This is a genomic window from Bradyrhizobium sp., from assembly GCF_047605465.1.
In the GTDB taxonomy this organism is placed as follows: Bacteria; Pseudomonadota; Alphaproteobacteria; order Rhizobiales; family Xanthobacteraceae; genus Bradyrhizobium.
The window spans coordinates 1-85,163 of the sequence record NZ_JASGFS010000023.1 but is presented as its reverse complement, the minus strand read 5'-3'; the positions used below and the strand labels follow the sequence as shown (position 1 = coordinate 85,163).

Annotated in this window: 73 protein-coding genes; 51 read left to right on the top strand and 22 right to left on the bottom strand. The window is 63.8% G+C overall.

Going from position 1 to position 85,163, the window contains the following annotated elements:
• Positions 1 to 501 precede the first annotated feature (501 nt).
• The gene (locus tag QM712_RS19070) at positions 502 to 1,209 is read left to right on the top strand and encodes a FadR/GntR family transcriptional regulator (protein ID WP_415024681.1); all 708 of its coding nucleotides are present in this window, start codon (positions 502 to 504) and stop codon (positions 1,207 to 1,209) included.
• Between the two features lie 30 nt (positions 1,210 to 1,239).
• On the opposite strand, the gene QM712_RS19065 is transcribed toward QM712_RS19070, so the two are convergent.
• The 4 genes from QM712_RS19065 to QM712_RS19050 all read right to left on the bottom strand — a co-directional run bounded on the left by QM712_RS19065 (position 1,240) and on the right by QM712_RS19050 (position 5,439).
• On the bottom strand, positions 1,240 to 2,070 hold the full coding sequence (locus QM712_RS19065; protein WP_415024680.1) for a carbohydrate ABC transporter permease: 831 nt from the start codon (positions 2,068 to 2,070) through the stop codon (positions 1,240 to 1,242).
• Positions 2,067 to 2,957 (bottom strand): carbohydrate ABC transporter permease, encoded by an 891-nt coding sequence (locus QM712_RS19060; RefSeq protein ID WP_415024679.1) that lies wholly within the window; start codon positions 2,955 to 2,957, stop codon positions 2,067 to 2,069. The genes QM712_RS19065 and QM712_RS19060 overlap by 4 nt, the downstream gene beginning before the upstream one ends.
• A 29-nt stretch (positions 2,958 to 2,986) precedes the next feature.
• A complete protein-coding gene (locus QM712_RS19055) occupies positions 2,987 to 4,264 on the bottom strand; it encodes an ABC transporter substrate-binding protein (protein ID WP_415024678.1) in 1,278 nt (425 codons plus the stop codon).
• Between the two features lie 113 nt (positions 4,265 to 4,377).
• Positions 4,378 to 5,439, bottom strand: a complete 1,062-nt coding sequence (locus QM712_RS19050; RefSeq protein ID WP_415024677.1) for an ABC transporter ATP-binding protein — start codon at positions 5,437 to 5,439, stop codon at positions 4,378 to 4,380.
• 386 nt (positions 5,440 to 5,825) lie between these two features.
• Between QM712_RS19050 and QM712_RS19045 the strand changes: the two genes are divergently transcribed.
• The 27 genes from QM712_RS19045 to QM712_RS18915 all read left to right on the top strand — a co-directional run bounded on the left by QM712_RS19045 (position 5,826) and on the right by QM712_RS18915 (position 39,093).
• A complete protein-coding gene (locus tag QM712_RS19045; protein ID WP_415024676.1) occupies positions 5,826 to 7,139 on the top strand; it encodes an ABC transporter substrate-binding protein in 1,314 nt (437 codons plus the stop codon).
• Positions 7,140 to 7,160: 21 nt separating this feature from the next.
• Positions 7,161 to 8,084 carry a carbohydrate ABC transporter permease gene (locus QM712_RS19040; protein ID WP_415024675.1) on the top strand — a complete coding sequence of 308 codons (924 nt, stop codon included), beginning with the start codon at positions 7,161 to 7,163 and terminating at the stop codon, positions 8,082 to 8,084.
• A gap of 7 nt (positions 8,085 to 8,091) precedes the next feature.
• Positions 8,092 to 8,913 (top strand): carbohydrate ABC transporter permease, encoded by an 822-nt coding sequence (locus QM712_RS19035; RefSeq protein ID WP_415024674.1) that lies wholly within the window; start codon positions 8,092 to 8,094, stop codon positions 8,911 to 8,913.
• Positions 8,914 to 8,990: 77 nt separating this feature from the next.
• Entirely contained in the window at positions 8,991 to 9,632 is a 642-nt protein-coding gene (locus QM712_RS19030; RefSeq protein WP_415024673.1) for a cupin domain-containing protein, read from the top strand.
• Positions 9,633 to 9,748: 116 nt separating this feature from the next.
• Positions 9,749 to 11,359 carry a GMC family oxidoreductase gene (locus tag QM712_RS19025; RefSeq protein WP_415024672.1) on the top strand — a complete coding sequence of 537 codons (1,611 nt, stop codon included), beginning with the start codon at positions 9,749 to 9,751 and terminating at the stop codon, positions 11,357 to 11,359.
• Positions 11,360 to 11,627: 268 nt separating this feature from the next.
• Complete coding sequence (locus QM712_RS19020) at positions 11,628 to 12,533, top strand: sugar phosphate isomerase/epimerase family protein (RefSeq protein ID WP_415024671.1); 906 nt, start codon at positions 11,628 to 11,630, stop codon at positions 12,531 to 12,533.
• A gap of 204 nt (positions 12,534 to 12,737) precedes the next feature.
• A complete protein-coding gene (locus QM712_RS19015) occupies positions 12,738 to 13,982 on the top strand; it encodes a Tm-1-like ATP-binding domain-containing protein (RefSeq protein ID WP_415024670.1) in 1,245 nt (414 codons plus the stop codon).
• Complete coding sequence (locus QM712_RS19010; protein WP_415024669.1) at positions 13,979 to 14,839, top strand: phosphoenolpyruvate hydrolase family protein; 861 nt, start codon at positions 13,979 to 13,981, stop codon at positions 14,837 to 14,839. The genes QM712_RS19015 and QM712_RS19010 overlap by 4 nt, the downstream gene beginning before the upstream one ends.
• 28 nt (positions 14,840 to 14,867) lie before the next feature.
• Positions 14,868 to 15,302, top strand: a complete 435-nt coding sequence (locus QM712_RS19005) for a VOC family protein (RefSeq protein WP_415024668.1) — start codon at positions 14,868 to 14,870, stop codon at positions 15,300 to 15,302.
• A 10-nt stretch (positions 15,303 to 15,312) separates the two neighbouring features.
• Positions 15,313 to 16,320 (top strand): C-terminal binding protein, encoded by a 1,008-nt coding sequence (locus QM712_RS19000; RefSeq protein ID WP_415024667.1) that lies wholly within the window; start codon positions 15,313 to 15,315, stop codon positions 16,318 to 16,320.
• A gap of 73 nt (positions 16,321 to 16,393) precedes the next feature.
• Positions 16,394 to 17,317 carry a dihydrodipicolinate synthase family protein gene (locus tag QM712_RS18995; RefSeq protein WP_415024666.1) on the top strand — a complete coding sequence of 308 codons (924 nt, stop codon included), beginning with the start codon at positions 16,394 to 16,396 and terminating at the stop codon, positions 17,315 to 17,317.
• A gap of 47 nt (positions 17,318 to 17,364) precedes the next feature.
• The gene (locus QM712_RS18990; RefSeq protein WP_415024665.1) at positions 17,365 to 18,150 is read left to right on the top strand and encodes an SDR family oxidoreductase; all 786 of its coding nucleotides are present in this window, start codon (positions 17,365 to 17,367) and stop codon (positions 18,148 to 18,150) included.
• 171 nt (positions 18,151 to 18,321) lie between these two features.
• Entirely contained in the window at positions 18,322 to 19,056 is a 735-nt protein-coding gene (locus QM712_RS18985; protein ID WP_415024664.1) for a GntR family transcriptional regulator, read from the top strand.
• Between the two features lie 250 nt (positions 19,057 to 19,306).
• Positions 19,307 to 20,683 carry an aminotransferase class III-fold pyridoxal phosphate-dependent enzyme gene (locus QM712_RS18980; RefSeq protein WP_415024663.1) on the top strand — a complete coding sequence of 459 codons (1,377 nt, stop codon included), beginning with the start codon at positions 19,307 to 19,309 and terminating at the stop codon, positions 20,681 to 20,683.
• Positions 20,680 to 22,185, top strand: a complete 1,506-nt coding sequence (locus QM712_RS18975; protein WP_415024662.1) for an NAD-dependent succinate-semialdehyde dehydrogenase — start codon at positions 20,680 to 20,682, stop codon at positions 22,183 to 22,185. Before QM712_RS18980 ends, QM712_RS18975 begins: the two co-directional genes overlap by 4 nt.
• Before the next feature lie 138 nt (positions 22,186 to 22,323).
• Positions 22,324 to 23,148, top strand: a complete 825-nt coding sequence (locus QM712_RS18970) for a cache domain-containing protein (protein ID WP_415024661.1) — start codon at positions 22,324 to 22,326, stop codon at positions 23,146 to 23,148.
• A gap of 156 nt (positions 23,149 to 23,304) precedes the next feature.
• Positions 23,305 to 24,732: a gamma-aminobutyraldehyde dehydrogenase gene (locus QM712_RS18965; RefSeq protein WP_415024660.1), complete on the top strand. Its 1,428-nt coding sequence runs from the start codon at positions 23,305 to 23,307 to the stop codon at positions 24,730 to 24,732.
• Positions 24,733 to 24,795: 63 nt separating this feature from the next.
• Complete coding sequence (locus QM712_RS18960) at positions 24,796 to 26,997, top strand: FAD-dependent oxidoreductase (protein WP_415024659.1); 2,202 nt, start codon at positions 24,796 to 24,798, stop codon at positions 26,995 to 26,997.
• 50 nt (positions 26,998 to 27,047) lie between these two features.
• A complete protein-coding gene (locus QM712_RS18955; protein WP_415024658.1) occupies positions 27,048 to 30,266 on the top strand; it encodes a heterodisulfide reductase-related iron-sulfur binding cluster in 3,219 nt (1,072 codons plus the stop codon).
• Entirely contained in the window at positions 30,263 to 31,228 is a 966-nt protein-coding gene (locus tag QM712_RS18950) for an electron transfer flavoprotein subunit alpha/FixB family protein (protein WP_415024657.1), read from the top strand. Before QM712_RS18955 ends, QM712_RS18950 begins: the two co-directional genes overlap by 4 nt.
• Positions 31,229 to 31,295: 67 nt before the next feature.
• Positions 31,296 to 32,720 carry an amidase gene (locus tag QM712_RS18945; protein WP_415024656.1) on the top strand — a complete coding sequence of 475 codons (1,425 nt, stop codon included), beginning with the start codon at positions 31,296 to 31,298 and terminating at the stop codon, positions 32,718 to 32,720.
• 31 nt (positions 32,721 to 32,751) lie between these two features.
• Positions 32,752 to 34,272 (top strand): ABC transporter substrate-binding protein, encoded by a 1,521-nt coding sequence (locus QM712_RS18940; RefSeq protein ID WP_415024655.1) that lies wholly within the window; start codon positions 32,752 to 32,754, stop codon positions 34,270 to 34,272.
• Between the two features lie 25 nt (positions 34,273 to 34,297).
• Positions 34,298 to 35,215, top strand: coding sequence for an ABC transporter permease (locus QM712_RS18935; protein ID WP_415024654.1), 918 nt, complete (start codon positions 34,298 to 34,300; stop codon positions 35,213 to 35,215).
• A 7-nt stretch (positions 35,216 to 35,222) separates the two neighbouring features.
• On the top strand, positions 35,223 to 36,143 hold the full coding sequence (locus QM712_RS18930) for an ABC transporter permease (protein ID WP_415024653.1): 921 nt from the start codon (positions 35,223 to 35,225) through the stop codon (positions 36,141 to 36,143).
• On the top strand, positions 36,140 to 37,141 hold the full coding sequence (locus QM712_RS18925; protein WP_415024652.1) for an ABC transporter ATP-binding protein: 1,002 nt from the start codon (positions 36,140 to 36,142) through the stop codon (positions 37,139 to 37,141). Before QM712_RS18930 ends, QM712_RS18925 begins: the two co-directional genes overlap by 4 nt.
• Complete coding sequence (locus QM712_RS18920; RefSeq protein WP_415024651.1) at positions 37,138 to 38,103, top strand: ABC transporter ATP-binding protein; 966 nt, start codon at positions 37,138 to 37,140, stop codon at positions 38,101 to 38,103. Before QM712_RS18925 ends, QM712_RS18920 begins: the two co-directional genes overlap by 4 nt.
• Positions 38,104 to 38,403: 300 nt before the next feature.
• On the top strand, positions 38,404 to 39,093 hold the full coding sequence (locus QM712_RS18915) for a FadR/GntR family transcriptional regulator (RefSeq protein ID WP_415024650.1): 690 nt from the start codon (positions 38,404 to 38,406) through the stop codon (positions 39,091 to 39,093).
• 20 nt (positions 39,094 to 39,113) lie between these two features.
• On the opposite strand, the gene QM712_RS18910 is transcribed toward QM712_RS18915, so the two are convergent.
• Positions 39,114 to 40,052, bottom strand: a complete 939-nt coding sequence (locus tag QM712_RS18910; RefSeq protein ID WP_415024649.1) for a LysR family transcriptional regulator — start codon at positions 40,050 to 40,052, stop codon at positions 39,114 to 39,116.
• Between the two features lie 165 nt (positions 40,053 to 40,217).
• Between QM712_RS18910 and ggt the strand changes: the two genes are divergently transcribed.
• Complete coding sequence (ggt, locus tag QM712_RS18905; protein ID WP_415024648.1) at positions 40,218 to 41,828, top strand: gamma-glutamyltransferase; 1,611 nt, start codon at positions 40,218 to 40,220, stop codon at positions 41,826 to 41,828.
• Positions 41,829 to 41,886: 58 nt separating this feature from the next.
• Here the strand turns inward: ggt and QM712_RS18900 are convergent, their stop codons facing one another.
• Genes QM712_RS18900 through QM712_RS18830 form a run of 15 tightly spaced genes read right to left on the bottom strand, consistent with a single transcriptional unit; the run spans position 41,887 to position 56,831 of the window.
• The gene (locus tag QM712_RS18900; RefSeq protein WP_415024647.1) at positions 41,887 to 42,102 is read right to left on the bottom strand and encodes a hypothetical protein; all 216 of its coding nucleotides are present in this window, start codon (positions 42,100 to 42,102) and stop codon (positions 41,887 to 41,889) included.
• Positions 42,103 to 43,065 (bottom strand): alpha/beta hydrolase, encoded by a 963-nt coding sequence (locus QM712_RS18895; RefSeq protein WP_415024646.1) that lies wholly within the window; start codon positions 43,063 to 43,065, stop codon positions 42,103 to 42,105. It lies immediately after the preceding gene.
• A gap of 18 nt (positions 43,066 to 43,083) precedes the next feature.
• Entirely contained in the window at positions 43,084 to 44,754 is a 1,671-nt protein-coding gene (locus tag QM712_RS18890; protein WP_415024645.1) for an amidohydrolase, read from the bottom strand.
• A complete protein-coding gene (locus tag QM712_RS18885; protein WP_415024644.1) occupies positions 44,741 to 45,787 on the bottom strand; it encodes a branched-chain amino acid ABC transporter permease in 1,047 nt (348 codons plus the stop codon). The genes QM712_RS18890 and QM712_RS18885 overlap by 14 nt, the downstream gene beginning before the upstream one ends.
• Positions 45,784 to 46,662 carry a branched-chain amino acid ABC transporter permease gene (locus QM712_RS18880; RefSeq protein WP_415024643.1) on the bottom strand — a complete coding sequence of 293 codons (879 nt, stop codon included), beginning with the start codon at positions 46,660 to 46,662 and terminating at the stop codon, positions 45,784 to 45,786. The genes QM712_RS18885 and QM712_RS18880 overlap by 4 nt, the downstream gene beginning before the upstream one ends.
• Positions 46,662 to 47,372 (bottom strand): ABC transporter ATP-binding protein, encoded by a 711-nt coding sequence (locus QM712_RS18875; protein WP_415024642.1) that lies wholly within the window; start codon positions 47,370 to 47,372, stop codon positions 46,662 to 46,664. The genes QM712_RS18880 and QM712_RS18875 overlap by 1 nt, the downstream gene beginning before the upstream one ends.
• A complete protein-coding gene (locus QM712_RS18870) occupies positions 47,369 to 48,133 on the bottom strand; it encodes an ABC transporter ATP-binding protein (RefSeq protein ID WP_415024641.1) in 765 nt (254 codons plus the stop codon). The genes QM712_RS18875 and QM712_RS18870 overlap by 4 nt, the downstream gene beginning before the upstream one ends.
• Positions 48,130 to 49,086 (bottom strand): acetamidase/formamidase family protein, encoded by a 957-nt coding sequence (locus QM712_RS18865; RefSeq protein WP_415024640.1) that lies wholly within the window; start codon positions 49,084 to 49,086, stop codon positions 48,130 to 48,132. Before QM712_RS18865 ends, QM712_RS18870 begins: the two co-directional genes overlap by 4 nt.
• On the bottom strand, positions 49,086 to 49,772 hold the full coding sequence (locus QM712_RS18860; protein ID WP_415024639.1) for a DUF1989 domain-containing protein: 687 nt from the start codon (positions 49,770 to 49,772) through the stop codon (positions 49,086 to 49,088). The genes QM712_RS18865 and QM712_RS18860 overlap by 1 nt, the downstream gene beginning before the upstream one ends.
• A gap of 30 nt (positions 49,773 to 49,802) precedes the next feature.
• Positions 49,803 to 51,071 (bottom strand): ABC transporter substrate-binding protein, encoded by a 1,269-nt coding sequence (locus QM712_RS18855; protein ID WP_415024638.1) that lies wholly within the window; start codon positions 51,069 to 51,071, stop codon positions 49,803 to 49,805.
• Between the two features lie 59 nt (positions 51,072 to 51,130).
• Positions 51,131 to 52,834, bottom strand: coding sequence for an amidohydrolase (locus QM712_RS18850; RefSeq protein WP_415024637.1), 1,704 nt, complete (start codon positions 52,832 to 52,834; stop codon positions 51,131 to 51,133).
• Entirely contained in the window at positions 52,834 to 54,510 is a 1,677-nt protein-coding gene (locus QM712_RS18845; RefSeq protein WP_415024636.1) for an ATP-binding cassette domain-containing protein, read from the bottom strand. The genes QM712_RS18850 and QM712_RS18845 overlap by 1 nt, the downstream gene beginning before the upstream one ends.
• A 45-nt stretch (positions 54,511 to 54,555) precedes the next feature.
• Positions 54,556 to 55,596: an ABC transporter substrate-binding protein gene (locus QM712_RS18840; RefSeq protein ID WP_415024635.1), complete on the bottom strand. Its 1,041-nt coding sequence runs from the start codon at positions 55,594 to 55,596 to the stop codon at positions 54,556 to 54,558.
• A 35-nt stretch (positions 55,597 to 55,631) separates the two neighbouring features.
• Positions 55,632 to 55,940, bottom strand: a complete 309-nt coding sequence (locus QM712_RS18835; RefSeq protein WP_415024634.1) for a hypothetical protein — start codon at positions 55,938 to 55,940, stop codon at positions 55,632 to 55,634.
• Positions 55,941 to 55,952: 12 nt separating this feature from the next.
• On the bottom strand, positions 55,953 to 56,831 hold the full coding sequence (locus QM712_RS18830) for a hypothetical protein (protein WP_415024633.1): 879 nt from the start codon (positions 56,829 to 56,831) through the stop codon (positions 55,953 to 55,955).
• A gap of 135 nt (positions 56,832 to 56,966) precedes the next feature.
• On the opposite strand from QM712_RS18830, the gene QM712_RS18825 reads away from it, so the two are divergent.
• The 22 genes from QM712_RS18825 (at position 56,967) to QM712_RS18720 (ending at position 82,995) form a co-directional block, all read left to right on the top strand.
• The gene (locus tag QM712_RS18825) at positions 56,967 to 57,719 is read left to right on the top strand and encodes a GntR family transcriptional regulator (protein WP_415024632.1); all 753 of its coding nucleotides are present in this window, start codon (positions 56,967 to 56,969) and stop codon (positions 57,717 to 57,719) included.
• Between the two features lie 19 nt (positions 57,720 to 57,738).
• Positions 57,739 to 58,629, top strand: a complete 891-nt coding sequence (locus QM712_RS18820; protein WP_415024631.1) for an alpha/beta hydrolase — start codon at positions 57,739 to 57,741, stop codon at positions 58,627 to 58,629.
• 221 nt (positions 58,630 to 58,850) lie between these two features.
• Positions 58,851 to 59,498, top strand: coding sequence for a Crp/Fnr family transcriptional regulator (locus tag QM712_RS18815; protein ID WP_415024630.1), 648 nt, complete (start codon positions 58,851 to 58,853; stop codon positions 59,496 to 59,498).
• 171 nt (positions 59,499 to 59,669) lie between these two features.
• The gene (hpaD, locus tag QM712_RS18810; RefSeq protein WP_415024629.1) at positions 59,670 to 60,677 is read left to right on the top strand and encodes a 3,4-dihydroxyphenylacetate 2,3-dioxygenase; all 1,008 of its coding nucleotides are present in this window, start codon (positions 59,670 to 59,672) and stop codon (positions 60,675 to 60,677) included.
• A gap of 35 nt (positions 60,678 to 60,712) precedes the next feature.
• Entirely contained in the window at positions 60,713 to 61,891 is a 1,179-nt protein-coding gene (locus QM712_RS18805; protein ID WP_415024628.1) for an ABC transporter substrate-binding protein, read from the top strand.
• A 5-nt stretch (positions 61,892 to 61,896) separates the two neighbouring features.
• Positions 61,897 to 62,916: a branched-chain amino acid ABC transporter permease gene (locus QM712_RS18800; RefSeq protein WP_415024627.1), complete on the top strand. Its 1,020-nt coding sequence runs from the start codon at positions 61,897 to 61,899 to the stop codon at positions 62,914 to 62,916.
• 2 nt (positions 62,917 to 62,918) lie between these two features.
• Positions 62,919 to 64,682 (top strand): ABC transporter permease subunit, encoded by a 1,764-nt coding sequence (locus tag QM712_RS18795; RefSeq protein ID WP_415024626.1) that lies wholly within the window; start codon positions 62,919 to 62,921, stop codon positions 64,680 to 64,682.
• Positions 64,666 to 65,412, top strand: coding sequence for an ABC transporter ATP-binding protein (locus tag QM712_RS18790; protein ID WP_415024625.1), 747 nt, complete (start codon positions 64,666 to 64,668; stop codon positions 65,410 to 65,412). Before QM712_RS18795 ends, QM712_RS18790 begins: the two co-directional genes overlap by 17 nt.
• Positions 65,413 to 65,451: 39 nt before the next feature.
• Positions 65,452 to 65,847, top strand: a complete 396-nt coding sequence (locus tag QM712_RS18785) for a RidA family protein (RefSeq protein WP_415024624.1) — start codon at positions 65,452 to 65,454, stop codon at positions 65,845 to 65,847.
• Positions 65,837 to 67,450 carry an amidohydrolase gene (locus QM712_RS18780; protein WP_415024623.1) on the top strand — a complete coding sequence of 538 codons (1,614 nt, stop codon included), beginning with the start codon at positions 65,837 to 65,839 and terminating at the stop codon, positions 67,448 to 67,450. The genes QM712_RS18785 and QM712_RS18780 overlap by 11 nt, the downstream gene beginning before the upstream one ends.
• A gap of 42 nt (positions 67,451 to 67,492) precedes the next feature.
• The gene (gene hpaE / locus QM712_RS18775) at positions 67,493 to 69,031 is read left to right on the top strand and encodes a 5-carboxymethyl-2-hydroxymuconate semialdehyde dehydrogenase (RefSeq protein ID WP_415024622.1); all 1,539 of its coding nucleotides are present in this window, start codon (positions 67,493 to 67,495) and stop codon (positions 69,029 to 69,031) included.
• A gap of 15 nt (positions 69,032 to 69,046) precedes the next feature.
• Positions 69,047 to 69,871, top strand: a complete 825-nt coding sequence (locus QM712_RS18770; RefSeq protein ID WP_415024621.1) for a cyclase family protein — start codon at positions 69,047 to 69,049, stop codon at positions 69,869 to 69,871.
• Between the two features lie 72 nt (positions 69,872 to 69,943).
• Positions 69,944 to 70,927 carry an ABC transporter substrate-binding protein gene (locus tag QM712_RS18765; protein WP_415024620.1) on the top strand — a complete coding sequence of 328 codons (984 nt, stop codon included), beginning with the start codon at positions 69,944 to 69,946 and terminating at the stop codon, positions 70,925 to 70,927.
• A gap of 443 nt (positions 70,928 to 71,370) precedes the next feature.
• On the top strand, positions 71,371 to 72,357 hold the full coding sequence (locus QM712_RS18760; protein ID WP_415024619.1) for an ABC transporter permease: 987 nt from the start codon (positions 71,371 to 71,373) through the stop codon (positions 72,355 to 72,357).
• 59 nt (positions 72,358 to 72,416) lie between these two features.
• The gene (locus QM712_RS18755) at positions 72,417 to 73,439 is read left to right on the top strand and encodes a sugar ABC transporter substrate-binding protein (RefSeq protein ID WP_415024618.1); all 1,023 of its coding nucleotides are present in this window, start codon (positions 72,417 to 72,419) and stop codon (positions 73,437 to 73,439) included.
• A 117-nt stretch (positions 73,440 to 73,556) separates the two neighbouring features.
• Complete coding sequence (locus QM712_RS18750; protein WP_415024617.1) at positions 73,557 to 75,668, top strand: ABC transporter permease; 2,112 nt, start codon at positions 73,557 to 73,559, stop codon at positions 75,666 to 75,668.
• A 3-nt stretch (positions 75,669 to 75,671) separates the two neighbouring features.
• Positions 75,672 to 76,790 (top strand): SMP-30/gluconolactonase/LRE family protein, encoded by a 1,119-nt coding sequence (locus tag QM712_RS18745; RefSeq protein ID WP_415024616.1) that lies wholly within the window; start codon positions 75,672 to 75,674, stop codon positions 76,788 to 76,790.
• Positions 76,787 to 78,328: a sugar ABC transporter ATP-binding protein gene (locus QM712_RS18740; RefSeq protein ID WP_415024615.1), complete on the top strand. Its 1,542-nt coding sequence runs from the start codon at positions 76,787 to 76,789 to the stop codon at positions 78,326 to 78,328. Before QM712_RS18745 ends, QM712_RS18740 begins: the two co-directional genes overlap by 4 nt.
• A gap of 15 nt (positions 78,329 to 78,343) precedes the next feature.
• A complete protein-coding gene (locus tag QM712_RS18735) occupies positions 78,344 to 79,135 on the top strand; it encodes a GntR family transcriptional regulator (RefSeq protein WP_415024614.1) in 792 nt (263 codons plus the stop codon).
• On the top strand, positions 79,128 to 80,003 hold the full coding sequence (locus QM712_RS18730; protein WP_415024613.1) for a 3-hydroxyacyl-CoA dehydrogenase family protein: 876 nt from the start codon (positions 79,128 to 79,130) through the stop codon (positions 80,001 to 80,003). The genes QM712_RS18735 and QM712_RS18730 overlap by 8 nt, the downstream gene beginning before the upstream one ends.
• Positions 80,000 to 81,679, top strand: a complete 1,680-nt coding sequence (locus QM712_RS18725) for an AMP-binding protein (RefSeq protein ID WP_415024612.1) — start codon at positions 80,000 to 80,002, stop codon at positions 81,677 to 81,679. The genes QM712_RS18730 and QM712_RS18725 overlap by 4 nt, the downstream gene beginning before the upstream one ends.
• Before the next feature lie 11 nt (positions 81,680 to 81,690).
• Positions 81,691 to 82,995 (top strand): acyl-CoA dehydrogenase family protein, encoded by a 1,305-nt coding sequence (locus tag QM712_RS18720; protein ID WP_415024611.1) that lies wholly within the window; start codon positions 81,691 to 81,693, stop codon positions 82,993 to 82,995.
• A 113-nt stretch (positions 82,996 to 83,108) separates the two neighbouring features.
• On the opposite strand, the gene QM712_RS18715 is transcribed toward QM712_RS18720, so the two are convergent.
• The gene (locus QM712_RS18715; protein ID WP_415024610.1) at positions 83,109 to 83,906 is read right to left on the bottom strand and encodes a carbohydrate ABC transporter permease; all 798 of its coding nucleotides are present in this window, start codon (positions 83,904 to 83,906) and stop codon (positions 83,109 to 83,111) included.
• Complete coding sequence (locus tag QM712_RS18710) at positions 83,903 to 84,781, bottom strand: carbohydrate ABC transporter permease (protein WP_415024609.1); 879 nt, start codon at positions 84,779 to 84,781, stop codon at positions 83,903 to 83,905. Before QM712_RS18710 ends, QM712_RS18715 begins: the two co-directional genes overlap by 4 nt.
• Positions 84,782 to 85,163 lie beyond the last annotated feature (382 nt).

Genomic DNA, 85,163 nt, shown 5'->3' with positions numbered 1-85,163 from the left:
CGAGAGGGTGGCGAGACGAACAAAGCTCGGGCGAACACGCCGCGAGATCGCGAAGGCGCGTCCATTGTTTGATACGCGATCATCGCGGATCAGGTGCTCCGTCGAAGCATGCGCGCCATGAAGCGGGCGCCGGCACCGCGGCCTCGTACCAGGCTCAAGTTCCTGCCGGCATGATCGATGACGGGCAGCGCGGCCCGGAACGGCGCAACGACCGCATGGTCTCCGGAACGGTCGCCGATGATGTGCACAACGCCATCCGGTCCGGTTGCGAGGTTGTCCTTGCGCTAGCCTCACTTGTAAGAATTGTTGTATTGTTGCTGCGGGCGATATACCAAATTCCATTGCAGGGCAGTTGCAGTGTGCTCCGCCCGAATGGTCGGCTCGGATGGCCACCAAAGGTCGGTTCTCGGTGCCGGCACGAAGCGCCCTGCATACTGCACGATGAAAGATCCGGCTGGCCGCCGGTGCGGGAGCATCTCGATGGGTTCGCGACGCGTCAAAATGAGTGACGTCCTCTACGGCGATATCCTCAAGCAGATCAGCACCGGTGGGTTCGGCGCAGGCGAACGCCTTCCTTCGGAGAAGGAATTCGGAGAGCGCTTCGGTGTGTCCCGTCCGATCGTTCGCGAAGCGCTCGAACGGTTGCGGGTCGATGGGGTCATTCGATCGCGCCAGGGCGCGGGCAGCTTCGTTTCCGATGGCGTTCCGCATGTCGAGGCCGCCGAGGTTCCGGTCATGGTGAGCGCCGACGAGGCGCCTCCGCAGATCAACAGCATCGTCGCGATCCAGAAATTCTACACCTACAGGATCTCGCTCGAGGGTGAGCTGGCATTCGCCGCGGCGCAGAGCCGGCTGCCGGCCGACATCCAGCGGATCGGTGGCCTGCTGCAGACCATCAAGTCCAGCGCCTCCGTCAGTTCGCAGGGGATCGAGGAAGATCTCGAATATCACGAGGCCATCGCCCAGGCGACGCATAACGACTTCTTCATCGCGGCGTGGGGCGCCGCGCGCGCGCACATCCGCTTCCTGATCGAGCTTGCCCGCAATCTGTCGACGTTGCACTCACCCAATCACTCTGCCGTCGTGCGCTCCAGCCACGAGCCGATCTTCGAGTGCATTCGCGACGGTGATGCCGACGGGGCGCGCGCCCGCATGCGCGAGCACATCACGCGCTCGCAGGAGCGCGTTTTTCTTGGCAAGTGGACGTGATCCTCGCCGGCCCGTGACAGTCGGGTCAGGTCAGTCCTTGCTGCCCGTGCTGGCGAACGAGGCGATGAAGTAGCGCTGGAACACCAGCAGGACGCCCATCGGCAACAGTGCCGTGAACACCGCGCCGCCGAACATCTGGCCATAGTCCACGTCGTATTGTCCGGCAAAGCTCGCGATCGCGACCGATGCGACGTGATAGTCGGGATTCGGCGCGATCAGCAGCGGCCACAGGTAAGCCTGCCACTGGAACACGAACAGGATAAGGCCCGCACCGATCAAGGCGGGCTTCGAGAGCGGCAGGTAGATCTTGGTGAAGATCCGGGGCCAGCCGAGCCCGTCCACCATTGCGGCTTCCGCGAGCTCGCGCGGAATGCCGAGAAAGAATTGCCGCAGCAGGAACACGGCGAGGCCATTGCCGATGCCGGGCAGGATCAAGCCCGCGTAGCTGTTCTGCAGATCGAGGTCGCGAAACACCTGGGACAGCGGAACGGCAATGGAATCGAACGGGATCAGGAAGGAGACGATCATCGCGGTGAACACCACGCTGCGTCCGCGGTAGTTCAGCGCGGCCAGCGCGAATGCCGCCATCGAGCAGATGACGAGGCCGATGGCGACGGTCAGCGCGGTCACCAGCGCGGAGTTGAACATGGCGCGGGCAAACGGGCCGCTCCACAGCGCGATGATGTTGTCGAAGGTGATCTCCGCCGGCACCAGCGTGCGGATGCTCAGCGGCGACAGGTAGCGGAAGATCTCCGCGCTCGGGCGCAGGGCGCTGACGGCCGCCCAGATCAACGGGAGCATGGCCGCGGCCGACGCCGCCACGGCGATCGCCAGCGGGCCGGGGTGATAGTTCTGCTTCATTCCGACTTCGCTCCCGTCATCATGCGGAACTGGATCGCGACGATGATCACGACGATGGCGACCAGGATGCCGGTCTCGGCCGCGGCGCCGCGCATGTCGCCGGACAGGAAGCCGCGGGTGTAGATGTCGTTCATGATCAGGTTGGTGGAGCCCTGCGGCCCGCCCTTGGTCAGGATCTGCACCGGTGCGAACACCAGGAAGTTCGCCACGGTGTCGGCGACCAGCACGAAGGTGAGCGGCCGACGAAGCTGCGGCAGGGTGATGAAGCGGAATTGCTGCCAGCTGTTCGCGCCGTCGATCACCGCGGCCTCGTATAGCGCGGCTGGGATTTCCTTGAGCCCCGCGAGCAGGAACGTCGTCCAGTAGCCGACCCCGATCCAGCTGACGATCAGGATGATGGTATAGAGCGCCTGCTCCGGTGTGGTGAGAAAGCCCTGGGCCGGCAGGCCGATGGTCGCGAGCAACGCGTTGGCGGGGCCGTCGGGGCGGAACACCACGCCCATGATGATCGCGGAGACGCTCTGCGGCACGGCGACCGGCAGCAGGACGAGCGTCCGCCACAATGGGCCTGCCGGCAGCGCGCGATTGAGCACCAGCGCGAGGCCGAGCGCACAGGCGATCTGGAAGGGATTGACGATGAGCGAGAACAGCAGCGTTGCCGACAGCGCATCATGGAATGACGGATCGGAGAAGAGGAACGTGTAGTTATCGAGGCCGAACCGCCCCGCCGCGCCGACGTGGAACGATTGCCACAGCGCAAGGCCCGTCGGCCAGATGCGCAGCACCAGCACGGCCACGATGGCGGGCGCGAGAAAAAGGGCCGCGACCGCACCCTCGCTGAGGGTGCGGCGCGACCTGGGAGCCGAGGCGGCTTTGGGAGCTGTCATAGAACCGTCGGAAGAGGTGAGCGCGGTCATCATTCGAGCCGGGAGAACGCCGCGCTGAGCGCCGCCTGGGTGCGATCGAGTGAGGATTTCGCTTCCGCGCCGTTGCGGATGTCGCTGTACATGCGGTTCATGATCTCCTCGAACACCACGTAGCCGATCGTGCGCGGCCGGCTGACGGTGGTGTTGGCGAGTTCATGGCTGATGATCTTGGCGAACGCGGCGGTGTTGCCGCCGCCCGCTTCGGACTCGCGCTTCAGGTAGGCCTCGAACGCGACCTTGTTGACCGGCGGCTGCGGCGCGATCGTGCTGGCGAGCAGTGCGCCATTGCCGTCGAGGGTCAGGAATTTCGCGAACTTCAGTGCAGCGTCCTTGCGCGCGCTCTTCGGATTGACGCCGATGGTCCAGGACCCCGTCGGTGTCACCGGCTTGCCGCCCGCGAAATACGGCATGGGCGCGATGCCGAAGTTCAGCTCCTTGGCGAGGCGGAACACGCGCGCATGCCAGACGCCGGCCACCATGTAGGCGACCTGGCCAGAGGAGAACAGGGCCGGCATCTGCTCGTAGGCGACGCCGCGCGGCGCCAGTGCGCTGGCGTAGAGATCGCGATACCATTCCGTGGTATTGACCCAACCGGCGGACGTCAGCGCCGGCGTCAGCAATCCGTCGCCGGTGAGGCCGGGACCGAAGCCCTGGGATTCATACAGCGGCTGCAGTTCGTAATAGCGGTCGTTCTGGTCGAACGCGAAGCCCCATTTGGCGCCGGCCTTCTGCGCCGTGCGGGCGTGGGTCAGCAGGTCCTCCCAGGTCAGGCGCCTGGCGGGATCGGAGTCCGGCGCGGGCAGATCGGCCTTCTTCAGCAGGTCGTTGTTGAAGAACAGGAACTGCGACGTGGTCCAGAACGGGAAGCTCCACAGCTTGTCCTTGAACGAGGAGCCGGCGAGCGCCGCCGGCGCGACGGCCGCCTCGATCTCGCCGCGCATCGCCGTGAGGTCGGACAGGAAGCCTTTCTGGGCGTAGGCGGGCACGCGCGGCTCGTCGACCGTGAAGACATCGACGCTGGTATCGCCGGCGCCGAGGCGCGCCTGGATCTGCGCGTTGAGCTGGTCGAACGGGACGTTCTGCGCCTGCACCTTGATGCCGGGATTGGCGGCTTCGAACGCCGCGATCACGGCATCGAATGCGCCGGCCTTCTGCGACGACAGGAAGCCGATGCGGGCCTCCTGCGCGTGGGCGAAGCGCCCGATCATTGGAGTGGCGAGCAGGCCCGTGCCGAGCGCCACTGCCTGACGACGCGTGATCTTGACCATGGAAATCCCTTCCCTTCGTTTCCCAATGTCCTGCCTCCCGTTCACGAGCCTCGGCAGGACGTTTATTGACGTGTCGGCTTCGAGGCGTTGGCGGACGTCAAGCCGTCGAGATGTCAGGCGGCGCGCAGGCTGCGGCCGGTGTCGGCGTCGAACAATTGTGCGACGTCGGGACGTGGTGCGATGTGGATGGTGTCGCCCGGCCGCGCGCCGATCCTCTCGCGGAACACGCAGACCACGGGCACGTTGCCGAGATTGGCCATGACGTGGGTCTCCGAGCCGGTCGGCTCGACGACGGTCACGCGTGCAGGCAATCCCTGATCGGAGATCATGAAATGCTCGGGACGTGCGCCGTAGATCGCGTTGCGGCCGTCCGCGTTCGGCGGCAGCTCGCTGATCGGCAGTCGGAAGCCGTCGCTGGACTCGAACGCGCCGTCGCGAACCTTCCCCTTGATCTGATTCATGGCCGGCGAGCCGATGAAGCCCGCGACGAACAGGTTGGCGGGGCGATCGTAGAGCTCGAGCGGCGAGCCGATCTGTTCGACGACGCCGTCACGCATCACCACGATCTTGTCGGCCATGGTCATGGCTTCGATCTGGTCGTGCGTGACGTAGACGGTCGTGGTGCGCAGCTTCTGATGCAGCGCCTTGATCTCGGCGCGCATGGCGACGCGGAGTTTCGCATCGAGGTTGGACAGCGGCTCGTCGAACAGGAAAACCTGGGGTGCGCGGACGATGGCGCGACCCATGGCGACGCGCTGGCGCTGGCCGCCCGAGAGCTGCCGCGGGTAGCGCGCCAGCAGGTGGGTCAGTCCGAGGACGCCTGCCGCGCGGGTGACGCCGTCTTCGATCTGCGCCTTCGGCATCCCCCGCAGCCGCAGCGAGAATCCCATGTTGTCGGCCACCGTCATGTGCGGATAGAGCGCGTAGTTCTGGAACACCATCGCGATGTCGCGGTCTTTCGGCGCCAGGTCATTCACAACCTTGCTCCCGATCCGAAGTTCGCCGCCGGAAATGCCTTCGAGGCCGGCGAGCATGCGGAGCAAGGTCGATTTCCCGCAGCCGGAAGGGCCAACGAGCACCACGAACTCGCCGTCGGCAATGTCGATATCGATACCCTTGACGACCTCGACATTGGCAAAGCGTTTCCGCAAGCCCTTGATGGTGACCGATGCCATTCGTTTCCTCTGATCGTGCTGTTGAGTTTGATCGGGGCCGATCGTCATCGCGATGACAGCTGGCTGGCTCAGCGTGACAAGTTCGGCGAGTTGTTATTGTAGATATACAAATTCTTGTGCCAGTCCGACCAACATGTCAATATTTTCTCGCGGCGGCAGGCGCCTGTGCAGTGCTGAAAACAGGCAAGGATGAGAATTATTATAATTATATCAATATATTGATGGCGAAAAAGATTCGCGGTAAATGGCCGTTCCGTCATTTACATGTTAATTGACATCTTGTGTGGTCAGGCATTAGTCAAGGCGAGCGCCAGAAGGGCGACCTTGAGAAGGGATCGCTCGGCCGTGTCGAAAAGGCTGGCGAAAGGGCAAAGGGAGGACAACAGGTGACAGGAATTACACGGCGGACATTTCATCGTGGGTTGCTCGGAGCTTCCGCCGCGACTGCCTTCGGTCGGGCGGCGTGGGCGCAGTCCGAGCTTGCAGCCGTCACGCGATCCCTTCCGAAGACGTATTCGGGATCGACTGTCCGTATTCTGTTCGGCACCGGCACGACCTGGGACATTCTCGCGGCGGCCTCGAAGGAGTTCTCGGAGGCGACCGGTATCAAGCTCGATTTCACGTTCGGGCAGTACATGGACCGCTACACCAAGATGCTGCTGGATGTGACGACGGGCACGAATTCCTTCGACATCTATCCGGTCGCCTATCAATGGAAGTACGATGTCGCCCAATATCTCGTCGACCTGACCAAGATCGACTCCGAGGTCGAGGGCGCTCCTCCGCTTGACATCGACGACTACGCCTCGCGTCCGCTCGACATCTACGGCCGGGTCGATGGCCGTCTGATCGCTCTGCCTGTTCTCGGCGATGCGACCTTCGTTCTCTGGAACAAGAATCGATACAAGGAAGCCGGCCTCGATCCGGAAAAGGCGCCGACGAGCTGGGAAGAAATCGCAGCCAACGGCGGCAAGCTCGGCGGCAACAATCGTTACGGCTACGGCATGCCGGGCGGGAAGAACGTCCAGACCGCGACGGTCTGGATGCAGCAGTTCAACGGCCGCGGCGGCAAGTATTTCGACGACAAGGGCGTGCCGCAATTCAACAGCGAGGCCGGGATCGCGGCGCTCGAGTTCATGGTCAGCCAGTTGCAGCCGTTATCGCCGCCCGGCAATCTCTCCTGGGACATCTCGGAACTCGTCAACAGCTTCTCGACCGAGACGAGCGCACAGGCGCTGATGTGGCCCTCCGGCATGGGCCTGCTTGCCGATCCCAAGAAGTCGGCCGCTGCCGGCCATTTCGGCTGGACGGTGCCGCCGCAGGGTTCGCTGCTCGGCGGACACGGTTTGGGCATCAACGCGAAAGCCCGCAACATGAAGCCCGCAAAGCTGTTCCTGGCGTGGCTTACCTCAAAGGAAATCGTGCGCCGCACGACGCTGGCCGGTGGCGCGCCGGTGAGGATGTCGGCCCTCCGGGATCCCGAGCTGATTGCCCGTAATCCGCACTTTCCGGCGGTCGCGACCGCGCTGCAGGGGCCCGTCTTCTCCTTCGTTCCCCTCAAGGAGGCCGAGCAGGTCCATCGCATCATCTACGACGAGGTCAACGCAGCGCTGGCCAAGACGAAAACGGTCAAGGTCGCGATGAACGACATGCAGAACGGCGTCACCGATTTCGTGAAGCGGCGCGGCTATCTTCGCTGAGGTCGGGAAGACATGAACGTGATGAAGTCCATCGCCCCGGCCGTCGCGATCCCTGTCCGGGACGAGGTTGCTGCCGGGGCGCGGCGGGAGGCGCTCTACTTCCTGATGCCCGCCGTCGCCGTCGTGCTGGTGGTGTTCGTCGCGCCCATCGTCTATTCGCTCAAGGTGAGTTTCTTCGACTGGTCGCTGGTGACGCCGGGCAGCGAAGACATGTTCGTCGGCTTCGCGAATTACACGTGGCTGCTGTCGAACTCCAGCTTCCACAGCGCACTCCTGGTGACGCTGACCTACGCGTTGGTGTCGATCGCGATCGAGCTGCCGCTCGGTCTGGCACTCGCGTTGCTTCTCAACCAGTCGTTCTACCTTCGTCCGCTGTTTCGCGGCATCATGATCATCCCGATGGTTCTGACACCGTCGGTTCTCGGTATCTTCTGGAAACTGTTCTACGATCCCAGCGCCGGCCTTTTCAACTACGTGCTCGGCGCGCTCGGACTGCCGCGTATCGATTGGCTGGGGCTGGATCACGCCCTGATGTCGTGCATCATCCTCGACGTCTGGCAGATGACGCCGTTCTTCATGCTGGTCCTGCTCGCGGGACTGCAGTCGCGTGACCAGGAACTGATAGAGGCGGCGTCACTCGACGGTGCCGGCGCGGTGCAGCTTTTCCGCTATCTCACGATCCCGCATTTGCTCCCTTATATCCTGGTGGCGTGCTCGTTTCGTCTCATCGGAGCGCTGGCGGACTTCGACAAGATATTCCTGCTCACGGCCGGTGGCCCCGGCGAAGTCACCACGACATTAAGCGTGCTCGCCTACAAGCTCGGCTTTTCCGCATTCGACATCAGCCGCACGGCTTCGATCGCATGGGTCTATCTCGTCATCGTGCTGATCGTCTGCTCGCCGCTGATGTTCTACCTGCAGCGGCACGCCTTCAAGGCGCGATGAGGCAATGATGTCTGTGTCCGTTCACGTCCGCAAGAGCCTGCTGCTCGCACTCTGGATTGTCATCGCGTCGTTCTATCTGTTTCCCTACGTGTGGATGGTGCTCACCGGCTTCCGGCAGCCGATCGACACGATCTCGATGCCGCCGCGCTTCATCTTCGGTCCGACCCTCGACGGGTTTCGCGAGCTGTTCGCGACCAGCGAGTTTCAGTTCTTCCTCCTGAACAGCGTGATCGTGTCCTTTGCGAGCACCGCGCTCGTCATTGCCGTTGCCGCGCCCGCCGCCTACGCCCTGACGCAGCTTCCGATCAAGGGGCGGGCCTTTCTCATGCTGGTCATGGTCGCACGCATGGTTCCGGCCATCGTGATCGTGATTCCGGCCTATCTGATCGCGGTCAAGACAGGACAGCTCGACACCTATCAGGTGCTCGTCGTGTTCTATGTCGCCTTCAACCTGCCATTTGCCATCTGGTTGATGCGCAGCTTCTTCAGCGAGATTCACCCGGGCATTCGCGAGGCCGGTATCGTCGACGGCGCGACGGAATTCCAGGTGTTCTGGAAGATCCTGCTGCCGCTGACGTCGAGCGGAATCGTCGCCACGGCCGTGTTCGTCTTCATCGCCGCCTGGAACGAATTCCTTTTCGCGCTGGTGCTGACGAACTCGCACGCCGCGACCGCCCCGCTCGCCATGCTCGGGTTCCGGACGCAGTGGGGCGTGCTCTGGGGACAGATCGGCGCGGCAGCGGTTCTGGTCTCATCCCCGGTGCTCATCTTCACACTGTTCATGCAGCGCTATCTGCTGCGCGGTCTGACCATGGGCTCCGTCAAATGACGTCCTTCGGGTGGCGCAACGTTGTCTCCCGTTGAGTGACGTGGCGGCCGCCCGATTCGAAACGCGAGAGGATCACGATGTTCATTACCCGCCCCGGCGAAGCATTGCCCGATTGGTGCGAGGTGCGCCGTTTCGATCTGATCGAGGCGAGTGCGTTCTCCGACGTGACGTTCGAGGCCCGCGGGCCCAACGACGTGATCGTGGTGACCTACGGCACCGGCAAGCTCACTCTGTCGGATCGCATCATGGTGATCCGCGAATCCCAGTATCTCGTCTTGCCGCCGGGCGAGACAAAGTTCACGCTGTCTGGAACGAGCCGCCCAGTGCAGGCCATTCACTTCAGCGGGCAGTGGGGCGCCGACATCTACGGGTGCGGTACGTTTCCCGTGAGCCTCGACGTCCGGAGCCAGTTCGTCGGGGACAAGGTCACCTACCCGAAAGCGACGAGCTTCGACTCGCACTACCACGACTACGATGAATACTGGGTGATCGTGCAGGGCTCCGGCACGGTCGTCGTCGGCGAGCACAGTTACTTTGTCCGCCCCGGTGACTGCGTCCCGATCGGGGCTGGCTATCACCACGACTTTCCTCTCGTCGATGCCCCCGTGAAGGCGGCTTATCTCGAAGTGTCGGCGTGCGGACAGAAGCGGCTTGGACACCTCTGGAATCACACCCACGGTTCGGCGCAGCCGATTGCAGCCCGGGCGCCGACAGTCTAGTGGCGTCCATCAGTTCAACGCGGCCCGGAAAAGGCCAATGACTTGACCCAAGACCCAGCAAGCCGGGTCTGCGCGGCATCGTTCCGGCGATGTCCGTCAATCTGAGAGAAAAACCTATGTCGCGCTCTGAGGACGAATTCGACTTCATCATCGTCGGCGCCGGATCCGCCGGCTGCGTGCTGGCGAACCGGTTGAGCGCTGATGGCGTAACGCGCGTACTGCTGCTCGAAGCCGGCGGTCGCGATCGAAACCCGTGGATTCACATTCCGTCGGGATTCTACAAGATGCTGTTCGATCCAAAGCTGCATTGGGTCATGGAAACGGAGCCCGTGCCAGGTCTGAACGGTCGTCGAGCCTTCTGGCCGCACGGCAAGGTTCTGGGTGGAACGAGCTCGATCAACGGCTTGCTCTACATTCGGGGCCAGCGGGAGGACTTTGACGGCTGGCGGCAGAAGGGCAATGTCGGCTGGTCGTTCGACGACATCCTTCCCTACTTCAAGAAGGCGGAAGACCAGGAGCGAGGAGCCAGTGAGTTTCATGGCGTCGGGGGGCCGCTCAGCGTTTCCGAATGTCGCGACAATCATCCGCTTCACGACGCCCTCATCCAAGCAGCGCTGGAAGCCGGGTTTCCCGCAAATCCCGACTTCAACGGACCGACTCAGGAGGGAGTAGGTCGGTATCAGGTGACGATACGCGGTCGTCGGCGCTGCAGCGCGGCGCGTGCCTATCTGCGCCCCGCATTGAAGCGCAGCAACCTTCGGGTCGACACCAACTCGCTCGCTGCGAAGCTGCGCTTCGATGGTCAACGCGCCGTCGGCGTCGACTATTTGAAGGATGGCGAAATGAGAACGGCACGGGCACGGCGCGAGGTGATCGTCTCGTCCGGTGCCACCAATTCTCCCCAGCTCCTGCAGATCTCGGGGATCGGGCCGGCCGGGCTGCTGCAGGATATCGGCGTTCCCGTCGTGCACGCGTCGGAAGCCGTCGGGAACAATCTTCAGGATCACCTCGGCGTTCGCCTGATGTACCGTTGCAAGAACATCGTCACCTACAACGATATCGACCAGAGTCTGTTTCGACAGGTCGGTCAGGCGCTATCCTACGTATTCCGCAGGCAAGGGGCATTGATGACGGGGGCCGGGCCCGTGGGGCTGTTCACGTCGACGACTCCTGATCAGGCGTCGCCCGACGTGCAGTATCAGTTCCTTGCGGCAAGTGCTGCCAACATCGATCGCGTCACCCACGATTTTCCCGGCTGCATGGTGACCTGCAAGCCGTGCCGGCCGGAAAGCCGGGGATGGATCAGGGCGAAATCCAGCGATCCTCGCGCGCGTCCGTCCATACAGCCGAACTATCTTGCAACCGAGCGCGACCGCGATACGTTCGTCCACGGGCTGAGAATTGCCCGCAAGGTGTTCTCGATGCCCTCCGTCAGCCAATACATCGAGTCGGAGATATCTCCGCACCCGGACGCCAATACGGATGAGGCCATCCTCGAGTATGCGCGCTCAACCGCGTTCAGCACGTTCCATCCGACCAGCACTTGCATGATGTCGAACAGCGCCGAAGGCGTCGTCGATGATCAATTGAGGGTGCACGGCATCGGAAGTCTCCGGGTGGTGGACGCGTCGATCATGCCGGCCGTCATTTCCGGCAACACCAATGCTCCCGTCATTGCGATCGCCGAAAAGGCGGCGGATCTCATCCTGAAAGGTGCAAGGCCGTAGCGCAGCGAAAGTTGGCAAAGAAACAAGTTCCGAACATGTAAAGGCGCCATTGCCGCTGATTTTACTCGATAAAATCGATGTTTCTCGATGCCTTTACCCGGTTGTTCGGTTTTTGCGTCGAAGAAAAATTACAAGTTTGTTGACATCTTTTGCTGCGTGGCCTACTCGAAGAATGCGCCTTGCGAGCGGGCGCGCGACACACCGGCGGCGCTACGAACAGCGCGATCGAGACCGCGCGTCGCTCAGATTGGAAGTCTAGGAGAGCGACATGCGGCTCGGCTGCATTTTTCTTGCCCCTCAATCGCTGGCAGAGCTGGACGCCATGGCCGAGACGCTCGACGTCTATGGTCTTTCGGCGATCATCGCGCCCAAGACGTTCGGGGACTTCAGCGAGGATGAGGCGTTCGCTTTCGGCGAGCACGCCCGCGAGCTCGGTGTTGTCATCGGTGAGACCGGTCTGTGGGAAAACTTTCTCACCGACGACAAGGATTTGCGGGCGAACCGCATCGAGAGATTTCGCCGCCTGTTGCGTAATGCGGACATTGCCGGCGTACGTTCCGCCAACACCCTGGTCGGCACCAAGCACGCGTCGGATCGTCCGCTATTTCCGCACGCCTACAACTTCACCCGTGAGTGCCGCGCCGAATTCCGTGAGGTCGTGCTGCGCATCCTCGACGGCCTCGAGCTCAAGAACACCAAGTACGGTATCGAGCCCTGGTACACGACGTTCTTCTATCAGCCCGAGGACATCAAGGAGTTCATCGTCTCGGTTGGCCATCCACGTGTCGGCCTCCACATGGACCAGGGCAACATGATCTCGCATGCGTCCTTCTACGACACGACGGCGATGATCGAGAAGACTTTCGCCCTGTTGAAGGACGACGTCGTGTCCGTGCACATCAAGGATATCCAGTGGGAGGGCGCGCATTTCGGGCTGCGCTGGAACGAGGTGCCGCTCGGCGAGGGCACGATGGATATCGCAACCTATCTGCGCCACATCGCGAAGCTGGATGCCGATATGACCTGCTACCTCGAGCACTTTTATGAAGAGCGGGACTATGCGCTGAACTTCGCGCGGTTGCACCATATCGCGCGGGGCGAGGGATTGTCGTTCCTGCCACGTCAGCCGCTTGCCGGCGAACGTGTCGTCACGGGAAAATTCCCGAAAGCCTGACAGGTCCGTAAGGGACATCGAATTCACAGGCGGTGCAGAGCAGGTGCCCGCCTTGAGGAGGATAGAATGGATCTGCGACTTGGCATCGTCAGCTGCGGCCGGATCTCGAACGCGCGCGGCATCGCGGCCCGGCGCATCCGCAAGGGAACGGAGGCGGGCGTTGTCTGATCAAATCGTCGCCCGTCACATGCGGCGGAGGTCATGATGGCTGTGGCATCCAGGCCGACCGTGATCGTCGCTGCGACGCTCGATACCAAGAGCGCGGAAGTCGCATTCATCCGCGACGCGTTCGCGCAGCGCGGTATCCGCGTCACGGTGATCGATTGCGGCATCCTCGGCGAACCGACGATGGAGCCGACCATTTCACGCGCGGACGTAGCCCGGGCCGGCGGCGGCGACATCACGGCCATGCGGGCGGCGCGCGACCGCGCCAACGCCATTCCGCTGATGATCCGGGGCCTGGAAGCGATCCTGCGCGACCTGCGCGACAAGGGGCTGGTGGCCGGATATTTCGGCCTCGGCGGCGGCACCAACGCAGCGCTGGCGTCGGCGGCGTTCGCGCTGTTGCCGTTCGGTCTGCCGAAGATGCTGGTATCGACAGTTGCCTGCGGCAACACCCGGCCGTTCATCGGCATGAAGGACGTGATGCTGATGCATTCCGTCGTCGATATCCTTGGCCTCAATGGCTTCCTCGAAGACGTGCTGACGCGCTCGGTCACGGCGTTCTGCGCGCTGCTCGGGGCCCCGCCGGTCGCGCCGACGCTGACGCGGCGTACCTGCATCGGGATGACTACATTCGGATCGACGACCGAAGGCGCGATGATCGCCCATGAGCGGATGGTTCGCGATCATGACGTCCTGTCGTTCCATGCCCGAGGCGTCGGCGGCGAGGCGATGGAAGCGTTCATTCGCGAAGGGCGCATTCAAGCCGTTCTCGACCTGACAACCACCGAGGTTGCCGACGAACTCGTCGGCGGGATCTGTAGCGCGGGCCCGGATCGCCTGTCGGCGGCGGCCGAGCGCGGAGTGCCGCAAGTGGTGCTGCCGGGCGCGATCGACATGGTGAATTTCGGGCCGCCGGCGACCGTCCCAGAGAAATTCAAGGGACGCCTGTTCACGTCGCACACGCCGCACGCCACGCTGATGCGTACGACGCGCGAGGAGAACGTGGCGATTGCCGAATTCATCGCGGACAAGCTGAACGCCGCACGCGGGCCTGTCGCCGTCGTGCTGCCGATGCGGGGCTTCTCCGCCTACGACATCGCCGGCGGACCGTTCTTCGATCCGCGGGCCGACGAGGCCTTCTGCACGACGCTGGAAAGCAAGCTCGTTCCATCCGTAAGCGTCGAGCGAATAGACGCACACATCAACGACGCGGCGGTGATCAATCGCGCCACCGCGCTGCTGACCGACATGATCTCACGTTCGAACCATTCCGAGGCACCATGAGCCGCAGATTCAAAAGAGCCGAAGTTCTCGCCCGCCTGTCGTCGCAGATTGCTGCGAAGCAATCGCTTCTCGTCGTCGGAGCCGGGAACGGCCTTGTCGCACGCTGCGCCGAGGATGCCGGCGCGGACCTGATCGTGGTCTACAACTCCGGCTATTTCCGCCTCAACGGCCATCCGAGCATGCTGGGCAATCTGCCGATCGGCAACGCCAACGAAATCATGCTGGAGCTGGGAGGCCGCTCGGTCATTCCGGTCACGCGCGACGTTCCGGTCATCGGGGGCGTCTACGGTGTCGATCCGACGCGCGATATGGGCCTGCTGTTCGAGGACATGCGGCGTGCGGGCTTCTCCGGCGTCATCAATTTCCCGACGGTCGGCCGGATCGACGGCCAGTACCGGCTCGATCTCGAGGCGACCGGCCTCGGCTTCGGCCGGGAGGTCGAGATGGTGCGCCGGGCGCGCGCCGACGACATGTTGACGATGTCCTATGTCTACAAGCCGGAAGATGCGCTTCGGATGGTGGATGCCGGCTGCGACATCATCGTCGGTCATTGTGGTCTGACGGCGGGCGGAGACGTCGGGTCGACCAACGCGATGGCGCTCGAAAAAGCATTCGACGTTCTCAACGGGATCTTCGACGCGGTACGCAAGGTTGCGCCCGAGGTGATCCTGCTGTCGCACGGCGGTCCGCTGTCCAGCATCGCCGATGCCGAGCTTGCCAACGTTCGAACCGGCGCGGTCGGCTTCGTCGCCGCCTCGAGCATCGAGCGAATCCCGATCGAGCAGGCGCTCAAGGATGCCTGCCGCGGCTTCAAGGGCATCAAGGTCGGCGAGGCGCGCGCGCATTCGCGCGTCTGAGCGGCGCGCTCGATATTTGGAGATGGATATGGACAGCGTGTTTGATCATACCGGATTCATCACGCCTTCGCTCGAAGGCTCGGTGCGGTTCTGGTCCGAAGTCATGGGTTTCGAGCCGAAGCCGAGCGTGGAGCGCAAGGGAGACTGGGTCGCGCCGTTCACGGGCGTGCCGGGCGCCGAACTCAAGATCGCCCATCTGTTCGGACACGGGACGCACCTTGAGTTCATCGAGTTCGGCGCAGCCGGAGGCCGGCAGGGCGAGCCGGTTGCGAACGACTGCGGGACGGGACATGTGTGCTTCAAGGTCCGCGATCTCGACGCCACCGTGGAGCGTATCCTGGCCGGCGGAGGCAAGCTTGCGGGCCGCATCACCACCATCACCGAAGGGGCGGTGGCAGGTGTCCGCGGTCTCTATCTGCGCGATCCCTACGGCGTGCTGATCGAGCTGCTCGAGCTGAAGTAAAGACGACGCGATGACGACTATCCTCTACACTGAATCCGTATTCACGGACCAAGCCTTCGAGACTGAGTTGTTCGGTCCCGGCGTCGAGATCGTACGCCGGAACGTCGGGCGGCTCGCCGATCTGGAGGATGACGTCTGCGCGCGAACGGAAGGGTTGATGCTGTTCCGGCACTTCCTGCCGGCAGCGGACCTCGCCAGGTTCCCGCGGCTGCGCGTCGTGGTGCGGATGGGTGTCGGCTATGATCGCATCGACCGCGCCGAGGCGGCGCGGCGGGGCGTCATCGTCTGCAACTGTCCGGACTATGGCACGACCGAAGTCGCCGATCACGCCGTCGCGCTGATGATGTCGTTGCGCCGGGGTGTGCTGCTGCATCACGAGGCGCAGCGCCGTGCGCCGGAGGCGGCGCCGTGGGCACCGATCGATGATCCGCTGGTACGCAGGCTGTCATCGCTCACCGTTGGAATCGTCGGCCTCGGTCGGATCGGCACCGCTGCGGCTCTGCGTTTCAAGGCGTTCGGTTGCCGCGTCTTGTTTTTCGATCCCGGCCTTCCGAATGGCGTCGAGCTTGCCCTGGGCCTCGAACGCGCATCCAGACTGACCGATCTTCTGCGCCGAAGCAACGTGCTCTCGATCCATGTGCCGCTGACGCGCGAGACCCGCGGGATGATCGGTGCGGACGAGATCGCGCTGCTGCCGCGAGGCGCGGTGATCATCAACACCGCGCGCGGACCCGTGCTCGATCTCGATGCCGTCGAGCAGGGCTTGCGCAGTGGTCAACTCGCAGGCGCCGGCCTCGATGTCCTGCCCGTCGAACCGCCGGTCGCGCCGCTGCCCGGTCTGCTGCAGGCCTATCGCGCCCGCGAGCCCTGGCTCGAGGGGCGCCTGGTCGTCACGCCGCATAGCGCGTTCGCCTCGCCGGAGGCGCATGAGGACATCAAGCGCAAATCCGCCGAGACGATGCGGGCTGTGCTGCTCGACAACACGCCGCAGAACGTGATTCCGCCCGAGGCGGAATGACCGCGCCGCATCTTCGCTCTTCGCCCTTCAATACCGCAGCCCCCATCATTCATGGGCATCTTGAGGACATTCGATGACACTCGACGCAACCGCCGCCGGCGTATTTCCGATTGCCCCGACTCCGTTTCATTCCGACGGCCGGATCGATGACGCGTCGGTGGACACGCTGATCGCCGGCTATCTCAAGGCCGGTGCCACCGGCGTGACCGTTCTCGGCATCATGGGTGAGGCTCCCAAGCTCGAGCCGGACGAATCGCTCGCCATCGCGGCGCGATTCATCAAGGGATTCGGCAAGCTGCCGGTGATCGTCGGCGTGTCCGCGCCCGGCTTCGCCGCGATGCGTGCGCTGTCGCGCGCGGTGATGGACAAGGGCGCGGCCGGCGTCATGATCGCGCCGGTGCCCAGCCTGCGCACGGACGACCAGATCACGACCTATTATCGTCAGGCGATCGAGGCCATCGGCACGGACATTCCGTTCGTGATCCAGGACTACCCCCTGACGCTGTCGGTGCAGATGACGCCGGGCGTCATCCGCCAGATCGTGCAGGAAAATCCTTCCTGCGTGATGCTCAAGCACGAGGACTGGCCGGGCCTGGAGAAGATCTCGACGCTGCGCCGCTCTCAGGCCGAGGGCTCGTTGCGTCCGATCTCCATCCTGACCGGCAATGGCGGCCTGTTCCTCGACTTCGAGATGGAGCGTGGCGCGGATGGCGCGATGACGGGCTATGCGTTCCCGGAGATGCTGGTCGAACTCGTCAAGCTGCACAAGGCCGGCCGGCGCGATGACGCGCACGACCTGTTCGACGCGCATCTGCCGCTGGTGCGCTACGAGCAGCAGCAGGGTGTCGGCCTCGCGGTCCGCAAGTACGTCATGATGAAGCGCGGTCTCATCGCGTCGGACGCGCAGCGCAAGCCGGGCGCAGTCCTGTCGGGCAAGGCACGCGAGGAGGTCGACTATCTGCTGCAGCGGCTGAGCCGGACAGGGCACGCGTTCTAGCGCGCTTGCTGCCAGCTCGGAGACGCGGGTCGTTGAAAGGTTAAGACATGGATCTCGGATTGAAGAACAAGACCGCGCTGGTGCTCGGCGCGGGTGGCGGGCTCGGCAGCAGGATCGCGGCGACGCTTGCCGCGGAAGGTGCGCAGGTCGCGCTCGGTGATATCGATCTCGAGGCGGCGGCGAAGGCTGCCGCGGCGATCACTGAGGCCGGCGGTCGCGCGCTCCCGCTGAAGATCGACCTTGCGGACATCGCGGCCCTGGACGGACACGTCACGCGGATCGAGGCAGAGCTTGGTCCGGTCGACGTGCTCGTCAACAACACCGGCGGGCCGCCCCCGACGCCTGCGGCAGGACAGGATGTCGCCCTCTGGGCGAAAAGCTTCGAGCAGATGGTGTTGTCGGTCATCGCGCTGACCGACCGCGTGCTGCCGAACATGCGTGCGCGCAAATGGGGACGCATCGTCACGTCGACGTCGTCGGGTGTCGTGGCGCCGATTCCCAATCTCGGCATTTCCAACGCGTTGCGGCTGTCCCTGGTCGGCTGGTCGAAGACGCTCGCGCGTGAAATCGCGCGGGACGGCATCACCGCGAATATCGTCGTTCCAGGGCGGATTGGAACGCCGCGCATCGCCTTCCTCGATGCACAGAAAGCCAAGCGCGAAGAGCGGGGCGTCGAGGCGGTCGTTGCCGAGAGCACCGCGTCCATTCCGATCGGGAGGTACGGCGAACCGCAGGAATACGCGAACGTGGTGGCCTTTCTTGCCAGCGGCGCCGCATCCTACGTGACCGGTTCGGTGATCCGGGTGGACGGCGGCCTCATCACGAGCGTCTGATCCTGCCGGCGCGAGTTAGTTCGCGTGCTTGACGAGGCGGCGGCACCGGCGTTGCCGCCGCCAGCAACCGAATTGTACTACACTTCCGAAAGCGGGTATCGTAATCTCACCCGGTAGGGTTCGCGGGTCGATGTGCAACATCGGCCGGTGGACGACCATGTCGGATTTGAGATGACGCCTTCGCGAGACCATGCGCCCGTAAACGACATTCGCGACATCGTGGTCAAGAAGACGACCGCCGCCCAGCAGGTGGCGGATGGGCTCTCCGAACTGATCCTGTCGGGCAAGGTAACCCCCGGCCAGCGTCTTCGCGAGGCCGCCATCGCGGCGGAGCTGGGAGTGGCCCGCAACACGATGCGCGAGGCGATCCGGCTGCTCGAGATCGCGGGTCTGGTGCATATCGAGGTCAATCGCGGCGTCGTTGCGATTTCTCCGACGCCGGAAAGTCTGAAGAGCCTCTATAGCGCCAGGCTGGTGCTCGAAACGAGCGCGGTGCGCGACCGACGCGCGAAGCACCATGTCGAGCACGTGAGGCAGGCTTATGATCGACTGATCGCTTCCGCGAAAACCAGGGATGTGGCCGCGATTGTTCGCGACGATCTCGCCTTCCACGCGGCGATAGTCCGCATGCTCGACAGTCCGCGGATCGATCATTTCTACGATCAGCTGGTGCGGGAGCTGAGGTTCTATCTTGTCTATCTCTGCGTCCAGGACAAGGAGTTCGAAAGATCCGCCGGGGTCGTCGACGAACACTATCCAATCATGAAGGCGCTCGAGGAAGGCAGCGCCAAGGCCGCGCGCGAAGAGATCGAAAAGCACATCGTGGCGAACCACAATCGCGTCGGCGAACTCATCTTCAAGAACCTGAACGGCACGTCCGTGCTGGTGGACAGCCTCGACCGGTAGCGACGATCGTTGGTCGATGGGCTGCACTCGCGAAGCAGGGCTCATCCGGCGGAAAGCGACGGTGTAGGTCTCGCTGGTGGCCCTTCGACACCGCCGGGGTTTCGCGCGGACGATCCTGACAAATTCAAGATAGGGCCACGATGAGGCTTCGGCGCTTCCCTGGGCTTGGGCGGCGTGGTCCTTGACGGGCCATGCCGAAATCTGTACATCCGCCTAAAGTGTACTACAGTTGTACAGAAGGGCAGTCTCCATGGCTCAATCTCTCGCAGAGCTGGACAAGAACCATCTCATTCACCCCCTGATCTCATGGTCCAGGCATGAATCGCGCGGCCCGACGATCCTCACATCGGCTTCGGGGGTTCACGTCACCGACAGTGACGGCAACACGTTCATCGACGGCTTTTCCGGGCTGTGGTGCGTGAATGCCGGCTATGGCCAGCAATCCATCGTCGATGCCGTCACCGAACAGATGAAGCATCTCGCGTATGCGACGGGCTACTATCACTACAGCAGCGAGCCCACCATTCGCCTGGCTGCGCAATTGGCGAAACTGGCGCCGGGCAATCTCAACCGGGTCTTCTTCACCCTCGGCGGTTCCGACGCCATCGACAGTGCGATCCGCTTGATCCGCTACTATTTCAACGTGACGGGCCGCACCAAGAAGAAGCATATGATCGCTCTCGAAAAGGGCTTTCACGGTTCATCGACGATGGGCTCAGGCCTGACGGCGCTCTCGCCCTTCCACGTCGATTTCGATGCACCGACGCCGCTTCAGCATCATATCCCCTCGCACTACGCGTACAGAAATCCCGCCGGCGAGACCGCGGAGGCGATCATCGCGTCGTCGGTGGCTTCCCTGAAGGCGAAGGTCCAGGAACTCGGCGCGGAAAATGTCGCGGCGTTCTTCGCCGAACCCGTGCAGGGCGCGGGCGGCGTGATCGTGCCGCCGGATGGCTGGCTGAAGGCCATGCGCGACGCTGCGCGCGATCTCGGAATTCTGTTCGTCGCAGACGAGGTGATCACCGGCTTCGGGCGTACGGGAACGATGTTCGGGTGCGAATACGATGGTGTGGTTCCTGATCTCATGACGGTCGCGAAGGGCCTCACGTCGGGCTATCTCCCGATGGGCGCGTTGCTGATGTCCGAAGAGATCTATCGCGCCATCGCGGACAATGTGCCGGATGGTCGGCCGGTCGGGCACGGCTTCACATACTCCGGTCATCCGGCGAGCGCCGCGGCCGGCTTGGCGGCCCTGCGGCTCTACACCGAAGGGGGACTTCTGGAGAATGGCCGAAAGGCGGCCGACAGGTTCATCGCGCGCCTCAACGGCCTGAAGGATCATCCGCTGGTGGGAGACGTTCGGGCCAGGGGAATGCTCGCCGGTGTCGAGCTCGTGACGGACAAGGTCAACCGGACGAAGCCGGACGGGGAGCTCAAGCTGGGCGATCATCTCGTCAGGCTCGGCTTCGAGAACCGGGTCATCTACCGCACCTTTCCCGACGGGGTCGTCGGATTTGCCCCGCCGCTTTCATGCACCGAGGACGATGTCGATGTGATCGCCGATCGCTTCACCAAGGTGCTGGACGGCTTGTTGCTGATCAACGAGGTACGGGCGGCTTTGGCATGAACGAGATCGTGAAAGACCGCGCGATGACGCCGCTACGAGCTGTCGACAAGCTGCGCGATCCGACGTTGTTCGTCGAGCGCGCCTTCGTCGGTGGCGCATGGATCTATGCGGACGACCGCGGCACGCTCGCCGTCACCGATCCCGCCACGATGTCGGCCATCGGCTGTGTCCCGTCGCTCGGCCGGCAGGAAACCCGGCGGGCCGTGCAGGCAGCAGCCGATGCGTTGCCGTCCTGGTCCGCGCTGACCGCGGCGGCAAGGGCTGGCCTTCTGGAGCGATGGTACGATCTGATCATCGCGAATATCGAGGACCTCGCGACGATCATTACGCTCGAGCAGGGCAAGCCGCTGGCCGAAGCCCGTACCGAGATTCGGTACGGCGCGAGCTTCGTGAAATGGTTCGCGGAAGAAGCCAGGCGGGTCTACGGCGAAACCATCCCCGCCAACGAGAGCGATCGCCGTATTTTCGTCTTGAAGCAGGCGGTCGGTGTCTGCGCGGCAATCACGCCGTGGAATTTTCCGATCGCGATGATCACGCGCAAAGTCGGCCCGGCCCTGGCGGCGGGCTGCACCATCGTGGTCAAGCCGTCCGAGCTCACGCCATATTCGAGCCTCGCGCTTGCGGTGCTTGCCCAGCGCGCCGGCATTCCCGACGGGGTTCTCAACGTGGTGACGGGGCTTCCGGAAGGCATCGGCAGCGAGCTCACGAGCAACCCGACCATCCGGAAGCTGTCGTTCACGGGTTCGACCAATGTCGGACGAATCCTGATGCGCCAATGTTCGGAGACGATCAAGCGCGTGAGCTTCGAGCTTGGCGGCAACGCCCCTTTCCTGATTTTCGATGACGCCGATGTCGACCTGGCCGTCGCCGGCCTGATGGCGAGCAAGTTCAGGAATGCGGGACAGACCTGCGTCTGCGCCAATCGAATCCTTGTTCAGGATGGCATCTATCCTGCACTTGCGAAGAAACTGATCGAGGCCGTTGCGGCGCTGAAGGTCGGAAGCGGCTTCGATTCCGATGTTGCCGTCGGTCCGCTCATCAGCCGGGCCGCGGTCGAGAAGGTCAATCGCCACGTCGCGAACGCGATCGAGGGCGGAGCGAAGACTTTGCTCGGCGGCGCGTCCGGCCGGGACGATCAGTTCTGCGCACCGACGATCCTGGGCGATGCGACGCCGGATATGCTCCTCGCCCGCGAGGAAACCTTCGGCCCCGTCGCGCCGTTGTTCCGATTCAGCGATCCGAAGGAAGCCGTCCGTTTCGCGAACGCGACGCCGTTCGGGCTGGCATCCTATGTCTACACCTCGTCCTTGAACCAGGCCTTCGCGGTCGGCGAGAAGCTCGAATTCGGCATGGTCGGGCTCAATACCGGCAGCGTCTCGACCGAGGTCGCACCGTTCGGCGGCATGAAGGAGTCCGGCATCGGGCGAGAGGGCTCGCGGCACGGTATCGACGAATATCTGGAGATGAAGGCGCTCCATCTCGGCGGAGTGCCGTCACTCTAGGGCGCGATGATCCGCGAAAAGGCAGGTCTGGGAAGGTCGCTGCCCGCCTTGCGGATCAAGGCTTAGCTCCCCGCCGCATATTCAACGCAGCATGCACCTCCGCAATGGCGTCCGTTGACAGCCGCGAACGCCGTTGCAATGCTGCAGCCATTCGGAGCAGAGGAAATCCGGTCGGAGGATCCGGCCTGTCCGAATTCTGCGAGCAGCCGTATCGGGGATGCCATGAAGCGTGATGGTTCGGTCAATTCGGTTCTGACCAGTCGGCTGGAAAAGTCCGTCTGCCAGACGATCAATCGCATCTTCCAGATCTGCGATCAGTTGTCCCAGGTCGTCGTGAGCGATCTGGAGAAGCTGCCGGGCGATCAATACAGGTTGCCGGATATCAAGAACCTGTATGCATCGGTGCAGAAGGCGTTGAGTGCACCAAACGCTCCCGTCTACGGTGTTGGATTCGCGGCCAATCCGAAGGTGTTTCTCGAGCCCGGCCTGCTCTGGTGGTACGCCGCGCCGGCCGGCGAAAGATTGCAGCCGCTGAACGTCAGCATGCAGGAAGGCAATCTGACCTACTACGACTACACTGTATCGCACTGGTGGCGCGGATCTCAGGGCGACGAAAAGCCTCACCTGTTCGGGCCCTTCGTCGATCACAGCGGAACGAACGCCTATGTCGTCACCTTCAGTCGCGGGGTTTTCATCGGCGACAAGCAGGTCGGGCTCATTGTCGGCGACGTGCTCGTGGGCACGCTGCAGGCACTGTGGCAACGGGAGTTGTCGGCACTTCCCAAGCCGAGCAGTCTCGTCGACGAAGAGGGCGTCGTCGTCGCAACGAACTCCGCGCGCCTGCTTGGCGGTGTCTTGCGCAAGGTCTCGGGATCGGTCGCGCTGCCTGTGAAAGGCGCGACGTGGCGCGTCGTTGTGCAGTCTGCGAGCACACCGCGGACAAGAGGAAAAAAAGCCGCATAACGCGCGCGATCCCTCCGGGTGCCGAGTCCGGAAGCGCCTACTTTTTGAACGCTTCAAAACCTTTGACATATAGTGTTATATGTTTTAGCTTTTCGACGTTCGGTCTTTCGGGGCGCTGCGCCGGTCGCGCGCGCTTTTGATCAGGGAGTTGCAACGATGCAGACGCAAATGCTTATCGGATCGCGGGCAGAGGCGGGCGCGGGCGCGCCGTTCACAGTCCTCAATCCCAGAACGGGCGCGAAGCTCGCGGAGATCCCGGAAGCGTCGATCGAGCAGGTGGGCATGGCCGTTCAGGCGGCCAAGACCGCGTTCGAAAGCTGGTCGCGCACCACGCCTGCCGCCCGCTCCGCGGCGCTGCTGGCGATCGCCGACAGCATCGAGCGCGACGCCGACAAATACGCCAGCCTGGAGGCGATCAACTGCGGCAAGCCGAAGCACCTCGTGCTTCGCGACGAGATGCCGGCGATCGTCGACTGCTTCCGCTTCTTCGCGGCGGCCGTGCGGTGCATGACCGGCCCGGTGGCCGGCGAATATCTCGAAGGCCACACCTCGATGCTGCGCCGCGATCCGCTCGGTGTCGTCGGCTCGATCGCGCCGTGGAATTATCCGCTGCAGATGGCGGCCTGGAAAATCGCGCCCGCGATCGCCGCAGGCAACACGCTGGTGTTGAAGCCGTCCGAATTCACGCCGCTGTCGACGCTGCTGCTCGCGCATCAGGTCGCTGGCGTGTTGCCGCCGGGCGTTCTCAACGTCGTCTTCGGTCGCGGTCCCTCGGTCGGCCAGGCCCTGATCAGTCACCCCGACGTCGCGATGGTGTCGGCGACGGGCAGCATCGCCACCGGCGAGCACGTTCTCGCCGCGGCCGGCAAGCCGATCAAGCGGACGCATCTGGAGCTCGGCGGCAAGGCGCCCGTCATCGTTTTCGACGATGCCGACCTCGAGCAGGTCGTCGAAGGCATCAAGGTGTTCGGATATTACAATGCCGGGCAGGATTGCACGGCGGCCTCGCGCATCTATGCGGGCAAGAAGATCTACGACAAGCTCGTCGCCGACCTTTCGTCCGCGGTGAAGGGCATCAAATACGACGCCGAAGACGATGCTGCGAACGACATCGGGCCGCTGGTGTCGGCCCAGCACCGCGATCGCGTCTCGGCGTTCGTCGACAGAGCCAAATCCCTGAAGCATGTCTCGATCGCCACGGGCGGAGAGAGCGCATCCGGCGCCGGATACTATTACGTTCCCACGGTCGTCGCCGGCGCGCGGCAGGAGGACGAGATCGTTCGCAAGGAAGTGTTCGGCCCGGTCGTCTCCATTACCCCGTTCTCCGACGTGGACGAGGCCGTCGCGTGGGCCAACGATTCCGACTACGGCCTGGCATCGTCGGTCTGGTCGAAGGACGTGAGCAAGGGAATGGCGACCGCCGCGCGTCTGCGCTACGGCTGCACCTGGGTGAACACGCACTTCATGCTCGTCAACGAGATGCCGCATGGTGGACTGAAGCAGTCCGGATACGGCAAGGATCTGAGCATGCACGCTCTGGAAGACTACACCTTCATCCGCCACGTCATGGTGAAGACCGGCTAGGCGGACGCGGTCTTCCCACTTTCATCTTCGGCTCTACTGCCAGCTTTCTGAAAAGAGAGAACAATGTCGCGCGACTCCAAGTACGATATCCTCTTCGACAAGATCTCCTTCGGCCCCAAGACGTCGCGTAACCGGTTCTGGCAGACCTCGCACTGCACCGGCTACGGCTCCGAACGCCCGGGCACGCAGGCGTTCTTTCGCGGCATGAAGGCGGAAGGCGGGTGGGGTGTCGTGTGCACCGAGTTCTGCTCGATCCATCCGGAATCGGACGAATACCCCTTCACGTCCGCGCGGCTCTGGGACGAGGGCGACGTCAAGAACCTCGCCAAGATGTGCGACGAGGTGCATCGCCACGGTTCGCTCGCCGGCGTGCAGCTCTGGTACAACGGCATGCACTCGCCGACCGCCGAGTCCCGCGAAGTGCCGCGCGGTCCATCCGGATTCCCGTCGAACGTGTTCCCCGAGAGGACCGTCTACGATTCGATGGCCGACGAGGACGACATCAAGGCCTTCATCAACATGTACGTGCTGGCGGCGAAGCGCGCCGAGCAGGCCGGGTTCGACGTCGTGGAGATTTCCGGAGCCGACAGCACGCTTCCGCTGCAGTTCCTCGAGCAGCGCTACAACCAGAGGACCGACAAGTACGGCGGCTCGCTCGACAACCGGGCGCGTTTCTACATCGAGCTGATGGGCGCCGTGAAGCGCGCGGTCGGAGACCGGCTCGCCGTCACGACCAGATACGAGATCGATACGGTCAACGGCGACCACCGCATGCAGTATCACGACGAGGGCATCCGGTTCGTGCAGCTGATGCACGCCGAAGGCGTGTGCGATCTGTGGTCGGTGAAGATCGGCGACTACGAGGAATGGGGTGAAGACGCCGGCAGCTCGCGCTTCCGCAAGTCGAACTGGATGCGTCCCTTCATCATGGACGTCAAGGGCGTCGTCGGCAACATTCCGGTCGTCAGCAACGGGCGCTTCACCAGCCCGGACGACATGGTCGACGTCATCCGGTCCGGCCAGAGCGACATCATCGGTGCCGCGCGCCCGTCGATCGCGGATCCCTTCCTGCCGAAGAAGATCGAGGAGGGCCGCCCCGAAGACATCCGCGAGTGCATCGGCTGCAATATGTGCGTCTCCCGCATGCAGCAGCAGGCGCTGCTCTACTGCACGCAGAATGCGACGGCGGGCGAGGAGTATCGCCGCGGCTGGCATCCCGAGAAATTCGAGAAGACCAAGAAGCCCTGTTCGGTCCTGATCGTGGGGGCAGGCCCCGCCGGCATGGAATGCGCCGTCGTCCTCGGCAAGCGGGGCTATGACGTGCATCTGCGCGACAAGTCCCCCGACCTCGGCGGTCATTGGAAGGACGTCATCCGCTATCCCCGCTGCTCCGAATTCGCCCGCGTCATCACTTATCGTCAGATCCAGCTGTCGAAGCTCAAGAACGTCGAGGTGCATCTCGGCATCAACGAGATGACGACCGACGACGTCTTGACCTACGGTGCCGACAAGGTCGTGATCGCGACCGGCGCGAACTGGTCGACCATCGGCCTGGGCGCGGAGGTCCATCGTCCGATCGCCGGCGCCGATGCATCGCTTCCCAACGTCCTGACGCCGGAGCAGATCATGGCGGGCAAGGATGTGCCCGGTCGCAAGGTCGTGGTGCTCGACGGCGACGGCCACTTCACCGGCATTGCGATGGCGGAGTTGATGGCCGACCTCGGCAAGGAGGTGACGTTCGTCACCAACATGCACGACATCGCGGCATTTTCGCTCTTCACGATGGAGATGGCGAACAACAAGCGCCTGCTGTACTCGAAGAAGATCAAGCACATGACGAACCATTGGGGCCACGCCTATCGCGACGGCAAACTCCAATTGTTCTATCTGTACAAGGACACCCCGGAACTCATGGAAGGGGCGGATGGAAAATGGGGCCGCCGCTTCGGCGAGGAGCTGGTCGAAATCGATTGCGATGCTCTCGTCCTGGTGACGTCGCGCAAGCCCAACGACAAGCTGTATCGGGAGCTGATCGCGCGGCGCGGGGAGTGGGAGCAAAACGACCTGTCCGGCGTGTATCGCATCGGCGATTGCCATGCGCCCCGGCAGCTCATGAATGCGATCTTCGACGGTCATCGCATGGGCCGCGAATTCGACTCGGCCAATCCGCAATATCCGCTGCCGTGGATCCGCGAGCGGCAGATCTGGGGCGCGACGACCTACCCCGTGCTCGGAGACGCGCGCCCGATCGTCGAGAGCATCTGATCCGCTGAGAACAGGGAACGACGTCCTCCATCGGAAAGGTTGAAGGCGAGGTGCAGACCCGCGAGATATTCTGGTCGATCGGCTCTTCCGGCGTCGTCATCTTTTACGTCGTCGGATGCCTCGCGATGGCGGCGTTCGCCTATGGCGTCATTCGTCACGTCGTCAAGTACAGCCGCGGCCGGTCGCTCAAGCAGCCGCTCGAGATATGGAACGGCGTGCGGCGCATGCTGTCCGATCTGGGCTCGCATCGGACCTTGAGGCGCCGGGACCGCTGGGCAGGCATCGCTCACCACGCCGTGTTCGTGGGGTGCCTGACCGCCGCGCTCGGCACCACGATCATCTTCATCGACTACGACATCGTGCGTGCCATCTTCGGTCAGCAGTACTGGCGAGGCTATTACTACCTGATCTCCAGCCTGCTGCTGGACATCGGCCATCTCGGTCTGGTCGCCGGCCTGCTCTACCTTCTCGTGAGAAGGGCGATGTTCCAGCTGCCCAAGCTGGACTATGTCAGGCGCTATCGGGGTGAGACCGAGCTGCGTCCTCCCGCCACGATCTGGCAGCTTGAGGACTGGGCGTTTCTCCTGTCTCTCCTCGCCATCGAGCTGAGCGGCTTTCTGCAGGAGGGCGTCCGGCTTCTGATGGACCAGCCGCCGGCATTCGACTGGAGCCCGGTCGGGGCGGCCGTGGCCAAACTGCTGTCGATCGCGGGTCTGTCCCGGGACCAGGCGGCGCAGATACGTCTGTCTAATTGGTGGATCCATGGCGTCCTGGCACTGGCCTTTACCGCGGCCATTCCCTGGTACAAGGCCAAGCATATCATCGCCGTCGTCGGCTCGCTCGCGCTGCGAGACGAGAAGCCCCTTCGCCGTCTTCCAAAGGAGAACGCGCCGCCGCCGGATGCGGGCGACAGGCCGGTCGGCATCAAGAAGATCTCCGACCTGTCGTGGAAGGAGATGCTGCATCTGGATGCCTGCACCAAATGCGGCCGCTGCCATGATGCCTGTCCGGCGAGAACGGGAGGCGCCCCGCTCAGCCCTCGCGACGTGATCTTGGATCTGCGCACGCTTGCCGATGACGTCGGCGGCCGCGACCTGGGCGATCGTTCGAACGTCGGAAACACGATCGCCCCCGAGACGCTGTGGGCATGCATGTCCTGCGGCGCCTGCCAGGAAATCTGTCCGGTCGGCATCGAGCATCCCTCGCTCATCGTGCAGATGCGGCGCAACCTGGTCGACGCGGACGTGATGGAGCCGCAGCTCAGGAAGACGTTCGAGGCGATCGGGTCGACCGGAAACAGCTTTGGCGAACCTTCGCGCAAGCGTCCCGACTGGATCAGGGATCTGAAATTCCGGATCAAGGACATTCGCAAGGATGAGGCGGAATTCCTCTGGTTCGTCGGCGACTATGCCTCTTTCGATCCGCGCAACCAGAAGGTCAGCCGAACCTTCGCCGAGCTTCTTCATTCTGCGGGTGTCGACTTTGCGCTGCTGCACGAGAGCGAGTGGACCGCGGGCAATGACGTGCGGCGTGCCGGCGAAGAGGGGCTGTTCGAGGCGCTGGTCGACCACAACCTCGGAAGCCTTCGCGAGGCCAAGCCCTTCCGCAGGATCATCACGACCGATCCGCACAGCTACAACACGCTCAAGAACGAATATCCCGAATTCGGCGACGTTGCGCCGATCGACCATTATTCCACCATCCTGCTGGAACTGCTCGAAAGCGGCCGATTGAAGGTCAACCGGCCGCTCAAGAAGAAGGTGACCTTCCACGATCCCTGCCATCTCGGAAGGTTGAACAAGGGCTACGAGCCGCCGCGCAAAGTTCTCGAAGCGATCGGCTGCGAGCTGATCGAGATGCCGCGCAACCGGGACAATTCGTTCTGCTGCGGGGCAGGCGGTGGGCGCATCTGGATACCGGACACTCCCGGAGTGGCCAAGCCGTCGATCTCGCGCATGCACGAAGCGGCGGCACTCGGCACCATCGATGTTTTCGTAACTTGCTGTCCGAAGGATCTCACGATGTACGAAGATGCGCGCAAAACGAGCGGGCACGAGCAGAGTTTCAAGGTCGGAGACATCGCGGAGCTGGTCGCCGAGGCTGTCGCGCGCAAGAACGAGCCCGGCTTCGATCTGCCGCAGCTGACCGAACGCATCGTCGATGCGATCGCGAAGAGAATCGGCGATGTCGTGAATGCGCGGATTCAGGATGCCTTCGCTTTGCTGCCGGCGCGGGCGATCGTCGAGCAACCGTCGCTGCCACCTCCGGAACAGATCGCGGCGCCGGCTGTGGCGAGCGCTGCAGGCCGGAGCGAACCTGCGCCGGATCCGGTGCAGGCCGAGCCATCGCGCAGCACCGCCCCGACCGCTCGCGATCAGGCCGTCCCTGCGCAGGACGCTGCCGTCACGCCGGTCGTCACACTGACGCCGATGGATTGGGATACGCTGGCGCCGATTGCGAAGGCCGATCTGCCGCGCTACGAGGTTCCAGCGGCCGCAGGACCGCGGCTCCTGGTGGCCGTCAAGCATGTGGCCATCCTCGGCGAGGAGAGGGAGCTGACCGGCGACGGCCGTGATGTGCTGCCTCACCTGCTCGAGCATGGGTTGAACGAATGGGACGACACCGCGCTGGAGTACGCTCTCGCCGCGGTCGAAGGGATCGGCCAGGGCGAAGTGGTCGTCGTCACGATCGGCGATGAGGGAGCGGAAGCGACGTTGCGGAAGGCGCTGGCGAAAGGCGCTCACCGTGCCGTGCGCGTCTCGCCGGCGGCGGCCTCTTCTGATCCCATCGTCATATCGAGCATGCTCGCCGGCGTCGCCGACATCGAGCGGCCCGATCTGATCCTGTGCGGCACGCAATCGAGTGATCACGCCAACGGATCGACGGGCGCGGCTCTGGCGCGCATCTTGCAGCGTCCCTATGCGACAGTCGTGGTGGAAGCAAACTGGAATGGACTTGACCGGATCGAAATTGCGCGCGAACTCGAAGGCGGTACGCGCGAGCGTCTGTCCTTGCCCACGCCAGCGGTCATTGCCGTTCAAAGCGGCATGAATACGCCTCGATATGCGACGATGCGGATGATCAAGGAAGCGAAGCGGAAGCCGATCACTGTCGTCGACGGGATAGACAGTGGCAGCGTCGGCGGCGCTGTCGTCCGCCGCATGTTTGCGCCACCCGTGACGAAGGCCGAAATGTTGACGGGCAATGCCGATGCCGTCGCCGAGTTCGTGGCGAATATCGTGCGCAAGAAGGTTGGAGCGCGGTCGTGAGCGGGATTCTGATTGTTGCCGACCAGTTCGAGGGCGCTCTCCGTGATATCACGCGCGAGATCGTCACGGCCGCGGTCGAACTGAAGAGCCAATGGGGCGGCAAGATCAGCCTCGCCATCGTCTCGGACGGGAGCGAGGGCGCTGCGGCCTCGGCAAATCTCGAGGGTGTGGACGAGGTCATTGTCTGCAACGTCGGCTCGAACCATTTCGATGCCGGGATCTACGAGGAGGTCACCTGTGCGCTCGGCGCCGAGCTGCGGCCGAGCCTGATCCTGTTCGGTCACACCTCCAACGGCATGGCATGCGCGTCCGGAGTGGCCGCACGGCTCGGCTCCGGCTTTTCGAGCGACGTCTTCGGGCTGAAGATCGAAGAGGGCGAACTGGTCGCCACGCGCGCCGCCTACGGCAACAAGCTCTGCATCGATCTCTCATTTCCCGGAAAGCGCGTCGTCGTGCTGACGATGCGGGCCGCGACGTTCAAGGCCGCGAGCGCGACCGGCGCCGCCAGGATTGTGCAGCGTGATTTCGATCCGTCGCAATTCGCGCAATCCTCGACCCACATCGAATACGTCGTGCCGCCCGCCAGTAATTTCGACGTCAGTGCCGCGGATTTCATCCTGGCGGTCGGCCGGGGTGTCGGCGAAGAGAAGAACCTGCCGCGATTCATGGAGCTCGCCACGAAGATCGGCGCTACGTTCGGCTGCTCGCGTCCCATCGTCGATGCGGGCTGGCTGCCGAAACCGTATCAGATCGGACAATCCGGTAAGACCGCCAGCAACTGCAAGCTCTACATCGCGCTCGGGATCAGTGGTGCGGTACAACATCTGCACGGGATGAAACATGTGGAAACGATCGTGGCGATCAACACCGACCCCGCAGCGCCGATGTTCAACGTCGCGACCTATGGCGCTGCGCTCGACATCTTCGCGTTTGCGGACGCACTCGAGCGCCGCTTCAATTGATCGCGGGTTTAAACATTGACAACTAATCTTATAGCTTTACGCTTGAAATGTGAGGGGAGTGTGTACGATGCATGACACGCAGTTGGTCGATCTTTCCGCTACCGCAGTGGTCACCCTCTTGCGGGCCCGTAAAGTGTCACCGCTCGAGGTGGTCGATGCCGCGATCGAGCGGATCGAGGCCGTCGATGGGCAGGTCAACGCCCTTCCGGTGCGCATGTTCGAAAAGGCGCGGGAAGCGGCCAAGCAGTTCAAGGCGACGGAAGCCGCCGCCGAGCCCGGATGGCTCGCAGGCCTGCCGATCGCGATCAAGGAATTCAACGACATCGCCGGTGAGCGGACCACCTATGGATCGCGACTGCTCAAGGACGTGGTGGCAACCTCGAACGATCTGACGGTCCGTAACTTCCTCACGAGCGGCGCTATCCTGATCGCGAAATCGAACGTGCCGGAGATCGCCGGGGCCAATACGTTCAACCCCGTCTACGGGGCGACGAAGAACCCGTGGAATTTGAAGATGTCCGCCGGTGGCTCTTCGGGCGGCTCGGCCGCGGCGCTCGCCTCGCGAGAGGTTTGGCTGGCGAACGGCAGCGATCTGGGAGGCAGCCTGCGCATCCCCGCCAGCTATTGCGGAGTGGTCGGGCTTCGTCCGAGCGTCGGTCGCGTTCCCCGGCCGGCCGCCGATCTGCCGTTCGATCCTCTCACGGTTGAAGGACCGATGGCGCGCAGCGTCGCCGATCTGGCGCTGATGCTGGACGCGCAGAGCCGCGACGGGCACCGGGATGCGCTCGCGCTGCCGCGTCCCAAGACGCCGTTCGTCGATGCCATCGCGCGTCCGCGGACTCCGACGCGTGTCGCGTATTCGAAGGATCTGGGCCTCTCCCGCAACGTCGATCACGAAGTGGTGGAGATCACCCGTGCTGCGGCCCTGGCATTCGAATCCGCCGGATCGATCGTGGACGACGTCGTGCCGGACTTCGCCGGCAGCATCGATTGCTTCCAGACGCTGCGTGCGCTTCTCCTCGCGTCGATGCGGCGTGATCTGCTGTCAGGTAACCGTGAACTCATCGCGCCGGAGATCGTCTGGAACATCGAGAAGGGCCTCGCCCTGACGGCCGATCAGATCGTCGACGCGGAACAGGCACGTGCGCGCGTTTTCGCGTCCGTCGCGGAGTTCTTCGACCATCACGACGTTCTGGCATGCCCGACCGTCGCACTGCCTCCGTTCCCGGTCGAGCAGCGATATCCGACGTCCATCAATGGCGAAGAGCTGTCGACCTACATCGACTGGATGTTCCTGACCTTCTGTCTCACCGTGACCGGCTGTCCGGTGATCTCCATTCCTTGCGGCCTGACGAAGAGCGGGTTGCCGGTCGGCATTCAGCTCATGGGGCGTCCCGGCGGCGACTTCGAGCTCCTGTCGATCGCGAGCAAGTTGGAAGAGATCCTCAACCTGAACATCGGGCTTGGCGTGGCCAACCCGGCGACGAAGTAAGCGAATTCATATTTCATCGGGAGCTGAACAGATGCGAAAATACATCACGCCACTGCTGCTTGCGGCCGCACTTCAGGCCGCTCCTGTCACTGGGGTCTCGGCCCAGCAGTCCGCCAATACGCTGCGATGGTCGAGCGAGGCCGCGCTCGCGGTGGTCGATCCTTATTTCACGGCGAGCCGCGAAGGTGCCATCATCGACGCGCAGCTCGTCTGGGACACCCTGGTGTACCGCGACCCCGAGACCGGCGACTACAAGCCGCTGCTGGCAAAGAGCTGGAAATGGGTCGACGACGTGACCCTCGAATTCGAGCTTCGTGACGACGTCAAGTTTCACGATGGCAAGCCGCTGACGTCGGATGACGTGGTCTATACGTACAACTACGTCGCGAATCCCGCGAACAAGGTGAACGTCCAGAGCAACGTCTCCTTCATCAAGGAGGCGGTCGCCACCGGTCCTTATGGCGTGCGTCTTACGCTCAAGCGCCCGTTCCCCGCTGTTCTCGAATACGTCGCATCCGTGCACGCGATCCTGCCGAAGGATTTCTACGGCGCGGGTGGCGTGGCGGGCGGCAACGGCCGTCTGGTCGGCACGGGTCCGTACAAGATCTCGCAATTCGTGCCCGGCAACACGGTCGAGCTGACGCGGACCGGCACCTACTTCAAGGACTCGCCCAAGGGTGATCCGAAGCTCAACGTGATCGTCTACAAGTCGATACCCGACATGTCGACGCAGATCGCGAACCTCTTGAGCGGAAATCTCGATTGGATCTGGTACGTGCCGAAGGACCAGGTCAAGCCGCTGCAGGCGCAGAAGAACATCACCGTGGTCCAGTCCGAGACGATGCGGATCAGCTTTCTCGCCTTCAACCTCCGCGACAAGCCGGGCGGAAATCCGCTGAAGGATCTGCGCGTGCGGCAGGCCATCGGGCACGCGATCGATCGCGACCTCATCATCAAGGAGATCGTCGGAGGCGGCACCAGCGTGCTGAAGTCGCCTTGCTACAAGACACAGTTCGGTTGCGGCAAGGAAGGTACGCAGCTCGCCTACGATCCGGCCCTGGCGAAGAAGTTGCTCGCCGAAGCCGGCTACGCCAAGGGTTTCACGCTCGAGCTCGTGTCCTACCGAAATCGCGACTGGATCGAAGCGATCGCGGGATTCCTGAATGAAGTCGGTATCAAGACCAATGTCTCGGTCTTGCAGTGGCCGAGCGTACGGGATCGCATGGTGAACAACACGCTCGATCTGTACATGGGCGATTGGGGCTCGTACGGCGTGAACGACGTGTCGGCGGTGTACAACGCCTTCTTCCTGCAGGGGCCCGATGATCTGGCCCAGGATCCCGAACTCGCCAAGGTTCTGCAGGAGGCGGTCGGTACCACGGACAAGGCGGTGCGGAAGGAGAAATACGACTTCGCGAGCGACCGGGTGCAGAATCAGGTCTACTGGTTCCCGCTCTGGCCGAATCCGATCACCTATGCCTATCGTTCGGACCTTCAGTTCCGTGCCTATCCGGACGAGAACCCTCGCTTCTTCCAGTCGTCCTGGAAGTGATTAGCCTGCATCCGCGATAAATCCGATGCTGCTCTATCTGATCAAGCGTCTCGGACTTGGCCTCGGGGTGATGCTCGCCGTCTCGCTCGTCACGTATGCGTTGACGAACACGGCGGTCGACCCAGCCCGGGCCATCGCGGGTGAAGCCGCTACCGAACAGGACGTGCAAGCCATCAGGGTCGCGTATGGTTTCGACCGACCGGTTGTCGAGCGATACGCGATTTGGCTGCATGGTGCCGTCACGGGCGACCTGGGCATGTCCTATCGTCAGAAGAGACCGGTCTTCGCGGTCGTGGGTGAACGTCTGCCGGTCACTCTCAAGCTCGGCTGTCTCGCCTTCATCATCGCACTCGCGCTCAGCATCCCCCTGGGGATCCTGGCTGCGTTGTACCAGGGAACCTGGATCGACAGGTTCGCCCTGGCGCTTGCCATCATGGGGCAGGCGATTCCTTCGTTCTGGCTTGCCCTTCTCGGTGTGGTTCTGTTCAGCGTCACGCTCGGATGGCTGCCGGCTTCGGGAGCTTCCGGCTGGACGAGCTTCCTGATGCCTGCCGTCGTCCTCGCATATTACGCCACGCCGACGATCATGCGTCTCACGCGTGCCGGCATGATCGACGTGCTGCACGCCGACTACATTCGGACGGCGCGAGCCAAGGGTCTTTTGCCGCGCACGATCATCTTCAAGCACGCATTGCGGAACGCCTTGCTGCCGGTGGTTTCGATCGCTGCGGTTCAGCTCGGATACATGCTCGGCGGTTCCGTCGTGATCGAGACCATCTTCGCCATGCCGGGGATCGGATATCTGGCCTGGGAATCCATCTCATTGTCCGACCTGCCGGTCGTGCAGGCCATCGTGCTGGTCGTGGCCGCGTTCTACGTCGTTCTGACGACGTTGTCCGACGTGCTCAACGCCTGGCTCGATCCGAGACTCCGGACGTCGTAGGGAAACCATGGTCCAGAACGTCGCAAGCGTGAGCCCCCTGCCGCCGATGTCCGTCACCCGGTATCGACGCGTCGTCGCGCTCGCGCGGAAGAACCCCAGCCTGACCATCGGCCTGATCGGCCTCTCGATCATCGTGGCCGCGACCTTGCTGGCGCCGTTGCTGACCAGCTACGATCCCTATGCGCAAAGTCTGGCGAGCAGGCGTATTCCGCCGTTCTGGCACATGTGGATCGACAACAATCCCAAGGCCGGATTTCAGCATTGGCTCGGCACCGACAAGCTGGGCCGCGATTATTGGGCGCGCATCCTCTACGGTGGCCGGATCTCGCTGCTGATCGGGTTCACGACCGTGGTGATCTCCGGTCTGATCGGGTCGACCCTCGGGATCTGCGCCGGCTATTTCGGCGGCCGGGTCGATGCGGTCGTGTCTTTCCTGGTGTCGGTGCGCTTGTCGATGCCGATCATCCTGATCGCCCTGGCCGTCGTCGCCCTGCACGGAAGCTCGCTCGAGATCATCATCATGGTGCTCGGCCTGTTGCTGTGGGACCGGTTTGCCGTCGTCCTGAGAGCGGTGACGCAGCAGGTGCGATCGAAGGAATATGTGACGGCCGCGTATGCGGTCGGCTGCTCGCGCCTCAGGATCATCCTGCAGGAGGTGTTGCCGAACGTTCTCAACCCGCTCATCGTCGTTGCGACGATCGAGATCGCCAACGCCATTCTGTTCGAGGCGGCGCTTTCGTTCCTGGGTCTCGGTGTGCAGCCTCCGTTGCCGTCCTGGGGGCTCATGCTGGCCGAGGGGAAGAGCGAGGTGTTCTTCGCGCCCTGGATGATCGCCATTCCCGGGACCGCGCTGTTCGTCCTCGTCCTGACGGTCAACCTCTTGGGCGACGGTTTCCGTGACGCCTTCGCCAAGGAAACCCGGCTATGAACGCCTCGGATCAAGTGCTTCATCAAGCCGTCCTGAGCATAGAAAACCTGAAGGTGTCGCTGCCGTCGGACGGCCGGCCGCTGCAGCCCGTGCGTGGCGTGAGTCTCGAAGTCAGGGCGGGGCGTACGCTCTGTATCGTCGGCGAATCCGGATGCGGCAAGTCGATGACGGCGATGGGCATCATGAAGCTCCTGCCGGAAAGCGCCTCGATTTCGGCGGACCGGATCGACCTGGCCGGCCAGGATCTGTCGAAGCTCGACGAGAAGCAGTTCCGGGAACTCAGGGGCGATCGCATCGCCATGATCTTCCAGGATCCGATGACGTGTCTGAATCCCGTTCTCACGGTCGGCGAGCAGATGACCGAGGTCTATCTGCGGCATCGCCGCGCCACCAAGGCGCAGGCGCGCACGCGGGCCATCGAATTGCTCGAACAGGTGGGTGTCACCTCGGCCAATCGTCGATTGGCGCAGTACCCGCATGAACTGTCCGGCGGCCTGCGCCAGCGCGTGATGATCGCGATCGCATTGATGTGCGATCCCAAGGTCCTGATCGCGGACGAACCCACCACGGCGCTCGACGTCACGGTGCAACTTCAGATCCTGCGGCTGTTGCGGGAGATCCAGCAGCGCACGGGCCTGGCGATCGTGCTCATCACGCATGATCTCGGTGTCGTCGCGCATGTCGCGCACGACGTGGTGGTCATGTACGCCGGCGAAATCGTCGAGCGCGGCACCTTGCAGTCCGTTTTCGCGAATCCGCTGCATCCCTACACGCGCGGCCTGATGGACTGCATTCCGGTGCCAGGAAAGATAGAGCGCGGCTCGAAGCTCAACTCGATTCCGGGGCTCGTGCCCAGCTTGCGCGAACTGATCGTCGGCTGCGGATTCCGGCAGCGCTGCCGATTTGCCCGCGAAGCTTGTTCCGATCCGGTGGCGCTTCGCGAGGTGCAGGAGGGCAGATGGGTGCGTTGCATTCTGGAAGAGCAAGACCTGTCATGACCGAGTCCGTCGCCGCGATCGAAGTCAGAAACGTCTCGCAGCTCTACGAGGTGAGCTCCGGCTTCTTTTCCAGCCGGGAGCTTCGCGCGCTCAATGACGTCTCGCTCCGGGTTCCCAAGGGAGCGGTGCTCGGCATCGTGGGTGAATCGGGTTGCGGAAAATCGACTCTCGGACGGGTGCTGCTCGGTCTCCTGAAGCCCTCGTCAGGTGACGTCCTCGTTGACGGGCAGCCGCTTTCTTCCTTCAGTCGGCTAAGCCTCGCGGCGCTGATGCAGCCCGTCTTTCAGGATCCCTATTCGTCCTTGAATCCCAGCAAGCGAATTCGGGACATCGTCGGCCTGCCTCTGAGCGTGCACAAGCGCCCGAGGTCGGACGAAGGCGGCCCGGTCGTGGAGCAGTTGATCCGGACAGTGGGGCTTGGACCGCATCATCTCGATGCATATCCGAGCCAGCTGTCGGGAGGGCAGAGGCAGAGAGTGGCGATTGCCCGTGCTCTCGTGGTGCAGCCGGAAATACTGATCTGCGACGAGCCGACCTCGGCGCTCGACGTTTCGGTCCAGTCGCAGATCCTCAACCTGCTCATGGAGCTGCAAGCACGCCTGAAACTCACCTACGTGCTCATCAGCCACAATCTGGCCGTCGTCGAGCACATGGCCACGCATCTGGCGATCATGTATCTGGGGCGCGTGATCGAGACCGGCGATGCCGCGAGCATCTTCGAGTCACCCAAACATCCCTATACGCAGGCACTCGTCGCTGCCGCTTTGCCGCCGATTCCCAGCGAGGAACTGCCGAGCGCGCTTCCCGGCTCTTTTCCGAACGCACTCGATCCCCCCAGCGGATGCGCCTTTCATCCCCGTTGCAAGCACGCGATGCCACGCTGCCGCAGCGAGCAGCCATCGCTGGAACAGCACGAGCAGACGGCTGTGGCGTGCTTTCTCTATTCCGAAGCCGCTTCATAGGCGCGATTTCGGCGATGCTCTGTTGCCGTTCGAGCGGCCGGTTCACCGCTCGCGGAGACGGAAACCAAAGTGATCTCGGCGAACGTTAGAACCTGTCAATCCGTCCGGCGCTTACGCCCCTTCGCGACGCGTAGCTATGGAAATCAGCCAGCTTAGGTGGTAGACGGGAGCTATCCTCGCGAAAGGCGCAGTCGGTCCGATAGAATGAATTCTGGAGCGCAGAAACTCCATCAGCCGCTTTCCCTCGCGATCCAGGAGGCCGTGCTCGAACCATTGGAGACCGGGGCGCGGCAGATCGCCGTGACTCGCCGACTTCAGCAGGCGATTATTCTCGGCATCCTCAAGGATGGAGATCAACTTCCTAGCGAGAGCGATCTTGCCGCCAAGCTCGGCGTCTCGACGGTGACTTTGCGGTTTTCCCTCGCCGAGCTCAGATCGTTCGGTTTGCTTGAAACGCGGCGCGGCCGCGGCGGCGGCAATTTCGTGCGGCTGCCGCCGAACTGGATCGAGATCCAGACCAATGCGCAGCTGAACGAGATCAGTCTCGACGACCTTCGCGACCTTCGCGACTACAGCGCGGCGGTTGGAGGCGGCATCGCCCGGTTCGCTGCCGAGCGGATTCGGAAGTCGGCGATCCCCCGGCTGGAGCTTGCTGCACGGGCGATCGCGACGTCGTCTTCGCCGCCGGAGAAGGCGCGATCCGATCTTCTCTTCCACCTCGAACTTGCTGCCGCGACGCGGTCGGCGCGACTTACGAAGTCGGAACTCGAAATCCAGAGCACGGTGGCTCCGTTCCTCTGGATGCCGCACGCCGATCTGCAAAATCCGTCAGACGCCGCCAAGGAGCACATGGACATCGTGAATGCCATCTCGGCAGGCGATGGCGAGCGCGCGCGTCATCTTGCGGAGGAGCATCTGTCCGAAGCGCTCAATCGCTTGATCGAGTTCAGGATGGAGATCGCGAGCTTCGTCTCGGGAAAGCATCGCTGATCGCCTCCGGACCACGTCCCTCAGGCGACGGTTCGTTCACCCGTGGACATCGCAATCTGGAAATCGTGCGAGCAGCGCTCGACGACGAAGTCCACGAAGCGACGGAGGATGGGAGGCGTGTGCCCGCCACGCCAGGCCAGGCTGATTCCGAAATCGGCATATTCGTCGGTGATCGGCAGGGCGATGACATCAGGCGGAAGTATTTCGCGCACCGAAGCGCCGTACAGCGTAATTCCCTTTCGCAGGGAGACTTGTCGAACGAGGATCGGGAACTCGTCAGCCTCGTCGGCTATCGTCGGCAAATAGCCGGCTTGCATGCAGACGTTCAGGGCGACCGATCTGAACGCGTTCCACCGGCCTTCACGGCCGAAGACGAAAACGTCCTTCGAAAGGTCCTTCAAGGCGACTTCGGTTCGCTGCGCGATAGGATGCAATCGGGAAGCCAGGATGACGAGACGTTCCCGAAACAGCTCCGTGTGAGGAACGGTCTCCTTGCAGGCCACCGACATGAGAAAACCTGCGTCGAGCTCGCCGGAGACGAGCGCGTTGATCTGTTCGAACGACGATCGGAGATGAAGCTCGGTGTTCACATTGGGCTCGGACGCGCCGAACTGCATGAGCAATTCGGCCATGGGTCCGTGAGTGGCCAGGGCCGAATAGCCGACCATCAGAGTTCCGGCGTGTCCGTCGGAGGTCAGGCGTGCCGCACGGATGCCGCGAGCCAGTTGCGCGAAGGCCTTCGATGATTCCTCGATGAGAACTTTTCCGGCATCCGTCAGGGATACGCGGCGGGTCGTTCGCTCGAACAGTTTGAAGCCGAGCGCCGTTTCGAGCTGTTGGATCGCGCGCGTCAGGACCGGTTGCGAGATCGACAGCTCCTCTGCCGCACGCCGAAAGCTAAGGTGTCTTGATACCGCAAGGAAGATTTCGATCTTCCTCAGGTCGGGAAGCCTTTCCATCGTACTATTTCTGTATGGGTATCAATTCGTATCCGATTGATATTGGACGGATTGCGACACGTCTGTCAAATTTTGGCCCGCTCGCTTTTCTCGCGGCGACGATTGGGGTTGCCGCTTCGCCCGGGGACGCTCAGCCGCGTCGGCCAACTTCAGAGGTTCATGCTCATGTTCGACTACGGAATGGTTTCAACTCCGCAGCCCGAGGCAAGCGAGGCAGGCGTCGACATTCTGCGAGCGGGTGGCAATGCACTGGATGCCGCGGTTGCGTCCGCGTTGGTGCAGAGCGTCGTCGATCCGTTGATGTGTGGTGTCGCCGGCTTCGGCAGTCTCGCCCTGTATCTGCCGGATCGCGGCGTTCACACCTATTTCGACTTCCACGCTCCCGCGCCGAAGGCCGCTCGTCCCGACATGTGGGAGAGTCTGATCGAAGGCGAGACGCGGGATGGCTGGGGCTTCATCCTCAAGGGCAGCGTGAACGAGATCGGTTACCAGTCCATCTGTGTTCCGTCGACGTTGCGCGGTCTGCATGACGCCCATCGCGAATACGGGAAACTGCCGTGGAAGGAGTTGTTCGCCGCGGCCATTGCCTATGCGGAGGACGGATGGTCCGTCCGTCCGCACGTTCACTCGTTCTGGTCGGATCAGGGGACGATGGGGCGCGTCAACAACGATCAGAGGATCTCTTTCACGCCGGCCGTGAAGGAGCTCTATTGTCGTCCCGATGGAACGCCCAAGCGTGTCGGCGATACCGTGCGCAATGGCGATTATGCCAACGTGCTTCGCCAGATCGCAAAAGGCGGCGCCGACGCTTTCTACAAGGGCGAGATCGCTGCCGCGATCGCCGATGACATGAAATCGAACGGCGGGCTCGTGACCACGGACGATCTCGCCTCCTTCCGGCCGACCCGCAACGAGCCGCTGCGCGGCCGATATCGCGACCACGAGGTCACCACGAACCAGCCTCCCGGCGGCGGAATCATGCTGCTGCAGATGCTCAACACGCTCGAAAACTTCGATCTGAGGGCGATGGAGCACAACAGCGTCGATTACATCAAGACGGTCGCGGAGGCGATGAAGCTCGCGACGATCGACAAGGAGAACCACATCGGCGATCCGGCCTTCCTGGACGTTCCGACGGAGCGGCTGACGAGCAAGTCCTATGCTCAGGAATTGGCCACGAAGATTCGCGCGGGACACCGAGCCGAGGTCACCCGCGTGGCCGGCGGTATTCCGAGCAAGGACACGACGCAGGTGAGCGTCGTCGACCGTCACGGTGGTTGCGTTTCGCTGACGCATTCCCTGGGCAACCCGTCGGGCGTCGTGACCGAGGGATTGGGATTCATGTACAACGGGTGCATGGGCATCTTCGACCCGCGTCCCGGCCGTGCCGGATCGATTGCTCCGGGCAAGGCGCGCTTCAGTTCGATGTGTCCTTCGATCCTGTTCAAGAATGGAAAGCCGAGCATGGTGATCGGTGCGCCCGGCGCGACCCAGATCGCAATGGGCGTGCTTCAGTCGGTGATCAACCGGATCGATTTCGACATGTCGATGCAGGAAGCAATTTCGGCGACGCGGTTCTCGGCGACCAGCAACATCATCGATCTGTCCAACCGTGTCCCGCGCGCCACGGAGCGCGAGCTTCGATCGATCGGCTACGAGACCGTGCGATCCGCCCTGAGCTACACGTTCGCGTGGGTCCATGGGATCGCCATCGAAGAGGGCGGTCCGTCGGGCGGCGTCGATCCTGCGACCGACGGGATCGCGCTGCGGACGTAGGAGCGCGGACGGGGACCCCGGCGGAGCTCTTCGCGTCCTCGGCCTCGCGCGGGAATCGCTAAAGCAATCCGCGGATGGTGAGCGCGACGATCATGATCGCGCTCAACACCAGTACGATCGATTGTCCGCGGAGGAAATCGCGATCGAAGGCTGTTCGTTCCGTCTCGCCGATGTCGATTTGCCCGAAGAACGAACAGCCCTGGTAGTCGACAACGCCTTGGGTGTCAGCGCGACCAGCTTGCTCTGTCGGCGAGGCGAAGGCGTTTCCGGCCACTCAAGCCCCCGGTACGGATGCGTCTCGGGAGGCTTGTCCCGCTGCCTGCTGATGAAGCCAGCCGCACATCGCCACATGTTCCTCCTGGGCGGCAGAGCAGAGGCCGCGCGCCCTGACGAAGCCGTGGATGAGGCCTTTGCCTGGACGGAACGTGACCTGCACGCCCGCAGCCTCCAGCCGTTGCGCGTAGGCGTAGCCGTCGTCGCACAACGGATCGTGCTCGGCCACGACGATGAACGCAGGCGGAAGGTCCGCGTGGGATTCCGCGCGCAGCGGGACCGCGAGTGGGTTGGCGCGCTGCTCCTCGGTCGGGCAATATTGATTCCAGAACCAGATCATCTCCGCGGCGGTCATGTACGGGGCGTTCGCTTCGGTCCGATATGAGGATCGCGAGAAGTCGACGTCGACACAGGGATAGATCAGCAACTGGCCGCGAAGCTTTTGTTCACGATTCCGGAACAGCAGCGTCATCACCGTGGCAAGGTTGCCGCCGGCGGAGTCTCCGCCGACGAAGATGGCTTCGGGATCGACACCGAGCCTGGCTGCATTCTCGAAGGTCCAGCGGACCGCCACTTCACAATCCTCGACCGCTGCCGGGAAGGGGCATTCTGGTGCCCGCGCATAGTCGACGCTGATCACGACGCAGGGCGTATCGGCGGCGATCGCGGCTGTAATCTGGTCGTGACTGTCGATGCTGCCGATCACCCAGCCGCCGCCGTGCATGTACACCAGAGCAGGAAGCGGCTGCGCGGCGCGCGGCCGATAGGTACGAATCCTCACGGGCCGCGGAGCATCGATCACGATCGTCTCGACGACAAACTCCTCCGGATAGGGCATGCGGGCCGCAGCGGAGAGGCGCTCGACGCGCTCGCGCCAAGCGGGCACGGAGAGCGAAAGCGGCGGTTCGGGCCAGGCCTCCTTCAGTCGGGCAACGAAGGGGGCGAGCTGCGGGTTGAGAGCCATATTACAATCCTGTTCAGTCTAGATGTCGCCGTGAACGACGCGCCCGCCGACGAGCGTGGCGTTGCAGGCGAGAGATTCGAGGTCTTCGGCAGAAGTGGTCAGCGGGCAGCCGCTCAGCACGGTCAGATCGGCGAGATAGCCCGGTGCGATCTGTCCCTTGCGGGCCTCTTCGAACGAAAACCATGCGCCGTTTCGGGTCATCGCGCGCAGCGCCAGCTCCGCGGATGCCGAGGCGCGCGGACCGATCGTCTGTCCGGTCGTCCGCTCGCGACGCGTGCGCATCGCACGCATGATGGCGAGTGGATTGCAGGGGCTGTTGTCCGTTCCGCATCCGACGGGCACGCCGAGCGCATCGAGTTGGGATGCGGGCGCGACCAGCTCCCGGTCGGCTTCATCGAGGGGGAAGAAACGTGTGCCGACCTTCCAGAGATGATAGTCGGGGATCAAGGTGACGCCGATTCCGAGGTCTTTCAACCGGGCAAGGTCCGATGCTGCGGCGTGGCTCATGTGCTCGATCACCCACCGCCGGTGGGCGATCGGATGCTTCGCATTGACGCGCTCATAGATGGCAACGATCTCGTGCAGCTTGTCGACGGCAATCGTGTGGACGCGCAGGTCGGATCTGGCAGCCGCCAGGCAGAGCCGCTCGAATTGCTCGGGCGTATTGGCCTGCTTGATGTAGCAGGACCAGCCGAGATCCCCCGGCCTCGCCATTGACGCGAGCGCAGCGCTCTGCTCGCCGCCGTAACCGATGAAGACGCCGCCGACCCGCAGCATGTCGTCGCCGAGGCCGGCTCCGCGGGCATGAGCCAGCTTGTCCTGAAAATCGCGCTCGGCCTCGTCGAGTGAATTCCAGAACGGGCTGACGACGAGATGCATGCGCATCGTCAGCTCATCGGCTTCCCGCAGGTCGCGATAGGCCGCGATGACGTCCGGCGCGCAGCCGTGCCCTTCGTACACACTCGTGGTTCCGAACGAATGATAGGCCCTGATCGATCGCTTGATGCCTTCGCGTCTATCGTGCGGCGAGAATCGCGGCACCGCCGGCAGAAGCGCGATCTGGGCCGAATCGGGATAGTTGTGCTCGACGATGACGCCGGTCAGTTCACCCGCCGCATCCCGCTCCAAGGCGACACCCTCGACCGGCGACGTCGAGGTCCGGTCGAGCCCGTTGAGCTTCAATCCGAGCGAATTCAGCGCGGTGTAGCAGGGCACGAGGCTCCAATAGCCTGACGGCGGCAGGATGCAGACCGGATGGTCGGGTGCTGCCAGATCGAGTTCTTCGCGCGTCGGCATGCGGCGCTCGGCGAGCACGATCGGGCCGCCGAAATAGAACGGCGCATCGCCGACCGGCATCGTCACGATCCATTCGCCGCGCGGCGTATTGTGGGCAAGCTCGGCGATCCGGGCCTGGACGTCGGCGATCGAGCGCACCGTTCCGAGGGACGGAAAGCGCTCGCGCAAGCCCTCTGTATCCATATGGGCATGGGTGTCGTTGAAGCCGGGAATGATCGTGCCGTCGGTCCTTAAGACCTTTGTCCCTGGGTTCGCGAGGTCGAGGACATCGTCGCGGTCTCCGACCGCGACGATGCGGTCGTTCTGCAACGCGACGGCCTGCGCAATGTCGCCGGCAGGATTGAGCGTCAGCACGCGGCCGACGAGGATGCGATCGATGCTAGGCCGGCTCATTCTGTGTATTCCCCGCGGTCTCGACGGCTACGCCTCGCTTGCCCTGATCGGTCTCGGTCCAGCCAAGGCGGAGACAGGTGAGGTCGTACAGCTTTCCGGCGATTCCTCCGACACCGGAAGGTATGAGGACGAGCGTCAGGATCAGCGCGCCGCCGAACACCAGCCCGCCGAGCGAGACGTCGATGTCGCTGGCCCAGATCGGGACGAACTGGATGAACATCGCACCGACGATGGCGCCTCCGATCGAGGTGATGCCGCCGACGACCGCGCCGACGAACAGGCTCAGGCTGAGCATGACGTTGAACGTGTCGGGCGATACGAACCCGACGATCATCGCATAGAGCGAGCCGGCGACGCCGGCGTAGAGGCTGCTCATCGCGAAGGTCGCGGTCGCAAGCGGGGCGCGGTCGACGCCGAGCACGGACGCGACCAGGTGATTGTCACGCGCGGCGATCATCGCCCGGCGGAGGGGACCGGAGAGGATCCGCGCGGCGACCAGATAGAGCACTGCTGCGATCGCGAGGCAGACGAAATAGATCCACTGGGAGTCGTCGATCCATTTCAGCGGAGATTCCGGGTTTCCGACGTTGAGTCCCTGCACGCCGCCGGTGAAGCCGTCGAACCGCTTCAGGAGGGCGGGAACGGTGATCGAGAGAACCAGCGTGCCCATCGCCAGATAAAGACCCTGCAGCCGCAGCGCCGGAAAGCCGAGACACCATCCGGCGACCCAGCTCAGGGCCGCAGCGACTGGAATCGTGGCGTAGGGGTTCCAGCCATAGCGGACCACGAGGATGGCGGTCGTATATGATCCCAGCGCCACGAACGCGGCATGCCCGAGCGTGATCGCTCCGCCATAGCCTGTCACAAGATTGATTCCGATGATCGCTATTGCAAACACCAGAACGGTCGCGAACTGGCTGACGAGATAGTTCGGGATGACGAACGGGATGACGTAGAGGAACAACACCGCCAGCAGCGCCGCAAACGCGATGCGGACAGCGAGGGGAGGCCTCGGCCTGACGACGACGTTCATAGTCTTGCTACCTTCTTGCGGCCGAACAGGCCGTCGGGTTTGACGAGCAGCGTTCCGAAGATCAGGACGAGCGCGACGACGATCTTGAGATCCGGGCCGATCCACGGGATGTAGGTGCCGACCAGGTTCTCGACGACGCCGACCAGAAGGCCGCCGACCACGGCGCCGATCACGCTGTCGAAGCCGCCGAGGGTTGCGGCTGCGAACGCATAGATGATGACGCCGAACATCATCGTCGGATTGAGGAAGACGCGGGGCGCGACGAGAATGCCGGACAATGCGCCGAGCGCGGCCGCGATGCCCCAGCCGATCAGCAGCATGGCTGGCACGGGAACGCCGACCAGTTCAGCGGAGTCGGGCGTGGAAGCTGCTCCGCGCATGGCGAGGCCGAGCTTGGTCCGCTCGAACAGCAGGTAGAGCACCAGCAGCACCAACGCGACGACCGCGATGATGCCGACCGTCTCGATCGACACGCTCAAGGTCCCGATCACCAGATGCCCCTTGGGGAACAGGCTCGGAAGGGCCTTGATGCTATAAGTCCAGAGGAATCCCGCGAGACTGTTGAGCGCCAGATAGAGGCCGATCAGCACGCTGACCACGGTCAGGAGGTTGGCGCGCGAGAGCGGCTTGACCAGGCCCGCATAGAGCGCCGTGCCGGCCGCGAACGAGATCGCGATGCTGATGATGACGGCCGGAATCAGCGGCATTCCCCACGTCATCAGCTGCCAGACGGCATAGGCCGAGAGCATCGCCATTTCGCCCTGGGCAAAGTTGACGATGCCGGTCGAGCGGTAACTGAAGGCGAGCGCCAGTGCGAGCGATGCGTAGATCGCCCCGTCGGCAAGTCCGTCGATGATCTGATTGGCGAACAGCATCATTCATATCCCAGATAGATGCGGCGAACCTCGTCATTGCCGACGAGGTTTGCGGCTGAATCTCGCAGCACGACGCTGCCGCTCTCCAGAACCATGCCGTCGTCGGCGATCGCCAGCGCGAGGTTGGCGTTCTGCTCGACGATGAGCACGGTCATGCCCGTTTCCTTGCGGATCTCGGCGAGCGTGTTGACCAGATCGCGCGTGATGAGCGGAGCGAGACCGAGTGAGGGTTCATCGAGCAGCAGCAGCCGCGGCTGCACCATCAATGCCCGGGTGATCGCGAGCATCTGCTGCTCGCCGCCGGACAGGCTGCCGGCCTGCTGCGACAGGCGCTCGCGCAGGCGCGGAAAGAAGGCCAGCCAGCGTTCGCGGTCGCGTTTGGCATCCGCTGAGCTTCGCAGATAGGCGCCGAGCCGGATGTTCTCGTCCACCGTCAGGTCCGCGAACGTGCCGCGCCCCTGCGGCACATGCGCGATACCGGCCGCCACCACCCGCCGCGCCGAGAGCTGGTCGATCCGCTTGCCGTCGAAGGTGATCGAGCCGGTGCGACTGATCGTGCCCGAAATGGCGCGCAGCAGGGTGGTCTTGCCGGCCCCGTTGGCGCCGAGGACGACGAGAATCTGGCCGTCGTCCATGCTGAGATTGATGCCGTGCAGCACATGGCGTGCGCCGTACCCGGCCTGAAGTCCTTCGATCGTCAGCAGGCTCATGCCGCGCTCCCGAGATAGGCGGCGGCCACCTTGGCATCGGCCTTGACGTCCTTGGGCGTGCCGTCGGCGATCTTGACGCCGTTCTCGAGCACGACCACGTGATCCGATATCCGCATCAGCATGCGCATGTGATGCTCCACGAGCAGGACCGTGAGATCGTAGCGCTTGCGGATGCGCAGGATGACCTCGGCAAGCTCGTCGACCTCGCCGTGCGACAGGCCGTTGGCGGGCTCGTCGAGCATCAGGAAGCGCGGGCGCGCGATCAGCGCGCGCGCCAGCTCGATGCGCTTGAGCGTGCCGAACGGCAAGCCTCCGGCCAGTTGATCGGAGAGATCGCCGAGCCCGAGCTCCGCGAGCAGGGCGGATGCCTCGACCTCGGTATCTAAAGCCGTGCCGGCGTGCCCGGTCCCGAAGATCGCGCTGAGAAAGCCCGGCTGCAGCCGGTGATGCGCGCCCAGAAGCACGTTGTCCTTGACCGACAGCGTGCCGAACAGCCCGACATTCTGCAATGTACGCGCGATGCCCAGGGCGATGATACGATCCGCCGGCAGCGCGGTGATGTCGCGGCCGTCGAAATGGATCGATCCGCGATCGACCGGGTACACCCGGGATATGGCGTTGAAGAGCGACGTCTTGCCGGCGCCGTTCGGCCCGATCAGGCCGCAGATCTCGCCGACTTCGACGTCGAAGGAGACGCCCTGGAGCGCGCGGATCCCGCCGAAGTCGATCTCGATGTCGCGAACACTGAGCAAGGTCGTCACGACGTCCGCTCCTTGTTGAAGATCGCCTTCGGCATCCTGGCGTGGATGCCGTTGACGCCGTTCACGAGCTGGGTGACGAGCAGGTCCGCCTGGAGCGAGCAGAGCGCGTAGGCATCGCGCCGGTTCATGCCCTGCGTGTCGACCAGAAAGTCGATCATGTCGAGCACGGCCTGGCGCGCGGCCTCCCGCAAATCCTCGTCGAGCCCCATCGTGATGAAGTGCTCGCGCGTTTCGGCTTGCGGTCGCTTGATGGTGCGTCCCTTCAGCACCGACAGCCGGAGTTCCGCGACCGTCATCGCGGTCTCGAGCGCGGTCTGCACGACCTCTCCCGATCCCTGCGCGGCGTGCGCGTCCCCGGCGTAGAAGCCGGCACCCTCGGCGAGCACGGGCAGATACAGCACCGAGCCGGCCACCAGATCGGCGCAGTCGATGTTGCCGCCGAAGCAGCCGGGGATCGCCGAACTCTGGGGCTTGCCCCCCGGCGGCGGCGAGACCCCCATGATGCCGAGAAACGGCCGCAGCGGAATGGTGATGCCGTCTCCGAACCGCGTCGTCATCGTGCGCGAGTCGAGCGCGAAATGGCGCAGCTCGGCGTCCTCGAACACGTCCGACAGCAGGCCGCGGCTCTGCTTGCCCGGGAAGATGACGTTGATGCCGTGATCGGCCACTTCGAGGCGCTTGATCTCGACCTTGAGGACGTCGCCCGGCATCGCGCCGTCGACCGCGATCGGCCCGGTCAGACTGTGCGGGCCGCGCCCCTCCGAGCGGATGCGATCACGCAGCGCGAGCGCGCGGTCGATGTCGAGCGTCGCATCGCCGGCGTTGTCCCACATGGTCCATGTGTCGAGGACGACCGTGTCCCCCGATGCGATGGTGAGGACCGGCTTGGCCTGCGGAGAAATGAGCCCTCGCTGGATCGTGGCGAGGGATGCGTTGATCGTATGGGTAGCCATCATGACGCCGGGTTGGAGTGCGCCGCGAAGACCTGCAGCCGCATCGGCGTGCACCGGCCTCCGTTGATCATGCTGATGTGATCTTCCGGACAGTTCGATATCGCGACGAGGCAATCGGTATCCGCCCGCAGTTCGACGAAGTCGCCGGGCTTGGAAACCGGCGCTTCCGCGACCCATGAATGGCTCGAACAGTCGTGATGGTAGTTCATGAAGAAGTCGATGGTGTCCGGAATGTCTTCGGGCAGGATGCCGTAGGGGGCCACCACGCCGCTGATGATCTCGTGGCAGCCGTCGACGCCGTGGACACCGAAGCTCTCGTAGAAGCGGCGGTTGCACATGCGCTGGTTGACCTTGTGGACCCCCTTCGGTTCGGGGGTCTCCTTCACGATCGTCATCAGGGGCGTGTAGATCGTCGACATCAGCACGTCGCCCTCGGCGAGGTGGTCCTTCGACATCAGGACACTGGGCTCGGGTCGCCCCGAGCGCTTGGCGCTGTACTGCATGGCGTAGCGTGTCGTGGAATAAGACAGCGACAACCGGTCGCGGTAGTTGTGGGCGTTGAAGATCGCGACGTCGACGACCTGTTGGCCCTCGACGTCGGTGATGCGAAGCACCTCGTCCTTGCGGACGATGAGCGCCCTGCCGCTTTTCGGCGGCAGGATTTCGTTGAGCAACTCGGCGGACATGTAACTCACCCGGATCAGATGGCAGCGCGACTACTTCAGGTTCTGCGGCGTCTTGCCTTCGTACTTGGTGATGACGTCGCCGACCTTGAGCCAGTTGCCCTTGCTGTAGCGGACGACCTGCATCGTCTCGACGTAGAAGGGGTCCTTCTTGCCGTCGACGCAGACGTTGACGCCGGGCACGACGCCGAGAATGGGCGCGCCGCACAGGTTCCGCGCGGACTCCATGATGGCTTCGCGGGTCGGAGCCTTCGCCTTCTGCAGGGCCGCCACCATGGTCTGCGCCTGCGAGAAGCCGTACATGGTCATGGGGTCGTCGAGGTTGAGGCCCGAGCTCGAGAACTTCGTGCCGATGTCGCGATAGGTCTGCATGTCCTTGGTCGCGGCATAGTCCGACGTGGTCGGGTCCATCATGCTGACCACGGAGTAGACGCCCTCGGACGCTTCTTCGCCTGCCGGCTCCATCACCGTCTTCTTGGAAGCGCTGATGTTCGAGACGATCACCATCGGACGCCACGAGGTGTCCTGGATCTTGCGCAGGGTCTGCGCGGTGAACTTCGGCACGGCGAAGACCAGCAGGACGTCGGCGTTGGTGGCGCCGAGGTTGGAAACCTGGGAATCGACGGTCGGCGAGGTGACCTCATAGGACTGCGCCTCGACGATCGTCACGCCGGTGTTGGCGGACGCGGCCTTGAACGCGTTGAGCAGCTCCTTGCCGAAATCGTCGTTCTGGTAGAGCACCGCGACCTTCGCATTCGGCTTCTGCGACTTGACGAACTCGGCGTAGATGCTGCCTTCGGTGGTGTAGGAGGGCTGCCATCCGATGGTCCAAGGATACTTCTCGGAATCGGTGCTGAACGCTGAGAGGCCGCTGCCGACGAAAAGCTGCGGCACGTTCTTGCGGTTGACGTAGTCGCGGATCGCAAGGCCGGTGGCGCTGCCGAGCGGCCCGATGATGATGGCGACCTGGTCGCGTTCGACGAGGCGGCGAGCCTGCTCGACCGTGCGCGGCGGCGAGTAGCCGTCGTCGTAATAGGTGTAGGCGATCTTGCGGCGCTTGCCGTCGCTCATGAGGACGCCGCCGTCCTTCTCGTTGACGGATTTGAAATAGGCGTCCTGCATCGCGCAGATCGTGACGAACGAGGCGATCGGCCCGGTGCTCGGGCAGATGCCACCGATCTTGATCTCGGTGTCGGTGATGCCGGTCGTATCGGCGATCGCACCCGAAACCTGCGCCGTCGTGGCGACGGCCGTTGCGAACAGAAGCTGCGTGACGGTGCGGGAAAGTTTGAAACCACTCATAATAGTACTCCTGACTTTGATTGTTGAACGATGTCGGCTGGGACGCAGCCCGGTGTCTGCTAGGTGTTCGCACCTATCTCGGAGGCGCCATGGACGAATTGGCCGCCGACCATGGTCGCCACGCATGCGATGCGTTCCAGCGAATCCGCGGGCGTGCCGAGCGGATCGTCGCTGAGCACTGCAAGATCGGCATAGTTTCCGGGAACAATCGCGCCCTTGACGTGCTCCTCGAACGTCAGCCACGCGCCGTTGACGGTCAGCGCGCGCAAGGCGACCTCTGCCGGTGCGCAAGCTGAGGATCCGAGGACCCGTCCGGTGGTGCGCTCCTGCCGCGTCATCATGGCGCGCATGCCCGCAAAGGGGGTGACCGGGCTGTTGTCGGAGCCGGCCGCGACGGGAATCCCGAGCGAGGACAACTGGACCAGCGGCGCGACCATCGCGCATTCGTCGTCGGAGCGCGACGCGAACCGATTGCCGGCCTTGGACAGGTGAAACTCCGGAATCAGCGTGACGCCGACGCCCAGCGCCTTCAGCGCCGCGAGGTCTTCCATCGCGGCGATGCTGACATGCTCGAGCACCCACCGCCTGCCGTCGAGGTGATATTCGGCATCGATCCGCTTCAGGATGGGAACGATCTCGTGCAGCTTGTCGATGACGATGGTGTGGAGCCGCAGGTCGTGGGCCGCGGCGAGCCGGCACAGCGCCTCGAAGCTCTCCGGATCGTTCGCTTGCCGGACGTAGCACGACCAGCCGAGATTGCCGGTGTCCGACAGGGCGACGCTCCCCACCGCCGGGTCGCCGCCGTAATTGACGAAAAGTCCGGACACGCGCAGCCGGTCGTCGCCGAGGCCGCTGCCGCGGGCATAGGCCAGCCAGTCGGACATCTGTCGTTCCGCGTCGCCCAGCGACGTCCATGTCGGGCTGACGACCGCCCCGACCCGCATCGTCAGGGAAGAGTCTTCGTGGATCTGGCGGTACGCCGACAGGATTTCCGTCGCGCAGCCGTGGCCCTCATAGATGCTGGTGACGCCATGCGCGTGATAGGTGCGCATCGCCTTCGTGATCGCGTTGCGGCGGTCCGACGCTGTCACGCGCGGCAACGCGCCCAACAGGTCGAGCTGCATCGCATCCGGAAAATTGCGCTCGACGAATACGCCGGTCGGCTCGCCATGCGAGTCGTGAAGAACCTCGATGCCCTTGATCCGGGGCTTCGTCGCACCCGTGATTCCCAGGATCGAGAGCGCTCGCGAGTTCACGGCCGCATGGCAGGGGATCAGCCCCCAATAGGACGACGGCGGCAGGATGCAGACGGGATGATCGGGCGCGGCGCGGTCGAGCTCCGCGCGGTTCGGCATCCGTTTTTCCGCCAGGGTCAGCGGGCCATCGTAATAGAACGGCTGCTCGCCGACCGGCATGGTGACGATCCACTGGCCGGGTGCCGTCTGGCGGGCCAGTGCCGAGATCCGCGTCAGGACGTCATCGATCGAGCGGGCGCCGCTCAGCGAAGGGAAGTGCTCGCGCAGCCCCTCGGTATCCATATGGGCGTGCGAGTCGTTGAAGCCGGGAATGACGACGCCATCCGTCCGGATCACGCGCGCCCCGGGACAGAGACGGGTCATCTCGTCCCGCGTGCCCGTTCCGGCGAAGCGGCCATGCCTGACGGCGACGGCTTCCGCGACCGTGCTGCGGGAATCGAGCGTCAGCACCCGACCGCACAGCACGTAATCGGAACCATCGTCCGCGTGGCCGGGGGCTTGTCGCATCAGTTGCGGCTCCACGGCATGACCAGCCGCTCGATGCCGTCGAGAGCGATGATCGACAGATATCCGCTCACGGAGATGGCGATGATGTTCACGTACATCTTCTCGACGGCGAAGATCTGCCATGACGACCAGATCGCATAGCCGAGCCCGGTCTTGGCGCCGACGAATTCAACGGCGGCGATCACGACGAATGCCGTGCCGATGGCGAGCTTCAGTCCGGTGAAGATGCTGGGAAGGGCGGCCGGAAGCGCGATGAAGCGGAACAACCCGAAGCGGGACATTCCGAGGTTGTGCCCGACGTCGAAATAGATCTTCGGCGCATAGCGCGTGCCCGACATGGTGTTGAAGAACACCAGGAAGAACACGACGATGGCGATGACGGCGTATTTCGGCGCCTCGCCCAGACCGAAGATCATCAGCAGCAGCGGAAATGTCGCGATCTTCGGCACCGGATACAGCGCGGAGAAGATCGGCGCGATCAGTTCGCGGGCGGTGGGCCACATGCCGAGCGCCAGGCCGAGCGCGATGGCCGGGATGCCACCGATGGCAAAGCCGATGAGAACCCTCTCGAGCGTCGCGTAGGCGTCCACCAGCAATGGTCCGTGCGCCAGCTCGTTCCAGAAGATGGAGAGAATGGAAGAGGGCGCCGGGAAGAAACGATCGTCGGCGATACCGCTCTTGACCACGATTTCCCAGAGCAGGAGCACGCTGAGCGGGCTGAACTTGCCGAGCAGCGAGATGATCTTGCGGTTGCGCGACGGCCGGGCCAGCCGCTCGAGCGTCTCGGCGCTGGGCTGTTGCGCGGCCGCCTCGGGTTTCGGCGGGGTTGCGTCGACCACGGCGTCCGGCCGCTCCGATGCCTCGTCGCCCTTGTAGCGGGCGAGCAGCTTCCAGATATCGAAGGTCATGCGCCCGAAATCGGGATGACGCCTGAGCTCGAGCACGTCCCTCGGCCGCGCGAACGGCACCTCGATATCGGCGGCGATCTCACCGGGGCGCGCGGACATCACGATGATGCGGTCACCGAGGGTCAGGGCTTCTTCCACGCTGTGCGTGATGAAGACGACCGTCTTCCCCGTCCGCTCCCAGACCCGCAGCAACTCCTGCTGCAATTCCATCCGGGTCTGCTCGTCGAGGGCGCCGAACGGCTCGTCCATCAGCAGGATATTGCTGTCGCGATCGATCAGCGCGCGCGCGACGCTGGCGCGCTGTTTCATGCCGCCGGAGAGCTGGTGCGGAAATGCCTTGCCGAAATCCTCGAGCCGCATCAGGGCCAGCAGCTCCCGTGCTCTCTTCTCCTGTTCCTCGGGCGAGGCGCCCTGGAGCCTGAGCGGGAACTTCACGTTGTCTTCGACGGTCAGCCATGGAAACAGCGAAGCTTCCTGAAACACCATCGCGGGCGGACGCGCCACGCCGGCGTCGCGTTCGATGCCGATGCTTCCGAGCGTCTCTTCCTCCAGACCGGCGAGGATGCGCACCAGGGTCGACTTGCCGCAGCCGGACGGCCCGCAGATGCAGATGAACTGGCCGCGCGGAACCGTGATCGTGACGTCGCTGATGGCGATGACGGTGGCGTGGCGCCGGTCGTCGTGAAATGCCTTCCAGAGATGCTCGACCGTGATGGCGTTGCGCGGCAAGGCTGATGCGGAGTCCTGGATGGCGTGGCGAGCAGACATGGCCGGCGATGTTTCCTGTGGGAGTCCTGGCGGGTTCGGCCGGCCTTACTTCGCGAGCTTGCGCGCCTGTTCGATGATCTGCGGCGAATAGAAGTCGGCGAAGTTGATCTTGTCCGTGTAGGTCAGCATCTTCCGCTCGCGGAAATACTCCTGCATGTCGTCCATCAGCGCGAAATCCGGCTCGATCTTCGGCAACAGCTTGGACGGTGTCCGGCGCAGAATGTCGGCCGGGACGCCGGTGTATTTGGAGACGATCTCGACGATCTGCGGATCCTGCCAGGCGCTGGCCTCGATTTCGCGCGCGGCCTTGAGGAAAGCGGCGAGATAGCGGGCGCAGGCGTCGGGGTTCTGTTTCGAGAAATCGCCGTTCGCGAGCAGCGGGAAGGCACCTTTTCCGCGCGCCGCGTCGTTGGCGATGGGCACGGCGATTCCCTTCTCCTCGAGCAGGGTCACGCCGGGCTCTGCTGCCCAGCTCGCGGTGATGGCGCCGTTCGCCACGGCCGGACCGATGTCGTTGCGTCCGATCTGCACGAGCTCGACGTCCTTGACGCTGCCGCCGAAGGCCTTGAGCGCCAGGTGCACGTCGTATTCATTCCAGCCGCCGAGGCCGACGACGCCGACCTTCTTGCCCTTCAGGCCGGCCGCTGTCGTCAGGCCTGCATCGTAATTCGCCTTCGAAACTACCAGCGCGACGAGGTTTCTGCCGCTTTCGGGCAACGTGGTCTGGGTGCCGAGAACGCGGATGAGGCCGCCGCGGCGCATGGCGTTGAAGACCGACGCGCCCCACGACGTCGCCATGACCTGGTACTTGCCGGCAGCGAGCAGCGGCAACTGGTCCGCGACGTTCTGCAGGGAGGTATCGACCGTGACGTCGAGCGACTGCTCGGTGAAATAGCCCTTTTCCTTCGCGACGAAGTGCGGAGAGGAGGTGATGCTCTGGACCGCCGAGACGACGATCTTGGTCGGGCCGGTGTCGGCGCGGGCAGGTCCGAGCGCGCCTGATATTGCGACCGCGGCGGTGCCGAGCAGCAGGGAACGACGGGAGTGACGAACAGCGACCTCAGGTCGCATCGATTCAGAACGCATCGCAAACCTTCCTCTGAAGCAGTCTCAAGAGAGTCTCAGGCGACCGAGCCCTTGCCCTGAAGCGATTCCACCAACTTGTTGACGGCAACGGCCGCGCCCTTGCCCGCCTCGTTGCCGAAGATCAGCCGCGCGAACTGTCCGCCGAGATAGGGATGCAGCCCCATGTCGTAGAGCGCGAGGAAATTGCGGGTTTCGATCGCGTGCCGTTCGTCCTTGCGCAGCGGATAGCGATCCAGCACGGCCGCTTCCTTCTCAGCGAATTCCACGCGTAGCTCCGGCGACCACTTCAGATCCTGGATCAGATCGTGCGTCACCAGCGACGGATTGAATTTTTCGAGGCCCATGATGCTGCTCCTTCAAACCGCCGCGCGTTGCCGCGGCATATTGGCGTTCATGTCCCACAGCACGCCGCCGACACCGCACTTGAAGTCCTTGTGAACGGTGTAGCCGAAGTTCTTGCCGGGTCTGGATCCGATGGCGCCGAGCACGACGACCCAGGCCAGGAGTTCCGCGGTGCCCCCGGAGCCGGCGGCTTCCATCTTCTCCAGCGTCAATTCCCGCAGCAGCTTCTCGTGGTCGCCCGAGGCGACGAGATCGAGAAACCAGCGGTCGAATTCCTCGTCGATGAAATAGTAACGGGCGCCGCCGGGCTCGTGGCTGAGGCCGCCGGATCCGAGCAGGGCGACGCGCATGTCGGCGGGCAGATCGTTCCGGATGAAGTCGCCGAGCGCCTTGCCGACATCGTAGCAGCGATACTGGTCGGGGATCGGGGGCACCGTGCAATTCTGCAGCACCGGCACCATCGGTATTCCCGAGCCCGCGATATTCGTCAGCAGCACGGGCACGGAGATGTTGTCGTCGAACTTCAGGTTTTCGTTCTGCGCGAACATGCGGATGCCCCGCTTGCTCATGCCGTTGAAGAGCGCTGCCGCGATCTCGGGGGAGCCCTTCACCGTGTAGTCCTCGCAGCCGATCCACGGCTTGAACCACTCGTATGGGCCGCGGTGCTCGGCGGCCATGCCGATCAGGAAGTCGGGATAGGTGCGGATACGGCTGTTGGCGAGGTGATCGTTGGCGAACACGATCAGGACATCGGCTTTGGCCTCGGCGATCGCTTCGGCAAGGTTGCGATAGGTGGTCGCAACCACATCCTTGACGTCCGGCGGGGCCGCTTCGAGCAAGCCGATCAGGCCTGGCGCATGAGGCGCTCCCGCAGCGAATACGATCTGAGCCATATCATTCTCCCTTTATGTTCCAAAGCTGCGCGATAAATCCAAGACTGTCAAGATTTTCGAAAATCTGTTTCCTCTTGGAATTTCGTCGGTCTTGGACGATATTGCGGTGAATCGCGACTAAAGGGCGCAGATGGGATGAAGAGCATTTCCAAGGAGTTCATCGGCAAGTGGGGCCCCGGCGTGGGCATGACCAGCAGCGAGCCGAAAACGCTGGCGGGGCAAGTCGCGCAGCAGTTGAGGCTCGACATCATTCGCCACAAGCTGGAGCCGGGCGAGCGCCTGCAATTCGAAAAGCTGAGCAAGCGCTACAAGGTCGGCGTCAGCCCCTTGCGCGAAGCGCTATTCCAGGTTGCAGCTCAGGGTCTGGTCGTTGCCGAGGATCACAAGGGTTTCGTCGTCGCGCCCATTCACCTCGACGAGATGATGGACGTGTCGAGCCTGAGGGCCCATCTCGAGACTTACGCGCTCAGCGGCTCCATCCGCGACGGACGGGAGGAGTGGGAGGTCGATCTGCTCGCGGCATTCCACCGGCTGAAGCGCGCGGGCATTTCCGTATCGGTCGATCGGGAGGACGAAGATCTCCGGACGGATTGGGAAGACCGGCATCGCGAATTTCACTTCGCCCTGTGCAAGGGGTGCAATTCGCCCTGGCTGCTGCATTTCTTCAACGAGCTCTATGATCAGATGGAGCGCTATCGGCGCTACTTCTGGAAATATGCGGAGCGGGCGGTTGCGGCCGATAGCGAGCACGAGGCGATCATGCGTGCCGCCCTCGATCGCGACGAAGAGCGCGCCACGAGCCTGTTGCAGGCGCACTTCAAGCGGCAGGCGAAGCTGACCCTGAGCCTGCGCAACAAGGTCCAGCGCGCTGTCGCGGAAGCGGGCTGAGCTTTTGGAGAGCGGGGCGATGAATGGCGCGATCGAGCCGGATGCAGGCCCGGCAATGATGCCGGTCTATCTCCATTACACGCAATCGGAGCTGGATCGCGCTTTCGATCAGACGCAATGGGCGTCGAACATGAAGGATCTCGTCGCGCGCTGGGCCGAGACGAGCCGTTCGGTCCGCGACAACGAGCCGCGCATGGAGACGCGTCGCTATGGCGCAGGGGCCAACGAGGATCTGCAGATCTTTCCCGCGGAGGATCGCGACCGGCCGATTCAGGTTTTCATCCATGGCGGGGAATGGAAGCGGCGCGACAATCTCGGCACTGCGTTTCCGGCGCTCAGCCTGGTCCCGGCCGGCTTCAATTTCGTGAATCTGAATTTCGAGGCCGTCCCCAACGTCACCATTCCGGAGATGCTCGACCAGGTGCAACGTGCGGTGGTCTGGATCTATCGCAACGCACGCGACTTCGGAGCGGACCCCGACGCGATTCATCTCTCCGGACACTCCTCCGGTGCGCATCTGGCCGCCGTGCTGGCGACCACGGAATGGGAGAAATTCGGCGTGCCCGCCGACATCCTGAAGAGCGTGGCGTGCATCGGCGGTCTTTACGACATGGAGCCCGTGCTGCTGAGCATGAGGCGGGCGTGGGTCAAGCTGACGGCTGAAGAGGCCGATCGGCTCAGTCCCCTCTATCATGTCGACCGCATTCGGGCGCCCGTCGCGGTGGTGTACGGCGGAAACGAATCGCCGGAATTCAGGCGCCAAGCTTTGGCCTTTCATCATGCGCTGCTCGCGGCAGGCAAGCGCAGTGACCTCACGGAGATGCCCGGCCAGAACCATTTCGAGGTTCTCGACGCGCTGCATCATCCGGGATCGAGGCTTTTGCGGATATTGGCGGCGAACGCGGGCTAGACGCGGCGGGCGGGAAAACGGCCGAATTGGCACGAATTTCGGGGCGCAACCCTGCCATCCGATCTTGGGGAGATGGCGCCGACTCGGCGCTTGCAAGGCGGACAAGCTGTGCGCCATATTTCACGAGACTGATGGCCGGGCACGTGCCGGCCCGACGGAACGGCTCGAAAAACGAGGACAACATGCCGGGGAAGGAGACACATTCTTCGTGTCGGGGCGAGGTGAGCGAAACTCTCCGCGTGCCGTCGGCCATGTTGACGCGCCTCTTGAAGGTCGCGCCGGGTCTGCAACACAGGAAATTGGCCAAGGGCGCCTCGATCTATCGCCAGGGCGAGGTGAGCACGCAGTGCTATGTCGTCGTGTCCGGTCGCGTCGGCATTACGATGCTCGGCGCAGGCGGCCAGGAACTGCTGATCGACATCGTCGGTGCCGGTGCCTTGTGCGGCGAAGGAGCCGCCTTCGACGGCTTGCCGCGTTTTTCCAGTGCAAACGCCCTTGAAGCGAGCAAGCTGCTTCAGATTCCGGCACGCGAATTCTGCCAGCTGATGTCGTCCGATGCCGAGCTCGCGGCGCTCATCGCTCAGACCATTGCGCTCAAGCAACGAACGCTCGCCGGCCGGCTCGCGCAGGTTGCTCAATCCTCGCCGGAAGTCCGCATCACCGAGTTGCTCTCGCAGATATCGGAGCCGGAAGCTTCCGATATCGTGCTCACGCATCAGCAGATCGCGAACCTGATCGGCGCGTCCCGCATCACGGTGACCCGTGCGATGCAGCGGCTTCGGCGCGAAGGCGCGATACTTTGCCATCGCGGCCGTTATCAACTCGTCCGTGCCGCGGCGCCGCACCTTCATGCGTCCCGGATGGCTTGATTTCAGAAGCCGCATCCGCTTTTCAGTGAGCTGCGTCAAACAATCTGTGGTCTTGGTATCGCGCGATACATACGCGGCTGGGATAATCCCTAGCTTTGTACCCTGTTGTGCTGGCAGCCGGAGCTTCCTCTATCGGCAGAGGTGGTCGCGGCGAATTGCAAGAGGGTACAAGTGAGCGCAGGTCGTATCAAAGATATCGCCAACATCCAGAAGCTCGGACACGTCGAATTCCGCACCACCGATCTGGAGCGGGCGAGGGACTTCTACGTCAATCTCATCGGTCTCCATGAAACCGCGCGAGACGACAACCGGGTGTATCTGCGCTGCACGGAAGATAAGCAGCATCATACCTTCGTGCTGCGCAAGGCGGAGTCGGCCGGCGTGGGGCATATCGGCTTCGTCGTGTCGGAAGAGGGCGATCTCGACCGGATGAAGGCCCGTTTCGAGGAACTCGGGTTGCCGTCGCGCTGGGTCGGCAATGACATGCTGGGGCAGGGACGCACGCTTCGCGTTCAAGATCCCTTCGGTTTCATCGTCGACTATTACGCCGAGATCCAGTCCGTGCCGTGGCTGGTCCAGCAATACCACCTGCACAAGGGAGCATCTCCGACCCGGATCGACCACATCAACGTGCTGACGCCGGACGCTCAGGCGGGCTACGACTGGTACACGCAGGAGATGGGATTTGGCTGCGCCGAACTGACCGAGGGCGATGCTCCCGAGAAGCGCGTGTGGGCGAGCTGGCTGTTTCGCAAATCGACGGTGCACGACATTGCCGTCATGACGGGGGCGGGTCCCGCTGCTCATCACGTCGGCTTCTCGCTCGGCGATCCGCTCTCGATCATCAAAGCCTGCGATCTGCTGGCGGGCGCCGGCTACGCCGGCAGCCTCGAGCGTGGCCCGGCGCGGCATGGCATTTCGAACGCACTGTTCGTCTATGTGCGCGATCCCGACGGAAACCGGTTCGAGCTTTATACGGGCGACTATCTGACCGGTAACACCGCTGCCGAGCCGATCCGGTGGAATCTCAACAATCCCGTCCGTCAGACCCTCTGGGGCGCGCCGCCGCCGCGGCGATGGTTCGAGGAGTCCATGTCCGTGGAGGAGTTCGATGGACACGGCATGAAGAAGACGAATCCCCCGCTCATGCAATCCGTGCCGAGCTACGTGCTCGACTGATTGGTCATTCCTCCATTCACAGGACCGTTTTCATCGTGAAAAAGATTCTCGCTCTGACCTTTGCCGCCTTCGCTCTGTCGGGCTTCGCCCGTGCCGCCGACAAGCCCGAGCTTCGGATCGGCTCCGTCGTGGCCATGACGGGCCCGGCTTCGGCACTCGGCGTGCCCGCCAAGAACGCGATCGACCTGCTGCAGGAGCAACTGGCGAACGACACCAGCCTGCCGTTCTCGGTCAAGTTCATCACCTACGACGACGCCTCGGATCCGACCAAGGCCGTCAACAGCGTGCGCAAGCTCGTGACCGAGGATCGCGTTCACGTGGTCATCTGTTGCAGCACCACTCCTGCGTCGATGGCCATCCTCGAGGTCGTCACGCAGGCCAAGGTGCCGAACATCTCGCTGGCGCTCGGACAGAGCGTGATCGAGCCCGTGAACGAGCGCTACTGGATCTTCAAGACGCCGAGCACGGACCAGCTTCAGATCGCCACGCTGGTCGACGACATGGTCAAGCACGGCAGCAAGAAGGTCGCGTTTCTCGGCCTCGAAGATTCGTTCGGCGAGGGCGGATGGATCGCGATGCAGAGCGTCGCGAAGGCGAAGGGCGTCGAGATCGTCGCCGCCGAGCGCTTCTCGCGCACCGACACCAATTTCACGCCGCAGGCGCTGAAGGTCCGGCAGGCGAGCCCGGGCGCCGTGTACATTCATGCCATTCCGCCGTCGTCGGCGCTCGTGCAGCAGGCCTTGCGTCGGGTCGGCTATACCGGACCGATCTATCATTCGGGCGGCTCGGCCAACAGCGCCTTCCTGTCGATCGGCAAGAAGGACGTCGACGGCGCCTTGCTCGGAACCACGCCCGTGCTGGTGTACACCGATCTTCCGAACGACAACCCGCTCAAGTCCGTCATCGCGAGCTTCGCGGCTCTCTACGAGAAGCGTTTCAACGTGCCGAAGGTGGACATCTTCCCGGGCCAGGCCTGGGATGCCGGCAACATCGCCGTTCGCGCGGCGAGCGAAGCGGCCAAGGGTGGCGCGAAGACCGACGATGTCGAGGCCTTCCGCGCCGCCTTGCGCGACAAGATGGAAGGCATCAAGAATTTCGTCGGTGTCGGCGGCATCTTCAACTACACGAGTAGCGACCATCTCGGACTCGACGCTCGCAGCACCTTCATCGCGGTCGTCAAGAACGACGAGTTCCGCCTGTACGACGGCAAATAGCGTAAATGGAAACAGCGCTCTTCCTTCTCGTTGATGGGTTGACCAACGGACTAGTCTACGCGTTGTTGGCGCTGAGTCTCGTTCTGACGTTCACCGTCACCCGTGTGGTGAACATTGCGCAGGGCGAATACGTCATGCTCGGCGCGCTCACGTTGGCCGACCTGTTGCAAGGGCGGTTTCCGGGCACCGTCTACCTCCTGGTGGGCGGGCTCGCTCTCTGCATCCTGCTCGATGCACCCCGTTGGCGGAGCGACTGGAAGAAGGCGTCCGTCTCCGCCGGCGGCATGATCCTGGCGGCCGTTGCCGCCGTCGTGCTCTCCCGGGCCGCGCTGGCGCTGCATCTGCCGGTGGTCGGCATGATGCTGGTCTCGCTGCTGCTGGTCGCGCCGATCGGGGTTCTGATCTACCGCTTCACGGTGCATCCGATTCCGAATGCCTCGACGATCGTGTTCGTCATCATATCCGTCGGTGTCTCCATGAGCGTGCAGGGTCTCGGTCTGCTGCTCTGGGGCGCAAATCCCTATCCGGTCGAGCCGGTCGTCGCCGGAGGCGCGCTGCTCGGCCCGGTGTTCGTTCCCTACCAGAGCTTCGTCATTCTCGTGGTCGCATTGTCGTCGATGGGCGGCCTGTATCTGTTCTCCGAATACACGCTGATCGGCAAGGCGCTGCAGGCCTCGGCGATGAACCGGCTGGGCGCGCAGTTCTGCGGAATTCCGGTCGACAGGGCCGGCGGGCTGGCATTTCTGCTCGCGGCTGCGTTCAGCGCGATGAGCGGCATGCTGCTCGCGCCGTTGATCACCGCCAACTATGAAATGGGCTTCATGGTCGGCTTGAAGGGATTCGTCGGCGGAGCGATGGGCGGCTTGATCGACTATCCGTTCGCGCTTCTGGGCGTCATGATCGTGGGCGGCCTGGAAACCACCTCCGCCTATGTCGCGAGCGCCTATCGCGACGTTCTGGTGTTCGGCCTGCTGATCCCGATCCTGCTGTGGCGCAATGCGCGCCAGCGCGCGGAGGCGCGGTGATCATGCGAACACGATCGGTTCTCGCGCTCGCCGCAGGCGCTGCGTTCCTCATCGTTCCCTGGCTGCTGCCGCCGTTCTACGTCGGAATCCTGGCGTTCGCGGGCGTCTATGCGCTCGCGGCCATCGGCCTCGTTCTGCTGCTGCAGGCGGGGCAGGTCTCGCTCGGCCAAGCCGCCTTCATGGGGCTCGGCGGCTATCTGTCCGGGCTCCTGGCACGCAATTACGGGATCGACAGCGTCCTGACGCTGATGCTTGCGATTGCCGCGACGGCCATCGTGTCCGCGGCGATCGGCCTGATCACGCTCAAGCTGCGCGGCCACTATCTGCCGCTGGCGACGCTGGCGATCGGAATTGCCGCATCGGGGATCTTCACCGCCTGGCACGACGTCACGGGCGGCGCGTCGGGCGTGGACAAGATCCCGGCGCTCGGCCTGCTCGGCTACGTCGTCAGCAGCGACCAGGTCTACACGCAGCTGATCTGGATCCTGGTGCTGCTCGCCGTATGCGGGGTCAACCGGCTGCGGGTGTCCCGGATCGGCAGGGCGATCGCCTCGCTGGAATCGCATGACGGCATGGCGCGAAGCTTCGGCGTGGACACGACGGTGCTGCGCGTGAAGGTCTTCGTTTTCTCGGCCGTTCTGGCGGCTCTCGCCGGCGGTCTTTATGTCCATCTGCTGCGCTTCATCAGCCCGTCGCCGTTCGGCTTGCCGACGTCGTTCAAGCTCCTGATCATGTCCGTGGTCGGCGGCCCCATCAGCGCTGCGGGCGCCGTGCTGGGCGCGCTGACTCTCGAGAGCCTGCAATGGGCGTTGCAGGACATCCTCGCGCGGTACGGCGCGAGCGGAAATCTCGAAGTGATCGTGTTCGGCGTGCTGCTCGTCGTGATGCTCCTGAAGTTTCCGCACGGACTATGGCCCGCCGTGGAGAGGCGCCTGCCGAAGGCGGCTGCGCGAAGCCGTCACGGCGCGCCGCTGCCGTCTCGTCCGCCGGAGGCAGCTGCGAGCGAGGTGCTTCTCGACCTGAAGAATATCGGCATTCGCTTCGGCGGCCTGCAGGCGCTCGCCGATGTCGACATGGTCCTTCGGCGCGGCGAGCTGGTCGGCCTGATCGGTCCGAACGGCGCCGGCAAGACCACCCTGTTCAGCATCATCTCGGGCCTGCAGAGGCAGACCTCCGGCTCGGTCGCCCTGTTCGGCCGGCCGTTGCCGCGGAGCCACCGGATCGCGAGCCGCGGCATGGCGCGCACCTTTCAGCACGTCCAGCTCGTGCCCGACATGTCGGTGATCGAGAACGTTGCGCTCGGCGCCTACTGGCGGACCGGCGCCGGATTCCTGCGCGGCCTGCTGGCGCTCGATCGCGACGAGAACCAGCGCACGCTGGCGAGCGCCCACGCGGCCCTGACGCGCCTTGGCCTTGCGGCCGAAGCCGACCTGCCTGCCGGAAGCCTGCCGCTCGGCAAGCAGCGGATCGTCGAGATCGCGCGTGCACTGGTCGCCGATCCCCAGATTCTCCTGCTCGACGAGCCCGCCGCCGGCCTTCGCTTCTCCGAGAAGCTGATGCTGGTGAAGATCCTCCGTCAGCTCCAGGCCGAGCAGGTGACGATCCTGCTGGTCGAGCACGACATGGAGCTGGTGATGGGCTGTGTCGAGCGCCTCGTGGTGCTCGACCGCGGTCGCATCATTGCACAGGGCGTTCCGCAGGACGTTCAGATGAATCCCGCAGTCGTCGCTGCCTACCTTGGTGGAAGCCGTGACAAAGCTGCTTGAAGTCTCCGGCCTCGCCGTCGCCTACGGCAACGCCGTCGCGCTCGAATCGATCAGCTTCGACATCGACCGCGGCGAGTTCATCACCTTCATCGGTCCCAATGGCGCCGGGAAGACGACCCTTCTCAATTGCCTGATGGGGGTCCTGTCCCCGAAGGCCGGCACCATCGCGTTCGACGGGCGCAGGCTCGGGACCGAGCCACCGGAAGCACGCGTGGCCGGCGGCATGGTTCTCGTGCCCGAACGCCGCGAGCTGTTTCCGGCGCTCAGCGTCGAGGATCATCTGCGCCTCGGCGCCTTCCTCAAGCGGCGCCGGACGCGCGAGCAGACGGCTGCCGCGCTCGACCGCATCTACACGCTGCTGCCGAAGCTGGCCGAGCGCCGGCGCCAGCTCGCCGGCACGCTGTCCGGCGGCGAGCAGCAGATGGTCGCGGTCGGTCGCGCGTTGATGTCGGAGCCGCAGCTCCTGATGCTCGACGAGCCCTCGACCGGCCTTGCACCGCGCATCACCGAAGAGATCTTCGAGGCGATCGACCGTCTCAGGGCGGACGGAATGACCGGCATCCTGGTCGAGCAGAATGCCAACCTCGCGCTCTCTGTCGCGAGCCGCGGCTATGTCATGGAAGTCGGCGGCGTGGTCGCCTCGGGAACCGCCGCCGATCTCCGCAACGACCCTCGCGTGATGGCGGCGTATCTCGGCGTCGGGGACCGCTACCGGGACACCGCAATCTAACTCGCACCTTCTACTTCCCACCAAGCAAAGGACACTATCATGTCGCGCACCGTCATCGTTCCGCCAACCGGGCTGCGTCCCGGCCTTCCGTACTCGCCGGCGATCCGGTGGGACAGGCTGCTGTTCATCTCGGGCCAGACCGGCTCCGACCCGGTCACGCGCGAGTTTCCGGACGACATCAAGGCTCAGACGCGGATCGCGCTCGACAACGTCAAGGCTCTCGTCGAAGCCGGCGGCGCCACGATGGATTCGGCCCTGAAGATGACCATCCACATGACCGACATGATGAACGAATTCGGGGCGATGAACGAGGTGTTCCGCGAATACTTCCCGAAGGACCCGCCGTCGCGCACGACGGTGGGCGTGGCTCATCTGGCACGTGCCGGCCTGAAGATCGAGATCGACATGATCGCAGTGGTCAAGGATGCCGGCTGAGGCACCGACAACGCTTCTGCGCGGCGGCTTGCTGCAAGCCGCCGCGCAGGGCGATCGCGCTTCGGACAGCCTGCTGATCGTAGGAGATCGGATCGGCTGGGTGGGCGCCCATCAGGACGCGCCGGCGGCGGACAGGATCGTCGATCTTGCCGGCTCGCGTGTCGTCCCTGGCCTGACCGACGCTCATCTGCACTTCTTCATGCGGGCGCAGGAGCTGGTCAACCTTCAGCTCGGGACGGCCGGCTCGCTGCCGGATCTTCTCGACCGTGTGCAGCGCGGCTGCGCGGCCGCGACGCGGGACGAGTGGATCATTTCTTCGGACTACAGCGAGCAATCGCTCGCGGAGCGTCGTCATCCGACCCTGGACGAGCTCGACGCCGTCGCTCAGGGGCGGCCCGTGCTGTTGCGCCGGACAGGCGGCCATCTCACCGTGGCGAATTCGGCCGCGCTCGAGCGCGCAGGCATCGACGCGAATACGCCCGATCCGCCGGGCGGGACCATCGAGCGGAAAAACGGCCGGTTGACCGGCGTTCTCACCGAGCTGGCCGCCGACGAGCTTGCGGCAAAGGCGCCTCCGCCGTCGCCGGCGCGGATGATCCGCGCGATCGGAGACGTGATCCGGGAATCCCTTGGCTTCGGCATCGTGGCCGCCGTCGAGGCCGCGGTCGGCTTCAACAGCGGTTTCGAGACGGAATGGAATATCTGGAGCGCGATCCGGGATGCCGGTTTGCCGCCATTGCGGCTGGGCTTCATGCTGCGCATCGATCCCGCGCAGGCGCGCGATCTCGGCATCGCGCCGACCGGGCTGGATCCCTGGTGGCAGGTTCGGACTCTCAAATTCTTCGTCGACGGAATCATCGGTGCGAGAACGGCGGCGTTCTCTGAGCCCTATGTCGATCGCGACACCTGCGGCCTTCTGATCGAGGAATCGACGGAATTGCGCGCGAAGGCCATCGAGGCGCACGCGGCCGGATGGCAATTGGCGGCACATGTGATCGGCGATCGCGCGATCGACCAGTGGTTGTCCGCTCTCGAGGCGGCGCAGAAGGCCGATCCCCGGCCGGACCCGCGGCATCGTCTCGAACATTTCGCCGTTCGCGGCGAGGACGCGTTGCGGCGCGTGCGGGCGCTCGGTGCGATCGTCGTTCCGCAATATGGGTTCCTGCCGCGGCTCGGGGCGTCTTTCGCACAGGCGATCGGACCGGACAGGACGTCGAACCTCTATCCGGGGCGAAGCGCGCTCCAGGCGGATGTTTCGATCGCGGGAAGTTCCGACCATCCGATCGGGCCGTTGTCACCCTTCATCGGCATCGCCGCGGCGGTCGATCGGCTCACGTCGACGGGATTGACGATCAACGCATCTGAAGCGCTCACCAGGCCGGAAGCGTTGAGCCTCTATACGCGGGGCGGTGCGGTGGCGATGGGACACGAGACCTGGCGCGGGTCGATTTCCGCCGGCCAGGCCGCCGATATCGCCGTGCTCGATCGCGATATCCTTCTCGAGTCCAGCGATATCGCTCGCACGACCAGCCGTGCCACCTGGGTGGGCGGCAAGCTTGTGCATTCCGACGGGACGCTGAACCCCTTGCCGATAGATACTTAACATGTTAAGTAACGTCCAGAATGCCCCATCAAGGAGGATGACATGAATAAGCCTCTCCCGAACAACGCCTTGACCGATAACCTTCGCAAGGCCGAGCAGCACCTGGCCCGCTTCAAGAAAAGCGTGGTCCCTCATCGCATTGCCGGCGAGAACGTGGTCGGCCAGGAGGCGTTTGAGAATTTCGATCCCTCGGACAATTCGGTCCTGTGCAAGATATCCTCCGGCACCGAGAAGGAGATCGACCAGGCGGCGCGCGCTGCCGAAGCCGCATTCAAGGTCTGGAAGGACGTTCCCGGCGAGAAGCGCCGTGCCCTGCTGCACAAGATCGCCGACAAGATCGAAGCGCGGGCGGAAGAGATCGCTCTCGTCGAAAGCACCGACAGCGGGCAGGCCATTCGCTACATGGCGAAGGCGGCACTGCGCGGCGCCGAGAATTTCCGGTTCTACGCCGACAAGGCTCCCGAAGCATCCGATGGCCTCTCGCTCCCGACCGAGACGCATCTGAACTATACGATACGGCAGCCGATCGGACCGGTCGGCGTGATCACGCCGTGGAACACGCCGTTCATGCTGTCGACGTGGAAGATCGCGCCGGCTCTCGCTGCCGGCTGCACCATCGTCCACAAGCCCGCCGAATGGAGCCCGCTCTCGGCCGTCATCCTCTCGGAAATCATGAGCGAGGTGTTCGAGGGCGCCGGACTGCCCAAGGGCATCGTCAACCTCGTGCACGGTTTCGGCGAAAGCGCCGGCAAGGCGCTGACGGAGCATCCGGCCATCAAGGCGATCGCGTTCGTCGGTGAATCGATCACCGGAAGCCACATCATGTCGCAGGGGTCGCGCACCCTGAAGCGCGTTCATTTCGAACTCGGCGGCAAGAATCCGGTCGTGGTGTTCGACGATGCCGATTACGACCGCGCCCTCGATGCCGTCTTGTTCATGATCTACAGCCTCAACGGCCAGCGTTGCACGTCTTCCAGCCGTGCGCTCGTGCAGCGTTCGATCTACGACAGGTTGACCGCGGATCTCAAAGCGCGGGTCGAGAAGATCAAGGTCGGCCATCCCCTCGATCCGGATACGGAGCTGGGGCCGCTCATTCACGCCCGCCATGCCGACAAGGTGCTGAGCTACGCCGAGCATGCCAAGAAGGATGGCGCGCAGATCGCCACCGGTGGAATCCGCGCCCTCGACGGCAAGGGCAATTTCGTCTGTCCGACCCTCTTCACCCGCGCGACCAACGAGATGCGCATCGCGCAGGAGGAAATCTTCGGTCCGGTGCTGACCGTGATCCCGTTCGAGGACGAGGCCGACGCGATCCGGATCGCCAACGACGTTCGTTACGGTCTGGCCGCCTATATCTGGACGGGGAATGTCGGGCGCGCCCACCGCGTCGCCCAGAGCGTCGAGGCCGGAATGGTCTGGGTCAATTCGGAGAACGTGCGGCATCTGCCGACGCCCTTCGGCGGGGTGAAGGCGAGCGGCATCGGTCGCGATGGCGGAGACTATGCGTTCGAGATCTACATGGAACAGAAGAACATCGCCATCGGTCTCGACAAGCACCGCGCTCCGAAGATCGGCGTCTAGGCGCGGGAGGAGCACATGAAGACCCGATTGCCAGCGTTCGATCCCGTCCTGCTTGCCGGCGTCTCCGCGGGAGCTCGGATTTACGAGCTCTCGCATGCCATGGCTCCGTCGATGCCGGTCTACCATCAGCACATACCGTACTCGATGGCGTTGCATCGACGGCATGGCGATCCTCATCCGACCCAGCGGAAGGACGGATCGAGCTTCGCCAACGAGGTGATCGTGACGTCGGGACACTCCGGAACGCACATCGATGCGTTGGGACACTTCTCCCGCCATGGGTGTCTTCATGGCGGGATAAAAGTCTCCGAAGTCGAGACGAGAGACGGCTATCAGCAGCTCAACGCTGCTGACATCCCGCCGATCGTTCAAAACGCGGTCGTGCTCGACATCGCTGCTGCCAGGGGTGTCGATTGCCTTAAGCCCGCCGAGGAGGTTTCGGTCGCCGACCTCGAAGCCGCGGCGAAGTTCAGCGCTTCGGACGTTCGCCCGGGAGATGCGGTCCTGCTTCGAACCGGCTGGTCGAAATACTGGTCGGATCCGGAAATGTTCATCGGCCGGCGGGGCGGCATGCCGGGACCCGGTGAACAGGCGGCGCGCTGGCTGGTGTCGAAGGGCGTCAGCCTGGTCGGCTCCGATACGCCTGGCTTCGAATGTCTCCCGACGCCCGCAAGTTCGGTGCATGCGATCATGCTGGTGGACGAGGGCATCCATATCATGGAGAACCTGAATCTGGAGGAGATCGCCGGCGCACGTCTGCCGCGCGTGGTCTTCGTCGCGTTGCCCCTTCGTCTGACCGGCGCGACGGGATCTCCGATCAGGCCGATCGCGATCGGATGACACTCTTTCCCCGGGAGCATCGCTGACGAATATGTCGCGTACCCATCTCACAAGGCCATTCGAGCGGTAGACATGCAGAAGCGGGACATTTCACTCGTCTGCGGGGATTACGATCGTACCAGGCGCATCCTCGACGGGACGATGCAGATCGATGGATACGCTCTTCGAACGTCTTCCCTGCCGCCTGAAGAGATGTTCAAGCGCGCGTTTGGCCCGGCCGAGTTTGACGTCAGCGAACTGTCGGCCTGCCTGTTCATGCAGTGCCTGGCAAACGGCACCTGTGCCTATGTCGGCATTCCGGCATTTCCGTCCCGGTCGTTCCGGCACGCCGCGATCTTCGTCCGGTCGGATAGCAGCATCAAATCTGCGGCGGACCTGGCCGGCAAGACCATCGGCCTTCGCAGCTTTCTCAACACGGCGGCTCTCGTCGTGCGGGGACTGCTGAAGGATGAGTTCCAGGTCGATCCCTGCGGCATCAAATGGCGGCTGGGCGATCTCGACGAGCCCGAACGCAGGAACATCCCCGTCCCTGGTCTGGCCCAGCCGTTCGATATCCAGGTCCTGGATTACGGAACGACGCTCTCGCAGGCGTTGTTGAGTGGCGCGATCGACGCGATCGTCCATTACGATCCGCCGCGTGCCTTCTTCGAGAAAGACCCCAAGGTCCGGCGGATTTTCTCCGACGTTGGCGCAGCCGAGCGCGCCTATTTTCAGAAGACGGGCATTTTCCCCATCATGCATCTGGTGGGCATCCGCCGATCGCTCGTCGAGCAGGATCCGACGCTTCCCTGGAAGGTCTACGACGCCTTCGCGAGAGCTAAGGCGCGAGCAATATCGGACCTGGGCGTCCAGGGGGCGCAGACGGTGTCGCTGCCCTGGCTGCGCGACGACGTCGAGCGGACCGTCGCTCTGGCAGGGACGGACTTCTGGCCCTACGGAATCGATGCCAACAAGGCCGCTCTTGAGAGCCTCGTGAGATATGCCTTCGAACAAGGCCTGACCAGCCAGCGCTTGAACGTCGCCGCGCTGTTCGATCCGACCCTCTCGGCGACGTGAGCGATTGAGCCCATATGCACTGTCCTCGACACAGATCGTGACACGCTCTGTCGGATTTCAAACCTCCCGTCGCGCAGCCGGGCATGGGGCGCTTCGCCGCGGCCGGCTCGGCGGGAGCATCGTCACGATGGAGATCGAACGCGAATTTCTCCGCAGGCCGATCGCTGCGACGGCAGCAACCCCCGGGCGGTGAAATCCGTAGAATGTATCCAATACTGACATTTTCGGCTTTTCGGCGATTTGTCCCGCCAAAAGTACGTTTCAGATCGACTTGCGTCGATTCAGTCTAAATAATTGACAAGCATCATTTATTTGCCAATTTTGCTTGATGTCACGAAAGCAGCGGGCGTAATTAACACCGAGCGTTGGATACGGGCGTTGACTTTTGGATACATTTTGGTCAGGTTCCCCTCACAATAAAACGAAACGTGGGGAGGGACCCGGTGACCGGCAGTTCGGGCGCGCGCGGGCCGAAATTGACACAGACGACGGCCGTGCTGGTGATGTGCGCGGTATTGATCGTCGTTTTCTCGATCTTCCTGAAAGGCTTTCTGAGCCTCGGCAATCTGTTCGCGCTGGCGCGCAACATTTCCATCCTCGGCATTCTTGCGCTCGGCATGGCGGTCGTGGTGATCGGGCGCGGACTCGATCTGTCGCAGGTCGCCTCGTTTGCGGCCTCGACCGCGATCGCGATCATCCTGATGAACTCGGGTTACGCGACGCCGGTCGCCTTGCTGATCGGCTTCGTCATGGCGATCGCCATCGGCGTCCTGAACGGGTTTCTGATCTCCGTGATCGAGATGCCGCCGTTGCTCACGACGCTGGCCTCGAGCCTCGCGGTGCTGGGAATCGTGCGCACCACGGCCGTTCAGCACTATGTCGTCTATCTCTCCAAGGGACACGACGAATTCCTGCGGCTTGGCGGCAACGTCTGGGGCGGCGTCCCGATCTCGATCCTGATCTTCGCGGCCACGGCGGTCGTCGTGCATCTCTTCCTGTCGCGCACCGTGATCGGACGCTTCGTCTACGCCCACGGTGACAATCCCGATGCCGCGCGTCAGACCGGCCTGCCGACCCGTCCGCTGACCATGATCGAATACGCGCTGTGCGCCGCGATCGGCTATGTCGGTGGTGTGGTGATGATCGCGCAGACGGCGCTGATGCATCTGCAGGTCGCGGAATCGACCATCATCTTCGACGTCATCATGGTCGTCGTGCTCGGAGGCGTCAGCCTCGTCGGCGGCCGCGGCAACGTGATGAGCGTCATCGCCGGAACGCTGCTGATCGGTGTGCTGCTGAACGGCATGACCATCATGGACATGGACGTGCAGACCCAGAACATCGTCAAGGGAGTCGTGCTGCTGATCGCGATCCTGCTCGATTCCCGGCTGCATCCGCGCGACGAGGAGACGTCGAAGCAGGGCGATTGAAGCCCTGCTTCCATCAAAAGGCCGCAGCGGGCGGCCGATATAAAAAGGGAGGGAACGACATGACTAAGACTTCGTACAAGAAGGTGCTTGGCGGCATCGGGCTGATGGCGATGGTGGCGAGCGTGGCCCTGGTGGCAGCGCCGTCGCAGGCGGCTGGTCCGCGCGACCAGTTGCGCGAGAAGTTCGACAAGGCCCTGAAGGGCAAGACGGTTGCCTGGTCGCCGGTCTGGATGGGCGTTCTGGAATCCGAGTGGACGCGCGTGATGAAGGATCGTTTCGACGATTACGGCATCAAGCTGATCACGCGCGACGCCAACATGAAGTCCGATATCCAGCTTCAGACCGTCAGCGACTACATCAACGAGAAGCCTGATGTGATCGTTGTCCAGAATCCGAACGTCACGCTGCTGGCCAAGGAGCTGAAGCGTGCGATGGACGCCGGCATCTACGTCGTACAGGTCAACATGGCTTCGAATACCCTGACGGATGCCTATGTCGGCGTCGATGCCAAGGACCTCGGCACCAAGATCGCTCGCGAAGTCATCAACCAGTGCGGCGGCGGCAAGGGCTCGGGCGAAATCGCGATCCTCGAAGGCGAGGCGACCGCGGCCTATTCGCTCGACATGAAGAACGGCGCGATGGAAGTGTTCAAGACCGATCCGTCGATCAAGGTCGTCTCGTCGCAGCCGACGAGCTGGGACGCGAACAAGGCGGGCGATATCACGACCACCGTCTTGCAGCAGCATCCCAAGCTGTGCGGAATCTTTAGCGTCTGGGGACCGCAGACGGCGGGCGCGGCGCAGGCGCTCAAGGCGGCCAACATGGGCGACAAGGTGAAGGTGTTCGTCGCCAGCGACGGACAGCCGGCGGATTGCGATCTGCTGGAGCAGGGTGCGTTCTCCGCGAACCTCTCGTACCGCGCCGACGTGCAGGGCCAGACCATCGCCGATGCGGTGATCGCGCTGCTGCAGGGCGGCGACAAGCCTGGCGCCAAGAACACCGCCTATTACACGACGCCCGCCTGGGTGAAGTCGAAGGATGACCGCATGTACTGCTTCAGCATCCCGAAGGGCGCGAAGTAAATCGTTCCGGCGCCCGCGCCGATCGCGGCGCGGGCAGGCCGGAGTTGACGATCCCCATTTCCCCTGCGTCGTCCCGACGTTCGGCCGCATTCGCGCCGAGCCCGCCGGAGTCTGTTGATGAAGAGCCTGCAAAGAGCCTGGCACCGCCATTCGCCCCAGCTGTTCCTGGGCGAGCTGCTCGAGAAGCGCTGGATGGAGCCGATCATCCCATTCACGCTGACGATCGCCGTATTCCTGGCGTTCGCGCTGATGATCCCGCGCTACCTGACGGCGGGCAGCCTCCAGGAGCTCATGCGGAACTTCGCGGAGCAGGGCATGGTCGCGGTCGCGATGGCCTTTTCCGTCCTGTCGGGCGGTATCGACCTGTCGGTCGGTGCGGTGTTCGCGATGTCGAACTTCCTGACGCTTTACCTCTATCTCATCGTCGGACTGCCGCTGCCGGTCGCGATCGTGCTCGTCATCCTGTTCGGCGCGGCGATGGGCGCGATCAACGGCGGCCTCATTGCCTACGGCAAGACCAGGCCCTTCCTGACGACACTGGTCGTCCTCATCATCGTCCGCGCTGCCTATAACAAGGTGACCGTCGCGTTCACGAACGAGCTCGCCAGCATCGACAGCGGGTCCAGCACCTGGGACTTCATGGGCTCCGGCAGGGTTCTCGGCATTCCCTTCAACATGCTGGTGTTGCTCCTGCTCGCGGTTGGGACGCACTTCTTTCTGACCCGCATAAAGCCCGGCGTGCACATCATGGCGGTCGGGTCGAGCCGCAAGGCGGCGCGTCATGCGGGCGTCAACGTCAAGCGCGTGCTGTTCTCGGCCTATGTGATGTCCGGGTCGATCGCGGCGCTGGCGGGAGTCCTCTATGCCGCGCGACAGAGCAGCTCGGGCACCGACACCGGCGTCGGCTGGGAGATCAACGCGCTGGCCGCGGTCGTTCTCGGCGGTATCAGCCTGGCCGGCGGCCGCGGCACCATCGCCCGCGGCGTCATGGGCGCGGCGATCATCTTCATGCTCACCAGCGGCATGGTGCGGCTGGGCATTTCCGGCAACCTGACGACGGCCATCATCGGCATCATCCTGCTGCTCGCCGTCGGCTTCAACGTGAAGTGGGTCAAGAACAAGGGCAAGGTGCTGCAGAAGGTCTACGTCACCCCGAGCTGGGTCGATTTCGAGCCGCCCCCGTCGGTCGAGCGCGGCAGCGGCACGCCGTTCGCGGAGAATGATCGCCTGAAGAACGCGGAGGCGATCGCGCTCAACATGATCGAGGGGCCGGAAGACATCATCCTGGACCGCCAGGACAACCTCTACACCGTCAACCGCAACGGCTCCATCATCCGCTTTCTCGCGCCGGACTACACCGTGCGCGAAGAGTTCGCCCGCATCGGCGGCAGGCCGCTGGGGCTCGCGTTCGATCGCGATCAGAACCTGCTCGTGTGCATCGCCGGCATGGGCGTGTACGGCGTGAAGTCCGATCGCTCGGTTTTCAAGGTCACCGACCGCACCACGCGCACGCGAACGCGCCTCAAGGACGATTCACGGCTCTATCTCGCGGACGATCTCGACGTCGCGCCCGACGGCAAGATCTATTTCAGCGAGGCGTCGACCCGGTACGAATTGACCGACTGGGCGCTCGACGGCTTCGAGGGCCGCGGCAACGGCCGGCTGATCTGCCACGATCCGAAGACCGGCCTGACCAAGACCGTGCTGAAGAACCTGACCTTTCCCAACGGCATCTGCATCTCGCATGACGGCCAGTCGGTGCTGTGGGCCAGCACCTGGCTCTGCCAGATCAACCGCTATTGGATCGCCGGCCCGAAGGCGGGGACCAGCGAGATCCTCATCGACAACCTTCCGGGCTATTGCGACAACATCAACCGCGCCTCGGACGGCAAGTACTGGCTCGCCTTCGTCGGCTTGCGTACCCCGGTCTACGACCTTGCCATGCGCAACCCCGTGTTCCGGACCCGCATGGTCAAGCAGATACCGCCGGACGAATGGCTGTGCCCGGGCATCAACTATGGCTGCGTGGTCAAGTTCGACGACGACGGCGTCGTGACCGAATCGCTGTGGGATCCGGGCGGGCAGTCGCATCCGACCATCACGTCGGTCCGCGAGCACAAGGGCCATCTCTATATCGGCGGTCTCGAGAACAACCGCATCGGGCGCATCCGACTGGAGGGGGCCGACCCGACCTGGGAAGCGCACAAGTCCTATTGGGGAAGGGCCTGAGCCATGTCTCTGATTGGCGATATCATCGACCGCGTGCTGTCTCCGAACCGGGAAATTCACGTCATCCCGGTGCTCGACGCCGCATTCTCTCCGAACCAGCGCCTCGACCAGGCCCGCCAGCTCGGCGACCGGATCGAGCGGCCGGACGACATCACGCTCGGGACCGACGGAGCGCTCTACGTCTCGACCGGCAACAGCATCCTTCGTTGCACCGGCGACGATTTAAACACGCGCAGCGTGTTCGCGACGCTCGACGGTCCGGTCGGCGGCCTCGCCTGCACGCCCGACGGCCGGATTCTCGCCTGCGTCGCCGGCGTGGGGCTGGTGTCGCTCTCTGCGCGCGGCGAGATCGACGGCAGGCTCGAGAGCGTCGGCGGCGAGAAGATTGCCTGTCCGCTGTCGGTGGCGGTCGCGCCCGACGGCGCGATTTACCTGACCGATGGTTCGCGGCACAACCGGCCGGAGGCTTGGCTGACCGATCTGATGCAGAACCGCGCTCCGTCGGGCCGGCTCATTGTCTGCAATTCCGCGCTCGGCGATGCGCGCGTGCGCGCGGACAAGCTGGCGTGGCCGCTGGGCCTCGTCGTGTCCGGTGACGGCAGGGAGGTCTGGGTCGCCGAATCCTGGACTCACCGCCTGACCGCTTTCTCGCGCGCGGGCGACGACCGGCGCGTGATCGTCAAGAACTACACCGGCTATCCGGCGCGTCTGTCCCGCGGCGCGAACGGCGAGGTCTGGATGGCGTTTCTCGCGCTCCGCACCCAGCTCACCGAATTCGTGCTGCGCGAGCGCGCATTCTGCGAGGAGATGATGCGGACGGTGCCGGTCGAGCTCTGGATCGGACCGGCGCTCGATGGCCGCCTCAATCCGCGCGAGCCGACCCAGATCGGCCGCATCAAGAAGCTCGGCATCCAGAAGCCGTGGGCGCCCCCGCGCTCCTATGGTCTCGTCGCGCAGCTCGACGCCGCGGGCATGGCGATGACGACGCTGCACAGCCGCGTCGACGGCCGCGTCCACGGCGTCACCGCGGTCCGTCCGATCGGCACAAGGGTGGTGGCGGTATCCAAGGGGCGCGATTGTCTCGTCGAACTGCCGCTCGATCGCGGCGCGCAAGAAGGATGAACGCCATGCCGACAGAACAACAGGCGGGCAATCCGTTGCTCCAGGTCGTCAATGGCAGCAAGGTCTATGGCGGCCTGCACGCGATCGACGGCGTCAATTTCGACCTGCGGCCCGGCGAGATCCACGCGCTGCTCGGCGAGAACGGCGCGGGAAAATCGACGCTCTGCAAGGCGATCGCCGGTGCGATCGTGCTGACCTCCGGCGACTACCTGATCCAGGGCCGCAAGGTCTCCTTCGCCTCGCCGAAGGAGGCGCTCGAGGGCGGGGTCGCGATGGTCTACCAGGAATCCAGCCTGGTGCCCTCGATGACCGTGGCGCAGAACCTCGAGCTCGGCATGGAGAAGTGGGTCACGGTCTACAGCAAGATCAACATTGCGGCGACGCAGTCGCTGCAATCGATGAACTTCAACGTCGACCCGCTGGTGCTGGTGGAGAACCTCGGCACCGCCAAGCGGCAGATGGTCGAGATCGTGCGCGCCGTGCGCCACAACGCGCAGGTCTTCATCTTCGACGAGCCGACCGCCTCGCTCACCCCCGAGGAGACGCAGCATCTGTTCCATCTCCTCAACACGCTGAAGGAGAGGGGCGCGGGCATCATCTTCATCTCGCACGCGCTGGAAGAGGCGCTCAACATCGCCGACCGCATCACCGTGCTCCGCGACGGCAAGCTGGTCGCCACCGTGCCGGCGAAGGAGGTCTCCCGCGACTCGCTCGTGCGGATGATGGTCGGCCGCGAGGAAACCGCGGCGCAATACGCGACCCACGGCGCGGATCCGGATGCGCCCAAACCGCACGCGCCGCGCGGCGAGAAGGTGCTCTCGGTCGAGAACGTGACCATGGGCAGCATCGTCAAGAACATGTCGTTCTCGGTGTTCAACGGGGAGGTCGTCGGCATCTTCGGGCTGGTCGGCGCGGGACGCTCGGAGATCGCGCAGATCGTCAGCGGCGCGCGCAAGCGCAATTTCCTGCGCGGCGGGATGATCTACCTGCGGGACAAGCCGGTGCGCTACCGGGTGCCGCGGCAAGCGGTGCGCGATGGGATCGCCTACATCACCGAGGACCGCAAGGTCGACGGCTTCTTCGAGACGATGACGGTGGATCAGAACATCTATCTCGGCTATCTGTCCTCGCCCCGCGTCAAGCGGTTCTTCTATTCAACGCGCGAGATGAAGCGGATCGCCGATCAATGGATTTCGGCGCTCTCGATCTCGGCCTTGAAGCGAACGCTGAAGATCGTCGAATATTCGGGCGGCAACCAGCAGAAGGTCGTGGTGGGGAAATCCCTGGCCCAGGAACCCACGGTCGTCATCTTCGACGAGCCGACGCGCGGCGTCGACGTCAGCGCCATTCCGCAGATCCACGAGGCTATTCGCAAGCTGGCGGGAGAGAACAAGGCGGTCGTCGTTATCTCTTCCTATCTGCCGGAAATTCTGGCTATCTCGGATCGGATCCTGGTCGCTCGCGGCGGGCGCATCGTCGAGGAAATGGCGCGGGCCGATGCGACCGAGGACAAGATCATGTATGCGGCCATTCACTGATCGAGAGGGCCTCTCATGAGTGCTTATCAGCGGCCTCCCCTTTGGAAGGACGTGGCACGGGACGCGAATGACGACGATCCGGAAGCCGGTCGCCTGATGAGCGAACGGATCGCGAGCGAGATTCGCAGCGCGGTCCTGAGCGGCGAGATGAAGCCGGGCACGCGGATCCGGCAGGAACTTCTCGCGGCTCATTTCGGCGCGAGCCGCATTCCGGTGCGCGAGGCGCTGAAGCAGCTCGAGAACGAGGGGCTCGTGGTGCTGGCGCCGAACCGCGGCGCCTGGATCGCGGACGTCAATTCCGAGGAATCGATCGAGATCTACAAGATCCGTGAAGCCGTCGAGCCGCTCGCCATCGGCGAAAGCATCCTGAACCTGACCGACGAGGACATCGAGACGCTCGACCGGATCGTGCGCGAACTCGAGCAGGTCACCACGCTCGAGGAATACATCCAGCTCGATCGGGAGTTTCACCTGCGCACCTATGCGCGGGCGCGGATGCCGCAATTGCTGACGATGGTCGAGCGCTTCTGGAACAGCACCCAGCACTTCCGGCGCCAGTTCGTGAACGAAACCTACGCCAAGGACGGGTTTCCGTTCTCCGATCCCCAGCATGTCCTGATCATGGATGCCATCCGCGCGCGCGACGTCGAGGCCGCACAGGTGCTGGTCCGCCTTCACATCCGGCGGACGCGCGTCGTCATTCAGACCACCGAGACCGGAGCGGCCCAACCGCCCATCGCGAAGCGGGGCAGGCCGCCCTATGCGCGTTTCGGCTCCGTGTACCGAGGGAAAAGCGCCAATGAGTAGTTTCGGGAAGATCGGCGTCGTCGGCGCCGGGATGATGGGCTCGGAGATCGCGCTGATGTTCGCGCTCGCGGGCTATCCGACGCTGCTCAGCGACGCGTCCCGGGACGCCGCCGAGCGGGCCGTGGCGCGCCTTCACGATGTCCTCGATCGCGGCCTGCCGCGCGGCTTTTGGACGGCGGAGGCCGTGGAGACCGCGCGCCGGCAGCTTTCGGTGGCCGACAACCTCGATGCCTATGCCGACCGCGATCTCGTCGTCGAGGCGGTGTTCGAGGACGAGACCCTGAAGCGCGGCCTGTTCGCGAAGCTGGATGCGATCCTGCCAGCGGATGCCGGGCTCGCCTCCAACACGTCGTCGATCTCGATCACGACGCTGAGCGCGGCCGTGTCCGAGCCGCGGCGCGCGCGGTTCGTCGGCACGCATTTCTTCTCGCCCGCGTCACGCATGAAACTGGTCGAGGTGATTCCCACCGCCGACAGCGATGCGACGTTCGTCGATGCCGTCATGGAGACGATGGCTGCGATCGGGAAGACGCCGATCCTCGTCAAGGACGTGGTCGGATTCGCGGTCAACCGCCTGTTGCATGCGCTCGTCCTTGAATCCATCCGCCTCGTCGAGGAGGGCGTCTGCTCGCCGGCGGACATCGATGTCGCCTGCAAGCTCGGCCTCGGACATCCGATCGGTCCTTTCGAGCTGATGGACAACACGCAGAACTCCCTCTCACTCAGCGTGCATGAAATTCTCTACCAGGCTTACGGCGAGCGCTTCCTGCCGCGCCCGCTGCTTCGCCAGATGGTGGCCGCCGGGTACAATGGCCGCAAGGCGGGACGGGGCTGGCATCGTTACGACAGCGACGGCAAGAGAAAATGACCTCTGGCTCGGATCCAGCATCGAGGGCGCAGGCTTACGGGGAAGCCGCGGATCGGTTGCGGGCGCAGCGCGGCGGACCATCTCCGGCCCCGCCCGAGCCCGGGGGACTGACGGCGCTCGATCTGTTTCGTGCCGTGCCGCGCGACGCTGCGGCCGCGTTTTATTTCGATGCGACGCTGACCTATGGCGATATCGATGGGCTCAGTGACCGGCTCGCCGGTGTGTTCGCGCATAAGGGGATAGGGCGCGGCGATCGGGTCGCGGTCATCCTTCAGAATGTGCCGCAGTTCGTCGTGGTCAGCGTGGCGGCCTGGAAGGTCGGCGCGATCGTCGTCAGCCTCAATCCGATGTACCGCACGCCGGAGCTTCTGAAGCTGTTCGCCGATTGCGAGCCGAAAGCGGCCGTCTGCCACGATGACCAATGGGACAACGTGTTTCCGGCTGCGGCTTCAATCGATCCCGAGCTGGTGTTCTGGACCTCCGCGCGTGAATTCCAGCGGCGAGATGATGGCCGCGTGCTGCCGGAGCCGGGCACGGCGCCGCAGGCCCATGCGCTGGCGACGGTTTTCGCCGGGAGTGCAACGGCGCCGCCGACGCCTGTTCTGACCTCCGACGACATCGGCCTTCTCCTGTACACGTCCGGGACCACCGGTGTTCCCAAGGGCGCCATGCTCACGCATCGCAATCTGGTGGCGACGGCGCTGATCTGCCGGGATCATTTCGAACTGAACGGCCGGTCCCGCATCTTCGGTGTCGCGCCGCTGTTCCACATCACCGGCTTCGAGATCCAGATGGTCGCGGCCTTTGCCGCGCTCGGGGCGATGGTGTTGACCTATCGTTTCCAGCCGCAGGTCGCGCTCGAGGCCTTCCTCGAATGGAAGCCGACATTCATCGTCGGTGCCATCACCGCCTACATCGCGCTGATGAACCAGGCCGACGCGACGAGCCGTCACTTCGAGAGCTTCGAGCACATCTATTCCGGCGGCGCGCCGATTGCACCCTCGGTGATCGCCGCCTTCGCGAAGCGATTTGGACGGGAGATCCGCAGTTCATATGGAATGACCGAGCTCACGTCCGCGAGCCATCTCGCACCCAACGAGGGGCCGATCCCGGTCGATCCCGCGTCGGGCGCGCTGTCGATCGGCAGGCCGACGCCGGGCGTCGATGCGATCATCGTGGATGACGGGCGCCGCCCGCTGGGCCCGGGCGAGCATGGCGAAGTCGTCGTGCGCGGCCCCGGCGTGATGGCCGGCTACTGGAGAAAGCCGAAGGAAACCGACGAGGTGCTGACGAGCGGCTGGCTGCACAGCGGCGACGTCGGCTTCTTCGACGAAAGCGGCTGGTTCTATCTCGTGGATCGCAAGAAGGACATGATCTCCGCGTCCGGCTTCAAGGTCTGGCCGCGCGAAGTGGAAGACGTGATCTACAGCTTTCCCGGGGTGCGCGAGGCCGCCGTCGTCGGCGCCGCCGACGCTTATCGAGGCGAGACGGTGGTGGCCTTCGTCTCCGCCCAGCCCGGCGTCGCGCTCGATGCCGCCGCGCTCTCGCGCTTCTGCCGCGAACGGCTGGCGGCTTACAAATGCCCCGCCGACATTCACGTGCTGCAGGATCTGCCGAAAACGGAATCCGGGAAAATCACCCGCAACACCCTGAGGGACGGCCTACGCAGCCGGTAAGGAGAATTCACGTGGATATCACCCAGAGCGAACGCAGTCAGCAACTTGCCGTGCGCATCCAGCGCTTCATGATGGAGCACGTCTATCCGAACGAGCGACGCTACTATCAGGAGGCCGAGCGGCTTGGCCCCTGGGCGGTGCACCCGGTCGTCGAGGAGCTAAAGGTCGTCGCGCAAAAGGCCGGGCTATGGAACCTGTTTCTGCCGGCCCATGAGGATGGGCTGACCAATCTCGAATACGCGCCGCTCTGCGAGATCATGGGGCGCTCGCACCTTGCGCCCGAGGTCTTCAATTGCAGCGCGCCGGATACCGGCAACATGGAGACGATCCTGCGCTACGGCACGGACGCGCAGAAGGAGCGCTGGCTGAAGCCGCTCCTGGCGGGCGAGATCCGGTCTTCATTCGCGATGACGGAGCCGGATGTCGCTTCCTCCGACGCGACCAATGTCGCCAGCTCGATCGTGCGTGATGGCGACGATTACGTGATCAACGGCCGCAAATGGTACACGACGGGCGCCACCGATCCGCGATGCAAGATCATCATCTTCATGGGCCAGACCGATCCGGACAATCCGGATCGTCACAAGCGCCAGTCGATGATCCTCGTGCCGAAGGATACCCCCGGAATCGACATCATCCGTTCGTTGCCGGTGCTCGGCTTCTACGGCGTGCCGGACCGCGCGTCCGAAGTGATCTTCTCCAACGTCCGCGTGCCGGCCACCAACATGCTGCTCGGGGAAGGGCGCGGGTTCGAGATCGCGCAGGGCCGGCTCGGACCTGGCCGCATCCATCACTGCATGCGACTGATCGGCCTGTCCGAGCGGGTGCTCGAGCGCATGTGCCGGCGGGCGTTGAAGCGTGTCGCGTTCGGCAAGCCTCTTGCCGAGCAGACGGTGACGCTCGAACGCGTCGCCGAAGCGCGCATGATGATCGAACAGGCGCGGCTGCTCACCCTCCGGGCCGCCTACATGATGGACAACGTGGGCAACAAGGCCGCCCGGCAGGAGATCGCGATGATCAAGGTCGTCGCGCCGAACATGGCGCAGACGATTGTCGACTGGGCGATCCAGGCTTTCGGCGGAGGCGGAACCAACAACGACCATTTCCTGTCGGCAGCCCTCGCGACGACCCGCCTGCTGCGGCTCGCCGACGGCCCCGATGAGGTTCATCGCAACCAGATCGGCAAGCTTGAGCTGCGCCGCTGGCTGAATACCGATCCGGTGCAAACCGGCGGCAGCGCAGACCCGTTGTCGCCCGAGGAATCCCGGGCCTGGTCCGAAGGAGGCCTGTGGCCGCGTCCTAAATCGCTGACGTAGATTCTCATTGATCGGCCTGCGATCGCATGGCGCGAACGCCCATCAGGGCTCGTCCCTGGACGAGACCTTGATGGCGTCGCTCCGCGACATGCATCCTGCAGGCTTTCGCCGGCTCAGGTTCGGATGACGAAGCCCTTGGCGAGGTGGTTGCGGACGAAATAGATCATCGCGATTCCCGGGACGAGGGCGATGACGGTCATGGCCATGACGAGGCCGACATCTGTCCGGAAGCCGAACAATGCGTTGATGGCCATGGTGATCGGCTTTCCACCGGTCGTCGTCAGAATGCGGGCGAGCACCACTTCCACCCAGGAGAAGATGAAGCAGAAGAACGCGGTGACGCCGATGCCGGGCGCCACCGCGGGAATCAGGTGGCGGATGAAGAAGCTGACGAGGGAGTGGCCGTCCAGGAAGGCGGTCTCGTCGAATTCGCGCGGAACCGCCGAGATGAATCCCTCCAAGATCCAGATGGAGATCGGAATGTTGAACACGCAATGGACGAGTGCGATGCCGATCGGGGTGTTCACCAGGCCGATCTGGGCGAACAGCACGAAGATCGGCAGCGAAAGCACGACGGTCGGCGTGATGCGGAACACCAGCAGCAGGAAGAACAGCTGCCGGTCGCCGACGAAGCTGTATCGGGCGAAAGCATAGGCCGCGGGCAATCCGACACCGAGGCAGAGCGCGACGTTCAAGACGACATAGATGATCGAGTTCAGGATCGCCTCTTTCAGAACGGTCGAATGCAGAATGTTCTGATAATTGACGAGACTGAAATGCCCTTCGGGGATGCCGTCCCTGGGCAGGGTCGAGACGAAGCTGATGACGATCGTCTGCGCCAGCGGCACCAGGATGAAGGCGCCGACCACGGTGAATATGGCGATCCTCGCCGCCAATGACAGCGACTTCATCTGACGGCCTCCGTCGTCGCGGACGGCTGCGCGGTCGTTGCCGCCTTGAAAGTCCATGCAACCGTCATGACGATCAGGAAGTAGACGATCGAGCGTGCGGCGGAGGGGCCGTAGTTGAAGGACTGTATCTCCTCACCGAGGTCGAGGCTCAGGAATGCTGTCGCGCCATTGGGCCCGCCGGCATTGATCCGGAAGGCCTCGATATAGATCATGAAGCTGTCCATGAAGCGAAGGAGCAGCGCCATCGAGAGCACGGCCTTCATCTTCGGAAGCTGGATGAAGCGGAAGACGTGCCATTGCGACGCGCCATCGATGGCCGCCGCCTGATAGTAGGCGGCGGGAATGCTGGAGATGCCGGCATAGGACAGCACGACGACGAGCCCCAGCCAGTGCCAGGTATCCATCACGACGAGCACGATCCAGGTGTGCAGCGCGTTGAACTTGTAATCGAAGCCGATGCCCGACCATGCCAGCGCCCGGCCGGCGAGTCCGACGGTCGGGTTGATGAAGTTGAGCCAGATCACCGGGATCATGTTCCACGGCACCACCAGAGGCACGGTGATCAGGACGAGGACGGCGCTGACGACGGCGTGATGGGACCGCTGCAGCAGCAGCGCGATCCAGATGCCCAGCGGCAATTGGATCGACAGGACGATGGCCGAAAACAGAAAGCTTCGTCCCAGGCTGGCGTAGAAGCGCTCCGAGGTGACGATGTTCCGGTACCACTCGACGCCGATCCAGTAGGAATTGTTCAGGCTGAAGAGGTCCTGGAAGGAGTAGTTCGTGATGGCGATGAGAGGGAGGATGCCGACGAAGGTCACGATGACCAGGGCAGGAAGCACCAGGAACCAGGCTCTGTTGTTATTCGGCTTCATGTCGAACGATTGCGGGGGCAGGAACAGCGAGCCCGGGAATGCGGAAGGAGTACACGGCGGGAGCAGTACAGGCGGGGAAGCGGGACGCGCAAAGGGCCTCGACTGACACCGAGGCCCTTCAGCATTCCGGATCGCTTCCGAGATAGCCTCTTAGATTGCCCGCGGGCAAGTCCTGGAGATGGCACCGCAGCTCCGCGCAGCCGTCATTGCTGGGCGGCGATCGTACATGACGGTCGCCCGTCGGGCAAAACAGCCGCCGCCCCGTCAACCCCTCACCACAAAAATATTCCACTTTACCGAAATTCGGAAATGGCGTATCGATCATTTATCCCGGCTCATCCTTGAGGGGCGATCTCGTGTCGTCTTGTTCGCAGGGCCGGGC

Bases quoted from the DNA above. Each gene is read 5' to 3' on its own strand.
- QM712_RS19070 (WP_415024681.1), top strand. From the start codon at position 502: ATGAGTGACGTCCTCTACGGCGATATCCTCAAGCAGATCAGCACCGGT.
- QM712_RS19065 (WP_415024680.1), bottom strand. From the start codon at position 2,070: ATGAAGCAGAACTATCACCCCGGCCCGCTGGCGATCGCCGTGGCGGCG.
- QM712_RS19060 (WP_415024679.1), bottom strand. From the start codon at position 2,957: ATGACAGCTCCCAAAGCCGCCTCGGCTCCCAGGTCGCGCCGCACCCTC.
- QM712_RS19055 (WP_415024678.1), bottom strand. From the start codon at position 4,264: ATGGTCAAGATCACGCGTCGTCAGGCAGTGGCGCTCGGCACGGGCCTG.
- QM712_RS19050 (WP_415024677.1), bottom strand. From the start codon at position 5,439: ATGGCATCGGTCACCATCAAGGGCTTGCGGAAACGCTTTGCCAATGTC.
- QM712_RS19040 (WP_415024675.1), top strand. From the start codon at position 7,161: ATGAAGTCCATCGCCCCGGCCGTCGCGATCCCTGTCCGGGACGAGGTT.
- QM712_RS19035 (WP_415024674.1), top strand. From the start codon at position 8,092: ATGTCTGTGTCCGTTCACGTCCGCAAGAGCCTGCTGCTCGCACTCTGG.
- QM712_RS19030 (WP_415024673.1), top strand. From the start codon at position 8,991: ATGTTCATTACCCGCCCCGGCGAAGCATTGCCCGATTGGTGCGAGGTG.
- QM712_RS19025 (WP_415024672.1), top strand. From the start codon at position 9,749: ATGTCGCGCTCTGAGGACGAATTCGACTTCATCATCGTCGGCGCCGGA.
- QM712_RS19020 (WP_415024671.1), top strand. From the start codon at position 11,628: ATGCGGCTCGGCTGCATTTTTCTTGCCCCTCAATCGCTGGCAGAGCTG.
- QM712_RS19015 (WP_415024670.1), top strand. From the start codon at position 12,738: ATGGCTGTGGCATCCAGGCCGACCGTGATCGTCGCTGCGACGCTCGAT.
- QM712_RS19010 (WP_415024669.1), top strand. From the start codon at position 13,979: ATGAGCCGCAGATTCAAAAGAGCCGAAGTTCTCGCCCGCCTGTCGTCG.
- QM712_RS19005 (WP_415024668.1), top strand. From the start codon at position 14,868: ATGGACAGCGTGTTTGATCATACCGGATTCATCACGCCTTCGCTCGAA.
- QM712_RS19000 (WP_415024667.1), top strand. From the start codon at position 15,313: ATGACGACTATCCTCTACACTGAATCCGTATTCACGGACCAAGCCTTC.
- QM712_RS18995 (WP_415024666.1), top strand. From the start codon at position 16,394: ATGACACTCGACGCAACCGCCGCCGGCGTATTTCCGATTGCCCCGACT.
- QM712_RS18990 (WP_415024665.1), top strand. From the start codon at position 17,365: ATGGATCTCGGATTGAAGAACAAGACCGCGCTGGTGCTCGGCGCGGGT.
- QM712_RS18985 (WP_415024664.1), top strand. From the start codon at position 18,322: ATGACGCCTTCGCGAGACCATGCGCCCGTAAACGACATTCGCGACATC.
- QM712_RS18980 (WP_415024663.1), top strand. From the start codon at position 19,307: ATGGCTCAATCTCTCGCAGAGCTGGACAAGAACCATCTCATTCACCCC.
- QM712_RS18975 (WP_415024662.1), top strand. From the start codon at position 20,680: ATGAACGAGATCGTGAAAGACCGCGCGATGACGCCGCTACGAGCTGTC.
- QM712_RS18970 (WP_415024661.1), top strand. From the start codon at position 22,324: ATGCTGCAGCCATTCGGAGCAGAGGAAATCCGGTCGGAGGATCCGGCC.
- QM712_RS18965 (WP_415024660.1), top strand. From the start codon at position 23,305: ATGCAGACGCAAATGCTTATCGGATCGCGGGCAGAGGCGGGCGCGGGC.
- QM712_RS18960 (WP_415024659.1), top strand. From the start codon at position 24,796: ATGTCGCGCGACTCCAAGTACGATATCCTCTTCGACAAGATCTCCTTC.
- QM712_RS18945 (WP_415024656.1), top strand. From the start codon at position 31,296: ATGCATGACACGCAGTTGGTCGATCTTTCCGCTACCGCAGTGGTCACC.
- QM712_RS18940 (WP_415024655.1), top strand. From the start codon at position 32,752: ATGCGAAAATACATCACGCCACTGCTGCTTGCGGCCGCACTTCAGGCC.
- QM712_RS18935 (WP_415024654.1), top strand. From the start codon at position 34,298: ATGCTGCTCTATCTGATCAAGCGTCTCGGACTTGGCCTCGGGGTGATG.
- QM712_RS18930 (WP_415024653.1), top strand. From the start codon at position 35,223: ATGGTCCAGAACGTCGCAAGCGTGAGCCCCCTGCCGCCGATGTCCGTC.
- QM712_RS18925 (WP_415024652.1), top strand. From the start codon at position 36,140: ATGAACGCCTCGGATCAAGTGCTTCATCAAGCCGTCCTGAGCATAGAA.
- QM712_RS18920 (WP_415024651.1), top strand. From the start codon at position 37,138: ATGACCGAGTCCGTCGCCGCGATCGAAGTCAGAAACGTCTCGCAGCTC.
- QM712_RS18910 (WP_415024649.1), bottom strand. From the start codon at position 40,052: ATGGAAAGGCTTCCCGACCTGAGGAAGATCGAAATCTTCCTTGCGGTA.
- ggt (WP_415024648.1), top strand. From the start codon at position 40,218: ATGTTCGACTACGGAATGGTTTCAACTCCGCAGCCCGAGGCAAGCGAG.
- QM712_RS18895 (WP_415024646.1), bottom strand. From the start codon at position 43,065: ATGGCTCTCAACCCGCAGCTCGCCCCCTTCGTTGCCCGACTGAAGGAG.
- QM712_RS18890 (WP_415024645.1), bottom strand. From the start codon at position 44,754: ATGAGCCGGCCTAGCATCGATCGCATCCTCGTCGGCCGCGTGCTGACG.
- QM712_RS18885 (WP_415024644.1), bottom strand. From the start codon at position 45,787: ATGAACGTCGTCGTCAGGCCGAGGCCTCCCCTCGCTGTCCGCATCGCG.
- QM712_RS18880 (WP_415024643.1), bottom strand. From the start codon at position 46,662: ATGCTGTTCGCCAATCAGATCATCGACGGACTTGCCGACGGGGCGATC.
- QM712_RS18875 (WP_415024642.1), bottom strand. From the start codon at position 47,372: ATGAGCCTGCTGACGATCGAAGGACTTCAGGCCGGGTACGGCGCACGC.
- QM712_RS18865 (WP_415024640.1), bottom strand. From the start codon at position 49,086: ATGGCTACCCATACGATCAACGCATCCCTCGCCACGATCCAGCGAGGG.
- QM712_RS18860 (WP_415024639.1), bottom strand. From the start codon at position 49,772: ATGTCCGCCGAGTTGCTCAACGAAATCCTGCCGCCGAAAAGCGGCAGG.
- QM712_RS18855 (WP_415024638.1), bottom strand. From the start codon at position 51,071: ATGAGTGGTTTCAAACTTTCCCGCACCGTCACGCAGCTTCTGTTCGCA.
- QM712_RS18850 (WP_415024637.1), bottom strand. From the start codon at position 52,834: ATGCGACAAGCCCCCGGCCACGCGGACGATGGTTCCGATTACGTGCTG.
- QM712_RS18845 (WP_415024636.1), bottom strand. From the start codon at position 54,510: ATGTCTGCTCGCCACGCCATCCAGGACTCCGCATCAGCCTTGCCGCGC.
- QM712_RS18840 (WP_415024635.1), bottom strand. From the start codon at position 55,596: ATGCGTTCTGAATCGATGCGACCTGAGGTCGCTGTTCGTCACTCCCGT.
- QM712_RS18835 (WP_415024634.1), bottom strand. From the start codon at position 55,940: ATGGGCCTCGAAAAATTCAATCCGTCGCTGGTGACGCACGATCTGATC.
- QM712_RS18830 (WP_415024633.1), bottom strand. From the start codon at position 56,831: ATGGCTCAGATCGTATTCGCTGCGGGAGCGCCTCATGCGCCAGGCCTG.
- QM712_RS18825 (WP_415024632.1), top strand. From the start codon at position 56,967: ATGAAGAGCATTTCCAAGGAGTTCATCGGCAAGTGGGGCCCCGGCGTG.
- QM712_RS18820 (WP_415024631.1), top strand. From the start codon at position 57,739: ATGAATGGCGCGATCGAGCCGGATGCAGGCCCGGCAATGATGCCGGTC.
- QM712_RS18800 (WP_415024627.1), top strand. From the start codon at position 61,897: ATGGAAACAGCGCTCTTCCTTCTCGTTGATGGGTTGACCAACGGACTA.
- QM712_RS18795 (WP_415024626.1), top strand. From the start codon at position 62,919: ATGCGAACACGATCGGTTCTCGCGCTCGCCGCAGGCGCTGCGTTCCTC.
- QM712_RS18785 (WP_415024624.1), top strand. From the start codon at position 65,452: ATGTCGCGCACCGTCATCGTTCCGCCAACCGGGCTGCGTCCCGGCCTT.
- QM712_RS18780 (WP_415024623.1), top strand. From the start codon at position 65,837: ATGCCGGCTGAGGCACCGACAACGCTTCTGCGCGGCGGCTTGCTGCAA.
- hpaE (WP_415024622.1), top strand. From the start codon at position 67,493: ATGAATAAGCCTCTCCCGAACAACGCCTTGACCGATAACCTTCGCAAG.
- QM712_RS18770 (WP_415024621.1), top strand. From the start codon at position 69,047: ATGAAGACCCGATTGCCAGCGTTCGATCCCGTCCTGCTTGCCGGCGTC.
- QM712_RS18765 (WP_415024620.1), top strand. From the start codon at position 69,944: ATGCAGAAGCGGGACATTTCACTCGTCTGCGGGGATTACGATCGTACC.
- QM712_RS18755 (WP_415024618.1), top strand. From the start codon at position 72,417: ATGACTAAGACTTCGTACAAGAAGGTGCTTGGCGGCATCGGGCTGATG.
- QM712_RS18750 (WP_415024617.1), top strand. From the start codon at position 73,557: ATGAAGAGCCTGCAAAGAGCCTGGCACCGCCATTCGCCCCAGCTGTTC.
- QM712_RS18745 (WP_415024616.1), top strand. From the start codon at position 75,672: ATGTCTCTGATTGGCGATATCATCGACCGCGTGCTGTCTCCGAACCGG.
- QM712_RS18740 (WP_415024615.1), top strand. From the start codon at position 76,787: ATGAACGCCATGCCGACAGAACAACAGGCGGGCAATCCGTTGCTCCAG.
- QM712_RS18735 (WP_415024614.1), top strand. From the start codon at position 78,344: ATGAGTGCTTATCAGCGGCCTCCCCTTTGGAAGGACGTGGCACGGGAC.
- QM712_RS18730 (WP_415024613.1), top strand. From the start codon at position 79,128: ATGAGTAGTTTCGGGAAGATCGGCGTCGTCGGCGCCGGGATGATGGGC.
- QM712_RS18725 (WP_415024612.1), top strand. From the start codon at position 80,000: ATGACCTCTGGCTCGGATCCAGCATCGAGGGCGCAGGCTTACGGGGAA.
- QM712_RS18715 (WP_415024610.1), bottom strand. From the start codon at position 83,906: ATGAAGTCGCTGTCATTGGCGGCGAGGATCGCCATATTCACCGTGGTC.
- QM712_RS18710 (WP_415024609.1), bottom strand. From the start codon at position 84,781: ATGAAGCCGAATAACAACAGAGCCTGGTTCCTGGTGCTTCCTGCCCTG.